Source organism: Aeromonas sp. 2692-1, assembly GCF_013085505.1.
Taxonomy (GTDB): Bacteria; Pseudomonadota; Gammaproteobacteria; order Enterobacterales; family Aeromonadaceae; genus Aeromonas; species Aeromonas hydrophila.
The window spans coordinates 2,951,990-3,065,890 of sequence record NZ_CP038513.1 but is presented as its reverse complement, the minus strand read 5'-3'; the positions used below and the strand labels follow the sequence as shown (position 1 = coordinate 3,065,890).

The 113,901-nt window shown below is 60.4% G+C and carries 102 protein-coding genes, 4 tRNA genes, 5 pseudogenes and 1 riboswitch (2 of these 112 only partly in view); of the genes and pseudogenes, 34 read left to right on the top strand and 77 right to left on the bottom strand.

What is annotated here, in order from left to right:
- The 4 genes from E5E97_RS14590 to E5E97_RS14575 all read left to right on the top strand — a co-directional run.
- Positions 1-541, top strand: partial view of an L-ribulose-5-phosphate 4-epimerase gene (locus E5E97_RS14590; RefSeq protein WP_118881372.1) — the 3' portion only. Its footprint begins 158 nt before the window's first position; only the last 541 of its 699 coding nucleotides appear in the window; its start codon lies beyond the left edge, outside the window; its stop codon occupies positions 539-541.
- A 13-nt stretch (positions 542-554) separates the two neighbouring features.
- The gene (gene araA / locus E5E97_RS14585) at positions 555-2,054 is read left to right on the top strand and encodes an L-arabinose isomerase (protein ID WP_118881373.1); all 1,500 of its coding nucleotides are present in this window, start codon (positions 555-557) and stop codon (positions 2,052-2,054) included.
- A gap of 238 nt (positions 2,055-2,292) precedes the next feature.
- Positions 2,293-3,720 (top strand): exodeoxyribonuclease I, encoded by a 1,428-nt coding sequence (gene sbcB, locus E5E97_RS14580; protein ID WP_171280468.1) that lies wholly within the window; start codon positions 2,293-2,295, stop codon positions 3,718-3,720.
- Between the two features lie 154 nt (positions 3,721-3,874).
- The gene (locus tag E5E97_RS14575) at positions 3,875-4,381 is read left to right on the top strand and encodes a hypothetical protein (protein ID WP_039214596.1); all 507 of its coding nucleotides are present in this window, start codon (positions 3,875-3,877) and stop codon (positions 4,379-4,381) included.
- A gap of 72 nt (positions 4,382-4,453) precedes the next feature.
- On the opposite strand, the gene E5E97_RS14570 is transcribed toward E5E97_RS14575, so the two are convergent.
- A complete protein-coding gene (locus E5E97_RS14570; RefSeq protein WP_118881387.1) occupies positions 4,454-6,163 on the bottom strand; it encodes a glycoside hydrolase family 36 protein in 1,710 nt (569 codons plus the stop codon).
- 159 nt (positions 6,164-6,322) lie between these two features.
- On the opposite strand from E5E97_RS14570, the gene E5E97_RS14565 reads away from it, so the two are divergent.
- From E5E97_RS14565 to cdd, 3 genes are all read left to right on the top strand, one after another.
- The gene (locus E5E97_RS14565; protein WP_011705771.1) at positions 6,323-6,679 is read left to right on the top strand and encodes a CidA/LrgA family protein; all 357 of its coding nucleotides are present in this window, start codon (positions 6,323-6,325) and stop codon (positions 6,677-6,679) included.
- A complete protein-coding gene (locus tag E5E97_RS14560; RefSeq protein WP_118881388.1) occupies positions 6,676-7,362 on the top strand; it encodes an LrgB family protein in 687 nt (228 codons plus the stop codon). Before E5E97_RS14565 ends, E5E97_RS14560 begins: the two co-directional genes overlap by 4 nt.
- Positions 7,363-7,549: 187 nt before the next feature.
- Entirely contained in the window at positions 7,550-8,431 is an 882-nt protein-coding gene (gene cdd / locus E5E97_RS14555) for a cytidine deaminase (protein ID WP_017409644.1), read from the top strand.
- An 84-nt stretch (positions 8,432-8,515) separates the two neighbouring features.
- On the opposite strand, the gene E5E97_RS14550 is transcribed toward cdd, so the two are convergent.
- The 3 genes from E5E97_RS14550 to E5E97_RS14540 all read right to left on the bottom strand — a co-directional run bounded on the left by E5E97_RS14550 (position 8,516) and on the right by E5E97_RS14540 (position 11,782).
- Positions 8,516-10,180 carry an AMP-binding protein gene (locus E5E97_RS14550; protein ID WP_016350478.1) on the bottom strand — a complete coding sequence of 555 codons (1,665 nt, stop codon included), beginning with the start codon at positions 10,178-10,180 and terminating at the stop codon, positions 8,516-8,518.
- Between the two features lie 97 nt (positions 10,181-10,277).
- Positions 10,278-10,556 (bottom strand): YfcL family protein, encoded by a 279-nt coding sequence (locus tag E5E97_RS14545; protein WP_011705767.1) that lies wholly within the window; start codon positions 10,554-10,556, stop codon positions 10,278-10,280.
- A gap of 110 nt (positions 10,557-10,666) precedes the next feature.
- Positions 10,667-11,782 (bottom strand): ATP-NAD kinase family protein, encoded by a 1,116-nt coding sequence (locus E5E97_RS14540; RefSeq protein WP_118881389.1) that lies wholly within the window; start codon positions 11,780-11,782, stop codon positions 10,667-10,669.
- Between the two features lie 118 nt (positions 11,783-11,900).
- Here E5E97_RS14540 and E5E97_RS14535 point away from each other — a divergent pair, with 118 nt between their 5' ends.
- Positions 11,901-12,635 carry a TerC family protein gene (locus tag E5E97_RS14535; RefSeq protein WP_016350476.1) on the top strand — a complete coding sequence of 245 codons (735 nt, stop codon included), beginning with the start codon at positions 11,901-11,903 and terminating at the stop codon, positions 12,633-12,635.
- A gap of 57 nt (positions 12,636-12,692) precedes the next feature.
- On the opposite strand, the gene E5E97_RS14530 is transcribed toward E5E97_RS14535, so the two are convergent.
- The 12 genes and pseudogenes from E5E97_RS14530 to pspA form a co-directional block, all read right to left on the bottom strand.
- Positions 12,693-13,181, bottom strand: coding sequence for an OmpA family protein (locus E5E97_RS14530; protein WP_044799830.1), 489 nt, complete (start codon positions 13,179-13,181; stop codon positions 12,693-12,695).
- A 2-nt stretch (positions 13,182-13,183) separates the two neighbouring features.
- Positions 13,184-14,450: pseudogene (locus E5E97_RS14525) on the bottom strand (diguanylate cyclase).
- The gene (locus tag E5E97_RS14520; RefSeq protein ID WP_162901959.1) at positions 14,447-15,028 is read right to left on the bottom strand and encodes a YfiR family protein; all 582 of its coding nucleotides are present in this window, start codon (positions 15,026-15,028) and stop codon (positions 14,447-14,449) included. Before E5E97_RS14520 ends, E5E97_RS14525 begins: the two are co-directional and overlap by 4 nt.
- A gap of 165 nt (positions 15,029-15,193) precedes the next feature.
- Positions 15,194-16,741, bottom strand: coding sequence for a transcriptional regulator TyrR (gene tyrR, locus E5E97_RS14515; protein WP_016350472.1), 1,548 nt, complete (start codon positions 16,739-16,741; stop codon positions 15,194-15,196).
- 134 nt (positions 16,742-16,875) lie between these two features.
- Positions 16,876-16,965: pseudogene (locus E5E97_RS14510) on the bottom strand (4a-hydroxytetrahydrobiopterin dehydratase); the annotation flags it as partial.
- 31 nt (positions 16,966-16,996) lie between these two features.
- Positions 16,997-17,335 (bottom strand): 4a-hydroxytetrahydrobiopterin dehydratase, encoded by a 339-nt coding sequence (locus E5E97_RS14505; protein WP_005300093.1) that lies wholly within the window; start codon positions 17,333-17,335, stop codon positions 16,997-16,999.
- A gap of 54 nt (positions 17,336-17,389) precedes the next feature.
- The gene (phhA, locus tag E5E97_RS14500; protein ID WP_060389645.1) at positions 17,390-18,184 is read right to left on the bottom strand and encodes a phenylalanine 4-monooxygenase; all 795 of its coding nucleotides are present in this window, start codon (positions 18,182-18,184) and stop codon (positions 17,390-17,392) included.
- Positions 18,185-18,356: 172 nt separating this feature from the next.
- Positions 18,357-19,388 carry a YcjF family protein gene (locus tag E5E97_RS14495; RefSeq protein WP_171280467.1) on the bottom strand — a complete coding sequence of 344 codons (1,032 nt, stop codon included), beginning with the start codon at positions 19,386-19,388 and terminating at the stop codon, positions 18,357-18,359.
- Between the two features lie 66 nt (positions 19,389-19,454).
- Entirely contained in the window at positions 19,455-20,861 is a 1,407-nt protein-coding gene (locus E5E97_RS14490; protein WP_171280466.1) for a YcjX family protein, read from the bottom strand.
- Between the two features lie 131 nt (positions 20,862-20,992).
- Positions 20,993-21,397 carry an envelope stress response membrane protein PspC gene (pspC, locus tag E5E97_RS14485; RefSeq protein ID WP_162516610.1) on the bottom strand — a complete coding sequence of 135 codons (405 nt, stop codon included), beginning with the start codon at positions 21,395-21,397 and terminating at the stop codon, positions 20,993-20,995.
- A gap of 106 nt (positions 21,398-21,503) precedes the next feature.
- Positions 21,504-21,740, bottom strand: coding sequence for an envelope stress response membrane protein PspB (gene pspB, locus E5E97_RS14480; RefSeq protein WP_005300084.1), 237 nt, complete (start codon positions 21,738-21,740; stop codon positions 21,504-21,506).
- 3 nt (positions 21,741-21,743) lie between these two features.
- Positions 21,744-22,424, bottom strand: a complete 681-nt coding sequence (gene pspA, locus E5E97_RS14475) for a phage shock protein PspA (RefSeq protein ID WP_011705754.1) — start codon at positions 22,422-22,424, stop codon at positions 21,744-21,746.
- Positions 22,425-22,620: 196 nt separating this feature from the next.
- On the opposite strand from pspA, the gene pspF reads away from it, so the two are divergent.
- From pspF to E5E97_RS14445, 6 genes are all read left to right on the top strand, one after another.
- Positions 22,621-23,655, top strand: a complete 1,035-nt coding sequence (gene pspF, locus E5E97_RS14470; RefSeq protein ID WP_101615139.1) for a phage shock protein operon transcriptional activator — start codon at positions 22,621-22,623, stop codon at positions 23,653-23,655.
- A gap of 90 nt (positions 23,656-23,745) precedes the next feature.
- Positions 23,746-25,341 (top strand): ABC transporter substrate-binding protein SapA, encoded by a 1,596-nt coding sequence (sapA, locus tag E5E97_RS14465; RefSeq protein ID WP_171281224.1) that lies wholly within the window; start codon positions 23,746-23,748, stop codon positions 25,339-25,341.
- Positions 25,342-25,343: 2 nt separating this feature from the next.
- On the top strand, positions 25,344-26,303 hold the full coding sequence (locus E5E97_RS14460) for an ABC transporter permease subunit (RefSeq protein ID WP_011705751.1): 960 nt from the start codon (positions 25,344-25,346) through the stop codon (positions 26,301-26,303).
- A gap of 35 nt (positions 26,304-26,338) precedes the next feature.
- Positions 26,339-27,232, top strand: a complete 894-nt coding sequence (locus tag E5E97_RS14455; RefSeq protein ID WP_171280465.1) for an ABC transporter permease subunit — start codon at positions 26,339-26,341, stop codon at positions 27,230-27,232.
- Complete coding sequence (locus E5E97_RS14450; RefSeq protein ID WP_005300065.1) at positions 27,232-28,230, top strand: oligopeptide/dipeptide ABC transporter ATP-binding protein; 999 nt, start codon at positions 27,232-27,234, stop codon at positions 28,228-28,230. Before E5E97_RS14455 ends, E5E97_RS14450 begins: the two co-directional genes overlap by 1 nt.
- A gap of 55 nt (positions 28,231-28,285) precedes the next feature.
- Positions 28,286-29,071 carry an ATP-binding cassette domain-containing protein gene (locus tag E5E97_RS14445; protein ID WP_011705748.1) on the top strand — a complete coding sequence of 262 codons (786 nt, stop codon included), beginning with the start codon at positions 28,286-28,288 and terminating at the stop codon, positions 29,069-29,071.
- 154 nt (positions 29,072-29,225) lie between these two features.
- On the opposite strand, the gene E5E97_RS14440 is transcribed toward E5E97_RS14445, so the two are convergent.
- The 8 genes from E5E97_RS14440 to lrp form a co-directional block, all read right to left on the bottom strand.
- Positions 29,226-29,984 (bottom strand): tRNA-(ms[2]io[6]A)-hydroxylase, encoded by a 759-nt coding sequence (locus E5E97_RS14440; protein ID WP_171280464.1) that lies wholly within the window; start codon positions 29,982-29,984, stop codon positions 29,226-29,228.
- Positions 29,985-30,168: 184 nt separating this feature from the next.
- The gene (gene purF / locus E5E97_RS14435; protein ID WP_011705746.1) at positions 30,169-31,689 is read right to left on the bottom strand and encodes an amidophosphoribosyltransferase; all 1,521 of its coding nucleotides are present in this window, start codon (positions 31,687-31,689) and stop codon (positions 30,169-30,171) included.
- A 21-nt stretch (positions 31,690-31,710) separates the two neighbouring features.
- Positions 31,711-32,199 (bottom strand): CvpA family protein, encoded by a 489-nt coding sequence (locus tag E5E97_RS14430; RefSeq protein WP_011705745.1) that lies wholly within the window; start codon positions 32,197-32,199, stop codon positions 31,711-31,713.
- A 186-nt stretch (positions 32,200-32,385) separates the two neighbouring features.
- Positions 32,386-33,681, bottom strand: coding sequence for a serine--tRNA ligase (gene serS / locus E5E97_RS14425; protein ID WP_171280463.1), 1,296 nt, complete (start codon positions 33,679-33,681; stop codon positions 32,386-32,388).
- 339 nt (positions 33,682-34,020) lie between these two features.
- On the bottom strand, positions 34,021-35,358 hold the full coding sequence (locus tag E5E97_RS14420; RefSeq protein ID WP_171280462.1) for a replication-associated recombination protein A: 1,338 nt from the start codon (positions 35,356-35,358) through the stop codon (positions 34,021-34,023).
- A 152-nt stretch (positions 35,359-35,510) separates the two neighbouring features.
- Positions 35,511-36,119, bottom strand: a complete 609-nt coding sequence (gene lolA / locus E5E97_RS14415; RefSeq protein WP_011705742.1) for an outer membrane lipoprotein chaperone LolA — start codon at positions 36,117-36,119, stop codon at positions 35,511-35,513.
- A gap of 77 nt (positions 36,120-36,196) precedes the next feature.
- Entirely contained in the window at positions 36,197-38,719 is a 2,523-nt protein-coding gene (locus E5E97_RS14410) for a DNA translocase FtsK (RefSeq protein WP_043163187.1), read from the bottom strand.
- A 201-nt stretch (positions 38,720-38,920) separates the two neighbouring features.
- Positions 38,921-39,412: a leucine-responsive transcriptional regulator Lrp gene (lrp, locus tag E5E97_RS14405; RefSeq protein ID WP_005300047.1), complete on the bottom strand. Its 492-nt coding sequence runs from the start codon at positions 39,410-39,412 to the stop codon at positions 38,921-38,923.
- Between the two features lie 149 nt (positions 39,413-39,561).
- Here lrp and E5E97_RS14400 point away from each other — a divergent pair, with 149 nt between their 5' ends.
- From E5E97_RS14400 to E5E97_RS14390, 3 genes are all read left to right on the top strand, one after another.
- A complete protein-coding gene (locus E5E97_RS14400) occupies positions 39,562-39,792 on the top strand; it encodes an alanine dehydrogenase (protein ID WP_118881398.1) in 231 nt (76 codons plus the stop codon).
- Positions 39,793-40,404: 612 nt separating this feature from the next.
- A complete protein-coding gene (gene trxB / locus E5E97_RS14395; RefSeq protein ID WP_017409663.1) occupies positions 40,405-41,355 on the top strand; it encodes a thioredoxin-disulfide reductase in 951 nt (316 codons plus the stop codon).
- A gap of 57 nt (positions 41,356-41,412) precedes the next feature.
- A complete protein-coding gene (locus tag E5E97_RS14390; RefSeq protein ID WP_011705738.1) occupies positions 41,413-42,660 on the top strand; it encodes a response regulator in 1,248 nt (415 codons plus the stop codon).
- A gap of 110 nt (positions 42,661-42,770) precedes the next feature.
- Here the strand turns inward: E5E97_RS14390 and E5E97_RS14385 are convergent, their stop codons facing one another.
- The gene (locus E5E97_RS14385; protein ID WP_016350454.1) at positions 42,771-43,241 is read right to left on the bottom strand and encodes a glycine zipper 2TM domain-containing protein; all 471 of its coding nucleotides are present in this window, start codon (positions 43,239-43,241) and stop codon (positions 42,771-42,773) included.
- A gap of 19 nt (positions 43,242-43,260) precedes the next feature.
- On the opposite strand from E5E97_RS14385, the gene aat reads away from it, so the two are divergent.
- From aat to infA, 3 genes are all read left to right on the top strand, one after another.
- Positions 43,261-43,968 carry a leucyl/phenylalanyl-tRNA--protein transferase gene (gene aat / locus E5E97_RS14380; protein ID WP_029303253.1) on the top strand — a complete coding sequence of 236 codons (708 nt, stop codon included), beginning with the start codon at positions 43,261-43,263 and terminating at the stop codon, positions 43,966-43,968.
- Complete coding sequence (locus E5E97_RS14375; protein WP_011705735.1) at positions 43,965-44,681, top strand: arginyltransferase; 717 nt, start codon at positions 43,965-43,967, stop codon at positions 44,679-44,681. Before aat ends, E5E97_RS14375 begins: the two co-directional genes overlap by 4 nt.
- Positions 44,682-44,750: 69 nt before the next feature.
- Positions 44,751-44,969, top strand: coding sequence for a translation initiation factor IF-1 (gene infA, locus E5E97_RS14370; protein ID WP_005300033.1), 219 nt, complete (start codon positions 44,751-44,753; stop codon positions 44,967-44,969).
- Between the two features lie 69 nt (positions 44,970-45,038).
- On the opposite strand, the gene clpA is transcribed toward infA, so the two are convergent.
- Positions 45,039-47,291 (bottom strand): ATP-dependent Clp protease ATP-binding subunit ClpA, encoded by a 2,253-nt coding sequence (gene clpA, locus E5E97_RS14365; RefSeq protein ID WP_118881399.1) that lies wholly within the window; start codon positions 47,289-47,291, stop codon positions 45,039-45,041.
- Positions 47,292-47,350: 59 nt separating this feature from the next.
- Positions 47,351-47,668 carry an ATP-dependent Clp protease adapter ClpS gene (clpS, locus tag E5E97_RS14360; protein WP_005300028.1) on the bottom strand — a complete coding sequence of 106 codons (318 nt, stop codon included), beginning with the start codon at positions 47,666-47,668 and terminating at the stop codon, positions 47,351-47,353.
- 228 nt (positions 47,669-47,896) lie between these two features.
- Here clpS and cspD point away from each other — a divergent pair, with 228 nt between their 5' ends.
- Positions 47,897-48,115, top strand: coding sequence for a cold shock-like protein CspD (gene cspD, locus E5E97_RS14355; protein ID WP_005300025.1), 219 nt, complete (start codon positions 47,897-47,899; stop codon positions 48,113-48,115).
- A gap of 107 nt (positions 48,116-48,222) precedes the next feature.
- Here cspD and folD read toward each other — a convergent pair whose 3' ends face one another.
- Complete coding sequence (gene folD, locus E5E97_RS14350) at positions 48,223-49,086, bottom strand: bifunctional methylenetetrahydrofolate dehydrogenase/methenyltetrahydrofolate cyclohydrolase FolD (RefSeq protein WP_118881400.1); 864 nt, start codon at positions 49,084-49,086, stop codon at positions 48,223-48,225.
- Positions 49,087-49,289: 203 nt separating this feature from the next.
- On the opposite strand from folD, the gene E5E97_RS14345 reads away from it, so the two are divergent.
- The 4 genes and pseudogenes from E5E97_RS14345 to E5E97_RS14330 all read left to right on the top strand — a co-directional run.
- Positions 49,290-49,366, top strand: a tRNA-Pro gene (locus tag E5E97_RS14345).
- A 36-nt stretch (positions 49,367-49,402) separates the two neighbouring features.
- A tRNA-Arg gene (locus tag E5E97_RS14340) sits at positions 49,403-49,479 on the top strand.
- A 49-nt stretch (positions 49,480-49,528) separates the two neighbouring features.
- Positions 49,529-49,604, top strand: a tRNA-His gene (locus tag E5E97_RS14335).
- Positions 49,605-49,790: 186 nt separating this feature from the next.
- Positions 49,791-49,955, top strand: a pseudogene (locus E5E97_RS14330) (IS481 family transposase); the annotation flags it as partial.
- A gap of 74 nt (positions 49,956-50,029) precedes the next feature.
- On the opposite strand, the gene E5E97_RS14325 reads toward E5E97_RS14330, so the two are convergent.
- The 27 genes and pseudogenes from E5E97_RS14325 to E5E97_RS14195 all read right to left on the bottom strand — a co-directional run bounded on the left by E5E97_RS14325 (position 50,030) and on the right by E5E97_RS14195 (position 86,218).
- Positions 50,030-50,821: a hypothetical protein gene (locus E5E97_RS14325; protein WP_162901962.1), complete on the bottom strand. Its 792-nt coding sequence runs from the start codon at positions 50,819-50,821 to the stop codon at positions 50,030-50,032.
- Between the two features lie 3 nt (positions 50,822-50,824).
- A complete protein-coding gene (locus E5E97_RS14320) occupies positions 50,825-53,383 on the bottom strand; it encodes an N-acetylglucosaminidase (RefSeq protein ID WP_118881401.1) in 2,559 nt (852 codons plus the stop codon).
- Positions 53,384-53,392: 9 nt separating this feature from the next.
- Entirely contained in the window at positions 53,393-55,438 is a 2,046-nt protein-coding gene (gene tssI / locus E5E97_RS14315; protein ID WP_171280461.1) for a type VI secretion system tip protein TssI/VgrG, read from the bottom strand.
- Positions 55,439-55,448: 10 nt separating this feature from the next.
- Entirely contained in the window at positions 55,449-55,736 is a 288-nt protein-coding gene (locus tag E5E97_RS14310) for a type VI secretion system PAAR protein (protein ID WP_017411057.1), read from the bottom strand.
- A 257-nt stretch (positions 55,737-55,993) separates the two neighbouring features.
- Positions 55,994-57,424, bottom strand: coding sequence for a VasL domain-containing protein (locus E5E97_RS14305; protein ID WP_118881403.1), 1,431 nt, complete (start codon positions 57,422-57,424; stop codon positions 55,994-55,996).
- Between the two features lie 44 nt (positions 57,425-57,468).
- Positions 57,469-60,966, bottom strand: a complete 3,498-nt coding sequence (tssM, locus tag E5E97_RS14300) for a type VI secretion system membrane subunit TssM (RefSeq protein ID WP_171280460.1) — start codon at positions 60,964-60,966, stop codon at positions 57,469-57,471.
- A gap of 41 nt (positions 60,967-61,007) precedes the next feature.
- Positions 61,008-62,453: a type VI secretion system protein TssA gene (gene tssA, locus E5E97_RS14295; protein ID WP_118881405.1), complete on the bottom strand. Its 1,446-nt coding sequence runs from the start codon at positions 62,451-62,453 to the stop codon at positions 61,008-61,010.
- Between the two features lie 8 nt (positions 62,454-62,461).
- Positions 62,462-63,067, bottom strand: coding sequence for a type VI secretion system-associated protein VasI (gene vasI / locus E5E97_RS14290; protein ID WP_118881406.1), 606 nt, complete (start codon positions 63,065-63,067; stop codon positions 62,462-62,464).
- Positions 63,067-64,605 (bottom strand): sigma-54-dependent transcriptional regulator VasH, encoded by a 1,539-nt coding sequence (gene vasH / locus E5E97_RS14285; RefSeq protein WP_171280459.1) that lies wholly within the window; start codon positions 64,603-64,605, stop codon positions 63,067-63,069. The genes vasI and vasH overlap by 1 nt, the downstream gene beginning before the upstream one ends.
- Before the next feature lie 2 nt (positions 64,606-64,607).
- Positions 64,608-67,249: pseudogene (gene tssH, locus E5E97_RS14280) on the bottom strand (type VI secretion system ATPase TssH).
- Between the two features lie 20 nt (positions 67,250-67,269).
- On the bottom strand, positions 67,270-68,049 hold the full coding sequence (gene icmH / locus E5E97_RS14275; protein WP_010634228.1) for a type IVB secretion system protein IcmH/DotU: 780 nt from the start codon (positions 68,047-68,049) through the stop codon (positions 67,270-67,272).
- A gap of 22 nt (positions 68,050-68,071) precedes the next feature.
- Complete coding sequence (gene tssK, locus E5E97_RS14270; RefSeq protein WP_017411064.1) at positions 68,072-69,406, bottom strand: type VI secretion system baseplate subunit TssK; 1,335 nt, start codon at positions 69,404-69,406, stop codon at positions 68,072-68,074.
- Positions 69,407-69,408: 2 nt separating this feature from the next.
- A complete protein-coding gene (tssJ, locus tag E5E97_RS14265) occupies positions 69,409-69,924 on the bottom strand; it encodes a type VI secretion system lipoprotein TssJ (RefSeq protein WP_017411065.1) in 516 nt (171 codons plus the stop codon).
- Positions 69,924-71,174 (bottom strand): type VI secretion system-associated FHA domain protein TagH, encoded by a 1,251-nt coding sequence (tagH, locus tag E5E97_RS14260; RefSeq protein WP_171280458.1) that lies wholly within the window; start codon positions 71,172-71,174, stop codon positions 69,924-69,926. Before tagH ends, tssJ begins: the two co-directional genes overlap by 1 nt.
- Positions 71,175-71,230: 56 nt before the next feature.
- The gene (gene tssG, locus E5E97_RS14255) at positions 71,231-72,229 is read right to left on the bottom strand and encodes a type VI secretion system baseplate subunit TssG (protein ID WP_029301185.1); all 999 of its coding nucleotides are present in this window, start codon (positions 72,227-72,229) and stop codon (positions 71,231-71,233) included.
- Positions 72,193-73,959 (bottom strand): type VI secretion system baseplate subunit TssF, encoded by a 1,767-nt coding sequence (gene tssF, locus E5E97_RS14250; RefSeq protein WP_118881410.1) that lies wholly within the window; start codon positions 73,957-73,959, stop codon positions 72,193-72,195. Before tssF ends, tssG begins: the two co-directional genes overlap by 37 nt.
- 3 nt (positions 73,960-73,962) lie before the next feature.
- Positions 73,963-74,394 (bottom strand): type VI secretion system baseplate subunit TssE, encoded by a 432-nt coding sequence (gene tssE / locus E5E97_RS14245; protein ID WP_076362878.1) that lies wholly within the window; start codon positions 74,392-74,394, stop codon positions 73,963-73,965.
- Between the two features lie 6 nt (positions 74,395-74,400).
- A complete protein-coding gene (gene tssC / locus E5E97_RS14240; RefSeq protein ID WP_043163044.1) occupies positions 74,401-75,879 on the bottom strand; it encodes a type VI secretion system contractile sheath large subunit in 1,479 nt (492 codons plus the stop codon).
- A 38-nt stretch (positions 75,880-75,917) separates the two neighbouring features.
- Complete coding sequence (gene tssB / locus E5E97_RS14235) at positions 75,918-76,421, bottom strand: type VI secretion system contractile sheath small subunit (protein WP_118881411.1); 504 nt, start codon at positions 76,419-76,421, stop codon at positions 75,918-75,920.
- A 673-nt stretch (positions 76,422-77,094) separates the two neighbouring features.
- Entirely contained in the window at positions 77,095-78,468 is a 1,374-nt protein-coding gene (locus tag E5E97_RS14230) for a tetratricopeptide repeat protein (RefSeq protein ID WP_162901963.1), read from the bottom strand.
- A gap of 135 nt (positions 78,469-78,603) precedes the next feature.
- On the bottom strand, positions 78,604-79,149 hold the full coding sequence (locus tag E5E97_RS14225; protein WP_118881413.1) for a hypothetical protein: 546 nt from the start codon (positions 79,147-79,149) through the stop codon (positions 78,604-78,606).
- 123 nt (positions 79,150-79,272) lie between these two features.
- Complete coding sequence (locus E5E97_RS14220) at positions 79,273-80,262, bottom strand: type VI secretion system immunity protein (RefSeq protein WP_118881414.1); 990 nt, start codon at positions 80,260-80,262, stop codon at positions 79,273-79,275.
- A 9-nt stretch (positions 80,263-80,271) separates the two neighbouring features.
- A complete protein-coding gene (locus E5E97_RS14215) occupies positions 80,272-81,591 on the bottom strand; it encodes a type VI secretion system polymorphic nuclease effector (RefSeq protein WP_118881415.1) in 1,320 nt (439 codons plus the stop codon).
- A gap of 1 nt (position 81,592) precedes the next feature.
- A complete protein-coding gene (gene vgrG / locus E5E97_RS14210) occupies positions 81,593-83,824 on the bottom strand; it encodes a type VI secretion system effector VgrG (RefSeq protein ID WP_171280457.1) in 2,232 nt (743 codons plus the stop codon).
- 277 nt (positions 83,825-84,101) lie between these two features.
- Positions 84,102-84,620, bottom strand: a complete 519-nt coding sequence (gene hcp1 / locus E5E97_RS14205) for a type VI secretion system effector Hcp1 (RefSeq protein WP_011705044.1) — start codon at positions 84,618-84,620, stop codon at positions 84,102-84,104.
- A gap of 908 nt (positions 84,621-85,528) precedes the next feature.
- Positions 85,529-85,616: transfer RNA gene (locus E5E97_RS14200), tRNA-Ser, on the bottom strand.
- 146 nt (positions 85,617-85,762) lie between these two features.
- Positions 85,763-86,218, bottom strand: coding sequence for a YbjN domain-containing protein (locus tag E5E97_RS14195; RefSeq protein WP_029301206.1), 456 nt, complete (start codon positions 86,216-86,218; stop codon positions 85,763-85,765).
- A 158-nt stretch (positions 86,219-86,376) separates the two neighbouring features.
- Between E5E97_RS14195 and E5E97_RS14190 the strand changes: the two genes are divergently transcribed.
- Entirely contained in the window at positions 86,377-87,714 is a 1,338-nt protein-coding gene (locus E5E97_RS14190; RefSeq protein WP_016350446.1) for a flavohemoglobin expression-modulating QEGLA motif protein, read from the top strand.
- Positions 87,715-87,782: 68 nt separating this feature from the next.
- On the opposite strand, the gene E5E97_RS14185 is transcribed toward E5E97_RS14190, so the two are convergent.
- A complete protein-coding gene (locus E5E97_RS14185; protein WP_011705703.1) occupies positions 87,783-88,364 on the bottom strand; it encodes a thymidine kinase in 582 nt (193 codons plus the stop codon).
- 86 nt (positions 88,365-88,450) lie between these two features.
- Positions 88,451-90,031 carry a Na+/H+ antiporter NhaC family protein gene (locus E5E97_RS14180; protein WP_011705702.1) on the bottom strand — a complete coding sequence of 527 codons (1,581 nt, stop codon included), beginning with the start codon at positions 90,029-90,031 and terminating at the stop codon, positions 88,451-88,453.
- A gap of 86 nt (positions 90,032-90,117) precedes the next feature.
- A riboswitch (Lysine riboswitch) is annotated at positions 90,118-90,289 on the bottom strand.
- A gap of 321 nt (positions 90,290-90,610) precedes the next feature.
- On the opposite strand from E5E97_RS14180, the gene E5E97_RS14175 reads away from it, so the two are divergent.
- A complete protein-coding gene (locus E5E97_RS14175) occupies positions 90,611-91,015 on the top strand; it encodes an H-NS family nucleoid-associated regulatory protein (RefSeq protein ID WP_011705701.1) in 405 nt (134 codons plus the stop codon).
- 68 nt (positions 91,016-91,083) lie between these two features.
- Here the strand turns inward: E5E97_RS14175 and E5E97_RS14170 are convergent, their stop codons facing one another.
- The 5 genes from E5E97_RS14170 to E5E97_RS14150 form a co-directional block, all read right to left on the bottom strand.
- A complete protein-coding gene (locus tag E5E97_RS14170) occupies positions 91,084-91,647 on the bottom strand; it encodes a cob(I)yrinic acid a,c-diamide adenosyltransferase (protein WP_011705700.1) in 564 nt (187 codons plus the stop codon).
- Positions 91,644-91,874, bottom strand: a complete 231-nt coding sequence (locus tag E5E97_RS14165; RefSeq protein WP_005299948.1) for a DUF3820 family protein — start codon at positions 91,872-91,874, stop codon at positions 91,644-91,646. The genes E5E97_RS14170 and E5E97_RS14165 overlap by 4 nt, the downstream gene beginning before the upstream one ends.
- 1 nt (position 91,875) lies before the next feature.
- Positions 91,876-92,547, bottom strand: a complete 672-nt coding sequence (gene queE / locus E5E97_RS14160; RefSeq protein WP_029303287.1) for a 7-carboxy-7-deazaguanine synthase QueE — start codon at positions 92,545-92,547, stop codon at positions 91,876-91,878.
- A gap of 61 nt (positions 92,548-92,608) precedes the next feature.
- Positions 92,609-93,316 carry a 7-cyano-7-deazaguanine synthase QueC gene (queC, locus tag E5E97_RS14155; protein ID WP_118881418.1) on the bottom strand — a complete coding sequence of 236 codons (708 nt, stop codon included), beginning with the start codon at positions 93,314-93,316 and terminating at the stop codon, positions 92,609-92,611.
- 22 nt (positions 93,317-93,338) lie between these two features.
- Entirely contained in the window at positions 93,339-94,025 is a 687-nt protein-coding gene (locus tag E5E97_RS14150; protein ID WP_171280456.1) for a tRNA-uridine aminocarboxypropyltransferase, read from the bottom strand.
- On the opposite strand from E5E97_RS14150, the gene rrtA reads away from it, so the two are divergent.
- Positions 93,955-94,533 (top strand): rhombosortase, encoded by a 579-nt coding sequence (gene rrtA, locus E5E97_RS14145; RefSeq protein ID WP_230599436.1) that lies wholly within the window; start codon positions 93,955-93,957, stop codon positions 94,531-94,533. The two genes, E5E97_RS14150 and rrtA, sit on opposite strands and share 71 nt — an antisense overlap.
- Before the next feature lie 47 nt (positions 94,534-94,580).
- Here the strand turns inward: rrtA and pyrF are convergent, their stop codons facing one another.
- From pyrF to cmk, 6 genes are all read right to left on the bottom strand, one after another.
- Positions 94,581-95,282 (bottom strand): orotidine-5'-phosphate decarboxylase, encoded by a 702-nt coding sequence (pyrF, locus tag E5E97_RS14140; protein ID WP_011705694.1) that lies wholly within the window; start codon positions 95,280-95,282, stop codon positions 94,581-94,583.
- A 101-nt stretch (positions 95,283-95,383) separates the two neighbouring features.
- On the bottom strand, positions 95,384-96,550 hold the full coding sequence (lapB, locus tag E5E97_RS14135; RefSeq protein WP_171280455.1) for a lipopolysaccharide assembly protein LapB: 1,167 nt from the start codon (positions 96,548-96,550) through the stop codon (positions 95,384-95,386).
- Between the two features lie 9 nt (positions 96,551-96,559).
- Positions 96,560-96,844, bottom strand: coding sequence for a LapA family protein (locus E5E97_RS14130; RefSeq protein WP_011705692.1), 285 nt, complete (start codon positions 96,842-96,844; stop codon positions 96,560-96,562).
- A gap of 156 nt (positions 96,845-97,000) precedes the next feature.
- Positions 97,001-97,285, bottom strand: a complete 285-nt coding sequence (gene ihfB, locus E5E97_RS14125; RefSeq protein WP_011705691.1) for an integration host factor subunit beta — start codon at positions 97,283-97,285, stop codon at positions 97,001-97,003.
- A gap of 95 nt (positions 97,286-97,380) precedes the next feature.
- Positions 97,381-99,051: a 30S ribosomal protein S1 gene (gene rpsA / locus E5E97_RS14120; protein ID WP_011705690.1), complete on the bottom strand. Its 1,671-nt coding sequence runs from the start codon at positions 99,049-99,051 to the stop codon at positions 97,381-97,383.
- A gap of 93 nt (positions 99,052-99,144) precedes the next feature.
- Positions 99,145-99,837 (bottom strand): (d)CMP kinase, encoded by a 693-nt coding sequence (gene cmk, locus E5E97_RS14115; protein ID WP_011705689.1) that lies wholly within the window; start codon positions 99,835-99,837, stop codon positions 99,145-99,147.
- Positions 99,838-100,085: 248 nt separating this feature from the next.
- Between cmk and ribA the strand changes: the two genes are divergently transcribed.
- Positions 100,086-100,679 carry a GTP cyclohydrolase II gene (gene ribA / locus E5E97_RS14110; protein WP_010634253.1) on the top strand — a complete coding sequence of 198 codons (594 nt, stop codon included), beginning with the start codon at positions 100,086-100,088 and terminating at the stop codon, positions 100,677-100,679.
- 77 nt (positions 100,680-100,756) lie between these two features.
- On the opposite strand, the gene cysB is transcribed toward ribA, so the two are convergent.
- Together cysB and E5E97_RS14100 are read right to left on the bottom strand one after the other, a co-directional pair.
- Positions 100,757-101,731: an HTH-type transcriptional regulator CysB gene (cysB, locus tag E5E97_RS14105; protein ID WP_010634254.1), complete on the bottom strand. Its 975-nt coding sequence runs from the start codon at positions 101,729-101,731 to the stop codon at positions 100,757-100,759.
- Positions 101,732-101,804: 73 nt separating this feature from the next.
- Positions 101,805-102,680: a LysR family transcriptional regulator gene (locus E5E97_RS14100; protein ID WP_010634255.1), complete on the bottom strand. Its 876-nt coding sequence runs from the start codon at positions 102,678-102,680 to the stop codon at positions 101,805-101,807.
- Between the two features lie 93 nt (positions 102,681-102,773).
- On the opposite strand from E5E97_RS14100, the pseudogene E5E97_RS14095 reads away from it, so the two are divergent.
- A pseudogene (locus tag E5E97_RS14095) lies at positions 102,774-103,981 on the top strand (MFS transporter).
- Positions 103,982-104,027: 46 nt separating this feature from the next.
- Here the strand turns inward: E5E97_RS14095 and E5E97_RS14090 are convergent.
- From E5E97_RS14090 to E5E97_RS14075, 4 genes are all read right to left on the bottom strand, one after another.
- Entirely contained in the window at positions 104,028-104,582 is a 555-nt protein-coding gene (locus E5E97_RS14090) for a VOC family protein (RefSeq protein WP_162901965.1), read from the bottom strand.
- A complete protein-coding gene (locus E5E97_RS14085; RefSeq protein WP_042064367.1) occupies positions 104,576-105,340 on the bottom strand; it encodes a DNA repair protein in 765 nt (254 codons plus the stop codon). The genes E5E97_RS14090 and E5E97_RS14085 overlap by 7 nt, the downstream gene beginning before the upstream one ends.
- Positions 105,341-105,528: 188 nt before the next feature.
- The gene (gene nfsA / locus E5E97_RS14080) at positions 105,529-106,254 is read right to left on the bottom strand and encodes an oxygen-insensitive NADPH nitroreductase (RefSeq protein WP_171280454.1); all 726 of its coding nucleotides are present in this window, start codon (positions 106,252-106,254) and stop codon (positions 105,529-105,531) included.
- Between the two features lie 88 nt (positions 106,255-106,342).
- Complete coding sequence (locus tag E5E97_RS14075; RefSeq protein WP_016350432.1) at positions 106,343-108,280, bottom strand: bifunctional diguanylate cyclase/phosphodiesterase; 1,938 nt, start codon at positions 108,278-108,280, stop codon at positions 106,343-106,345.
- Between the two features lie 166 nt (positions 108,281-108,446).
- Between E5E97_RS14075 and E5E97_RS14070 the strand changes: the two genes are divergently transcribed.
- The 4 genes from E5E97_RS14070 to E5E97_RS14055 all read left to right on the top strand — a co-directional run bounded on the left by E5E97_RS14070 (position 108,447) and on the right by E5E97_RS14055 (position 111,689).
- A complete protein-coding gene (locus E5E97_RS14070; RefSeq protein WP_041218153.1) occupies positions 108,447-109,148 on the top strand; it encodes a DUF2982 domain-containing protein in 702 nt (233 codons plus the stop codon).
- A gap of 73 nt (positions 109,149-109,221) precedes the next feature.
- The gene (locus E5E97_RS14065) at positions 109,222-110,160 is read left to right on the top strand and encodes a LysR family transcriptional regulator (protein WP_118881426.1); all 939 of its coding nucleotides are present in this window, start codon (positions 109,222-109,224) and stop codon (positions 110,158-110,160) included.
- A 54-nt stretch (positions 110,161-110,214) separates the two neighbouring features.
- On the top strand, positions 110,215-111,249 hold the full coding sequence (locus tag E5E97_RS14060; protein WP_171280453.1) for a response regulator: 1,035 nt from the start codon (positions 110,215-110,217) through the stop codon (positions 111,247-111,249).
- A gap of 8 nt (positions 111,250-111,257) precedes the next feature.
- Complete coding sequence (locus tag E5E97_RS14055) at positions 111,258-111,689, top strand: PAS domain-containing protein (protein WP_005346525.1); 432 nt, start codon at positions 111,258-111,260, stop codon at positions 111,687-111,689.
- 60 nt (positions 111,690-111,749) lie between these two features.
- Here the strand turns inward: E5E97_RS14055 and ltaE are convergent, their stop codons facing one another.
- The 3 genes from ltaE to E5E97_RS14040 form a co-directional block, all read right to left on the bottom strand.
- Positions 111,750-112,769 (bottom strand): low-specificity L-threonine aldolase, encoded by a 1,020-nt coding sequence (ltaE, locus tag E5E97_RS14050; protein WP_101615391.1) that lies wholly within the window; start codon positions 112,767-112,769, stop codon positions 111,750-111,752.
- A 90-nt stretch (positions 112,770-112,859) separates the two neighbouring features.
- Positions 112,860-113,561 carry an SDR family oxidoreductase gene (locus E5E97_RS14045; RefSeq protein ID WP_118881428.1) on the bottom strand — a complete coding sequence of 234 codons (702 nt, stop codon included), beginning with the start codon at positions 113,559-113,561 and terminating at the stop codon, positions 112,860-112,862.
- A gap of 80 nt (positions 113,562-113,641) precedes the next feature.
- On the bottom strand, positions 113,642-113,901 hold the 3' portion of the coding sequence (locus E5E97_RS14040; protein WP_039214920.1) for a helix-turn-helix transcriptional regulator. The gene runs 148 nt beyond the window's last position; only the last 260 of its 408 coding nucleotides appear in the window; the start codon falls outside the window, past its right edge — the gene reads right to left on this strand; it ends in the stop codon at positions 113,642-113,644.

Genomic DNA, 113,901 nt, shown 5'->3' with positions numbered 1-113,901 from the left:
GCTCGAAGACATGGTGGTGCTGGATCTGGCGGGCAAGCAGGTGGAAGGCACCTTGCGCCCCTCCTCCGATACCGCCACCCACCTGGTGCTTTATCGCGCCTATCCGGAGCTTGGCGGCGTGGTGCACACCCACTCCACCCACGCCACCGCCTGGGCCCAGGCGGGGCGCGCCATCCCCATTTTCGGCACCACCCAGGCCGACTACTTCCACGGCCAGATCCCCTGCTCGCGCCTGCTCACCCCGGGTGAAGTGGAGGAGGATTACGAGGGGCTGACCGGTCATCTCATCGTCGAGACCCTCAAGCAGACCCCCATCCTCACCATGCCGGGGGTGCTGGTGGCCAACCACGGCCCCTTCAGCTGGGGCAAGAGCGCCGAGGACGCGGTGCACAACGCCGTGGTGCTGGAAGAGGTGGCGCGCATGGCCTGGCTCACCGGCCAGATCAACCCCGCGGCCCGCCCCCTGCCCGATTACCTGCTGGAGAAGCACTACCAGCGCAAACATGGCAAACACGCCTATTACGGCCAGACAAAAGCATAAAGAGGACACCAAGATGGAATTGATGAAACAGCTGGAAGTGTGGTTCCTGGTCGGCAGCCAGCACCTGTATGGCGCCGCCACCCTGAAGCAGGTGGCCGATCACGCCCACACCATCACCAGCCAGCTCAACGAGCGCGCCGGCCTGCCGGTCAAGATCGTGCTCAAGCCCACCGGCACCACCCTCGACGAGATAAGCGCGGTGGCCCGCGATGCCAACCACGATGAGCGCTGCATCGGGCTCATGGTGTGGATGCACACCTTCTCCCCCGCCAAGATGTGGATCCCGGCGCTGAGTCAGTTGCAAAAACCCCTGCTGCAATTTCACACCCAGTTCAACCGGGATCTGCCGTGGAGCGAGATCGACATGGAGTTCATGAACCTCAACCAGACCGCTCACGGCGGCCGCGAGTTCGGTTTCATGGGGGCCCGGCTGCGGCTGCCGCGCACCGTGGTGGTCGGTCACTGGCAGGATGAAGAGGCCCACCGCAAGCTGGGCAACTGGATGCGGGTCGCCGCCGCCATTCACGACAGCCGCCACCTCAAGATCGCCCGCTTTGGCGACAACATGCGCAACGTGGCGGTCACCGAGGGCGACAAGATTGAGGCCCAGATCCAGTTCGGCTATCAGGTGAACTACCACCCGGTCGGCGATCTGGTCAAAGTCATCGACGCCGTGCCCGCAAGCGACATCGAGGCGCTGCTGGCCGAATACGAAGAAACCTACACCCTGACCGAGGCGGTGCAGGCGGGCGGGGTGCTTCGCGCCTCCCTTTATGAAGCGGCGCGCCAGGAGCTGGGGATGAAGAAATTCCTCACCGACGGCGGCTTTGGTGCCTTCACCACCACCTTTGAAGACCTTCACGGCCTGCACCAACTGCCGGGGCTCGCCTGTCAGCGCCTGATGCAGCAAGGTTTTGGTTTTGGGGCAGAAGGGGACTGGAAGACGGCCGCCCTGCTGCGCACCCTCAAGGTGATGGGGGCCGGTCTTGCGGGCGGCACCTCCTTCATGGAGGACTACACCTACCACCTGGAGGCGGGCAACAACCTGGTGCTGGGAGCCCATATGCTGGAGGTGTGCCCCTCCATCGCCGCCAATAAACCCGTGCTGGATGCCCAGCATCTGGGCATAGGCAAGAAGGCCGACCCGGCCCGCCTGCTGTTTGCGGCCCCCGCCGGCAAGGCGGTCAATGCCAGTCTGATCGATCTGGGCAACCGCTTCCGGCTGGTGGTCAATCAGCTGGAAGTGGTGGACTTGCCAGAGGCCATGCCGAAACTGCCGGTGGCCAGCGCCCTGTGGCAGCCCATGCCGGACCTGCAGACCAGCGCTGAGGCCTGGATCCTGGCCGGAGCCGCCCACCACTCGGTGTTCACCCAGTCGGTGGATATCGAGCAGCTGCGTACCTTCGCCGACCTCATGGGCATCGAGTTTGTGGTCATCGACGAGCACACCCGCATCCCCGAGCTCAAGCAGACCCTGCAGTGGAACGAGGTCTACTACAAGCTCTGCCACTGAGCACGCCACCAGAAAGCCTGTCCAGCAGACAACCCCGCACGCGAGGTTGTCTCTTTTCAGCTATTCTCCAAACCTATTTTCACCTGCCACTGGCGCCTGCCTGCCCAATAAAGCGGCAGCCGGCTGGTCTGCCCTTCGTTCTGCCTGCGCTATGGTTTACCATGCAGGCAACCGAGGTGCATGGCACCCCCACCCTGGCGCCAGGCGCCACCGTCATCGGATATCCCTCTCGAGCAACATGAGCAAAACAGCACACGCCGGCAGCGAGCCGACCTTCTACTTCCACGACTACGAGACCTTCGGCATCAGCCCGGCCAAGGACAGACCGGCGCAGTTTGCCGGTATTCGTACCGATGCGGATTTCAACCTCATCGGCGAGCCGCTGGTCATCTATTGCAAGCCGCCCGCTGACTATCTGCCGGAGCCGGAGGCGTGCCTGATCACCGGCATCACGCCGCAAAAGGCGATGAAGGATGGGTTGTGCGAGGCGGATTTCATTCGTCAGATCCACGAGCAGTTCGCCACCCCGGGCACCTGCGTGCTGGGCTACAACAGCATCCGCTTCGATGACGAGGTGACCCGCTACACCCTCTATCGCAACTTCTATGACCCCTATGCCTACGCCTGGCAGAATGGCAACTCCCGCTGGGACATTCTCGACATGCTGCGGGCCTGCTACGCCCTGCGCCCGGAGGGGATCGAGTGGGCGTTTGACGAAGAGGGCAAGCCAAGCTTCAAGCTGGAGAAGCTCACCGTCGCCAATGGCGTGGCCCACGCCAATGCCCACGATGCGCTCTCGGACGTGCTGGCCACCATCGAAATGGCCAAGCTGGTGAAAAAGGCCCAGCCCAAGCTGTTCGGCTACCTGTTTGACCTTCGCAACAAGAACAAGGTGAAGGCCCTCATCGACGTGGTGACCATGAAGCCGCTGGTACACGTCTCCGGCATGTTCTCCCCCTGGCAGGGGTGCGCAAGCTGGGTGTCGCCGCTCGCCTGGCACCCCAGCAACCAGAACGCGGTGATCATGGTGGATCTGACCCGCGACCCAACCCCGCTCATCGAGCTCACCAGCGAGGAGATCAGAGAGCGCCTCTACACCAAGAAAGAGGAGCTGGGGGATCTGGCCGGCATTCCGGTGAAGCTGGTGCATATCAACAAGTGTCCGGTGCTGGCGCCGGCCGCCACCCTGACGGCGGAGCGCGCCGACCAGCTTGGCATCGACCGGGAGCAGTGCCGCAAGAGCCTGGATCTGCTGCGCGCCCACCCCGAAGTGCGGGAAAAACTGGTGGAAGTGTTCAATCAGGAGTTTGCCGGCAACAATGACGGTGATCCGGATACCCAGCTCTACGCCGGCTTCTTCGGTCACGGCGACAAGTCCACCATGGATCTGGTGCGTGCCACCCCGGCAGATCTGCTGGGCGAGCGGGAGTTTGCCTTCACCGACTCACGACTGCCGGAGATGCTGTTCCGCTACCGTGCCCGCAACTGGCCGCACACCTTGAGCGAAACGGAGCAAAAGCGCTGGCGACTGCACTGCAGCGACTACTTCAGCCGCCGTCTGCCGGACTATGTACCGCGCCTCGAGGCGCTGGCCGAGCAGAATCAGGGTAACGAACGGAACTTTTCCATCCTCAAGAACCTCTATCACTACCTCGAAAATCTGTGAGATGTGACCCGCCTCACGGTTAAATGACTGTACGCTCCCCCGCCCCGCGACATAATGGGAAGGGGAGCAAAGACTCCTGATGTTTCAATTATTTGTGCGCTAACATTGCACTAACGGCCGGTTGGCCTATCGACCCTTGGGGATGCCGCATCCGATGCGTTCAGGATTATCCGGTTTTGGTTTGCTCATCTGCGCCCTGCTGCCATCGGCCAGCATGGCGGGCGTGCGTTTTGATGTCCCCGACTATCTGTTGCAGTTGCCGCAGCAGACTTACCAGCTGATTGAAAGCAACTTCAGCCGCCTCTATCAGCAGACCGACTTTACCCCCCAGATCACCAACAGCTATTTCAATCGCTCCGATCTCTACAACTTCGTCGGCGTGCCGCTGGCCATCACCCCCCAGGCCGGTTTCCAGCTGGAAGTGTTCGGCCAGCTCTACAACCGCGCCTCCCAGAGCTATGTGCACATGAGCCAGGACATGTCGCTCTATCGGATGATCCGGGCCGACATGATGGGCAACACCAACGACGAGGTCGCCCTCGGCATGGGACTCGGCATTCCGCTCACTGCGCAGCTCACCTTCAAGGCCCTGCTCTCCAGCAACGAGATCCCGGGCTATGGCGCCGCCAATTACGCCATCGGCTTCGAGTGGCGTTACTGACTCCGGTATAGCTGCGCCTTTCGCAATAGATTCAGGCTCCCGTGGGAGCCTGAATCATGATTGCCAGCCTGCTCAGCGGTAGCGGATCACCCGCCCCTCGCCCCCCTGCAGGGTAAGCGCGGTACCGACGGCCCCCTCATCCCAGAAATCTTCGCCCCCTGCCGGCAACAGGAACTCCTGAGGTTGCGCCTCCCAGTTGAAGAGGCAGAGCAGGGTGCCGCCCTCGGGCAGACTCACCTCGCCGCAGGCAAAGTCCATCGACTCGAAACGGGCGCCAGGAGCGCGCGCCGCGCAAAGCTCGAGCAGCTTGCGCAGTTGCGCCGCCTGCACCTCGTCGAGATCCTGCAGCCTGTCCCCGGCCAGCATCATGCCGCCACTTGCCACCAGCGCCGTCAGATGGAAACGGTACTCGGCAGGGCTCGCCTGCTGGCTTGGCAGATCCCGCAAACAGATGCAGTCAGGATCCAGCGCCCACAGCCGGTCGTTCTGCCAGGCGCGGCAGAAGGCCTCGCGAGCGATCTGGCGATAACGATGGCCACTGCGCTCCACGTCATCACTCACCCGCATGCCGTGCACCAGGCCGAGGCTTGGCCAGATGGGGGCGTTGCAGCCGAGCAGGAAGGCCCCCTCGCCCGCTCCGCGCAGGATGGCGGCCATGCCGCGTCGGTAGGCCTCGACCCGGGTGGCGGCCGGGTCGTGGAAGCGGCCGCCGTGGATGGCCCCCCAGAAGTTGGCGTCGAGCTTGAAGTAGTGGATGCCCCACTGCTCGCGCAGGGTACGAAACACCCGTTCGAGGTGAGCCTGCACCTCGGGGTGGGTGCCATCCAGCACATACCAGGGGGTGCCGCGCCAGCCGCCGTAGGTCACCCGCTCGGAGGGCAGCGGCAGCCCGTCATCCCCCTTCACAAACCAGTCGGGGTGATCCTGAAACACCTGGGAGCCGGGCTCGGCAATAAAGGGAGCCACCCAGAGTGCGGGCTCGCAGCCGGCGCCTTTGATCTCGGCGGCCAGGGACGCCACCCCCTGCTCGAACTTGACCGACGGGGTGAGCCAGTCGCCCATCTTGGCCTGATAGCCGTCGTCAATCTGCACGTAGCGCAGGGCCGGGAAGCGCTCGGCACGCACCTGCAGGTTCTCGCGAATGTCGGCGGCGCTCACGTCCGCGTAGTAGTGATACCAGGAGCACCAGCCGCTGGGACGCTCGCCGACCTGGCCGATCAGCGAGCCATGCTCGGCCTCGATCCGCTGCGCCAATTCGGCCAGCAGTGCCTCCCGATCTTTTCCTTCGAGGCAGAGCAGCGCCTCGCTCTGCCAGAACTGGCCGGCAGGGAGTGTCCGCCCCTCACCGTTCATCAGGATCTGCAGCCGGCCATCGGGGTAGAGCCGAAACTCCCCGCCAAAGCGCTGACAACTGGCAAAGGCGAGCAGCAGCCAGCCCTTGTCATGTTCCACCAGCAGCAGGTTGTGTACCGTGTGATAACCCTGATCATCGGTGATCCGATAGACACCGGCATCGGGGCAACGGCCGACCGGTTGCGGCGCTTGCCAGCTGCCCATGGTCTGGGCCAGCATCTGGAAGCCTTCGCCGTAGATGGCGCACGCGGGTGAGAGGCCGAGCTTGCCGTCAAACAACGTCCAGTGCCCGACCCGGGCCTCGCTGCTGCCGGTGTTGTCGAGCCGCACCCGGCACAGGGGCCCCTCCCACTGGCGGGTTTGCAGCAACGAAGGGGGCAGATGGTGGTCGTCCGCCAGCTGGCGCAGGCGGGACAAGAGAGATGTCATGGCGACTCCTTGTGGTTCGAAAAGGGTTCTATCTGAAAATCTTCAATTAAATCAGCCTCAAACGAACTGATTTCAGCTGTTATTGTTTTAATGCCGCGACCCGGCCTCTCTGGTAGACTGGCGTATTCCTTAGTTCACCGTTACCAAGATGGGGCTCCTGTGATCGCGCAACGTGCCTTGCTGTACCTTCGTGACTTTCTGGTCATCGTCGCCTGCCTGCTGGCGGGCAAAACCCTGGCAGCCATCCTGCCGTTCGCCTTCCCCGGCAGCATCATCGGCATGCTGCTGCTGTTCGTGCTGCTCTCCCTGCAACTGGTGAAACTGCACTGGGTTGAGCAGGGCGCCGGCCTGCTGCTGCGCCACATGGGGGTCTTGTTCGTGCCGGTGGCAGTCGGGCTGGTGGCCTGGCTGGAGCCGCTGCGCCAATCCTTCGGCCTCATCATGCTCTGCATCGTGCTCGGGATCGTGCTGATCCTCGGCACCGTCGGCCGCCTCTACCAGAGGATGAACAAATGATCTTCTGGCTGGCCATTCCCTTGACACTGGCGCTCTACTTCGCCACCCGGGCCCTCTATCGCAAGCTGCCCTGGCCCATCATCAACCCGGTGCTGGTGCCCACCGCCGTCATCATCGGCCTGCTGCTCTGGTTCGATCTGCCGCTGGAGCAGTACGAGAGCGGCACCCGCCCCATCACGGCGCTGCTGGAGCCGGCGGTGGTGGCGCTGGCGCTGCCCCTTTATCAACAGGCCCGTCAGATCCAGGCCAGGCTCAGGCCCATCCTAATCTGTACCCTGAGCTCGGTCTTGATCTCGGTCTGCACTACCTTGCTGATCGGTCATTTTATGGGCGCCGATCCGGCACTGCTGGCCTCGCTCGCCACCAAATCCATCACCACGCCGCTCGCCATGAGCGTCAGCCAATCCCTGGGCGGCATTCCCGCCATCGCCGCCGCCGTGGTGGTGGTGGTCGGGATCGTCGGCGCCCTGATCGGCTTCCCCCTGCTCAAACTGATGCGGGTCACCGACCCCGAAGCCCAGGGGCTGGCCATGGGGGCCTGCGCCCACGCCATCGGCACCGCCACCTCCGCCGAGCAGGGCATCACCCAGGGGGCCTTTGCCTCCCTGGCCATGGTGGTGTGCGGCATCCTCACCGCCGCCGTGGCCCCCCTGCTGTTTGCCATTTACCACTGGTTGAGCTGAAGAGCACCCTTTTCCGCGATGGCGGGCCTGCGGGCCCGCCGATGTGCGACCTGCCGCACAATTTGCACAAGACAAACGTTTCCATTACCATCCCCCTCCGTTTGCCCATCAGGGCGTGAGCACGCTCACACATTTAGCCGAGCTTGCTCCCTACAATGGCCCCCCAATTGGCCTTTGAGGACACACTATGCATCCCCGTTTTGCCAAGCCACTCGATACCCTGTCCGCCCCGCTCAAGGCGGCGCTGCTGCCCATGCTGGGCGATGATTTCCAGGCTCGCTTCACCCCGGATCAGGTCGCCACGCTGAAGGCCGCCACCGGTCTTGACGATCGCGCCCTGCGCCTGGCCCTGCTGCCGCTGGCCGCCGCCTGCTCGGTGGCCCCCATCTCCAAGTTCTTCGTCGGTGCCATCGCCTGCGGCCTGAGCGGCAACTGGTATTTCGGCGCCAACATGGAGTTTGCAGGTCAGGGTCTGTTCCACTCGGTCCATGCCGAGCAGTCCGCCATCTCCAACGCCTGGCTGGGTGGCGAGACCGGCATCTCTGAAATCACCGTCAACTACACCCCTTGCGGTCACTGCCGCCAGTTCATGAACGAGCTGAGCACCGCCAAGATCCTCAAGGTTTCCCTGCCGGATGACTTGAGTGCCCTGCAATCCTTTCTGCCCCACTCGTTCGGCCCGGCGGATCTGGACATCACGGACGCGCTGATGAGCCCGCAGGCCCACGACGAGCTCACGCTTGCGAGCGATGATCCGCTGTGGCAGGCCGCACTGGCCGCAGCCCGCCAGAGCTACGCCCCCTACAGCCAGGGCTATGCCGCGGTGGCGCTGCAGTTCGCCGACGGTCGCATCTTCTGCGGTCGCTACGCCGAAAACGCCGCCTTCAACCCCAGCCTGCCACCGATGCAGATGGCCTGTGCCCACGCGGTGCTGGGCGGCGAAGATCTCGCCACCATCCGCCGCGCCGTGCTGCTGGAGAGCAAGGATGGCCAGATCAGCCAGCAGGACTCCGCCCGCGCCACCCTCAAGGCGCTCGGCTCGGTCGAGCTGGAGTATCAGGCGGTCTGACCTGCCGTTGCCTGAAACAACAAGGGGAGCCAGTGGCTCCCCTTGTTGTTTCGTGGTGATCAGCAGCAAGCCTGCCGGGCCCTGTCAGGACTCCCAGATGATGCTCTGGGAAGAGGACCAGGCGTCGCCGAGATCCGCATACTTCTGCTCCAGCAGGTGACGACGGATCTTCATGGTCGGGGTGAGCACCCCGTTCTCGATGTTCCAGGGGCTCTTCACCACCAGGATGCCGCGAATTTTGGCGTGGGACTCCAGCTGCTCGTTGACCCGATTGCGGGCCGCCTCCAGCTGGGCGTTGACCTGATTGCGATCCCCCTTCATGGCGCTCTCCGCCAGCTGCACCAGGGCCACCGGCTGCGGCATGCCGTAGCCAATCACGCACAGCTGCTCGATGATGGGCTCCTGGCCGAGCAGCCCCTCGATGGGCACCGGCGCCACATACTTGCCCTTGGCGGTCTTGAACACGTCCTTCATGCGGCCGGTGATGGTGAGATAGCCCTCCCGATCCAGCTTGCCCATGTCGCCGGTGTGCAGCCAGCCTTCTTCGTCGATGGCTTCACGGCTGTGCTCGGGATCCTTGTAGTAACCCAGCATCATCCCCTCGCAGCGACAGAGGATCTCCCCTTCGTCGGAGATCTTGATGGTGACCCCCGGCCCCGCCTTGCCGACCGTGCCTATCTTGTCGGCCCTAAACGGGTAGTTGAGGGTGGAGAAGGCGTGGTTCTCGGTCATGCCCCAGGCCTCGGTGATCTCGATGCCGATGCTGTGATACCACTCGAGCAGGGCCGGTGCCACCGGCGCCGAGCCACAGCCCAGCACCCGCGCCTGATCCAGCCCCAGCCCCTTTTGCAGCTTGCGCTTGATGAGGCCCGACACGAACGGGATCTTGAGCAGCAGCTCGAGTTTTTTCTGGGGCAGCTTCTCGTGGATCTTGATGCGGAACATGGCCCACAGTCGTGGCACCGAGATGAACACGGTGGGACGGCAGCGTTTGACGTCCTCGATGAAGGTGTCGAGGGATTCGGGGAAAGCGATCTCGGCGCGGCCATAGAGACTGCCGCCATAGACATAGACCCGCTCGGTGATGTGGGCCAACGGCAGGTAGGAGAAGCCGCGATCCTGCTCGCACAGCCCGACCGCCTCCACCAGCTTCTCGCACGACCAGGCGTAGCGCTCGACGCTCAGCATGGCCCCTTTCGGCTTGCCGGTACTGCCGGAGGTGTAGACCAGGCTCAGCAGGGAGTCCGGTGCCTGCACAGGGCTGTCCGGGATGGGTTCGTGCTGCTCCAGCAGATCGTCCCACTGGTGGGCCGCCGGCATGGTGTCATAGGGAAAGGCAATGCGCAGCAATTCGGCGGGAACCCCCGCCTCCTGGCTCTTCCAGTCATCGAGCTTGCCGACGAAAATCGCCTTGGCCTCGCTGTGACGCAGCACGTATTCAATGGTGTCGACGTTGGCGGTGGGATAGATGGGCACGCTCACGTACTGCCCCATCTGCATGGCGAGATCGGCGATGAACCACTGGGCACAGTTCTTGGAGAGCAGCGCCACCTTGTCGCCGGCCACCAGCCCCAGCTGACGCAGTGCGGTCACCATGCGGCGGGCCTCGTCAGCGACCTCACCCCAGGTGAAGTCCAGGTATTCGCGGTTGATGGTTTGACGCAGATAGACTCGGTCAGGACACTGCCGCTCCCATTGGTAGAGCATTTCGAGCGGCAGTTTATTGGCAATACGCGAGGAGGAAGCCATAGTTTAATCCCTGAAACAAAAGGCGAAACTTATTATTAACCTTTCACTAACCTCAGGGAAGAATAAACTCAAACTTCTGTTTGAACTGTGTAACCGATCAAGCTTCTGCTTGTTGTTGCAAACGAATCCACATTGCCTGCACCAGCTTCTCGTCCTGCTCGGAGAGCTCACCCTGCAGAATGGCCTCGTTCAGGCTGCGCAGCACATAACTCTTTACATCCCGTACCAGAGTCTTGCCTTCCAGCTCGGCCCGCGCCACCGCCAGCGAGATGTGGCCGCGCAGATAACCCCCGGCAAACAGCTCATCGTCGGTCGCCGTGGCCACCATGCCGTCTATCAGTCCCAACAACTTGTGCTCAAAATCATGAATCGTCATTTAACGCAGCCTCATTTTCCGGGGTTGCCGGCAAAATAATTCGGGGGAGTGGAACCGCGATCCGGTTGATCACGGCTCTCTGGCGCCAGGCCAGCCGCATCCTTGATGTCCTATTCCGGGTTGGCCACCGGGTAGATGACCTGATCCTTGTATCCCGTGGTGATCCGCAGATAACCACTTAACGACCGGTTCAGCGCCGGGTCATCGGTATCCACCAGCAAGGGCCTGCCCGCAAGGGCCGCCAGCTTGGCTTTGGTGGCCAGGACCTGGATCTGGTCCCGCCCGACGGCCCGCAACACCTCTGGACTCAGTTGCTGATTTCCGCGCCCGAACAGATGTCCCTGACCGCCGATCAGGGTAATGATCAGCCGGCAGCGACGGCCACGGATCCGGGTCAGGATCTCGGCGGCGGACAGATCCTGCCCGATAAGCCGGCCATTTTCCACCAGATCCACACCGAGCAGGGTATTTTCGAGGCCGAGCTCCGTCATGCAGGCCGCCACCGTGCTGCCGGAGCCCATCAGATAGAGGGTATCGGGCTCCATCTGCTCGACCACGCCGGCGGCGATGTCCGCCAGCACCAGCTCTTCAGACTCGCGCCCCCCCTGCTTGACCGCCTGCACATAGCGCAGATCGCCGGGCACCTGCAGCTGGCCGTAATGGCGGGCGCGCACCTTGCCGGCGCGAAACGCCTCTTCGTCGATGTCCATCACCTCGGCATCCACCAGACTCAGCAGCTCACCGGTGATCATCCGGGCCGCCACCCGGCCGCTGGCAGCGGGCGTCACCCCATAGACTCCGGAGTGGATCTTGCAGCCGGCCGGAATGCCGAGCACGTGGCACGTATCCCCCACCGCCGCGCAGATGTCCCGCGCGGTGCCGTCACCGCCGGCAAACAGCAGCAGATCGACGCCCGCCTCGCGCATCCGTTCGGCGGCGATACGGGTATCGGCCGCCGTAGTCGCTGCTGCCGCGGGCTGATAAACGATGCGGCAAGGCAGGCCGAGCTCGCCGGCAAGCTCGGCCCCCATCTCGCCCGCCACCGTCAGCAGCTCGAAGCGGTCCGCCAGTTCACACAGCGGTAGCAGCGCCTGACGGGTCCGCTCGCGGGCCTTGGGGACGGCGCCACGGGCCAGCGCCTCGGCCACCATGCCGTCACTGCCCTTGAGTCCGACCGCCCCGCCGATGCCGGCGACCGGATTGATGATGAGTCCTAAACGAAACATATGTCCCTCCCGTTGGATGGCCGCCATTTTTATCTTTTCCTGCCACTGGGACAAGCCATAACCCCCTGTTAGAATGCGCGGCTTCAACCCTCAATCAAAGTTCAACCAAGGTTCAATCATGCTGGAATGGATTGCAGACCCCTCCGCCTGGGTCGCGCTCGCCACCCTGACCCTGCTCGAGATCGTACTGGGCATCGACAACATCATCTTTATCTCCATCCTGGTCGGTCGCCTGCCGGAGGCACAGCGCCAGAAGGCGCGGATCCTGGGGCTGGGTCTCGCCATGGGCACCCGCATCCTGCTGCTGCTCTCCCTGGCCTGGGTGATGCGTCTCACCGAGCCCCTGTTCACCGTACTGGGCGAGGCCATCTCGGGCCGCGATCTCATTCTGCTGCTGGGGGGTCTGTTCCTCATCGGCAAGAGTGCCCACGAGATCCATGCCACCCTGGAGGGGGCCGCCGAGCCTGAGAGCGTGAGCGCCGCCGCGTCCGGCTTCATCAGCACCCTGATCCAGATCGCCATTCTCGACATCGTCTTCAGCCTGGATTCGGTCATCACCGCCGTGGGCATGGCAGATCACGTACCGGTCATGGTGCTGGCCATCATGATCGCCGTCTTCATCATGATGTTCGCCGCCAAGGCCATCGGTGATTTCGTCGACAACCACCCCACCATCAAGATGCTGGCCCTCTCCTTCCTCACCCTGGTCGGTTTCGCACTGATGGCCGAGGGGATGGATCTGCACATTCCGAAGGGCTACATCTACTTCGCCATGGCCTTCTCGCTGACGGTGGAGATGATCAACATCCGCCTGCGCAGTCACCACGACCGCGAAAAGCTCAAGCAGGAATAACTGCGAGCCACAAAAAAGAGCGCCATCAGGCGCTCTTTTTCTATCTACACAACCATGTCATTCATTGCTGATGACAATCGCCACGCGGCGGTTCTCGGCCCGACCGGCAGCCGTCTTGTTGTCGGCGATCGGATCGCGTTCACCACGGCCCCGGATGTCCAGGTTGGCCTGCGGCATACCGACCGATACCAGCACGTCGGCCACCGACTGCGCCCGCTTGTACGAGAGCTGATCGTTATAGTCCGCCGCCCCGTTGGAGTCGGTATGACCATCGATCCGCGCCCGGTTCAAGCCAACCTCCTGCAGGGTCTTGCCCAGTTTTTCCACCACCACACGGGTCTTGGGGGTCAGGGCATCGGCGTTGTTGGCAAACAGCACACGGTTGGAGAAGTCCAGAGTCCAACCCTCATCGGTCAGGCGAAAGCCTTGCTCCTTGAGTACGGCGATCTGCGCTGCGGTCAGGCCGTGGGGGGCGCTTTGGCACCCCGCCAGCACGCTCAACAGCAGGCCGATCAAGCCGGTTTTCATCAGGACATGGATCTTCATTGTTATTTTTCCTCAGCAGAGACATCGAATTCCAGCTGGTCATGGAGCGCACGCTCCCGACGCAGCCGTTTGGCTTGGTACATGGCATGGTCCGCCTGCTGCAGCAGATCGGCGGCGGTCAGCCCCTGATCCGGATACAGCGCGATCCCGATGCTGACGGCAGCCACCAGCTGGCTGCCGTCCCCCAGTACCACGGGGTCTGCCATGGCCTGCTGGATGCGGGTTACCACATCTTCCGCCTCGCCCACCTGGGACAAGGGGGTCAGCAGGATGGCAAACTCGTCGCCCCCAGACGGCATACCAGATCCATCGGCCGCAGCTGATGTTGTACCCGTCTGGCCAGGGCGATCAGCACGTCATCCCCGGCGGCATGGCCCAGGGTGTCGTTAATCTGCTTGAAGCGATCACAATCGAGGTAGAGCAGTGCAAAGCGCTCATCATGCAGCCGGCCGGTGGTCACCGCCTGATCCAGACGAGCCTCAAACAGAGCACGATTGGGCAAGCCGGTCAAGGCGTCATGGGTGGCCTGGTGCAGCAGGCTGGCATTCTCCCGTCGCTGGTGAGCCTGCCAGGCTTCCAGTTCGTCGAGCAGGGAGTTGAAATCCTGGCCGAGCGCGTGCAGCTCGGCGATGTTGGCCTCGGGCACCCGCATGGCGAGGATCCGCTGGCGGCTGACGCTGTGGGCCACCTGGGCCAGATCCTTGAGCGGCGCGGTGAGGGAGTTTTGCATCCGGCGCGCCACGTAGAGCGCCCCCAGGGTGCTGAGCACCAGGCAGAGCAGCATGGCCAGCAGGGTCTGCAACAGGAACAGCAGCAGATATTGACCGTGCCCCACCAGATGAATGCGGGCGATCTCCACCCCGCCCCGCAGCATGGGCTGATCCACCGGCCCCGGCAGAATGAGCCGCGCCAGATACTGCTCAAGACCAGACCAGGGGGTGCTCATGGCCCGGCTCCAGCTGGCCAGCAGCTGGCCGCTCGGCAGATAGATACTGGCCCGCGCCACATCCTCGTGGGTGGTGATGGCCTGCAGCGCCTCGCGGGCCGCCTCTTCGTCGTGGAACACCACGGCCGCTTCGCTGGTGTAGCTGATGGCCCGAGCCACCAACTCCAGGTTGTGATCCGCATAGAGCCGCAGCGCCAGCAGGGCGATGCCGGTCAGCAGCACACCGGCCATGCAGACCGCCGTCAGGGACGTCACCAGGTGGGTGCGTCCCAGACTCTGTCGCAAGGTGAGGCGCTGGTTGGGGGGCGGAACAAACCGATCATGAGCCCCCCTCATCGGCCTTGGCCAGCTTGAGCACGGCGGGATGCACTCGCACCCCGCTCCTGGCCAGGGCATCCAGATTGACCCGAAAACGGATCCGCTCCTTGCCGATCTGCAGGCAGAAGACCGAGTCCGCCACGCACTCGGTGCTGTGTTCGCTGATGCTGAGAATCGGGTAGCCGCGTAGCCGCTCGAACAGCGGCAGCCGCCGCTCGGGGGACAACACCCCCAGATAGAGCACGTCACACTGGGGGCCGATCGCCTTGTCATCGACGTCGTAGCGATGGACGCTGACCGGCCGGCCGTTGGCCTGCTGCTTGATGGAGAAGAGCGCGGTGGCATACTCCGTCGGCGCCGCCACGCACAGGCGCAGCTCGCTCGGCTCGGTCGGCCAGCGGGTGTAGCTGAGAATGTCGAGCACGGTCTGGCGCACCTGCTCGGCTCGCAGCTCGGCCGAGGTCAGGGGGAGTGGCTCGGTGGAGAGGGCCAGCGTGCAAACCAGCGGCGCCAACCACGCCAGGATCCGGATCAGTGAAAAAGAGTGCATCGTGCCTGCGCTTAAGCCCACATCAGCACCCATGAAGGGCGGTTGCCCGCGAGGGGTGAGCCGGATGGAAATAGTATTGAACTTGTCAGCAGCATGACAAGGCGCAGCCGACAGAGCAAGGGGCTGACCGGGCCGGCATCACAATAATGACGAGGGCCCACCCGTGCGTGAGCCCTGCAATAAAGTGCATTCATGGGGTTACTTCTTGTTGATCCCGTATTCCCGCAACTTGTTGGCGATGGCGGTGTGCGACACGCCCAGCCGTTTGGCCAGCTGGCGGGTGGAGGGAAACGCCGGGTAGAGCCGCTCCAGCAGCCGGCTCTCGAAGCGCTTCACCGCCTCGTCCAGTCCCCCTTCGAACCACTCGTCGATGAGCGGCATGGCGTCGGCCGCCACCGGCAGATCCACGTGTTCAGGGCCGATCTCGTCCCCTTCCAGCAATGTCATGGCACGGTAGAGGCAGTTGCGCAGCTGGCGCACGTTGCCCGGCCAGCGGTAGGCGGTCAGGTACTCGGCCATGTTGCGGGTAAAGCGCGGGCGCGGACGCTGCAGTTCGCTGGCAAAGCGGGAGACGAACTGCTGGGCCAGCGCCATGATGTCGGCCTTGCGCTCGCGCAGCGGCGGCAGCGCCAGGCTCAGCACGTTGAGGCGATAGTAGAGGTCTTCCCGGAACTTGCCCTCGTGCACCAGATCCAGCAGCTGCTTCTGGGTGGTGCAGATGAAGCGCACGTTGACCTTCACCTCCTGCTCGTCACCGACCCGGCGGAACACGCCATCCTGCAGCACCCGCAGGAACTTGGTCTGCAGATGGGGGGACATGTCGCCGATCTCGTCCAGCATCAGGGTGCCGCCGCTCGCCAGCTCCAGTACCCCGCGCTTGCCCTCGGTGTTATTGCCAAAGGCGCCGGGGGCGTAACCGAACAGCTCGCTCTCGGCCACGTTGTCCGGCATGGCCGCACAGTTCAGCGCCATGAAGGGGTGGCTGGAGCGCAGGCTGGCACCGTGGCAGGCGCGGGCCAGCAGCTCCTTGCCGGTGCCGGTTTCGCCGACGATGAGCAGCGGCGCATCCTGCATCGCCAGCTTGCTCGCCTGGGCCAGCACCTGTTTCATCTTCTGGCTCTCGGCCTGCAGGTGTTCAAAGCCCCCCACTTCCACCGCGTGCAGCGCACTGAAGTGCATGCCGACCCGGCGGGCGGATTTGAGCACCACCACGGCGCCGGCCAGGGCCTGTCTGCCCTTCTCTTCGGCCACGAACAGCGGCATCAGATCCGCCAGATACTCTTCGCCATTAATGCTGAGCTTGCAGGTCTGCGGCCGGATCTCGCTCGCTTCCAGCCAGCGGCTGAAAGAGAAACCCTTGACCAGGGATCCGAGCGCCGCGCCGCGTACCTCCTCCACCGGCAGGGCCAGGGTGGTGAGGGCGGACTGGTTGGCCTGGGTCACCTTGCCCTTGGCATCGAGGGAGAAGACCAGATCCGGCAGCGCCTTGAGCAGCGCCTCAATCTCGTGGTGCTCGCGCTCGGAGGGCATGTAGGGGATGGTCTTGACGTCATAGACCCCGGGAATGCGGCGGATCTCCGGCATCAGGTGCTGGAAATCACGAAACTCCAGCTCGGGAAAGTTGAGATAGATGATGCCTGAGGTATCGATTTCGATGCCGCGCAGATCGATGTTGTGCTCCACCAGACGGTCGAGCAGTTCCCGGGTCAGGCCCAGGCGGTCTTCACAGCTGACTTCAAGACGCATTCGGGACACACTTCCTAGCTAACTCTATGAATGACCGGATAATACAGACTCGATCCCGCCAGTGCGAGCGCCAGCCCATAAAAATGCGGGCCCGCCCCGTTTTCACCGGGCAGGCCCGCGCCATCCACAGACGTTTATTTGAGCAGCTGGTCGGTGCGCGCCGCCATGATGAAGTCATTGCGGTGCAAGCCACCTATCTTGTGGGCCCACCAGCTGACGGTCACCATATCACCCACTCGATGAGTGAGGACGTCTTCACTTCAGCAGCTCATCCGTACGCGCCGCCATGATGAAGTCGTTGCGATGCAAGCCGCCTATCTTGTGGGTCCACCAGCTGACGGTCACCTTCCCCCATTCGGTCAGGATTGCCGGATGATGAAACTCCGCCTCCGCCAGTTCACCCAGCCGGTTGGTGAAGGCGAGCGCCTCCTTGAAGTTGCGAAAAGTGAATTCGCGCCGCAGTTGCAGCTCACCTTTTACCACCAGCGGCTGCCAGTCGGGGATGAGGCGCATCAGTTCGCTCAGCTCCTGCTCGCTCACCTTGGGAGCATCGGCGCGGCACGCTTCACACTGCTGGCTGGCCAGTTCGGACATGGGACTCTCCTTGTGTATCGATGAAAAGGGGGTAATCAAACACCGGCGGGCGGCTCAGCTTGCCTGCTTGCCGCCAGCCGGTGCAAAGCGGGGGGGACGCAGCCCCAGACGGCGCGCCTCGGCCACCATAGCCATGATGTCCTGCTCCGCCAGACGATAGAGCTCGCCAAGCTCGGGCAGCACGAAATAGGTGGGCTGCATGATGTCGATGCGATACGGGGTGCGCAGCACCTCGATGGGATCAAAGGGCTGCAGCACGGGTTGGCCGCCAAGGGCATAAGCGGTCTCGCCGATGGAGGAGAGAATGCCGCCGCCATAGATGCGCAGCCCCTTTGCCGTAGCCAGCAGGCCAAACTCCACCGTGAACCAGTAGAGCCGTGCCAGAAAGACCCGCTCCTCCTTGCCGGCCCGCAGACCAAGCTGGCCGTAGACATGGGTGAAGTGGGCAAAGGCAGGATTGGTCAGCATGGCGCAGTGGCCGAAGATCTCGTGGAAGATGTCGGGCTCCTGCAGGTAGTCGAGCTCGTCCCGACGGCGAATGAAGGTGGCCACCGGAAACTGGCGGTTGGCCAGCAGGGCAAAGAAGCGGTCAAAGGAGATGAGCGCCGGCACTGCCGCCACCGACCAGCCGGTGGCCGGTTGCAGCACGGCGTTGATCTGGGCCAGCTGGGGGATCCGATCCCGGGGCAGGTCGAGCCGCGCCAGCCCGGCCTGGTACTCGTCACAGGCCTTGCCCTCGAGCGCCGCCAGCTGGCGCGCGATCAGGATCTGCCAGGTGCCGTGCTCCTCGTCCGAGTAGTGGATCGTGCCCGCTTCATCCGGCTGGTGAGCAGTGTAGAGACTTGCCATGGGTGACTCCATCCTCTGGGTTGCGACCCGCCATCCGGGCGGTCAGGCGCCATTGGCGCGATGAGATCACTGTAACGGTTTGCCCCTCAAAAAAGCAGCCGACCCAAGGGTCGGCTGCGACGGATAATTGTAAATAATTTGTGACAACCACAATCGAGCCCTGGCCGGCCGCTCACCCCTTGTTGAGGTAGCCTGCCAGCTGACCGATCAGCCGCTTACGCAGCTCGCCGAGCCTGGGTTTCTCATCTGCGCACCAGGGCAGCGGGCGGCACGCCTCTATGGTGCTCAGGCCGAGGCGAGCGGTGAGCAGCCCGGCCCCTACCCCTTGGGCGGCGCGGGCGGAGAGCTTGGCGGTGAGCTCGGCCCCCAGCAAGTCCATCCCCACCTCGGTCACCAGCTCGGTGGCGCCGGCGTAGAGCATGTTGCGAAACACCTGACGAATGAGGCGAATGCGGCTCCAGTAGCCGAGCTCGATGGCATAGACATCGGCGATATCCTCGATCATCCGCAGGTTGCGCCACAGCATCAGCATCATGTCGACGGTGGCGAGCGGGCTCAGGGCCACCAGCACGGCGGCCTCCCCCGACCATTTGGCCACCCGCGCCTGGGCCAGCTTGTCGCGCTCGCCGAGTACCAGCTGGCTGTAGAGAGTCAACACCTCCCGATCGCTGTGGCTCTCGTCGAGCTGGGCCAGCCAGGTCTGATACCCTTCGCGCCTCTTGTCACCGCTACGCTCGGCCAGCCCTTCGCAGAACACCTGGCCCTGGCCGACCCCCTGATGGGCCAGCAGATCTTCGGCCCGCGAGCGCACATCCTGGCGCCGCTTGAGGGTGCGCAGCCGCAGCCACTCGCGCCCCACCACGCCAGCGGTACCCGCCGCCACCAGCGCCGAAGCCACCAGCCAGGCGCCGCCCCAGAGCGGGGTGGTGAGAAACTGGTCGTAAAGGAAAGCGCCGTACTGACCCAGGGAGAGCACACCGACCGCTCCCAGCCCCCATGCCAGCAGCCGATGACGGCGGCGCGGCTTGATGACGAGGGCGCTCTCCACCTCGGTGAGCTCTTCCAGCTCATCGAGGCGCTCGAAGCTCGCCTCCTCCAGCCGCTGGGCCGGCGCCGGCGCCCGCTCCTTCTCGGCTGTCGTCAACGCGGGCTCCAGGATCACCTTGCCCTGCAGCGGTGGCCGCTCTTTTATCTGATCGTTCATCGCCTTGTTCTCCTGAAAACAGTCTCCCGGGTACGGCGCAGGCAACAAACCCGTGCCGCACACCGGTTATTCGAGGTGATCCCCGAGCAGAAACTCCAGCGCCGCATCGAGCCGGATATGGGGCAGCGCCTGATGGGGGCTCATGGGCAGCGGGCGAAATGCCTGAAAATCAAAGCCCTGATTGTTCCACCACTGGGCGGGGGGAATATGGGACGGCACCTCGCCCGGAAACAGCAGCAGCGGCTCACCCGCAATACTGGTGCCACGGATGGCGGGGAACTCGCGGCCATCAGCCACCCCCTTGCCCACCTCGGTCGCCTTGATGGCGGCCAGCGCCAGACACTCGGTAGCAATCCCCTCAAAACGGGCCTGACCGCGGCCGCTGCGCACCAGATGCTGCAGCAGGGAAACCATGGGGCCGTGCTGCTCCGGGGTGACGTGATCGGCCTTGCTCGCCACGAACAGCAGCTTGTCGATGCGCGGCGAGAAGAGCCGCCGCCACCAGTTGCTCTTGCCGTAGGCAAAGCTCTCCATGATGCGGGCAATGGCCTGCTGCATGTCGCCAAAGCTGGCCGCGCCAGCGTTGAGGGGCTGCAGGCAATCCACCAGCACGATCTGGCGATCGAAACCGGCAAAGTGCTGCTCATAAAAACCCTGCACCAGGTGCTGTTTGTACTGCTCGAAGCGCTGCTTGAGGGTGGCGTAGAGGGTGCCTTCGGCGGGCTCGCCGGCGGGCATCTCCCACACCCAGGGGACAAATTGCAGCATGGGGGCGCCGGCATACTCTCCCGGCAACACGAAGCGACCGGGCTGGATCAGGTGCAATCCCAACTCTTGTTTGCAGGCATGCAGGTAGTCGGTGTAGCGCTCGGCGAGCTGGGCCACCGGCCGCTCCTCGAAGCCCTGATCCGCCTGCCACTCTGGCGCCAGCCAGCCGGCGGCAAGGGTCTGCAGCTCGGGGCGGCGCAGCTGCTCGCGCACCTGCTCGCTCCACTGCTCGTAGCTCATCTCCAGCAGCGGCAAGTCGAGCAGCCACTCCCCGGGGTAGTCCACCAGATCCACATAGAGGGTGGAGATCTCCCCCAGATGCTTGCGCAGAGGATGGCGAGTGCGATAGCGAATTTCGAGGCGCACCTCGGCCACCCCGCGAGTGGGCTCGGGCCAGGCCGGCGGATCGCCAAACAGGGCATCGAGGCTGCGTTCGTAGGCAAAGGTGGGAATGTGGGCATTTTGCTGGGGCACCCGGCGGGTGCCGAGGATGCGCCCCTGGCGCAGGGCATCCCACAGGGGCAGGCGACCGTCGATGGCCGCGTGTTCCAGCTGATTGACCAGCGCCGTGATGAAGGCCGTCTTGCCGCTGCGAGAGAGGCCGGTGACCGCCAGCCGGATGTGGCGATCCCGTACCCGGTTGACCACGTCGTTCGCCTTGTGCTGCAGGCGATTGAACTGCTGTTCCAGTTTATTGAGTATCAAGGCTTGTCCTGTTCTCCCGTCCATCCAGAGCGAAGGGGATGGCCGCTGCCGCCCCCGCGCCATGGCCCCCTGGCGCGGTGCCCGCCATCAAAGGCCGGCCCGCGCCGACGGGGCCATGGCATCGCTCGGGGTTACAAGTTGCGAAACTCCCGCTGCAGGGTGAACTCCTTGGAGGTCACCAGCTTCTCGATGCGCTGCAATCTGGGCTCCAGCCCATCCAGCTCCTGGCCGATGCGGACAAGGGCCTGATGGGGCGTGACGCCCGCCTGCCAGCTGCGCGCCTTCATCCGCACCTCGGCAAAGTCGGCATCCTCCTGGGCGTAGAGGGTGACTGGCTTCTTGTCGAGCAGAAACCAGGCGGCGACGTAGGCGGTGAAGGTGATGAAACCGGCGAAGATGAGGCCGCTGATGGCCAACAGCCGCACGATCCAGGTCTCCACCCCGAAGTACTCTGCCAGACCGGCACAGACCCCGGCTATCTTGCCGCGCTGGGGGTCACGATAGAGGTTGCGCCCTTCACGACTGATGCTGCTCATACCTTGTTCCTCCAGCCCGGGACTTCCGCATCCAGAATCGACTCCAATACGGTGCCGACCAGCTCCGGCTTTCCACAACGGTCATGACATCTCTCATTGAAAACCGTCATACCTTGTTTCTCCAACCAGGAACCTCGGCATCCAGAATCGATTCAAGCGCGCCCACCCGCTCCTGCATCTTCTCGGCACGCACCAGCAGCCCCTGCAGCTGTTCACGCTCGCCATCGGCAAGACCGGCGCCAATGCGTCCCTTGGCGCGGTAGTGCAGCACCAGCCAGATGGGGGCCACCACCACCATGAAGACCACCATGGGAACCATCAATACACCCAGCAGATCTTCCATCTGTTACTCTCCCTGTTTTGGCGTGGTATCGCCTTGGCCCAGCTTCTGGCGCATGGCCTCGAGCTCTTTGCTTATCTGATCGTCGGCTTCCAGTTCGGCAAACTGCTGGGCCAGCGCCTTGTCGGACTGTCCCAGATCGGCGCGGGCCTCCATCTCGTCAATGCGGCGCTCCATGCGCTCGAACTTGCTCACCACCGCCTGGCTGTCGCCACGGGCGACCTGGCTCTGCACGTTGAGACGGCTGCTGGCCGCTTCGCTGCGAATGGCCATCGCCTTCTGGCGGGCACGGGCGTCTTCCAGCTTGGCTTCCAGCTGACGGATCTCTTCCCCCAGCTTGGCGATGCCGCTGTCCACCGCCTGCTGCTCGCGCTCGAGGCCGTCGGCCAGCTCGGCCTGCTTCTTCTTCTCGATAAGCGCCGCGCGGGCCAAGTCTTCCCGTCCCTTGCTCAGGGCCAGCTCGGCCTTGCCCTGCCACTCGGCAACCCGCTCCTGATGGCGGCTGACCTGGCGGCCGATCTCTTTCTGGTTGGCGAGGAAGCGGGCCAGATTGGAGCGCTCCTTCACCAGCTCGTCTTCCATCTCCTGGATGATCAGGCGCACCATCTTCTGGGGATCTTCTGCCTTGTCGAGCAGGGCCGTCAGGTTGGAATTGATGATGTCGGCCAGGCGGGAAAAAATACTCATGATTGTACTCCTGTGGTTGGCATACGTTGTTTCTCCATTGACAATGGCAACTTGTGTGCCAATCTGGAACAGAATTTAACTTGTTGATTTATATGGGGCAGATAAGTCGAGTTTCAAGATGCACCACACAAGTAATGATTAGAATCACCAACTTTTGGTAAGATTGACCAGCTTTCAACGATTCACGGGGATGACTATGACCACGGCCACGGAAAGCCTGTTGGGAGAATCCAACGCATTTCTCGAGATCATTGAGCAAGCCTCCCGCCTGGCGCCGCTGCGCAAACCCGTGCTGATCATCGGCGAACGGGGGACCGGCAAGGAACTCATCGCCCACCGCCTACATTATCTCTCGGCGCGCTGGGATCAAAGCTTTGTCACCGTCAACTGCGCCACCTTGAGCGAGAGTCTGCTGGAGACCGAGCTGTTCGGCCACGAGGCGGGCTCCTTCACCGGCGCCGCCAAACGCCACCAGGGCCGCTTCGAGCGGGCCGACGGAGGCACCCTGTTTCTCGACGAACTGGCCACCACCAGCGCGCGGGTGCAGGAAAAACTGCTGCGGGTGATCGAGTACGGCGAGTTCGAGCGGGTGGGCGGTGCCAAGGCCCTCAAGGTGGATGTGCGGCTGGTGTGCGCCACCAACGAGGATCTGCCGGCGCTGGCCGACAAGGGGCAGTTTCGCCACGACCTGCTCGACCGGCTCGCCTTCGACGTCATCACCCTGCCCCCCCTGCGGGAGCGGCGCGAAGATATTCTGATGCTGGCGGAGCACTTCGCCCACGGCATGACCCGGGAGCTCGGCTATCCGCTGTTTGCCGGTTTCTCGCGCAAGGCGACCCAGTTGCTGCTGGATTACCCCTGGCCCGGCAACGTGCGGGAGCTGAAAAACGTGGTGGAGCGCAGCATCTACCGCCAGGGCAACCCCCAGTTGCCGCTGGCCGAGCTGGTGCTCAACCCGTTCGATTCCCCCTGGCGCCCCCGGGCCCAGGCGGCGGTCACGACCACTGTCCAGCTGGAACAGACGCCAGCGGTGGCACCGGACTCCCCCGCCCTGCCGCTGGATCTCAAACAGGCGGTGGCGGGCTACGAGATTAATTTACTCAAGCAAGCACTGCAGCAATCCCAGTATAATCAGCGCAAAGCCGCCCAACTGCTGGCCCTGAGCTATCACCAGTTCCGCGGCATGCTGCGCAAATACCAGCTGCTGGACAGTGACAACGATGCGGATTAATCACCCGGGCAGCCTGCCCCAGAGCGGCACCCACCCCTTGCCGGCCCCGTCGCCGGCAACTTCGTATAAAAACATGGTTCGACAATGAGAATGCTCAAACCCTTGCTGCTTGGAATGCTGGTGCTGCTCACCGGTTGTCAGAAACAAGACGACGCGTCCAGGACGGGACTCATCTATTGTGCCGAAGGCTCGCCCCAGACCTTCAATCCCCAGGTCTCCAATTCCGGGGTGACCCTGGATGCCAGCTCGCGCCCGCTCTACGACCGACTGCTGGAGGTGAACCCCAACACCCTGGCGCTGGAGGGAGGGCTCGCCACCCGCTGGAGCACCAGCGAAGACGGCCTCTTCTATACCCTGACCCTGCGCAAGGGCGTCACCTTTCACCACACGCCCTGGTTCAACCCCTCGCGCCCCCTCAACGCCGACGACGTGGTGTTCACCTGGCGGCGGCTGCTCGACAAGCAGCACCCCTATCACGACGTCTCCGGCGGCGAATACCCCTACTTCTACAGCCTGGGGCTGGATCAGCTGATCAAGCGGGTCTACAAGAAGGGCACCGATCAGGTGGTATTCGAGCTGAACCGGCCGGATGCCTCCTTCCTCGCCACCCTGGCCAGCGACTACGCCATCGTGCTCTCCGCCGAGTATGCCGGGCAGCTGCAAAAGGCCGGTACCCCGGGGCTCATCGACAGCCGCCCGGTGGGCACCGGGCCGTTCAGCTTCAAGGAGTATCGTCACAACGAATACGTGCGCTACCTGCGCCACCCCGGTTACTGGGGCGGCGAGGCCAAGATTGAGCAGCTCATCTACGACATCACCCCCAAATCGTCCAAGCGGCTGGCCAAGCTGCTGACCGGCGAGTGCGACGTAATGAGCACCCCGGCCGCCAGCCAGCTGTCGGTGATCGACCAGGATCCCGACCTCAGCCTGGCGGTGCAGTCCGGCATGAACGTCGCCTTCCTCGCCCTCAATACCCGCAAGGCACCGTTCAACAAGGTGCAGGTGCGCCAGGCCATCGCCAGCGCCATCAACATCGACAACCTGCTGCAGGCGGTCTATTTCGAGACGGGCCAGCCCGCCAACAGCCTGCTGCCGCCGCTCTCCTGGGGTTACAACCCCTCCCTGCCGATGCGCCAGCCGGACCTCAAGCGGGCGCGCCAGCTGCTCAAGGAGGCACGACTGGAGCAAGGGTTCGAGATGCAAGTGCTGGTGCAGCCGGGCTCGCGCGCCTACAACCCGGATGCCCTCAAAACCGCCCAGCTGATGCGAAGCGATCTGGCCAAGGTCGGCATCAAGCTCAAAATCGTGCAGCAGGAGTGGCCGGTCATCGAGGCCCGCCTCGCCCAGGGCCAGTACGACAGCCTGCTCAGCGGCTGGATTGCCGACAACGCCGACCCGGACAACTTCTTTCGCCAGCTGCTGAGCTGCGCCGCCGTCGAGCGCGGCAACAACTACAGCCGCTGGTGCAGCCCGGCGTTTGATCAGCTGCTGGACGATGCGGTGACCACGCCCCAGCTGGCATTCAGGCTGCGCAACTACTACTACGCCCAGACCCTGCTCAACGAGCAGATGCCGCTCATTCCGCTGGCCCATGCCCTGCGCACTCAGGTCAGCCGCAGCGACATCGAGGGGCTCTCCCTGATGCCCTTTGGCGGCACCGTCTTCAACCAGGCCTATCGGGAGTAAGCATGTTTCTCTATATCCTGCGTCGCATCAATCTGCTGCTCATCACCCTGCTGGCGCTGACCTTCGTCGCCTACCTGCTGGACGTGCGCCTCATCGGCCAGCAGGCCAGCTTCTGGAGCGGCTACCCCGACTTCCTGCGCCGCATTCTGGACGGGGATCTGGGGCTCTCCAGCGTCTCCGGCCTGCCGGTGCTGGACGAGATCCGTCACTACTTCCCCGCCACCCTGATCCTCTGCGTGGCGGCCTTCGCCATCTCGCTGCTGGTGGGCATTCCACTCGGCACCCTGGCGGCCCTCTCTCAGGGCAAGCCGCTCGATCTCACCATCATGACCGCCGGCCTCATCGGCTACGCGGTGCCGGTGTTCTGGCTGGCGCTGCTGGTGGTGATGTTCTTCTCGCTGGATCTGGGTTGGCTGCCCGCCTCCGGCCAGATCAGCCTGCTCTATGACGTGCCCTCCATCACCGGCATCGCCCTCATCGACGTGCTGATGAGTCACGAGCCCTGGCGCCAGGCCGCCCTGCACGACGCCCTGCGCCACCTGATCCTGCCCTCGCTGGTGCTGGCGGTGGTGCCCACCACCGAGGTGATCCGCCACGTGCGCAGCTCCCTCATCGACGTGATGAAGCAGAACTACATCAAGGCGGCGGCCAGCCGCGGCCTCTCCCGTCGCCAGATCGTCTGGCGTCACGGCCTCAAGAACGCCCTGCCGCCGGTGCTGCCGCTGCTGGGCCTGCAGCTGGGCAGCGTGCTCACCTCCGCCATGATCACCGAGGTGGTGTTCGAGTGGCACGGCATCGGCCGCTGGCTCATCAACAGCATCGCCCTGCAGGATTACGCCGCCATCCGCGGTGCCACCCTGGTGGTGGCCAGCTTCGTCATCTTCATCAGCGTCAGCACCGAGCTGCTCACCACCATCATCTACCCGGCGCGGCGCAAAGAACTCTATGCAAAACAAGACTGAACGTGCTCATGGCATGACCCGGAGCCAGGAATCCTATGCAAGACAAGACTAGCCTCTACCCCGAGCTCAAGATCCTCTCGCCGCTGGAGCAGACCTGGGCCTCCTATCGCCGCAATCCGCTGGCGATGGCAGGGCTCTGGTGCTTCGTGATCCTGCTGCTCATCACCCTGTTCGGCCCGCTGGTGGTGCCCTACGGCATCGACGAGCAGCACAGCACCCGCCTGCTGCTGGCCCCCTCCTGGGCCAACAGCGGCAACATCGATTACTTCCTCGGTACCGACGATCTGGGGCGCGACATCCTCTCCCGGCTGGTGGTGGGCGCCAGGTTCACCTTTGGCAACGCCCTGCTGGTGGTGGTAATCGCCATGGTGGCGGGTACCGCCATCGGCATCCTCGGCGGCATGAGCAAGGGGCTCAAGTCGAGCGTGCTGCACCACCTGCTCGATACCCTGCTCTCCATCCCCTCCCTGCTGCTGGCCATCATCATGGTGGCCATCCTGGGGCCGGGTCTGTTCAACACCCTGATCGCCATTACCCTGGCGCTGATCCCTCCCTTCATCCGGGCCACCTACAACGCGGTCCACACCGAGATGCAGAAGGAGTACATCATCGCCAGCCGGCTCGACGGCTCGCCCCCCTTGCGCATCATGCGGCTGGCCATTTTGCCGAACATCGTCGAGACTCTGGTGGCCCAGACCACCCGCACCCTGTCGGCAGCCATCCTCGACATCTCGGCGGTGGGTTTTCTCGGCCTCGGCGCCCAGTCACCGCAACCGGAATGGGGCGCCATGCTGGCCGACTCGAGCGATCTCATCTATCTCGCCCCCTGGACCGTGACCCTGCCGGGCATGGCCATCCTGTTCAGCGTGCTGGTGACCAACCTGGTTGGCGAAGGCATTCGCGAAGCACTCAAAGAGGGGAATGACTGATGCCTCTGCTCGACATACGCAACCTCACCATCGAGATCGACACCCCGCAGGGCAAGGTCAAGGCGGTAGACAAGGTGAGCCTGACCCTGGCCGAGGGGGAGATCCGCGGCCTGGTGGGCGAATCCGGCTCCGGCAAGAGCCTGGTGGCCAAGGTGATCGTCGGCATCCAGAAGGACAACTGGACGGTGCGCGCCGACCGGATGCGCTTCAACGACATGGATTTGCTGACCATGGCGCCCCGCGAGCGGCGCCGCATCATGGGCCGCGAGATCGCCATGATCTTCCAGGACCCCATCAGCTGTCTCGACCCCTCCGAGGAGATCGGCACCCAGCTGGAAGAGGCGATCCCGACCGACTCGTTCGAAGGGCAGTTCTGGCAGCGCTTCCAGTGGCGCAAGAAGAAAGCCATAGCCTTGCTGCACCGGGTCGGCGTCAAGGATCACCGCAAGGTGATGCGGGCCTACCCTCACGAGCTGTCGGACGGCATGTGCCAGAAGGTGATGATCGCCATGGCGATTGCCAACCAGCCGCGCCTGCTGGTGGCGGACGAGCCCACCAGCGCCATGGAGTCCACCACCCATTCGCAGATCCTGCGGCTGCTGGACAAGATGAACAAGCTGGGCAACACCACCATCCTCATCATCAGCAACGACATCGCCGCCATCGCCAACCTGACCGACACCATCAACGTGATGTATTGCGGCCAGATGGTGGAGGTGGGCACCCGGGAGCAGATCCTGGAGACACCGCACCACCCCTATACCGATGCGCTGCTCAAGTCGATCCCCGACTTTGACAAGCTGGTGCGCCACAAGTCGCGCCTGGAGACCCTGCCCGGCGTCATTCCGCCGCTGCAGCACCTGCCCATCGGTTGCCGGCTCGGCCCCCGCTGCCCCTACGCCCAGAAGCAGTGCGTGCAGACCCCGCTGATGAGCAAGATCAAGGGTCACCAGTTCAGCTGCCACTTCCCGTTGAACATGGAAGAGCCCAAAAAGTGAATTCAATCCCGTATCAGAGCGTGGCAGCATGCCCTCTCACCAAGGAGCCAGGACAGTGATCGAACCCTCCCTGTTGCAGGTCAGGGGCCTGTGCAAGACCTATCAGAACCGCACCGGCCTGTTTCGACGCCGGGCGGTGGAAGCCATCAAGCCGCTCTCCTTTGATCTCGAGGTGGGCCAGACCCTGGCCATCGTCGGCGAGGCCGGCTCCGGCAAGAGCACCCTGGCCCGCATTCTGGCCGGCATGATAGAGCCGAGCGGGGGCGAGATCGCCATCGAGGGGCAGCCGATGATCCACGGCGACTATCAGACCCGCTGCAAGCTGCTGCGGATGATCTTCCAGGACCCCAACTCCTCTCTCAACCGCAAGATCCGGGTCGGCCAGATCCTGGAGACGCCGCTGCGCCTCAACACCGAGATGACCGAGGAGGAGCGCCGCGACAAGGTGGTGCAGACCCTGCGCATGGTGGGCATGCTGGCGGACCACGCCCTCTTCTATCCGCAGATGCTCTCCGCCGGTCAACAGCAGCGGGTGGCGCTGGCCCGGGCGCTGATCCTCAACCCCAAGATCGTGGTGGCCGACGAGGCGCTCTCAACCCTGGATATCTCGGTGCGCTCCCAGATCATCAACCTGCTGCTGGAGATGCAGGAGACCATGGGTCTGAGCTATGTGCTGGTGGCCAACGATCTGGGGGTGGTGAGCCACATCAGCGACGAGGTGCTGGTGATGCACGAAGGGCGGGTGGTGGAGCGCGGCAAGACCCTCAAGGTGTTCGCCGATCCCCAGCACGAGGTGACCCGGCGCCTCATCCAGAACTACAACAACGAATACCGCCGCTGATCCGCGCCCGGCGGCTCACCGCCGGCCCTTGCCCGCCGCTTTCGCGCCTTAAAAAGAGACAAAAAAATCCCGGCTCAGGGGCCGGGAATTGCGCTCAAAAATGAATGCGTCGCTCGTAGTAGGAACGCTGCAATGGTAGGCAGCGCCCTGCCCGTCAACAACTGTCAGATCTGACAGGAAGACCGCTATGGAACCGGAACTGCGGATCCGGCGAGCGGATCAGCTCCGCCTCCACCTGGCCGAAGAAGGCCACCCGTTCACTGATGTCCTCCCCCGCATATTGCTCGGCCAGCGCCAGATAGTCCTGGTAGTGGCGTGCCTCGGAGCGCAGCAAGGAGACGTAGAAACGGCCCAGCTCCTCGTCCAGATGGGGCGCCAGCTTGGCAAACCGCTCGCAGGAGCGCGCCTCGATATAGGCGCCGATGATCAGTTTGTCGACGATGGTGGCGGGCTCGTGGGTGCGTACATGCTGCATCAGGTTGCGGGCATAGCGGGAGGCGGTCACCGGGCCATAGGGAATGTCGCGGGCCTGCATGATCTCCAGCACCTGCTCGAAGTGATGCAGCTCCTCCTGAATCAGCCGCACCATGGGAAACAGCAGCGGATTGCGGGACAGCTCCTCGAACACGGTGCGATCAGACTCCCCCATGCTGCGCTTGCCCAGGATCTCGGCCTTCTCCGGAATCGCATCCAGCTCCCGATAGAACTCCAGCTTGGGCAACAGATGGCGCTTGCCCTTGGGCAGGCAGTAGCGGCGCACCAGGCTGTGGGCAGTGAGCGCGGCCTTGTTCTCGCAGTTGGCGTGATCGATGAGCAGGGTCGGCAACCTGGCGGGATCCCGCGCCATCTCGATCCACGCATCCGGGGTCTCGCAGTGCAAAAACTGGCGCACGGGGGCTAGCAGGTCATCCATCTGAATTCTCGTCTGTTCGGGTTGATACGGCGGCGGCCCATGCTAGCGGATCCCGTCGCCACTGCCCATAGCTGCGGGTACAAACGCTGCTTTTTCAAGCAGATGCCGCACCCTTTTGGCAAGCGGAAACAACAATGGGGGCCAGGGCCCCCATCTCGTTGCAACACCCCAGCGTGGAAAACGTTTAACTGCCTTCGTTAAAAATTTCCAGGTTGCTGGTGCCTTCCTGCCACTCGCGCACCGCCTTGTTGTCATCGCTGCGCATGGCGTTGAGGTGGTCGAGGTAGGATTGATCCACGTCGGAGGTGACGTAGTGACCGTTGAACACCGAGGTTTCGAAGTGGCGCAGCTCGGGGTTGATCTCCCGCACCGCCGCTTCCAGATCTTCCAGATCCTGGAAGATGAGGCCGTCGGCGCCAATCAGCTTGCACACCTCTTCCACTTCCCGGCCGTGGGCGATCAGCTCGTTGGCGGTGGGCATGTCGATGCCATAGACGTTGGGGAAGCGAATTTCCGGCGCCGCCGAGGCGAAGTAGACCTTGGCGGCCCCCGCTTCACGGGCCATCTGGATGATCTGCTCGGAAGTGGTGCCGCGCACTATGCTGTCGTCCACCAGCAACACCTTCTTGCCCTTGAACTCGGAGCTGATGGCATTGAGCTTGCGGCGCACCGACTTCTTGCGTTGGGTCTGGCCCGGCATGATGAAGGTACGGCCGATGTAGCGGTTCTTCACGAAGCCCTGACGATACGGCAAGTCCAGGGTGTGGGCGATTTCCAGAGCCACGTCGCAGGAGGTCTCGGGGATGGGGATGACCACGTCCACGTCGAGATCTTCCCACTCGCGGGCAATCTTCTGGCCCAGCTTGCGACCCATGTTGAGGCGGGCGGCATAGACCGACACCTTGTCGATGCACGAATCGGGGCGAGCGAAGTAGACGTATTCGAAGATGCAGGAGCTCATCTGCGGGTTCTCCGCACACTGCTCGGAGAAAAGCTGGCCCTGCTCGGTGATGTAGATGGCCTCCCCCGGCGCGACGTCGCGCACCGTCTCGAAACCGATGGCGTCAAGCGCCACGCTCTCGGAGGCGAGCATGTACTCCACCTGCCCCTGCTCGTCGACCCGGCGGCCCAGGATCAGCGGGCGAATGCCGTTGGGGTCGCGAAAACCGATGAGACCGTGGCCGATCACCAGGGAAACCACGGCATAGGCACCGCGGATCTGCTGGTGCACCTTGCGCACCGCCGAGAAGATGTCTTCCGGGCGCAGCGCCATCTTGTCGCAGAGATCCAGCTCGTGCGCCAGCACGTTCAGCAGCACCTCGGAGTCCGAGGTGGTGTTGATGTGGCGACGGGCCACCTTGAACTGCTGCTCCTTGAGCTCCTTGGCGTTGGTGAGGTTGCCGTTGTGGGCCAGCACCATGCCGTAGGGGGAGTTCACGTAAAAAGGTTGGGCTTCAGCGGCACTGGAGCTGCCTGCGGTGGGATATCTGACATGTCCTATGCCGATATGCCCTTTCAAGCGCTGCATGTGACGCACTTCAAACACGTCCTTCACCAGGCCGTTGGCCTTGCGTTGCCGGAAGTTTCCACTGTCAATGGTCACGATCCCGGCGGCATCCTGTCCCCTGTGCTGCAACACCGTCAAGGCGTCGTAGAGGGCCTGATTGACGGGGGTGGTGCCAACTATACCGACAATACCACACATGTCTTTGCTACCTCGAAGTCACTATACCTGTTTAAGAAAACTCGATGAGTTCAGCATGAACCCGAAAAACCACTGGATGACCGGCTTGAACTCGGGCACCAGCTTGGACGCCGTCCACCAGTCGCTCTGGGAGAGGTTGGTGAAGGTATCCATGAAAAAAAGCAGGGCACTGACGATCAGTACCCCGCGAATAGCGCCAAAACAGATGCCAAGCACCCGATCGGTGCCGGACAGCCCCGTCTTGTCCACCAGCAGCCCCACCACGTAGTTCACCACGCTGCCGAGGATCAGGGTCGCCACGAACAGGGCTGCGATGGCTAGGCCGTTGCGCACCAGCGGGTCGCTGAACGAGGTAAAGTAGATGGCGAGATCCGAATAGAAATGGCTGGCGATGAAGAAGGCGACGAACCAGGTGACAAGGGACATGGCCTCCTTGACGAAGCCGCGCACCAGGCTGATGAGAGCAGAGAAACCGACGATGCCGATGATGGCGTAATCAATCCAGACCATAGAAAAAGATGTCCTGCGAAATTGCGGCGCAGTCTAACAAAAACGATTGCGCAATGCTTGATAAAAATGTGTTAACGGTTCAAACAGGCGGCGAACCAGCGCATTCACGGCCCATTAAAACGGTTGACCGACGCCAGAATGCACAACGCCATGGCATGCCATGGCGTTGTCGTCTGCAATGAGCGCTTACCCGATGTGGGTCAGGCCGCCCATGTAGGATTGCAGCGCCGCCGGGATGGCGATGCGGCCGTCTTCCTGCTGGTAGTTCTCGATCACCGCCACCAGGGTGCGACCCACTGCCAGGCCGGAGCCATTCAGGGTGTGCAGCAGCTGCGGCTTGCCATCGATGCGCACGCGAGCCTGCATGCGGCGCGCCTGGAAGTCGGTGCAGTTGGAGACGGAGGAGATCTCGCGGTAGGTGTTCTGGGCCGGCAGCCACACTTCCAGATCGTAGGTCTTGGCGGCGCAGAAGCCCATGTCACCAGTGGAGAGTGCCATCACGCGATACGGCAGCTCCAGCAGCTGCAGCACCTTCTCGGCGTGACCCGCCATCTCTTCCAGCGCTTCCCAGGATTTCTCCGGGTGCACCAGCTGTACCATCTCGACCTTGTCGAACTGGTGCATGCGGATGAGGCCACGGGTATCACGACCGTAGGAGCCGGCTTCGGAACGGAAGCAGGGGCTGTGGGCGGTCATCTTGATGGGCAGTTCCTGCTCGTCGAAGATCTCGTCGCGGGCCATGTTGGTGAGCGGCACTTCGGAGGTCGGGATCAGGGAGAACTTGCGTACCTTGCCCTCCTCTTCCCCTTCGCCATCGATGCCGGTATTGAACAGATCCTGGGAGAACTTCGGCAGCTGGCCGGTACCGTACAGGCTGTCCGGGTTGACCAGATAGGGCACGTAGCACTCGGTGTAACCGTGCTGCAGGGTGTGCAGGTCCAGCATGAACTGGGCCAGGGCGCGGTGCAGACGGGCAATCTGGCCCTTCATCACCACGAAGCGGGAGCCGGAGAGCTTGACGCCGTTCTTGAAGTCAACGCCCTTGGCCGCTTCACCCAGATCGATGTGATCGCGTACCGGGAAGCTAAACTCGCGCGGGGTGCCCCAGCGGCGCACTTCCACGTTGTCGTTTTCGTCACGACCGACCGGGGTGGTGTCGCTCGGCAGGTTGGGGATGGCGTCTGCGATGACCTTCAGCTCGGCCAGCAGGGCATCCAGCTCGACCTTGCTGGTCTCGAGCTCTTCGTTGATCTTGGTGGCCTCGGCCTTGAGCGGGGCAACATCTTCGCCGCGACGGGCAGCCTCACCGATGGATTTGGAGCGGGCGTTGCGCTCGGCCTGCAGCTCCTGGGTACGGGACTGCAGATCCTTGCGTTTCTCTTCCAGAGCATTGACAGCCGCTACGTCCAGAACGTAGCCACGTGTCGCCAGACGAGCGGCAGCTTCGGCGATATCGCTGCGCAGATATTTGGGATCCAGCATGGTTTACCTACTTTTTTAAAATGGGATCTGGGCCTGAGTCATCATGACGGGCTGGAAAACAGATCCGGAAGTTAACATCGGTTGGCGCACCCCTGTCGTCTTTCAGAATCGGGCCTATGGTGAGCAGGCCTTCGAAATCAAGAAGATGGCACCAGGCCAAGACAAGCGGGGTCAGAGGGCCAGTGTATCAGACCGCCCCCCGCCCGAACAGGGACTATTGCGCCCGTTTTGCCCTGTTTTCCGGGGGATGACGACCTGGATCAAATCGGCTGACCAATTAACGCGCAACCCGGCAAGACAGACCCGGGAGAGGCTCGCTACCAGCCGCCAGCCACACCACTATTTGTCCCGTTGCCGCGGGCTCTGCCGATCCAGTTGATGCAGATAGTCGAGCTTCTGGGCTATCTGCTTCTCCAGCCCGCGATCGGTGGGCTGATAGTACTGCTTGCCAGCCAGCTCGGGCGGGAAGTACTGCTCGCCGGCGGCATAGGCACCGGGCTCGTCGTGGGCATAACGGTACTCGGCGCCATAGCCCAGCTCGCTCATCAGCTTGGTCGGTGCGTTGCGCAGGTGGGGCGGCACCTCGAAGTCCGGCAGGTTTTTGGCGTCGTGAAGCGCCGCCTTCCAGGCGGTGTAGACCGCGTTGCTCTTGGGCGCACAGGCGAGGTAGACGATCGCCTGGGCGATGGCCCGCTCCCCTTCCGCCGGCCCGATGCGGTGGAAGCAGTCCCAGGCCGAGAGCGCCACCTGCATGGCTCGCGGGTCGGCATTGCCCACGTCCTCGGAGGCAATCGCCAGCAACCGGCGGGCAATATAGAGCGGATCGCAACCGGCACTCACCATGCGGGCATACCAGTAGAGCGCCGCATCCGGCGCCGAGCCGCGAATGGATTTGTGCATCGCCGAGATGAGGTCGTAGAAGTGATCGCCCCCCTTGTCGAAGCGCGCCACGTGCTCCCCCACCACGGCGGCCAGCAGGGTGCTGTCGATCAGCTTGTGGCCGCTGCCGTCAGACTCGGCCATGTCGGCCAGCAGCTCCAGGTAGTTGAGGGACTTGCGCCCATCCCCATCCACCGCCTTGGCCAGCGCTTCCTTCACCCCGGGGGCGAAGGTCAGCGCCGGATCATTGAGCCCGCGAGCGTCCTGCATTGCCTGATCGATCAGGGTGAGGATATCCTCCTCCTCCAGTCGCTTGAGCAGATAGACCCGGGCCCGGGAGAGCAGCGCGTTGTTGAGTTCGAACGAGGGATTTTCGGTGGTGGCGCCGATGAAGGTGATGGTGCCGTCTTCGATGTGAGGCAGGAACACATCCTGCTGGCTCTTGTTGAAACGGTGCACCTCGTCCACGAACAAGATGGTACGCACCCCGCGCCAGCTGTTCTCCTTGGCCTTGTCGATGGCGGCACGGATCTCCTTGATGCCGGAGGTGACCGCCGAGAGCCGCTCGACCTCGGCCTGGCAGTAGTGGGCCATCAGTTCGGCCAGCGTGGTCTTGCCGGTGCCGGGAGGCCCCCACAGGATCATGGAGTGGCAATGGCCGGCCAGGATCGCTTTGCGCAGGGGCTTGTCAGGCCCCAGGATATGTTGCTGACCTATGTACTGCTCGAGGGTTTGCGGCCGCATCCGGGCCGCCAGCGGACGAAAGTCCGACGAAAAATCCAGCGACAAGTTGCTCATCTGTATTGACCGTTCAGTATCACGCATACCGCCATGGAAAAACGGGCCGACCAGACATCCAACAAGAGGTTACTCATCGGTATTGACCCCCAGCGCCATGCCCGTCGCCATTGGCAGACGGGCCGACCAGAAATCCAGCGACCGTCTGCTCATCAGCGCTGATCGTCCAGCGCGACCCCCTTGGGGATTTTGAAGACAAATTCGTTGCCCTTGAGCACCGGCTTGCGGTTGAAGTTGCTCAGGGTGAACTCGCTCCACTGGCCCTGGGCCTCTTTCACGTCGAAGCGGCTGATGTTGTTCTGCCTGTCGAAGGTGATGCGGAAGGAGGCGATCAGCTCGTCCTGGTTGCGACTGGTGACGGTGTAGACATCCCCTTCCTGGGTGACGTCATAGTTCTTCCAGAGGCTGTTGTCGTTGCCGGCGATCAGCACGAAGGGGGTGTTGAGCACCGCATCCTTCATCTTGAGGGCGGTCACCTGCTCGACGAAGGGATCATAGACCCAGACATCCTTGCCATCGGCCACGATCAGGCTCTCGTCCGGCGAGGTGGTGTGCCAGTTGAAGCGATTGGGGCGCTGCACCAGCAGATCGCCACCGGCGCGCTGCAGCTCCTTGCCCTTGCTGTCATAGACGGTCTGGGCAAACTTGGCGGAGAAGAGGCTCACTCCCGCCAGCTTCTGCTTGAGATCGCTGGCCGCGTCGGCCCACACCTGGCTGCTGGCAACCAGCAGCACAGTGCCCATCAACAGTTGTTTTTTCATCATGCTTTTCATAACGGCTATCTCGATAAAAGGCCACGCCCGCAGGGGGCATGGCCAGGATGATAGAGGGGTGAGGCTTAGTCCCGTACCGGTGGCGGGGCCAGCACGTCGCGCTGACCATTGCCGCCCGGGGCGCTGACGATACCCTGGTTTTCCATCTGCTCGATGAGACGGGCCGCCCGGTTGTAACCAATCTTGAACTTGCGCTGCACGCTGGAGGTCGAGCCGCGGCGCGACTCCACCACGAAGGCCACCGCCTCGTCGAACAGGGGGTCGAGCTCTTCGTCGTCACCACCGCCATATTCGCCGCTGCCGCCCTCGCCGCCGGATTCACCGGAGAGGATCTCCTCGATGTAGTTCGGCTCGCCGCGCAGTTTCCAGTCCGCCACCACCTTGTGCACCTCGTGGTCATCCACAAAGGCGCCGTGCACCCGGGTCGGGTTGGAGGTACCGGCCGGCATGTAGAGCATGTCGCCCATGCCGAGCAGGGATTCGGCGCCGCCCTGATCGATGATGGTACGGGAGTCGATCTTGCTCGACACCTGGAACGAGATACGGGTCGGGATGTTGGCCTTGATGAGACCGGTAATGACATCCACCGACGGCCGCTGGGTCGCGAGGATCAGGTGGATACCGGCCGCCCGCGCCTTCTGGGCTATACGGGCGATCAGCTCCTCCACCTTCTTGCCGACGATCATCATCATGTCGGCAAACTCGTCCACCACCACGACTATATGCGGCAGTTTTTCCAGCTCAGGCGGCATCTGGTCCATGGAGTCGCCCGGACGCCACAGCGGATCCAGCAGGGGTTCCCCCTCCTCGATGGCCGCCAGCACCTTGTCGTTGTAGCCCTTGAGGTTGCGCACCCCGACCGCCGACATCAGCTTGTAGCGACGCTCCATCTCGCCCACGCACCAGCGCAGGGCGTTGGCGGCGTCCTTCATGTCGGTCACCACCTCGGTCAGCAGATGGGGGATCCCCTCGTAGACCGACAGCTCCAGCATCTTGGGGTCGATCATGATGAAGCGCAGATCGTCCGGCGTCGACTTGTAGAGCATGGAGATGATCATGGTGTTCACCCCCACCGACTTACCGGAGCCGGTGGTACCGGCCACCAGCAGGTGGGGCATCTTGGCGAGGTTCACCACCACGGGTTCGCCGGCAATGTCCTGACCCAGCCCCATGGTGAGCGGGTTGCGGCTGCCCGAGAACGCCTCGCAGTCGAGGGTCTCGCGCAGGTAGACGGTCTGACGCACCCTGTTGGGCAGCTCGATCCCGACGAACGTCTTGCCCGGGATCACTTCCACCACCCGCACGCTGCTGGCCGACAGAGAGCGGGCCAGATCGCGGGAGAGGTTGGTGATCTTGCTCGCCTTCATGCCAGGCGCCAGATCCAGCTCGAAACGGGTGATGACGGGGCCTGGATAGACACCCACCACCTTGGCCTGCACGTTGTAGTCGGCCAGTTTCGCCTCCACCAGTCGGCCCATGCGCTCCAGCTCGTCCTTGCTCATCATCTGGGTCTTGGCGGGCGGACGGTCCAGCAGCTCGATGCTGGGCAAGGGTGGCAGCCCAGGTTGCAGGCGGCGCTTGGGCTTGCCGGGCGTGGGAGCCGCCGGTGCTGGCGCCTCCTCATCTCCTTCCGCCCAGGGCAGATCCAGATCATCGTCCTCGTCATCGGCCGTGACCAGGGCTGGCTGACGACGAGCGCCGTTGGTGGCTGCTCGCTTGGCCTTGGCCACGGGGGCCGGCTCGTCATCTTCATCGTCAAACTGCGGATCGAACTGGAAGGTATCCTCATCAAGCTCGGGCAGCCACTCATCGGACTTGGCCTTCTGGCTCTTGGTTGCGGCTTTTTCCTTGGGACGACGGGTCCAGCTGGAGTGCGGTTCATCTTCCTCGTCATCGAGTTCGATGGCCCCCACGCCACCTTCCAGCAAGGGATCCGGCCCCTCAACGCGCGGCTGGCGCCAGCCACCGGTCAGCCAGCGGCCAAGGGTGGTGGGAAAATGGTAAACGGCGCTGACCGAACCGGTGCAGGCGGCCCCGATCCGCTCGACGATGGTCAGCCAGGACCAGCCGGTGAACAGGGTGATGCCGGTGGCCACGAAGCAGAGCAGCATCAGGTTGGCACCGACCCCGCCAAACAGCGGCACCACGGCGGAGGAGATCACGTCCCCCACCAGGCCGCCGGCGGAAAAATTCTGCAGATCATTGAAGTTCATGCTGGCAATGGCGGACATGCCGAGCACGGTCAGCACGAAGCCGACGATGCGCACCGACAGGGTGAGGTAATCCACATCAAGCAGCCGGCTTGGACGCCAGAACAGGCTCCAGCCCAGCAGGACGACCAGGGGGGGAACCAGATAGGAAAACGCCCCGAAGGTAAACATGGTGATGTCGGCGAGCCAGGCCCCCGCGCTGCCGGCGAGGTTTTTCACCTCCCCTTGCCAGGAGGTCTGGGACCAACCGGGATCGGCGGGGTGGTAGGACAACAGGGCAAGCAAGAGATAGGCAGCCATCAGGGTGATGGCGATCAAGACGGCTTCGAAGATCCGTTGTGTACCTGATAAAGGAGTAAACAGCTTTTTATCGGCCAAACTCCGGCTCCTTTCTGAAAACATGTAATGCAGGGGGATAAGGGGGCCTAGTATCCCTGAAAAGCCCACCGGTTGTCAGCCCGTGCCTGGCGTGGCGGCCATATTCACAACCGACTCGATAAGAAGAAACGAGCGGACCGGCCGCTCGTTTCTGAATGTCGTGACTTGTCGCAAGGCTGGCAAGCCACAGCATAACCCGACTCAACGGGTGCTGATCACCAGACGACTGCTCTGTTTGACCTCTTCCATCACCACATAGGTGCGAGTGTCGTTGACACCGGGCAGACGCAGCAGGGTTTCCCCCAGCAGACGGCGATAGGCCGACATGTCGCTGACTCGGGTCTTGAGCAGATAGTCGAAATCGCCGGAGACCAGATGGCACTCCTGGATCTCCTCGAGCACCTGAACAGCCTTGTTGAACTGTTCAAACACATCGGGGGCACCGCGATTGAGGGTAATTTCCACGAATACCAGCAGAGACGCGTCCAGATAATGAGGGTTCAGAATGGCGGCATACCCTTCGATATACCCTTGTCGCTCGAGGCGACGAACCCGTTCCAGACACGGTGTAGGACTCAGGCCAACTCGTTTGGACAACTCAACGTTCGAAATTCTGCCATCCTTTTGCAGCTCATTCAGAATGTTGCGGTCAATCCTGTCCAAATCCTTTAGCCGACTCTTAGCTTCCATCATTTATTCCATCCTTTGGCTATTTTTTGGTAAGAATCACCAGTCATTTTATAATTATGGTCACAAATCCTGTCAATACCTGAATATGCAAGGCGCAAATGTTGCCAAACTAGCTTGCAACATAAACCACCAATCGATAGTCGAGGGATAGCATGATTATCGGTGTACCTAAAGAAATAAAAAACCATGAATACCGCGTAGGCATGGCTGTGGCCAGTGTACGTGAACTGACAGCACGAAACCATACTGTTTTCGCCCAAAGCGGCGCAGGAAGCGGCATTGATTCAGGTGGTGCAGATTATCGCGCTGCCACTGTCGCTATTTTGTCCTGCATTGCAGCAATTTTCACCGTGGCCGGCGTATTCATCAGACTCAAAACATAACACCCCCCTCCCTGCGTCTTCGTCGCGACTGCCCGGCAATGATTTGGCATTCGCCCTGCAGGATAACGAGAGGCCGCCATCATGAATGTGCCCATAGGGAGAGCGGCCACCCCAGCGAGATCCCCCCGCATGTCAATGCGCGGCCTGATTAGCTGCCCCCCGCACTAATGAGGCAACCATGGCCTCAGGCGCTGTACTGCAAAGCACCGACAGAGGGGCCACTGCGCCAAAACTTGTCAATCGCGCCTAGATCGCCGCCACACCAGCGGACAGGATCAGCCGGGCTGGGCAGCAACCGCTGGCAAACGCTACTGCAAGCGCCCTTCCCCACCTTATCAATAGAAATGCGTGCCACGCCCGGGAAGCGCCAGCGGATACCAAGCGCCACCTCTCACATCACCATGGCGAGAGAGTCAGAGAGATCCATCTAACTCCTCATCAAGGCGCACCGAGCCCGGCAGAGGAGCCTTCCGCGACAGGGCATGTTTTCAGCCCTTTCTTACCTCGCTCCCACCCCGCCAGCCGATTGATGCAATCGACTCACTGGCCTTTGACCCCTTATCACGAATTACCTACAATCGCGCAAACTCATCACGTCTCGGAAATCACATCATGAGCCAAGTCACTCATAGCAAACTGCTGATCCTGGGGTCAGGCCCGGCGGGTTACACTGCCGCCGTCTATGCCGCCCGTGCCAACCTCAATCCGCTGCTCATCACCGGCATGCAGCAAGGCGGTCAGCTGACTACCACCACCGAAGTGGAGAACTGGCCCGGTGACCCCGAGGGGCTGACCGGTCCGGCCCTGATGGAGCGCATGAAAGAGCATGCGGAGAAGTTCGACACCCGCATCCTGTTCGATCACATCAATGAAGTGCAGCTGACCCAGCGTCCGTTCCGCCTCAAGGGCGACAACGGCGAATACACCTGTGATGCGCTGATCATCGCCACCGGTGCCTCCGCCAAGTATCTGGGCCTGCCTTCCGAAGAGGCCTTCAAGGGCCGCGGTGTCTCCGCCTGCGCCACCTGTGACGGCTTCTTCTATCGCAATCAGGAAGTGGCCGTGGTCGGCGGCGGCAACACCGCCGTGGAAGAGGCGCTCTATCTGGCCAACATCGCCAAGAAGGTGCACCTCATTCACCGTCGCGACGAGTTCCGCGCCGAGAAGATCCTGATCAAGCGTCTGCACGACAAGGTGGCCAGCGGCAATATCGTGCTACACACCCACCAGACTCTGGACGAAGTGCTGGGCGACGACATGGGGGTGACCGGCGTGCGTCTGCGCAACACCCAGAACGACACCACCACCGACCTGCCACTGATGGGCGTCTTCATCGCCATCGGTCACCAGCCCAATACCCAGATCTTCGCCGACCAGCTGGATATGCAGAACGGCTATCTGAAGGTGCGTGGCGGCCTCGACGGCTTCGCCACCCAGACCAGCATCGAAGGGGTATTTGCCGCCGGTGACGTGGCTGACCACACCTACCGCCAGGCCATCACCTCGGCCGGTACCGGCTGTATGGCCGCCCTCGATGCCGAGCGCTATCTGGACGCGCAATAAGCACAAGGGATATAAAAGGCATGCCGCGAGGCATGCCTTTTTACTTTAAGGAGCCGGATGAAACAGAAAATATTGATAGTCGAGGACAGTCTGACCATTCGACGGATGCTGATCCAGGCCATTGCCCAGCAAACCGGGCTGGAGATCGATGCATTCGATACCCTGGAGGGTGCCCGACACTGTCGGGGAGAAGAGTACGTGGTGGCGCTGGTGGATCTGACCCTGCCGGATGCCCCCAGCGGGGAGGCAGTCAAGGTGTTGCTGGAGCGGGGCTTGCCGGTGGTGATCCTCACTGCCGATATCAGCGAGGAGAAGCGCGCTGCCTGGCTGGAGGCAGGGGTGCTGGACTATGTGATGAAGGATTCACGCCACTCCCTGCAATACGCCGTCAGCCTGGTTCATCGCCTCTACCTCAACCAACGCATCGAAGTACTGGTGGTCGATGATTCACGCACCTCCCGCCACCGCACCATGGCCCAGCTGCGCAAGCAACTGCTGCAGGTGCATGAGGCGAGCCACGCCCGCGAGGCCCTGGCCCAGCTCGAACAGAACCCGGCCATTCGGCTGGTACTGGTCGACTACTACATGCCAGAAATTGACGGGATCAGCCTGGTGCGCATGCTGCGCGAGCGTTACAGCAAGCAGCAGCTCGCCATCATCGGCATCTCGGTATCGGACAAGCGCGGCCTCTCCGCCCGTTACCTCAAGCAGGGCGCCAACGACTTCCTCAACCAGCCGTTCGAACCGGAAGAGCTGCAATGCCGGGTCAGCCATAACCTGGAAGCGCTGGAGCAGTTCAACAGCATCCAGGAGTCGGCCAATCGCGACTACCTGACCGGGCTCTACAACCGGCGCTACTGGTTCAATGAAGGACAGAAATGGTTCGAGGAGCACCAGCGTCAGGAGACGCCGCTTGCGCTGTGCGTGCTCGATGTGGATCACTTCAAGCAGGTCAACGATCACTGGGGCCATGCCATCGGCGATCAGCTGCTCTGCCACCTCACCCGGCTGCTCACCCAGTTCTTCCCAGATGCCATGATCGCCCGTTTTGGTGGCGAAGAGTTTGCACTGATGGTGCCCCACTGCACCGTGCCGGTGCTGCTCAAACGGCTGGAGGGGCTGCGCCAGCAGATGCGCCAGCAACCGCTGTCCAGGGAGACGCCGCTGTTTGTACGCGCCAGTTTCGGGGTGATCAAAGTCGGGCGCGGTTCCATGGACGAGGCACTGAGCGAGGCGGATCGCCTGCTCTATCAGGCAAAGAACACCGGCCGTGACAAGATAGTGTCGCAGGACTCATCGGCCTGACGTTACCTCGCCAGATGTTCTCCGTGTAGTACCCGCCCGACAGCTTGCCCAGCCGGCAGCGTGTCGGGTCACTTCTCCCCCCTTGATGACCGCCTGAGCCAGCGCCTGCTTCAATAGGTCTTGTCGACCCGCACGCCATCGTCGAAATAGAGGATGCGCACCTTGTCGCCGTTCATGAACACCATGGCCGGATCGTAATCCTGAATGACGTTCACCAGCCCGTTTTGCTCGTTGCGAATAAGCAGCTCTACCAGCTTGTTCTCCACCACGCTGCCGCCCGATTGATACTGCTGCGCCGCGGCCGCCCCCGCCAATGCGCCGACCGCAGTAGCGATTTCACGGCCATGACCGCCACCAAACTGGTTGCCAAGCAGACCGCCCAGGACGGCGCCCCCCAGGGTTTTCCAGCCGGAGTGTTCTGATTCCAGAATCTGGCGCTGGGTGATGTTGCGCACCGTCTCGACCTGGCCAAACACCACCTGATTCACGGGTCTTGCCGTATTGCGCTCGTAGACCTGCGCCCAGGCGGGCGCAGTGACAAAGCAAAACAAGCTGGATACTATCAGGATAATGGCCTTCATCTATGAACCTCGTTACCTTATGTCTCGCTATCTTACCCAATTGGATGATGAGCTGTGCTGGTTTCCCGACCCCGAGCATGCCCTGGAGGAACCCAACGGCCTGCTGGCGATCGGAGGGGATCTCTCTCCGGCCCGCCTGCTGGCAGCTTACCACAAGGGGATCTTCCCGTGGAATGAACCCCACCAGCCGCTGCTGTGGTGGTCACCGGATCCCAGAGGCGTCATCCGGCCGGAACAGCTGCACATCGGTCGCACCCTCCGTAAATTTATCCGTGGTACCTCATTCGATATTTCCATCGATCGCGCCTTTAATGAGGTTATAGCGGCCTGCGCCGCGCCCCGTCGCAGTGCCAGTGGAACCTGGATTAGCACACCCATGATCGACGCCTATCGACAATTGCACCGCCTTGGCCATGCCCACTCCATCGAGATCTGGCAGGAGGGCCAGTTGCAAGCCGGCCTCTATGGCCTCTCCCTCGGCCGGGTGTTCTGCGGCGAGTCCATGTTCAGTCGTATCGACAACGGTGCCAAACTGGCCATGGTGGCCCTCTGCCGGCACTTCGCCCGCCATGATGGCGCCTTGATCGATTGCCAGATGCAGAACGATTTTTTGGCCACCCTGGGAATAGAAGAGTGGCCGAGACGCCAATTTTTGACGACGCTGGCACAACTGAGCCGACAACCGCTGGCGGCCAATTGCTGGCAAACGGGGAGCATTCTGTTATGACCGAAGAAGTGATCCTCAAGGTAGGACTGACCCCGAAGCACCAATGCAGCTATCTGGGTCATGAGCAGGAGCAATTGCTGGTGTTGATGGATCACAGCCTGCTCAATGCCAGCGGCTACGAACGCCTGCTGACGGCCGGCTTTCGGCGCAGCGGCAACGACATCTATCGTCCCCACTGCCCGGCCTGCAATGCCTGCCAGTCCCTGCGCATCCACAGCGAGCGCTTCGTGCCGAGCCGCAGCCAGAAGCGGATCCGCCAGCTCAATCAGGATATCGAACTGGTACTCAGCTACGACGACAAGCCAGAGTACTACCAGCTCTATGAACGCTACATTCGCGAACGCCATCATGACGGCAGCATGTATCCCCCCAGCCGTACCCAGTACAAGGGCTTCCTGCACTGTGACTGGATGCCGCCCCTCTATCTGGAAATGCGCAAGGATAACCGGCTGATCGGGGTCGCAACCACGGATCTGCTGCCCCATTCCCTCAGCGCCATGTACACCTTTTTCGACCCTGCCCATGCGGATCGTTCCCTCGGTACCTTCGCCATTCTGAGCCAGTTGGAACTGGCCAGAAGAACCGGCCGCAGCTGGCTATATCTGGGCTATCTGGTGGAGGAGTGCCGCAAGATGAATTACAAGCGCCAGTATCTGCCCCATGAACGGTTGATACAGGGGGAATGGAAAAATATCGACAGCAAGCCCGAGTAAACTTTACACATAGCCTTAAATCCGGCATGATCCAGCGGATTTTTTGTTGTGGCTTATCAAGAGGATTCAATGGCTAAAGAAGACAGTATTGAGATGCAGGGCACTATTCTCGAAACCCTGCCCAATACCATGTTCCGTGTGGAACTGGAGAATGGTCACGTGGTTATCGCTCATATTTCCGGCAAGATGCGCAAAAACTACATCCGTATCCTGACTGGGGACAAAGTAACGGTAGCTCTGACTCCGTACGATCTCTCCAAGGGACGTATTGTTTTCCGCTCTCGCTAAGCCAGGAATTCAGCAAAAAACCCCAACCTTCCGGTTGGGGTTTTTTGTGGTTTTCCAACAGCGTTAAGCTTAGTGGGAAACAGCTTCAACATTGACCTGATAGTCAAAGCTGAGGCTGTCATTTATCAACTCAACCTTCACTACCCCCCCATCGACCAAGGATCCGAACAGGATCTCATTGGCAAGGGGTTTCTTGAGGTGTTCCTGGATGACCCGTCCCATGGGTCTCGCTCCCATGGCCCTGTCATATCCCTTCTCGGCCAACCAGTGACGGACACCCTCGGACACTTCAAGAGACACGCCCTTGGCATCCAGTTGTACCTGCAACTCGACGATGAACTTGTCGACCACCTGATGTATCACCGTCATATCCAGATGATTGAACCAGATGGTGTGATCGAGCCGGTTGCGAAACTCCGGGCTGAACGTCTTGTTGATCACCGCCATGGCATCGTGGCTCATATCCTGTTGCTGGAAGCCGATGGATTTGCGCTGGGTCTCCTGCACGCCGGCGTTGGTGGTCATCACCAGGATCACGTTGCGAAAATCCGCCTTGCGCCCGTTGTTGTCGGTCAGGGTGCCGTTGTCCATCACCTGCAGCAGCAGGTTGAACACATCCGGGTGAGCCTTTTCGATCTCGTCCAGCAATACCACTGAGTGCGGATGCTTGAGCACCGAATCGGTCAGGAGTCCCCCCTGCTCAAAGCCCACATAGCCGGGAGGTGCCCCGATCAGGCGGGAGACGGTGTGGCGCTCCATGTACTCCGACATATCAAAGCGCAGCACCTCGACGCCGAGCGCCTTGCCCAACTGCTGAGTGACCTCGGTCTTGCCAACCCCGGTCGGGCCGGCAAACAGGAAGCAACCCACGGGGCGACGCTCATTACCCAAACCAGAACGTGACAAGCGAATGGAATCGGTCAGCACCTCAATGGCCTTGTCCTGACCAAATACCACCATCTTGAGGTTGCGCTCCAGATTCTTCAGCACTTCCTTGTCGGAAGACGAGACTGATTTCTCCGGAATGCGGGCAATCTTGGCCACAATGGCTTCGATCTCCTGCACATTGATCACTTTCTTGCGCTTGCTCGCCGGCAGCAGCCGTTGCCCGGCGCCGGCTTCGTCGATCACGTCGATCGCCTTGTCAGGCAGATGGCGATCATTGATGTACTTGGCAGAGAGCTCCACCGCGGCGCGGATGGCCTTGACGGTATAACGTACCCCGTGGTGAGCCTCATAGCGGCTCTTGAGCCCCATCAGGATGCGGGTGGTATCATCCACGCTGGGCTCGACGATATCGATCTTCTGGAAACGACGCGCCAGAGCACGGTCCTTCTCAAAGATCTGGGAGTATTCCTGATAGGTGGTGGAGCCGACACAGCGCAGCAAGCCATTGGAGAGCAGCGGCTTGATGAGATTGGCCGCATCCAGCTGACCACCGGAGGCAGCACCAGCCCCTATGATGGTGTGGATCTCGTCGATGAACAGGATCGCCCCTTCCTGGCGCTCGATCTGCTTGAGCAGCACCTTGAGGCGCTTCTCGAAATCACCGCGATATTTGGTCCCCGCCAGCAGCGAGCCCATGTCCAGGGAATAAATGGTGCTGCCCGCAATCACCTCGGGCACATCACCCTTGACGATACGATAGGCCAGCCCTTCGGCGATGGCCGTCTTGCCCACCCCGGCTTCACCAACCAGCAAGGGATTGTTCTTGCGACGGCGGCAGAGCACCTGGATGGTACGATTGAGCTCCTGATCCCGCCCGATAAGCGGATCGATACGCCCTTCCAGCACCAGCTGATTGAGGTTGGTGGCAAAGCTTTCTATCTGGGCGGCAGACACATCGTCGTCGGACTCGGCATTGTTGCTGCTGTTGTCCGGCTTGCTGTCTTTGCGCACGCCATGGGAGAGGAAATTGACCACATCCAGTCGGCTGATCTCGGCCTTTTTCAGGAAGTAAGCGGCCTGGGACTCCTGCTCGCTGAAAATGGCAACCAGCACATTGGCACCACTGACTTCCGTGTTGCCCGATGATTGAACATGGAACACGGCGCGTTGCAGCACCCGCTGGAAGCCCAGTGTGGGCTGGGTTTCACGATCTTCATCGTCACGGGGAATAAGCGGGGTTGTTTGACTGATGAATGCGCTGATCTCTTTGCGCATCAGCTCCACGTCAGCACCACAAGAACTCAGCGCCTCATGGGCTGAGCTGTTATCCAGCAGGGCTAACAACAGGTGCTCGACAGTCATGAATTCGTGGCGCTCGTCACGGGCCAGTTTGAAAGCCTCGTTCAGCGTCTTTTCTAGATCTTTATTCAACATAGGCACCTCCCCTAGTACAGCAACAATGTGGTGTCGTCATCGCCATCAAGTCATCAGATTCAAGCCTTTTCCATGGTACACAGCAGTGGATGTTCGTTGTTACGTGCATAGGTGTTGACCTGGACCACTTTGGTTTCGGCAATCTCGGCGGTGAACGTGCCACAGACTCCCTTACCACTATAATGCACGCTCAGCATCACCTGAGTGGCCTTGTCCAAATCCATACCAAAGAACTTTTGCAGCACCTCCACCACGAACTCCATCGGTGTGTAGTCGTCATTGTTCAGGACGACCTTGTACATGGGTGGCGGTTGCAGCTTGGTTTTCTCTGCTTCTGCAATCTCTTCATTAGCAAAGAGTTCTTTCTGCTTGCTCATAATCGCGCTTTGGTACCTCTAGATTACTACCGCCTAACACAAGATTGTCAATAGACTTGTTAACCAGATCACATCAGTTGTTAACAACTCCTTGACTCGCTCAAAAGTTAGACTAGATTGGTTACTTGCTAATCGGCGCCCGTCTGCTATGGGCTATGTTACTAGTTATAAAGGGCTGGCGCAGGTTACTCAACGACTTCAAGGTAATCAATAAAAGGATGTAGATGTATGGCAACCGGAACAGTCAAGTGGTTTAACAACGCAAAAGGATTTGGGTTTATCTGTCCGGAAGGAGGTGGTGAAGATATCTTCGCCCACTACTCCACGATACAAATGGAAGGCTACAAGACGTTGAAAGCAGGTCAAGCAGTCAACTTTGAACTGCAGCAGGGGCCGAAAGGCAATCACGCCTCTGTCATTGTGCCAAACGAAGCACAGAACATGTAAGAGTCGAACTGGATAAATAAAAAAACCGGCAAGCCGCAAGGTTGCCGGTTTTTTTATTGCTGCAATTTACAGGAGAAGTTCGTTCCCCCGAGCAGACTAGAAAGAGATCATTGTGCGCTGTCGTGATAGTCCTGACAGGCGCTCAGGGTATTTTCCATCAGGCTGGCAACCGTCATGGGGCCAACCCCGCCCGGTACAGGCGTGATGAAGGAGGCATGATTGCGCGCGGTCTCAAACTCCACGTCACCGACCAAAGAGCCGTCCGCCAACCGGTTGATCCCCACGTCTATCACCAGTGCCCCCGGTTTAACCCACTCACCCGGAATGAAATTGGGTTTGCCAACCGCCACCACCAGCAGGTCGGCACGGCGAACCTGCTCTTCCAGATCCTGAGTGAAACGGTGGCAGGTGGTGGTAGTACAACCTGCCAGCAGCAGCTCCAGCGTCATCGGCCGGCCGACGATGTTGGATGCCCCGACTACTACCGCATGCAGACCATGCGTTTTTACACCGGTCGCTTCAATCAGCGTCATGATGCCTTTGGGCGTACAGGGGCGCAGTGCCGGAATACGCTGTGCCAGCCGACCCACGTTGTAAGGATGGAAACCATCCACGTCCTTGTCGGGGCGAATACGCTCCAATACCTGGGTCGTATCGCAGTGAGCCGGCAAGGGGAGCTGCACCAGAATACCGTCAACGTCTGCGTCTTCATTCAGCTTATCGATCAGTGCCAGCAACTCTTCCTGGCTCGCCATCGCGTCCAGATCGTAAGAGCGGGAGATAAAACCCACCTCTTCACAGGCGCGCCGCTTGCTGCCGACATAGACCTGCGAGGCAGGATCTACCCCGACCAGGATGACCGCCAAGCCCGGCGCCCGTTTTCCTTGTGCCAACCGCTGTTGGACTTGCGCTGCGACCTGATTGCGAATCGTTTGCGCAACCTGTTTTCCATCAATGATTTTGGCAGACATCGTTCTTCACTCACCATGTGTTCAACTGCCGCGCATTGTCGCATTTTTTTGCCACGGGTGTTAGCGGCTCTCGCATGGAGGGCAATAAGTAGGCATTTGAATTCATTGGTGGAAAAATTCGTTGACGCTGGCTTTCCCGCTTGGGTATGATGCCGGCCCGTTGCCCAGTACAGCCGCTGTCGCTAAGCTGGAGACGAGATTCTCGGTGATTAGCGCAGCCCGGTAGCGCATCTGGTTTGGGACCAGAGGGTCAAAGGTTCGAATCCTTTATCACCGACCAGGTTTTTCGGCATGCCGCCAGGCTTGTCGAGGCAATGCGCCCTTAGCTCAGTCGGATAGAGCAACGGCCTTCTAAGCCGTGGGTCGCAGGTTCGAATCCTGCAGGGCGCGCCATTGATAACATGCATCTCCCCGATGCAGACATTGATGGGTATCTTCAGTGGTGGCTGTAGCTCAGTTGGTAGAGTCCCGGATTGTGATTCCGGTTGTCGTGGGTTCGAGCCCCATCAGCCACCCCATTATCTCCTTTCAGAAAACATTCAATCCTATCTGTTTAAATCCGGTAGACATAAACCGCCCCTCCAATGCTCTGCCCGTTGCTGAAAAAATGCCCGTAACGGGTCGCACAGGGGACACTCTAAAATGCATCCGCATTGGTGCTGGCGGTTGCCAGCAACCCGTCTCGGACCTTATGAGATCAAAGGAGAACAACTTGGCATAAGTCGGTGGGGCTGATGTAGTCAAACCTGGACAGCTATTTGGAACAGCGGCCACATTAGGGCAGGGTGATGGAGGGACAAATCCCCTACAGCATGTTCAAGAAGGGTCTGAAATTGATACTGAAGGAAGTGCGCTCTAAAGTAGCGTAAACAAGACACCGGTTTGAGGCCGGTGTCAGGTGATAACTAGATCTGTACAGAATATAAATACTAGTTAAAATTTTTTACATTGGATTGATAGATATCTCTATTTCATTGACTACTTCAGAACCAAAAAACTTCATCATGTAGTTATCACGTATATATGTAAAAGCATCATCTTTCTTAGACGCAGGTACACCATATACTTTTATGACATCAAGCATTTTGCTTCCCACATAGATCCCTCTACTACTAAACCCCACATCTTTCTTAAGAGTGACTTTAGTTATTCTATAATCATCAAAGTCTCTTTTTAATTTATTATAGTCAAGATTTGATGACTCTATATATATGAAACCAAAGTCATGAGGATAAAATTTATAATCTACGCCATCAATATTTTTAAATACATCGGCAAAACCATTTCCACTATACATTTCGGTGAATCCATTAAAAGCTCCTATAACTTCACTGTAATCACCACCAACTTTTATATCATAACCATTAAAGTGTATAGCAAAATCGCTTTTTTTAACATTTAAATCCTCAGGTGATTTTTCTTTTTTGGTGATACGGGTTGAATCAACCCATCCTGTATGAACCTCACCTTTCCGGTCTAGATAACCAACATATTGAAATCCATTATACGATGCATATGAAATTGCCTTGTCGCCATTAATTATGAATTTTTTTGACTTACACTCATCAAGAGGCATGTCATAAAAAAAAGTGCGACCTTTCGATGTCACGATAATGTTAGATACATCGTAAAAAACCCCACTACTTTTCTGTACTTCATTGAACTTTACACTCTCACATGCCGCCTGAAGACTAAAAGAAAAAAAGAAAGCGAAGACATAAATAACACTTTTCATTAATCATTCCTCATAAACCGGAATATCGACATGTAAAATGGCATTAGGGAAAACATCAAATCTTTTCTTCATGTTAGGTATTTGATGCTTAGCCCAAAGAACATCACTGGCATACTGATGCTCGCCCGGTGAAGCTGGATTCCAACGCATTTTATAAAGCGTATTCTGTTTATATTTATGGTGATTAACAAAGTTATCAGATATCCATTTAGCTCCACCATCTATTGCTTTATCAATTGAATTCCATCCATTTTTATATGCATATTCAGTACCTAATGCAGGCTTGTCATCTCTAACGTTAATACCATACATATTATAAACCTTAACCCCATTAAAATCTTTTCCACGTGCAAAACTTGATGTCCCCCGACCAGTTTCTAGTGATGCATGAGAAACTAGATACACTTCACTGACATTATACTTTTTAGCTGCAGAGATAAAAATAGAACCTTTACCCTCTAAGACTCCTTGCCCTAACAAAAACTTATTAAGCTCATCCTCTGAAACTTCTGAGTATTTTGATAGATCAAGAAATTGATAGATAGTATTTTTAGTCAGGTCATCGTCTGGTGTTAGATGGAGCAATACCTCATCTCGACTTGCCAGTTTATTATTTCCCACTTTAGGTGCGTACTTAGAAGGTATTGCCATCTGTTTGTCTAATGCTTTCCCAATGACATAGTTATATTTTGTATAATGTACAACAAATCTATCTTTTTTCTTTCCATATATGGCCATTGGATATATATGCCAAATATCCTTACCAAGCTTTAGCTTCGCAGCACTCTGCATCCACTCCAGCTTATCGATACGCTGTTTCTCGTGATCCACCAAGATGTCAAAATCAGGCAAGCCAATCTTGGTCATCAGTTTATCTAGCCACAGATAACTGCTGGCTGATGATTTTTCATACCATTCGCTGGGATGCTTGACGATTAGTTTGTGAAGTTTTTCTGCATTGTTGCTGTTTTGCAAGGCCGCCTGTATTTCTTCACTGCTAAGCTCACCACTCTTATCAGTATCGAAACTCTTTACCAATTCGGTAAAGAAGGTGGGGGGTGCATCGGGATCCAGATAGCCATCGGAGCCTGAACCATCGATCTTTTTAAAACCAATCTTCAGCCAGTCATGCTGGCTCAACAGTTCGACTTGCTCTTTCTTGACATACTTTCCTGACGATACGCTGAGCCACTCCTGCTTGGCAGCGTCTTTTTCAAGCTTGGGTGATTCAACCAGTTCTTCCTGGCTTTTGTCAGCAGTCGCTGCCCAGAGATCTTTACCATCCTGCTTTTTCTTTTCGTATAAGACGAGTTCCGCCGGGACCTTGGCATAGGTAGCACCACCTTTTGTTCCCGCCTTGTTGGCCAGCACATCGTCAAGACGAAGATCCTGGGTGAAGACTTCAAGATGGACTTGATGCTTGCTCTTTTTGCCTCCAATCAGAGAGCCTGGCGTTTCCACCAGGCCGAGATAGCCTATAGTCTCACCCGCGGCGATAGCTACGGGAGATGGCAACACATAGAGTTCGCCGAGATGGGAAGGTGTACGCACATTTACCTTGATAAACTCATCTTCGACGCACACCCAGGCCATGCCGCAACTACCCGCAGCACCATCTGCATTCGGTGTCACATATTCGCATCTGGCCATCTTACGTGCTTTGTCACCCACCCAATGGAATTCGAGTCGGTGGGCATCATACTTCACTTTTGTTCCTGCAGGCAGAGCAACGCTTCGGTCTCCCGCCATCAGACGACCTGTAGGCCCATTGAGAACAGGATCCGCACGACCAACCATATTCGTCAGCAGCTCGGCATCTATTTGGTCAAATAGCCAGGTTGGCACATTGGGCTTGATAACGATCACCGCATCCGGGCTATTGGCGATCCAGACCGAACTCCCTTGACTGACCACAACACCGGCCTTCTCGGCCTCTTTCATCTGGGTATTGGATAGCTGGCTCTTGATCGTCACCTTGATGAAATCATACTCCTTGCCCCCAACGATCCCCTTTTGAGGAGGCGTGTTACTGTCCATTTCCAGTTCGGTATCTTTAGGTAGCGTGAAGCGCGGCAAAGCGGCATCAACACGCTGCTGCTCAGCATCGGGATTGGCATGGGGAATGGAGTTGCGCGCATTCCACCCCTTCTTCAATATCAGCTTCTCGGTACTTTGGTACTGATCCCAAGGCAGCAGATGCATATAAAGCGAGTAGAAGGTGAACTCATTTTTCGCCTTGGTCTCTGTATTGATTTCACAATATTCGTGCTGTACCAAGCAGAAGCAGTTGGAATAACGCAGGGACTCCCCCTGAAATTCAGAGGTCAGGTAATCCTTCATCATCCGGAATGCCACCACCTTGCCATCGGCCATGGCTCTGACAGGATACTTATCCTTGCACCAAGGAGCACTCTTGTCGCTGATATGAATGCCACCGTGCCATTTGTTGTGGTTGCCAAGAAGATAGTGACCCGATTGCTCGCCATTGATCAGCGCCGTCAGCGCCTTGACGTCCTTGAACTCTTCCCCTGTGGCAGTGAGGATGGGAAATGCAAACTTCATGCTGTTTCCTTATTCAGAAAAGAGGTAGAACGCGCCAGGCTTCTCTTCTTTCAAGAGCGCCTCCATCGCCTTCTCGGTGGGAATGGCCTTGATGAGTTCAACCAGTTCGGGAGCCTTGACAACTTCTACTCCCTTGGGCACCACGGGGGCCTTGCCACCCCAGCCAGAGCCTGAACCTGCGCTGCCGCCGGCATTGAGCTTGATCGCAGGCCCGACCAGCTTGATGCCGCTAGGATCCACTTTGACAAAGCTGCCGCCTCCCTTGAGGGTGATCTCGGAACCAGCCTCCAGCACCAGCTTGTCGCCCACCTTGATATGCACTTCCTGACCGGCTTCCACCAACAGGGACTGCCCCAACTTCTGGTGCAGGCTGGCATCCACCGTCAGCGAGTAGTCAGCTTTTATCTGGTCGCGCTTCTCACCCTCCACCGTCAGGTGGTCGTTGGCCTTGATGCGGGTCACCCGCTCGTTGTCGATGTCGGTATGCTGGTCGTGTTTGATATGCCAGGCGGCATCATTTTCGATAAGCACGTTCAGGTTTTTCTGACCGTGGATGTAAATCTCTTCCTGCCCCGCCTGGTCCTCAAAGCGCAGCTCGTTGAAGCCCTCCCCCTGATGGGTTTCGGTGCGCAGCACGGTGCGGGTCTTGTTGGCCGGCAACTCGTACGGCGGCCGGTTGGTGGCGTGGTAGATGCGGCCGGTCACGATGGGCTGGTCGGGGTCCCCTTCCAGAAAGCTCACGATGACCTCGTGGCCGATGCGCGGGATGGCCATCATGCCGTACTGACCGCCGGCCCAACCCTGGGATACTCGCACCCAGCAGGAGCTCTGGTCGTTGCTCGAGCCGTAACGGTCCCACGGGAACTGCAGCTTCACCCGGCCATGTTCGTCGCAGTAAATCTCCTCCCCGTCAGGGCCCACCACCATGGCGATTTGTGGTCCATCCACCATCGGCTTGTGAGGGGCCTCCGGACTGCCGATGCGCGCCCGCCAGGTGGTGCTGGCCTTCACTACACCAAATTCGTTGTGATAGACGGTGGGGCCGCTGCCGCCTTCTTCTTCCAAGGCCTGGGGTTGTTCACCGGTGTGACGGATACGCACGATTTGCCAGTCGGTGTTGAGGCTGCCGTTGGGATGTTCAGTGAGTGAAAACGTCTGGCCCGGCAGCAACGCGGCGCAGTTGGACTTAGCCTGGCCCACCACTGCGTCATTGCGCAGCGCATCCAGCCGATGTTGGGCAAAGGCCTTGCCGCTGCCATCCTGCTTGTAGCGGCCCGGATAGTCGAAGTGCTGGTAGGTATCGCGCTGATGTTCGAGCTCTGCGCCCTGCTTTTTGTGGGAGAGGCCGTAAGCCGGGGTCTTGAAGCTGTAGTCTTTGAGCTCCACATCTGAGGGGCGCACTGCCTCGCGGTAGTGAAACTGGCGGACGTAGGGCCCCTGCTCCAGTGAATGGTTGCCGAGGTTGAAGAAGAGCTCGGGGCCTTGAGTCAATGCCGCCGCGTCATCGGCAAACACGATGCGGTGCTTGCCCGCTTCAAACTCGTGGAAGTAGAACATCCCCTCTTCGGCGGCGAGGCGGTTCACGAAATCGAGGTCGGTCTCGCGATACTGAACGCAGTACTCCCGCTTGGCGTGCTCATTTTTCAGGGCAAACGCATAGTCGGTGATGCCGTGCTCTTGCAGCAAGATTGAGAGGATTTCGTCGGGCTTTTGTGCCTGGAAGATGCGGGCGTTCTGGCGCAAAGAGAGCCGCCACAGGGCCGGCTGTACCATGAGCTGATAGCGGGTCCGGCGAAAGCCGCTGTCACCTTGCGCGAAGTCACTGACCACTCCGCACACCCGGCGCTGCAGTTCGCCGTTGTACCACATCAGCAGCTCGCACGGCTGGTCCAGCACGGCGCCAAAGTCGATGTCGGGCTGGGCACTCGCCAGCTCCAGGCGCAAGTTGAATGGCCGGTTCAACGCTTCATCCAACGCAAATTCGGCCACCACGAAGGTACTCTCGGGCAGGGCCCCCACCTTGACGGTAAATTGTAATCCTGTGCTGTCTGCCATGAAGCCCTCCTTAACCTGCCTGTCCGCTGCCTGAGCCAATCACCACACCGCCGCAGCCGACGGCGGTACCGGTCACGGCGATGGGCTTGCCGTTGACCAGTACAGAGCCGACGCCGCCCGAGATGCTGCGCGGATGGGGTGGATTGTTGGGTTTGTCGTGGGGGGCCAGCGGATCACCCTGGCGGGCCACCGGTTTGCCATCGAGGAACACATCCGGGCTGGCAGCAATCACGGGGGATGGGTGGAAACCATCGTGGTCGGTGCCGATGTCACCGAGCAATGCAATAGAAGGGCACATCTGGATTCTCCGTGGGGCAACCATGGTGCAAGCGCAGTCTGGTGCAGAGACAGTTGGAACGGCGACCCAGCAGCCTCCATGCCATGGCTAAGTCGTCCACAATCACATTAAAAATCAGTCAATTACGATTCAAGCTCGCGGCATCTGACCAATCTGCTGCAATCCATTGCGCAAGACAGGGCAAGTTTCCCGGCAAACCTTGCCTTGCCAGTCAAACTCACCACAGCTTGCGCAATTTTTTGCTCATGACAGCACTTTCAGCTACCAGAAGCGCCCTGCTGCAGCTGATAGAGGCGGATATTGAGCGCTTTCAGATCATTTTCCAGACTCTTCAGCTCGGCAGCCGTGATGGGCTCCTGGGAGGCTTTTCTCGCCTCCAGTTCACCGAGGCGCAGACTGAACGGGATGTTCTGCATCAGGTTCTTCTGCACTTCGTAGAGCTGGGATTTGAGGTAGGAGATGGTCACCGTCTTGCGCTGGCGCTCCAGCTCCAGCAGCTGATCGAGCAGGGCATCCACCCCGGCGCGGGCATCCAGGTAGGTGGGCACGCTGATGACATCCCCCTGCTGGCTACCAAGCTGCGCCTGCCACTGCTTGTCCAGCGCCTTGACCGCCAGCGAGTCGGGATAGAGCATCAAGAGTGAGTTGCGCAGCCCCTCGCCGTAGCGATACCAGTAGAGCGGCGACGTCTGCTCAAGCCGGGTCAACTGGTTCTGGTAGCGGGCCACCAGATCGCTCTCCATGCTCTGCAGGGTCTGCTCCCCTAGCACTATGCGTGCCTGGCGAATGTCGTCATAACTGAGTGCTCGCGGCAGCTCGGTGGCCGGCTGCACCAGACGCTGGGCCGCCACGGTTTTCTCCTGCTGCTGATGTTGCCAGCCAAGCCAGCCCATGACCGGCAGGGCGCAGCTGAGCAGACCGCAGCCAAACCAGAACCAGGCGGGCCGCTGCTTGCGGTGCTGTTCAATCTTGAGCACGGTCGGCTTCATCTGCCCCTTCTCGCGCCCCACCAGAATGCTGCCCTGAGGCAGGTGCGGGGTCGCCGCCCCGGCAGAGGCGCCGTGGTCGCTCTCCATGTCGGATTTGAAGAACACCATGGGCGGGATCTGCAGATCCTCCTTGAGACCGGGCTCATCGGAGACGATGACGATCTCGGTCTCATCGAACAGATGGGTGTAGCCCTCGATGAAGTGCACCAGATTCTCGACCCGGGGAATGCGGCTTAAGCCCGCGTTGTGCAGCTTCTCGCTGATGAGTTGCAGAGCCCGCTCGCAACGGTAGATCAGCCGCTTGTCTTCGTGGCTGATCTGGTACTGGCGAATGACATCGCTGATGCGGGCGATGAACCAGTCCAGCATCTCGATGCGGGCCCGCTCCTGATGCACCGGCGGCCAGAAACTCTCCCACTGGGTCACGATCAGGTTGGCGAGAAACTCGCAGCCTTCGGTGAAGCCGCTCAGCCCCTGCAAGCGAGAGCGCGCCAGGGTGAAGTAGATGGCAGTCTGCAGATCCACCCCGTGCTTTTCGAAGATAAGGCTGGCGAGCTGATGGATCTTGCGCCAGTCCACCTCGGGGCGTGAGGCATGGCTGAGCTTGTTGATCTCGGCCCGCAGCGCCTCGTATTCCGGCAGCATCCTGGGATCGCGCCCCACTTTCAGCGCCTGCTGACCTTGTTGATTCTGTGACATATCGGCTTCCAAAATGCGGGGGGCACTGGGTCCCCCCGACATGATCAATAGAGGGATTCAGGCAATCTGAACTGGCTGAACAGGCCGCCGGTGAAGGGGTTCTGCGCGCTGTCGGTATAGACGCGATAGGTCATGGACCCCTGATCCACCGGGAAGCGCACATCGAAGGTGGCCTCATTGACCTGGGTCAGCTCCCCCTTGTCCATCAGGCGGAACATGGCCCAGGGGCCGACAAAGCTTTCGCTGCGCGGGGAGCGCTCGCGGGCGGCCGGCACCAGGGTGATCTTGCTCTCGGCCCCGTCACGCATGGTGTTGGGCCACACCAGCGGGATCTTGGTGCGACGGCCATGGGCGTACTCCAGCAACTGGCCATCCAGGTTCAGCACGCTGCGCCGCTTGTTGGCGGTGAGCTCGATGGGCTCGAGGGCGAACTGCACCTCCAGGTTGCCCTGCTGGCTGAAGAAGATCTGGCGGATGCGGGCGGCTCTGTCCAGCTGCTTGACCAGCTCGGCCTGCATGGGCGAACTGAACTCTCCCTCCATCAGGCCGCTCTCCACCATGGGTTTGAGGTTGACCTGATAGAAACTGTCCAGGGTCCCACCCGGCGCAAAGAAGCGCTCCATCTCGGAGAGCGGCACATCCTTGGCTGAGCCCGGGTCAAACGGATAGCGACCGGCCAGCTGGCTGTTGAAGGGGGCCAGCACCTTGTCCTGCCACTCCTGATTGAGGGAGGACATGGCCAAGTCGATCACCAGCCGCGAGCTCTGCTCGGAGAGCTGACCCACCCAGCGATCCAGCGGGGCCGGCAGGCTGCGGGCATATTGCTGCAGGGCGAACACCGGATCGGCGTACTTGTTGGTCAGACGCAGCTGCACCGCCTTGAGGGCCGACTGGCCCGGCTCGGTGGCATTGACGATGAGCTCCAGATAGTGCTGCAGCTCCACCAGCTTCTGATTGACCTCCTGAATGAGCGGTCCCTGCTCGCCACGGCCAGCCAATGCGCCATTAGTGGCCATAAAGGGACGCCCGATGCGGGCCGTGATGGCCTGGGCAGGATCCCCTTCCACGTCGGAGATCTTGCGAATGCGGGTATTGTCATCCAGCGAGGCCAGCACCCGCTGGAACGGCTGGTCGTTGCCCGTGATGGCAGAGAGCACGTCGAGCGCCTGCTCCGGGCTCTCCAGGGTCTGCACATCTAGGTTGGTCAGCAGTTTTTGCCACTGGTTGACGTAGTCGGTGACATAGCGATCGTTGACCTGACGGGCGATCTCCTTGCGATCTGCCTCGCTCAGCTGGCTCAGCTTGCGCTGGCCCAGCACCCAGGCATCCATCGCGGTGAGATCGATGAGCGCCTTGTCTTGTTTCAGGAAGAAGTCGTTGAAACCGGGCCAGGTCAGCAGCCGCGGCACCTGACCTGCGTTGTCGCTGCGCAGGGCAAACACGGTGTCGAAGGTGGGACCCACCTCGTCGCGCACGTTGAGATCCGGCGGCAGCACGTCATTCGCCTTCACCACCAGGTTTTGATACACCCGCTGATACATGGGCAGCTTGCCAAGCTCGCGCTGGGCGCCGTAGACAGGCTCCTTGAACGGTATGAAGGCGGTGATGGCGGCCGGATCCCGGGCGGCCCTGGCTGCGTGCCAGTCGGTGTGGTCGAGGGCGTAATCCAGGTGCCCCATCAGTTGCTCCTGCACAGCCCCCTGCCCCGGGAAGGCCTGCTGCCAGCGGCTGGCCATGTACTGCGCCACCAGCTCCTTGTTGCGACCCGACGCATCGTCCAGCATCCGCATCACCCGCAGTATGGAGAGCTTCTCCTCACTGCCGGCCGGTGCCTGCTCGAGATCCGCCAGCAGCCCCTGCATCTGGGCCGGCAGGAAGCGCAGGCTCAGCAGTTGCAGATAGGAGCCTTCCACATAAGGGCCGATCTCGTCCCCCTGATAGAGGCCCAGATCGGCCACCAGCGGGGTCCGTTCACGGTAGTTGCCAAAGGAGAGGGTCGCCTCGCGGATGAGGTTCAGACGCGGCAGCTGGCTCACCCCGAAGGCGTGGGCATCGGCCACCTCGTTGGTCTCCATGAAGGCCTGGGCCTTGGTCAATACGTTGCGACCCGCCTCCTCGTTGACCCGGTAGAAATAGTGCCAGCCGCCGATGAGGGCCGCCGAGAAGAGCGACAGGCAGCTCAGACCGATGGCCATGCGGCGACGGCGATAGAGGGTGTGCAGCCGGTTCTCCCCTGCCAGATGGGCCTCCGGGAAGATGATGGTGGAGAAGAGCTTGCGCACGAAATAGGTGTTGGACTCCCCGCGCAGGGCCGAGTGGATGGGCTCTGGCAGGTTGTAGCGACGGGACGCCGCCTGGGCAAACGCATCGAACGGTACCCCCTGCTGATAGACGGAGCTGATGTAGACGCCGCGTACCAAGAGCGGCTTGCTCTCCTCTATGGCCAGGGTCTCGTCGAGCAGGCTGGTCACGTAATCCTTCAACCCTGCCAGTTGGCGCACGAACGAGAACAGCGCATTGCGCTGGGCGGCATCGAGCCGGGCCAGCATCAGCTCGGGCAGGTTCTGGTTGAGGTTGTCCACCCACTGATCCCAGAACAGGGCCAGCGCCTGCTGCCAGGATTTGCCCTGGCTGTCGCCCGGGTTGAAGGTCACCCCCAGCACGGCCTCGCGGGCCTCCTTGTCGAGCTGCTCATACACCACATCAAAGCCGCGCAGCAAGTCGAGCTTGGTAAAGGTGACATAGAGCGGCAACCGGGTGTTCATGGTGGCCGACACCTCCTGCAGGCGGGAGCGCATCAGCTGGGCATAAGCCTTGCGCTCGGCCACGCTGGCATGGGAGAGCCAGGCCAGATCCACGGTCAGCACCAGGCCGTTGAGAGGCTGGCGGCGACGGTGCTCGTTGAGCCAGTTCAGCAGGTGCAGCCAGAGCCGCTCATGCTTGCGCGCCTGCGGATCCAGCTCGGGTTCGGATTGGGACAAGAGCTCGCCGGCAGGATCCAGCATCACGGCTTGTTCCCCCAGCCAGCAGTCGATCAGCTGATCCTGTGCCACGTCCCGCAGTTCGGTGTCGAGCCTGGGGTTGAGCTTGTTGGCCGGGTTGGCGCGGTGAATAAGGCTGCTCTTGCCGCTGCCGGGCAGCCCCAGCACCAGATACCAGGGCATGGCGTAGAGTGCCCCCTTGCCCAGATGAGTGTTCAACGCTTGCAGCCAGCGATCCAGGAACAGCGCCTGCTTGTCGATGAGCCCCTTGACCGGATCCTGCTCCAGCACCACCTCGTGCTGACGCTCGGCCTTGAGTTGCTGCATCTTGCGCCAGACGCGCCAGGAGAGGACCCCCAGCATCAGCCAGAGCCAGAGCAGGGTGAATACCACCCGCCCCCACAGCGGCTCGAACGGCTTGGCGCCACGCACCTCGAGGCGAGGACCCAGCCACCACACCAGGATGAGGGCGAGCACCCAGAGCACAGCACCGAGCAGGGGCCAGGAGGGTTTCAATTTCGGCAGCTGTTGCCGCAGAAAAGTAAAAATGGTTTTGAACATAAAATGTGATCCAACTCCGACTCAATGACTCATTTCGGCATTCATTTCGACAACGGCGCCGCCAGGCTCTCCAGGCGACTGACCAGCCTGGGCTCCCAGTGCGACAACCCCAGGCGACTCGCCTCTTGCCACAAGTGTTGATAGTGCTGGCGCGCAAGCGCCTCCATGCCTTCCTGCGCCAACAGCTCCGCCTGCACCAACTGGGCATGGAAGCGGGCTCTTGGCTCTTTCAACTGCGTCATCCTTTCATCCAGCAGGGTGAGGGCCGCAGCCACCCCCTGCTCCCCATGACGCAAGGCCACCTCTTCGGCCAGACTGGACTCCCCGTCGCCCCCACCACCCAGCTTGGCTGGCTGCAACCAGCGGCTGCACTCGGGGGAGAGAAACGGCGAGCCGTCGCTAAAAGCGAGCTCCCGCAGGGCCGGCAGGCGCTGCAGAAAAGTCCCGAGCTCCTCGGCGATCGCCTGGGCCACAGCCCCAAAGCCGAGCTTCTGGGCCACCTCGGCCGAGAGCCTGTGTCCCTCGAACCAGTAGGGCGCCAGGGTCAGGCTCTGCTCAATGCGCTGCCAGAGCCCCTGATCAGGGGCGTTCATGGCGGCGCGGTACTCGTCCACCATGTCCGCCGACATGGGCGCAAGCGGGGTTTTATTGCCCGCCCCGCTCATGGGGACCGCCGTGATCCCGGCCCAGACGGCGTGACGGCGCAGCCGATAGCCCACCGCCGCCTCCGGCTGGCGCTCGATCAGGAGCTCAGCCACCTTGAGCTGGGTCTGGCGCCAGGCGCGATCGTTGGAACTGTCGACGTCGACGCCGGCACTGCCGCCACCGCCGCTGAGCACCATGGCGCCGACACCGCTGGCGGTCGACGCCACCGATACCGGGGAGCCCGCTGCCGCCGCGCCGCTGCTCTGGGGCTGCCCTGCCGCATTGGCCTCGGCCTGTGCCACCTGCTGGCGCTGGGCCCGCTTCAGTCCCATCACCAGCGGGTCGAGCAGCTCCCCCTTGTCGGGACACTGCGCCAGCCAGACCCGCTCCAGCTGCTCGGCCTGGGCCAACAACTGGGCCAGCTCGGTTGCCGAAGCGCTCTCGCAAATACGCGGCAGGGCCCCTTCGAAGCGCTTGACGATCTGCACCATCAGCCGCTGTTTCTGGCTGGCATTGCCGGGCCAGGCCAGCAGCCAATAAGCCTGGATCCAGGCCTCCAGCAGACTGATCGCCGCCCCCAGCGGGGTCGCCTTGGCCGGGTGCTGCAGGCAGCGCAGCAGCTGGGCCAGTACCCGCATGTCCTTGGTACGGCTCTCCAGCAAGCCGAGGCAGGCCTCGGCCACCGCATTGAGATCGACCTGGCTATGAGCGAGGGAGCCCAGCTTGACCAGCTCGGTCTCCACGTAGTCCCAGCGCGGCTCGTCGGCCAGCACGGCGCCTCTTATCTGATCATCCGGCAGGCTGGTGAGCAGGCGTGCACACCAGGGGTGTTGATAGCTCATCGCCCCTCCTACCAACGGCACTGCTGACGCAGCGGTGCCAGCGCCTCTTTCAGGCCGCTCAAGTCGACCCGCAAGAGGGCGCCGTTGTCGGCCCGCACCTGCAGCTCACGATGACCCTGCCAGCGCTTGAGCTCCTCGATGGCGGGCAGGCCACGGCCATATTCCAGCAACAGACCCTGATCCCGGATAAACCAGCTCTGGGAGCCGGCACTCGGCTGACCATCCAGCTCGACCTGCACTTTCTCGCCGCTCCAGGGGCTGTCCAGCCGCAGCCGGATGTGGGTGATGCTGTCGACGCAGCCGATGGCCAGGGTCGCCCCGCGCAGGGCCGGGCGGGTCAGGGTTTCACTGCCACTGCCGGCGTCACTTTGCAGCAGAAAGGGCGCGCTCGCTGGCGTGCGGGCCTGCTCCTGGGCCCAGATGGCCTGCCAGGCCGCCGACTTGGGGGCTGCCCCTTCGGCGGCACTGGCTGCGCCATTGCCGATGGCGTCATAGCAAGCGAGCCGTACCAGCGGCGAGGGTTCCTGCCGGCAGGCCTGCCAGCGCGCCATGTCCAGCGGGACCTCGGCCGCACTGGTGGCCAGCAGCAGCGGTAACAAGCCGAGGATGCTCATCAGTTCACCTCCAGTTTCTGGCACTTGTGATCCAGGGTGCGCTTGGGAATGTTGAGGCTCTCGGCCACCAGCATCCGATTGCCCTGGAAGTGGCGCAGCCGCGCCTCGATGACGGAAGCCTCATACTGCTGCATGGCCCGGCGCAGATCGCGGATGTGGTTGTAGTCGTCCATGGTGCCGGGCAGCTCGACGCAGACCCGTTCGCGCAGCTCCGGCGGCAGCGCCTCCAGCCCCACCTCCTCCCCGTGACGGGTATGGGCACAGGCCACCTCCAGCAGGTTGCGCAGCTCGCGCACATTGCCGGGGAAGTCATAGGTCTGCAGCTGTTTCAAGAACTTGCGCTGCAGCCCCACCAGGGTCTTGCCATCCTGGGCGGCAAACTGGGCCATGAAGTGCTGGCAGAGCAGCGGCACGTCATCCATGTGCTCGCGCAAGGGGGCGATCAGCAGCAGGCACTGACAGAGGCGGTGATAGAGGTCGGCCCGAAACTGCCCCTCCTCCACATGGCGGGTGAGCGGCTGATGGGTAGCGGCGATGAGGCGAAAATCGGAGTGATACTCCTGCTCGGCCCCGAGTGGCCGGTAACTGCGGGTTTCCAGCACTCGCAGCAGCTTGGCCTGCATGGCGGCGGGCATGTCCCCCACCTCGTCCAGAAACAGGGTGCCACCGTTGGCCTGAGCCACCAGCCCGGTCTTGTTGGCAAGGGCGCCGGAGAAGGCACCCTTCTGGTAACCGAACAGCTCGCTCTCGATGAGGTTCTCCGGAATGGCCGCGCAGTTGATGGCGACAAAGGGCTTGTTGGCGCGATCGGAGCACTGGTGCACCAGCCTTGCCACCACCTCCTTGCCGCTGCCGGTCTCCCCCTGGATCAGCACGGTCAGCTTGTGCTGGCCGGCCTGATTGATCTGCTCGCGCAGCCCGCGGATCACCGCCGATTGACCGACCAGCTGATCGCCAAGCAGCTTCTCGTGCTGACGCAGCCGCTCCCCCTCCCCCTTCATCTGACGCAGGGAGTCGCGCAGTACCCCCTGATCCCGCCGGCTGCGACCGAGATCGCGAATGAGGGTGAGCTGGTTGCAAAAGACCTGGGAGAGCTGGGCCAGCTCGGGGCCATCGGCCCAGGCCCGCAGCACCTCCCCTTCATCCATCAGGGCCAGCACGGCAAACGGCTTGCCGTTACCGTCCAGCAGCGGATAGGCATGCAGCCCGCACTGCTGGCCAAGGTTGGCCAGCAGTGCGCGAAAACCGACGTGCTCGATACGGGCACCGCCATGGAGGGAGTCCCAGGTGCGGGACTGGGCCTTGTGCAGCACATAGGCAAGGGGGTGGGAAAAATCGTCCACCGCCAGCCCCAGCGCCACTTCCTTCCCCCTGACCCAGCCTTGGCACTCCAGCTGGCGGCCGCTCACATCCAGCATGCCGAGCAGCAGCCCCCTGGGCTGGAAACTGGCATGGACGGTCGAGCTCCACCAGTGGCACAGGTGCGGCTCATCGCGCTGGGCGGTGAGGGCCAGGGCAAATGCGAGGGCTTGCTCCATACTCAAGCCCCCACCTCGGCCACGAACTGGTGATCGGCCACGGAAAAGTGGACGCGCTTGATGGGTTCACCGGCCGAGAGGCGCTGCAGCAGTTGCAGGGAGACCGGCGGCAGCAGGGCTCCGTCGATGACGGATTCGAGCATGCGGGCACCGTTCTCGCTGCGATTGGCCCGCAGCAGGATCTCTTCGGCCACCTCGTCGTCCAGCACCACTTCGGCGCCGAAGCGCTCCTTGAGCAGCTTGACCAGCCGGTTGAGCTTGCCTCCGACGATCTGCACCAGGGTATCGTGACCCAGCGGCAGATAGGGGATCACCTCCATGCGCGCCAGCAGCGCCGGCTTGAAGAAGGCGGCCAGCTCCGGATAGAGGGCATCCAGCAGCACGTCCGGTTGCTCGGCATGATCGACGATGGTCTGGAACCCGAGGTTGGAGGTGAGGAAGAAGACCACGTTCTTGCAGTCGATGATGCGCCCTTCCCCATCCGCCAGCTCGCCCTTGTCGAACGCCTGATAGAAGAGGTTGAGCACGTCCGGGTGGGCCTTCTCCACCTCGTCCAGCAGCACCACGGAATAGGGCTTCTGCCGAATGGCCTCGGTCAGCACGCCCCCCTCACCGAAACCGACGTAGCCGGGCGGCGAGCCGATCAGGCGCGAGACGGTGTGCTTCTCCTGATACTCGGACATGTTGATGGTGGTCAGATACTGGCGACCACCGAACATCAGCTCGGCAATCTGCAGCACGGTTTCGGTCTTGCCGACCCCGCTCGGCCCCACCAGCAGGAAGGCGCCGAGCGGGCGGCCGGGACGACGCAGGTCGGCGCGCGCGGTCAGCAGGTGCTTGTGCAGGTGGGCCACCGCCACATCCTGCCCCTTGATAAGTTCGCCGAGGTGCTCCGGCAAGCGGGTCACCACGTCCAGCTCCCCTTGCGAGATGCGATTGAGGGGCACCCCGGTCCACTCGGCGATGACGGCGGCGATCTGGGTCTTGTCGACGTGAGCGGAGACCAGCACTTCTCCTTGCTGCAGCTCGGCCAGCTCGCGCTCGAGGGTAGCCAGCTGCTCGGCAGCGGCTTGCGGATCGAGCGGCACATCGGCCAGATCCAGCGCCTCTCTGGCCAGCATCTCATCCTGCTGATCGGCCAGCAGCGCCGCGCGCAGCTCGACAATCTGGTGTACCAGCCCCTGCTGCTGCTGCCACCGGGCCTCCTGCTCGGTCAGTTCTTCACGGCAAGCTTGCTGGGCCGCCTGCAACTCGGCCAGGCGCTCTGCGTTGTCACCAAGACCTATCAGGCTCTGGCGCTCCAGCTGGCGGATCTCCAGCTCACGCTGACGCAGTGCGTTTTGCAGGTGGCTGACCGCGCGCGGCGGGGTGGTGAGGTTGATGGCCACCCGGGCACAGGCGGTATCGAGCACGTCAATAGCCTTGTCCGGCAGCTGACGGCCGGAGATGTAGCGGGCGGAGAGCTGGGCGGCCGCCTGCAGCGCCTCCTCGTCGATCAGCACCCCGTGGGCCTTCTCGTAGATGCTGCGCAGGCCGCGCAGGATCACGGTGGCCTCGTCGGCATCGGGCTCACCCACTTTCACCAGCTGGAAGCGGCGCGACAGGGCCGCGTCTTTTTCCACGTATTTCTTGTACTCGCCCCAGGTGGTGGCGGCGATGGTACGCAGCTCGCCCCGGGCCAGCGCCGGCTTGATCAGATTGGAAACATCCAGCCCGCCGGCCTGGTTGCCGGCCCCTATCAGGGTGTGCGCCTCGTCGATAAACAGGATGACAGGTTGCACGGCGTCCTTGACCTCCTGCATCACCCCCTTGAAGCGCTTCTCGAACTCTCCCTTGACCGAGGCGCCGGCCTGCATGGCGCCGAGATCCAGGGTCATCAGCTCGACCCCGCGCAGCTTCTCCGATACCTGACCCGCCACCATGCGCAGGGCCAGCCCCTCGATGAGGGCGCTCTTGCCGACCCCGGCCTCACCCACCACGATGGGGTTGTTCTTGCGACGACGGGAGAGGATGTCGATCATCAGGTCGATTTCGTGATCCCGGCAGAGCACGGGATCCAGGCTGCCCTGGCGGGCCTGTTCGGTCACGTTGACGGTAAAGCGGGCCAGCAGGCTGGCATCGGCCGGCAGGGCGGTCTGGGCCGTCTTGCCGCCGGGGGCGGTGGTCACTTGCGTCTCGGCAGACTCCTTGACCCACTCGTCGAACTGCTGGCGCAGCAGCTCGCGATTGACCTTGGCAAGCAGGCGGGTCACCGAACCCGGCAGGTAGCGCTGCGGGGTCATCAGCAGCACCAGCAGCATGACGCCGCTGCGCAGCTGGGCAGTTGCAGCTCGGCGGAGGCGAGCAGCCAACTGTCTTGCAGCCACTCCACCAGCATGGGCGAGAAGGAGGGGTAATCCTGGCCATAGCTGCTGTCGGCAGCGGACGGTTGCAGCAGGGTCTTGAGCTCTTCCACCTCCACCTCGGCCACCTTCAGGATCTGGCGCACGTCGCTCAGTGGGGTCTCCAGCATCTTGAGCAGCAAATGCTCGATGCGGATCTCGGCTCCCTGGTGATTGACGCAGAGGGCTGCAGCCTCCTCCAGCATGTGACGGCAGATGGGGTTGAGTCTTTCCACCAGTACCGGTAGCTCTATACGAATCAAGGCGTGCTCTCCTTAGGTATTTATTTTAATAATTCGCCCAGTTGACGCAGCACGTCCTGGGTCTGGTTATTGAGTTGGTGGTGATAGAGGCCAAAGATGAGCGCCAGGATCAGCGCGCCCCCCATGAACAGGCTGCGCAGGGATACCTGCTTGCGCAGCTGATAGCGGGAAGCCTGCTGCCCCAGATCGAGGTGAAACACGCTGGGCGCCTCGCCGCCGGCCTCGGGGGCCAACTGCTTGTGCAGCTGGCGCACGATGCGCTCGAACTCCCCTTGTCCCTTGCTCATCACCTTGTAACGCCCCTCGAAACCGAGGCACAGACAGAGGTAGATGAACTCCAGAATGTCGCGATAACGCACCGGGTCTTCCTGCAGGCGGGCCAGCAGCACGAACACCTTCTCGCCGCCCCAGGTCTCGTTGTGAAAGCGGGTCAGCAGGGAGTGCTCGGACCATTCGCTCTGACTGCCCCAGTCGCGGCCCATCACGGCCTCGTCGATGAAGGTGCAGAGGATGTAGCGAAACGACAGCACCACCCCGTTCTCGTAGCCCTGGGCCATCAGCTCCTGTTCGATGGCCTGGATCTCGGTCACCACCCGCTGGTAGAGCTCGGGCACCCGGTCGTAACGCGACAGCAGGCGCACCCGCTGCACCAGCCCCAGCAAGGGGGTCACCGCATCGATCATCGGGTTGATGCTCTGGCCGCGCAGGCGGAACCAGTAGTCCGAATCCATGTCCAGCTGCTCGGCATGATCGAACAGCAGGTCGCTGAGTTGCTCGTTCTTGATAATGTCCGTGGTCATCTCTGCTTATTCCTTGGTGCGATCACTGGCTGCGAATGGCCCAGAGCTGCATGTCGAGCTCGGGGAAGTCGCCGGCGATGTGGAAGGCGAGGGTGTTGCCCACCGCCAGCATCTGCCAGGCCGGGCTCTGCCGGTCGAGCTGGAAGTAGCTGTAACCGGCGTGGTAGGGCAGCTGGCGCGGCGCCACCGGCAGCGGCAGCAGCGGAATGCCGGGCAGCTGCAGGCTGATGAGCTCGCGGATCTTGTCGCTGGAGGCCACCTTGGTCTGCTGCAGCAGCTGTTTGCGCAGCTGCTCCTGCGGCATGCGGGCACGCACCGCCAGCACGAAGTCGGCGCTGGTCATCAGCTCGCTCTCATTGACCATGGCCACCATGATGCCGTACTGGTGCTTGCGCAGCTGGATGGAGACGGCGCGCGGCGACAGCACGGTGCTGAGCGCCTGGCGCAGGGCCAGCATCACCGGCTCGAAGCTCACCTGCTGATCGTCGTGGCGATAGGCGGGGAACTCGGGCGGCAGGCGAGACTCGTCGGTAAAGGTCATCAGCTCGCCGCACAGCTGCACCAACGATTCGTGCAACCGCTCGGGGTGCAGAGTGCCAAGGCGCGCCAGATGGGAGAGCTGGGGCTGGGCCCGGTTGAGCAGCTGCAGCATCATGAACTCGGCCACGTCGGCCACCCCCTGCTGGCCCGGCGCGGCGATGCGCTGGGAGAGGCTGCGGGCCCGCTCGGCCACAAGACCGGCCGACTCGCCGAGGAAACGCTTGAGAGTCGGGATGGCGGAGACGCTGATGCTGCAGGGCATGAAGTTGGGATCCAGCACCAGACCGCCGTCTGGGCGCTTGTCCAGAATGCGGGCAATCGCCAGAGAGGCGTAGGCGCTGCGATCCTCACGCTCCAGCATCAGCCGCAGGCTGACCCGCCCCACTTCGAGGGAGACCACGTCCCCCCCTTCGCTGTGCAGATCGCGCACGTCGTGGCGATGGGCCTGCAACCGGGTAGCCACCTGACCGCCCTGATTGACCTCGTTGACGCCGCTCACCGAGAGCGGCAGCGCCAGATAGACCTTCTGGTTGGCCACCGAGGCGTCGGTGACTTCCAGCGGGGTCGGCAGCACGTCGTCATTGGGGATGTTGAACACGGTCCCGTCCGGCAGGATACCGGTGGCCCCCACCAGGGCGATGCGGCCAAAGCCCAGGTAGTCCTCGTTGATGGCGAGCGACTGCAAGCCATAGAAATAGTCGGACAGCGCGCTCAGGCGAGCGTGCAGCGCGTAATCCGAATGTCTTTGTTGTTGCTGGAAGTGCTGGGGCTTGATGAACAGCCCCTCACGCCAGATAACCCGATTTCGACTCGACATGGTTATTCTTCTTCTTTTTGCAGTTCCACTTCATCCAGGCGCAGGTGCACCAGGATTTGATAAGCCGTTCCCTTGCTCTTGATCTTGATGACCTTGCGCCACTCGGCGCTGTCGGGGTCGGCGTAGCGTGCGATCACCCCGATGTAGCGGGTCTTCTCGTCGAGCTTGATGGGGGGCAGGTATTTGAACTGGCCCGGCAGCAGGGTGTAGTCCTGGTGGTCCAGGTAGTTCTTGCCAAGGGCCTTCTCCACGTCCGCGGTCACCTGGTCGTAGTCGGTGGCGAGCAGTTTGGAATCTTCCGCCAGCAGCACCACCTGAAACTCGATGGGCGCCGCCTCCCCGCTCTCGTTGGGGTTGACGTCAGGCTCCGCCAGCAGGCTCAGCCCCAGGGTCGTCGGTTGACTGTCATTGCTGCCCACCTGGATATCCGGGTTCATGGCCACGTCGGCCATCTTGCCCATGGTGGTACAACCTGCCAGGGCCAGCAGCGTGGCGCCCAGCATCAGCGCACGTATCATCAAATCAGTCCCTGTTGCTGACGCACGGCCTGGTCATAGGCCTGGGCATACACCTGGTGGAACAGCTTGTCGAACCCCTGCTGACGGGCAGAGGTGAGCTCGCGGTAGTAGTGCTGATACATGTCCCAGGCCCAGCCTTCATCGGCCGTGCCCGGCGCACCGCTGCGGCGGTATTGCTCGAAGCGACCCAGCAGTGCCTGCGGCGAAAACGCCTGCAGGATGCTGTCGAGGGCTGCGCCGATGGCCTGCTGGTTCGCCACGTGGTGGATCCGCACATTGTGCAGGCTCTCGGCCACCGCCGCCGGTGCGCTCAGGTGCACCGGGCTCTTCTGCTCGGCAAACAGCACCGCCAGGGTCTCGTCATAATCAAGGCCCAGACGCAGCGGGTTGTCCTCGATGGGGCGCAGGTGCTTGTCCGCCAGCGCGGCCTGTTCGTTTTGCAGCTGTAGCAACCCCTCCACCATAGCCCGCACCGTCTTGCCCATCTCTTCGAGCATGTCGTGGGCCTGCTGGGTGTCCTGCAGTTGCAAGGGTTGACCCAGGCCGCGCATCAGCGGGGTCAGGGCCACGTAGTCGACGCCGTCCAGCGACAGCTGATAATCGGGGTGGTTCTCGATGGCGGGCATATCCAGAAATTCTTGGTTCATGGTGTTCTCGACAGCAGAAAAAGGGGCAAGAGGGGGGACGTCCACATCCGGTTGTGAACGCAGTGAGGCCTGCAGGCGACCATCCGCCAGCGGGCCATCCATCAACGGATTGGGCGCCCTGCGCTCCTGCTGCAATGCCAGCAAGGGATCGGCGGCCAGGGTGCGCGGATCGTCAGCCGGCACGACCGGCTCATCGCTAGTCAGCCACTCGTCGAGCTGCTCGGTGGGGCGATTGCCCAGCACCTGTTGCAGGCTCTGCTCGGGGGTGATGGCCCCCAGATAGGCGCGCAGCCGGAACGGACCGACCACGAGCTCGTCCCCCTGCTCCAGATGCACCTTGCGGGCCCGCCCGATGGGCGAGGTGGCACCGTTGATATAGGTCTGGCCGCTCAGATCGCACAGGCAGAAGCGACCGTCGTTGAGCTCGATGCGGGCGTGGGCGGGCATGACGGCCCCCAGCCTGTCGCGCAGTTGCCAGTCATCCTGTTCGGAGGCCCCCAGGGTCCCCCCCATTTCGTCGAAGCGGTACTGCACCTGCTGGCTGCCATCGAGCTGTTCGCTGTTGAGCACCACCAGGGAAAGTTGCTGGTTAAAATCGTCCACAGTTACTCCTGCACTGATTCCTGTAGTTAAATTTTCTGCGCTGCTGATGTCTGCACTTATTCCTGCACGCAGATGGTCACGAACGGATCACTCGGCGGCTGGCCGAGAAAGGTACTCCACCCCAGGCGGGCACTCTGCTCTTCCCCCAGCCTCAGTCCCCTCGCCTGCTCCTGGCCGAACCCCAGGCGCAGATCCCAAGCCAGCTGATCACGCAGGATGAAGGAGACAAAGGTCACCAGGGCGTGAAAGTGCTCCCCGTTCGGCAGAAAGCCGAGAAACTGACCAAAGCTCAGGTTGTTGATCTTCAACAAGAACTTGCCGGCACAGTCGTTCACCTTGTCACCGATGACAAAATCACTCCCCAAGGTGGCGCAGGCGCCACCGAGGCGGTTTTGCTGATCCTGATGAATAGGCACCTTGCGCCACTGCCAGGCGCTCACCTGCACATCGGCCAGATCGAAGCAGTGAGCCACCAGACCGGCCACCACCTCGGGGGAGCGGCTGGGACTGGCCAGCATGCCCGCATAGGAGAGCATCTTGGCCCGGTTGACCGGCAGGCTCTGGCAGACCGCCTCGTTGCCAAGCCCCACCAGGGCAAACATCAGGCGGGAGAAGCCATCCTCACCGTTGTCCTGAAACCGCACGTGATAGCGATACTTGCGCCAGATCCGGTGCAGCAGGGTCAGCAGACGGTGGTGGAAGAAGTCCAGAAACAGACCGAGCTTCTGCTCCCCCTGGGCGTACTCCCACGCCAGCGAATCGAGGTAATAACCGGGCATCGGCGACTGGCTGCCGTGCAGGCCGAGGAAGGCCACCTCCAGTTCGTGGCGCCCCTGCCCGTCCCGGCCAATCTGCAACACGTCGCTGGTGGGGAACCCCAGAGAGGCGGTCGCCTTGAAGCGGATGTTCTCGTCACCCGGCAGGTAGTCGAGCCCCCGCTCCTGATCGGCGCCATCGAGCCGGTTGAGCAGCTCGACCAGCTGGAAGAAGTTGAAGCGGGGCGCCTCCCGGGCGGCGCTCACATCAGGGAGTGCTGACCGATCTGGACTGGCCATTGGTAGCGCTCCTTGTTGTCGAGATTGACCACCTCAAGCAGGTGGAAGGCGTTGACGCTGGCATAGAGCGAGAAGAAGTGGGCCAGCACGGTACTGAACAGATAGAGCTCCCCTTCGCTGCCAAAGGCGGACTGGCGGATGGAGAGCACCGACTTGAGCCCCCGCACCGGCATGCCGCGCACCAGCCGATCCACCGGCTTGGTCTCGATCTCCTCGATCCCCGCCAGCCGCTTGCGCGAGGCCTGCTCGGCCTGCTTGTCGTGCAGCGCCGGAAAATCGTAGGTGCGCAGCACCTGCACCAGGGCATCGCGACGCAGCAGGGAGACATAGTTGAGCGACAGGTTGGATATCAGCGTCCAGTGCAGACTGCCGTCCAGCGCCGGGCGCAGCGGCCGGGTCGGCCGGATCAGGTTGCGGAAGGTGGCAAACGAGGGCGAGCTGCCGGTCGGTACGCAGACGCTGCCCACCTTGAGGCGGGCAGCGCGGGAGCGGTTGGTGCAGGTGAGCGTCACCGAGATGGATTCGTCCAGTTCGACCGTGGTGGTTTCATCCCCGCGCACGAACGAGAGGCTGTGCTCGAAACCATCCCCGCTCACTGCCTCCTTGACCCGCACCCGATAGTAGAGCGCCAGCCGCTGTTTGGCCCGCTCAATTTGGTGCTGGAAGCTCTCGAACGGCTGATAGATGCGCGGCGTGCCGCGGGAGCGGCCGAGGTTTCCCTCGACCCAGCCCTCCACCTGATCCACCGAGAAGATCTCGAAGCTGTCGGCATGGCGATAGCTCGCCTTGAGGGGATACTCCGCCTGACGGCCATTGAGGTTGACCGGTTCGCTGTCGTGCTGGAACAGGTTGATGGCCGGCACACAGTTGAGCATGAAGGAGTCGGGACGGATCTTGAGCTCCGCCGGCAGCGGCCGATCGAAGCAGAAGTGCACCTTGAATTCGCTCACCGGCAGCGGCTGTTTGGGCCACTCGCCACCGGAGAGTTCGAAGAAGAGGAAGCTTTCCGGGAAGCAGAAGTACTCCTGCAAGATCCGGTAACCGGAATAGACGTTGTTCGGATAGGGCAAGAGTGCGTCATCGCGCTCGAAGCCGACCGACTTGAGGGCCTTGGCCTCCTGGCGAAAGCGCTTGCCGTCGATCTCCAGCTCGATATGGGAGAGTTGGTTGGAGAGCCAGAAGTAGAGCTCATAGGCGGTGTAGCTGTCGCCACCGAGGAAAAAGCGCAGCTTGTCCAGCTGCAGTTCGCTCAGCGGCAAAGGGGCATGCAGGGCGATATCCAGCGAGATGGTGGAGAGATCGTTGCCGCTCTGGGCTGCGATATGACGGATATCGGCCGGATAGACCCAGGTATCGTGACAGGTCTGGAAATGACAGGTCACCTCGTCCAGAGGCAGACTGTCGAGCTGGCAGCCTTGCCTGACCAGCGCCGGCTGGGCGATGGCGCCCGGAATGACCGAAAACTGCATGATGGTCATGCTGGGCACGGGACGCAGGTAGTTGGGCCAGAGCATGTTGAGCAGACCGTGGGTCAGCTCGGGAAACTCATCCTCAATCTTGGCGCGCAGGTTGCCCGTGAGGAAGGCGAACCCCTCCAACAGGCGCTCCACGTCCGGATCGGTATTCTGCTCCGACAGAAAGCGGGTGAGCTCGGGATAGGTGTCGGCAAATTCGCGCCCTTGCAGGCGCAAAAATGCCAGTTCATCCCTGAAGTAATGTTCCAGCGACATTGATCAGACCATGCGGTAGTGACGGTGACTGTCCATATGGACGTTGAACGAGGTAACTTGCTCGATATGCTCCAGCCGCACGTGGGCCGTCACCTGAAACGACATCTCAAGCGGGCTCGCCTGATAGTCGGGTGAACGAACATCCACATGGATGATCCGTGGTTCATAACGACGGATGCATTGCCGGATCGCCTCCCGGATCCGCCCCTTGATATCCGCACTGCCCTGAGTGGCGTCATTGAGATCAATGACCCCCAGATCGGGTGCACTACGGCAATTGCCGGGGCGGGTGTTGAGAACCTGCTCGAGCTGCCGTTTGACAGATGCGATCAGTTCCTCAGACTCCGAGCGGGGAGAGGAGCCAAGCCCCTCCCCCCGGATGCGATCAAACAGGCTGGCCGCATTTCCTCTATCCCAGGAAGAGAGATGCGGCATCGGGCCTTATTCCTTGTCCAGACGACCTACCAGAGAGAGCTCGAAGCTCGCCCCCATGTACTTGAAGTGCGGACGCACGGCCATGGCGACCTGATACCAGCCCGGCTCCCCCTCCACATCCAGCACCTTGATCTGGGCGGCACGTAGCGGACGGCGGCTGCGGACCTCTGCCGGCGGGTTTTCCTGGTCGGCCACGAACTGCCGGATCCAGCTGTTCAGCTCACGCTCCAGATCCTGACGCTCCTTCCAGGAACCGATCTGCTCACGCTGCAGCACTTTGATGTAGTGCGCCAGGCGATTGATGATGAACATGTAGGGCAGCTGGGTACCCAGCTTGTAGTTGGTCTCGGCCTCCCGGCCTTCCTTGGTATTCGGGAACACCTTGGGTTTTTGTACCGAGTTGGCGGAGAAGAAGGCGGCGTTGTCGCTGTCCTTGCGCATGGTCAGGGTGATGAAACCCTCTTCCGACAGTTCGTACTCGCGACGGTCGGTGATCAGCACCTCGGTCGGGATCTTCGCCTGCAGCTGACCCATGGCCTCATAGACGTGCACCGGCAGGTCGTGGATGGCGCCACCGCTCTGCGGGCCTATGATGTTCGGGCACCAGCGATACTTGGCGAAGCTGTCGGTCAGGGAAGTGCCCATCAGGTAGGCGGTGTTGCCCCACAGGTAGTGATCGTGGTCCGAGCTGATGTCTTCCTGATAGTTGAAGCCCTTGATGGGGTTTTCGGTCGGGTCGTAGGGCAGACGCGCCAGGAAGCGCGGTGCGGTCAGTCCCAGATAACGGGCATCTTCCGACTCACGCAAGGCGCGCCACTTGGTGTAGGCCGGCCCTTCGAATACCGATTTCAGATCCTTGATGGAGGACAGATCGGTAAAGCTGTCGACACCGAAGAAGGATGGCGCCACAGAGGAGATGAACGGCGCATGGGCCATGGCCCCCACCGCACTGACGTATTGCATCAGCTTGATGTCGGGTGCGCTGTGGGTGAAGGCGTAATCACCGATCACGGCCCCCACCGGCTGGCCGCCAAACTGGCCATAACCGCTGGAATAGACATGCTTGTAGAGGCCGGACTGGGTGATTTCGGGCGAGAACTCGAAATCTTCCAGCAGCTCTTCCTTGGTGGCATGCAGCACCTGGATCTTGATGTTCTCGCGAAAATCGGTGCGATCCACCAAGAGCTTCAGGGAGCGCCAGGAGGATTCCATCTCCTGCAGCTCCTTGGCGTGCAGGATGACGTCCATCTGCTTGCTGAGCTTCTTGTCGAGCTCGACAATCATGCTGTCCACCAGCGCCTTGTTGACCGGATCGCTGGTGGTGCCGCTGTCCAGAATATTGGCGATCAGGGCTGCAACGCCCTGCTTGGCGACGCTGTAGCCCTCATCCACCGGGGTAATGCGGGCCTGCGCCATGATTTCGTCCAGCAAGGACGAGGAGGCAGCACTCGCCCCCGCTTGAACCTGTTCTTCGACCAAAGACATGTTTGTTCCCTTCTCGTTCAGTCAATCCAACCCGGCGATCACTCGGCAGGCTTAATCAAATCCAGCTCCTTGAGCAGCTGCTCACGAGCTTCATCACTGGACAGCAGATCCTGCAAACGATTGCGGAAAGCAGGAATATTCCCCAGCGGCCCCTTCAGGGCAACCAGCGCTTCGCGCAGCTCCAGCAGCTTGCGCAGCTCAGGTATTTGCTGGGCCACGCGGTCAGGGGTGAAGTCTTCCAGAGACTGGATATTGATCGAAACCGGCAACGCACCCTGGCTGTTCTCTTCCAGACGATTGGGAACGGAAAACTTCAGTTCCAGTGCGGATTCTTTCATGACGGACGAAAAATTATTCTTGTCGATGGAGACGGTCTGACGCTCCTCGATCGGGGTGTCTTCGGTACGGCCCTTCATATTGCCGACTACCATCATGGTCAACGGAAGTTCAACTTCTCCCTGCTGCCCACCGGTCGCCGGTACATATTTGATATTGATACGTTCTTTGGGCGCAACGGTAGCGCCATCGATATTTTTTCCCATGCTCTAAATACCAAGTTATGGATCTACAGAGACCCAAAAGCTTATAGCCGATGGATTAACCAACAACTGTCAAAAATGACAGTTGACGATATGGGTGGATATCGCAAGGAAAGTCCACAGGCCAACAGATATGCTTTCGATATGAATAGAGCAAAGCTCTAATAATCAAAAACATAATATTCACGTTTGTATTTATACAACCCGAAGTGCCTCTACTCTTTGTTAGAGGTCATATTGGCTTAAGGCGCCATTTGCGGCAGATGGTATATTCACAGGCAATAACACGTCAATAATCCATTAATAAAACAAGCAAAACAAAAATAAAAAACACAACAAAAACAGCATGTTACTGGAAGTTAAAAATCTAAACAAACATTTGCGGCATATTACCCACATCAAATATCAGAAAATAATTTCACTTTTCAACAATTAAAGACGTTATTTTCCATCATTAACGACTCAATACGTCACTTACTGTCGAAAATATAATGCCATCCATGCGTCAAACTGTGCCGCGACAGCACACAATAGGATTCCATTACATGAAAGGACATGATAAGTAGCTTTCATCAGCTAGCCAGAACTCATTGAAAAACCAAGAAAACAATGCATTGCCATCGTAATGAGATCATTGAAAATGATGAGTTCCTAGATTGAAAGGCAATTCCTCTACTTAACTAGGCAACAATTCCAGCTGATTTTTCTGTTGTAAAAACCAATGCTGCGCCAATTTTTGTCCAACACTTTTTTCTTTTTCCGTCATACCTTTTTCCAGTTCATCACGGGCGTTGACAGACTCTTGATTACCATCTGTTGCCGCCAACAAATACCATGCATAAGCATGCACTCTATTGCGTGGTGCTCCCAGCCCCTGTTCACGCATGATCCCCATGCGATATTGGGCGATTCTGTGCTGGGCACTGGCAGCCAATCGATACTGTTTGAGCGCCTGCACATAATCTTCCTTGCCGCCCAATCCCAACCGAAGCATCTCGCCATAGGCATAACGGGCATCGACGTCACCCTGTGCTGCAGCCAGTGCAAAATTCTGACGAGCGGTCACAAGGTCCCCCCGTTCTTGCTGCCATTGCGCCAATGCCAGCTGAGCCTGGCTCAATCCCCCTTCTGCGGCACGCGTCAACCAATACTCTCGCCCTGCGGCATCACTCTGCTGCAAGCTCAATTGATATTCGGCTTCGTGGGAACCACTGCCTGCTGCCAGCTCCAGCCAATAACGGCCAAGCGCAAGATCCTGATTAACCTGCTTGCCGGCCAGATAGGCTTGCCCCAACCACAGTTGGGCCGGCGCAGCCCCCGCATTGGCGGCTCGCTGATAGAGGCTGAGAGCCTCTTCAGGTGGTGCCTTGCGTGCCAACACCAACAAGGCTTCCGGCTGCTGCTGAGCGGCGGATCTCTCATACCAGCGCAGGGCAAGATCGGGGCGCTTGCTCACCCCTTTTCCCTGCTCATAGCGAGCTCCAAGCTGGAATTGGGCATCCCGATTGCCTTGTTCAGCGGCTTTCTCCAGCCATTTGACGACTTCCTCATCGGATCCCGCCTGACCTGCATACCATTGTCCAAGTATCAACTGGGCACTCGCATGATCGCGCTTGGCCGCCTGCTCGAACCAGTCGAGACACTCATTGGCCAGCTTGCCCTTGTGCTGCAGCCGACACTCCATCCCCAGCCGATAACTGGCATCCGGATTCCCCAACTTGGCCGAGCGCTGCCACCAGCCACTGGCCTGCTTGGGGCTCTTGGGCTCCCCCAGACCAGCCTGATACCAGTTCCCCACCTGCAGCGCAGCTTTGCCTCGCATGTCAGCATCTGCCGCCAGGGGGCCCGCCTGCTCGGCCGCCTGTTTCATCCAGCGCATCGCCTCGGGATAATCCGGCTTGGCCGCCAAACGATTGGCCAGCTCATATTGCGCCTTGCCTTGGCCCTGCTGAGCGGCTTGAATGAGATCGGATTCAGTCTGTGGTGTCGTAGTGGAACAGGCGGCGAGCCAGTGGCTCGCCAGTACCAAACATAATGTGCGGTATGTCATCGTTTGTATCTGCAAATAATGAAGATGGAAGGGTGGCTGTGTACATAATGCTTGCTTACAACCAGATAGACTTTCTATTGCTTATCAACTTTTAAACAGACCTTGTTCTGGACATGCCCATGACGCCCAATAATATTATTGCTCGTTTACATGATCCAGCTTGACCAGAGCCAAACCCAGCTTGCGCCCCTCGTTTAACAGTTTATCGAGAACATCCGTTCGACAAATAAACCCTGTATATTGATCTGCATCTATATCCCAAAGCACGACTTCATATCCTCGCGCTTGCAGCCATAAGTCATAAAGCACCAATATGCGCCAAACCGATGTATCCTCACCCGGTTCGGAGCAAATAAAATGTTCCTTGATGCCGTGAATATCCGCCAATGCGTTGCCCTGCAACTCAACTTCCTCGACGTCTCGCCAGTCAATATTGAGACACACCCAATGTTCATCAGAGTTGAATTCAACAAGTGTTGACACAATGCCGCCCTGTAGCTCATCGGCATGGGTATTCATCAGCGTGTTCAATCTGCCGGCTCTGATCTCTTCAGGCAGAGGGGATAGTAAAATTGATAGAAGCCATTTCTTTCTTCGTCTTTCGACATAGACCATGGGAATCAACAGGGGTGACAAGATGATGACTGAGAGGAGCAGAAATAGTTTTTTTATCGCCTTCACTTTTCTTTCCTGATTTTTTCATACAGTGCCAAAGGGGCCAAGCAATACCACGGCAGCACCAAAACGATGCTCGGTTCGCGATGTATCGATCACGCAGGCAATGCATGATCGATACACTGCGGACTACTCCTGTACCCAGAACAACATGTCATCCTTGTTGACATGGGTTTGGGAAGGTAAGCGCTGCCCTTTGCGAAGCTGCCACTGCTCATCGGTCAGGTTGCAGCGCCAGTTGCCATCCTGCTCCACCACGGAACCCGGCATGGCAATAGGATGTTGGGCTACTCGCAATGCCTGCCATTTCTCTGCAATACCATTGGCTCTGGCATAATCCACCAGATCCTTGGGGTAATAACGCATGTCTCGATAGCTGCTGTCATCCAGCTCATAGAGCAGGGTGACCAGCGCCGCTTCAAAAGCCCAATAGCCAAAGTAGATGGCATGCTTTGCCTTGTGCCTGTCGTGCCAATAACACTCTTTACACCCCTTGTACCATCCTTTGAGATATTGCTTGATGCTTGCCTGACGCTCAACCTTGGTGGGATTAACACCATCTCCCTTGATGGCATCAAATAGCGGACGATACACCTCTGGAATATAGGATTCTGGGCCTCGAGGGAAGCCAGGATAACCCAAGCGGGCCAACAGTACGCTCCACAGCGGGTCGTCGTCCCCTTCCGGATTCTTACTGATATAACGCACCAACTCGGGCAACATCTCATCCTGGCCATAGAGGATGCTTAATGCGAACATCCAGAGCAGATATTGATAGGCATCTTGCTCCCAGTAATAAAACTGTTCATCTGGAAACTCTTTTTTATGGCGCAGCAGTTCTTTTGTTACTATCGAGAGGCATGCATTGATCTCTTCGTGGGATACGCCACCAGAATAAAGAAGAATTGCATGTTCCAAGTTGTCCATGAACATACTTTCGCTGGCCATGGAGCGGGTAGGACGTCGATGTGGATCACTCCAGCGTTCATGTAAGGGATCGTTTATTTTAGCCCACCAACTTTGGTCAAAATATGATGACTCTTTATAATCCTCTATCTGCTCTAAAAAAAACGGCTCAGATAATAGTGGATCTCGACGCTGCTCAATAAACGAACTCATTCACTGCTCCTACTTGATCGAAATCGTACCTACAGCATTGGCTGACTTATCCAGCTTGGTTATCTGTATCACTTTACCAGATTCATCGACAATCATTAGCCAAGCCTCATAACCTTCATTTTTAAGATCTTTTAATATTTTCTTGTCCGTGATCTCATCGGGCAATCGCTTGTCTATCCACTGGCCGCTCATCTGCTTGCCCGACCCCTTGGTCATCGACAACAACTGGGTGCTCTTGGTGCCATCCCCGTCGATATACTCCCCCCCTGCCGTCCGAAACTTGGTCTCGGTCACCACGTAGGGAGGCGGAGGATTGGTATTCTTGTAGATACCATCGATGCCCCGCCCTCTGGGTTTGTCATTCAGGCTACGTACCCGGCGATGTTCTGGCAACAGGTTCTCGAACTTGTGATTTGCCATCCAGTTGTCGCTGATGATCTCGCCATAAATCCCTTTCTTCGAGCGGCTCAGGATCTTGAGATCCACTTTGACCACATCGTCCGGCAGCGGGTGGATAACGGTACCACCGGGCACGGCCTTGTAACCAGGGGCATGCTTGACCGCCTCTTTCTCCAATCCAGCGGCTATCTCATCGAGGGACTTGAGCACGGGCCCCATGGCGACAGGCAGCATCTGACCGGCCTGTGACTGCATCTGCAACACCAGACGCTGGGATTGCTCAAGCCAGATCCTGACTGAAGCAGGAGCCAATCCCTTTATCTTGCCGATCAAACTGGTCAGTGACTTGACAGCATCGTTCAGATACCCCATCAGCACGCTGACGGCAATCTGTCCTCTCAGCCCACGGATCTGGCCAGCAAATTCTTTCAGCACCTTGTCGAGGCGCGAGATACCCAGCACTTTCTTGACCTTGGGATCACTGAGAAACGTCAGCACGGGCGCCATTGCGGGTCTGATCGCCTTGCTGGCATCCCCACCCGCCTTGCGGACAAACAGGAAGATGATTTTCAACACCCCCTTGAGCGCAGAACCCAGCGACGGGATCAGACCTATCAGGGTAAAGCTCAGAAAAACCCACTTATCCGGCTGCTTGGGATCACGGGAAATATCCCGGGCATTGGCAATCAGATCGCGACAATCCAGCACCTGATCGACCACGGGAATAAGACCCAGCACCGCATTGGCGGCGATTTGTCCTGCGCTTTGATTGGGGTTGAAGTCACCCTGCAGGGCCTCCCAAATCCACTGCAGGCTGGAAGCAACCCCCTTTTTTACCGCCTCTGCACTTTGTTTGACATAGGCCGCGCCACCAGACACCGCCTTATCCAGGTGGTCATAGAGCTGTTCAAACAGATCGTTACCGAACATATCAGCCCTCGTCGCTCAGACTGTCGAGATGGCCGGTGAGGGCCGAGATGGATTCACGGGGCAGATCCGCAAAAGTGTCCTGCAGGTCATAGGTCACTGAGGCGGTGCCAGCAGGCACATCCTCGAGCAGCGCCATGCCCTCACCATCCAGCGTGCCCTCCCGCACCGAACCATCGCTCAATACGGCCTTGTAGGGGGTGCCCGCCAGCGGCATCAGCTCGGAGTCGAGGTGATAAAATTTCATCCAGCGTGTGTGAGGGCTGTCCAGCATACCCTCCATGCTCTTGGGTACCTTGCCAGCCCAACCGGATCCAGAGCCTGCATTACCACCCGAGTTCATCTTGATGGTGGGGCCGACCAAAGTGACACCGCCGCCATCAACCTTGATAAAGCAGCCGCCGACCTTGACGGTAATCTCAGAACCCGCTTCCAGCACCACCTTGGCACCGGCTTTGACGTGCACTTCCTGTCCCGCCTGGGTGAGCCAGCTCTGACCGAGTTTTTGATGCATGGAGGTATCCACGGTCAGCGAGTAGTCAGCCTTGATATGGTCCCGCTTCTCTCCTTCAACGGTCAGATGATCGTTGCCAAGACTGGGCGGGGCCCCCTCCTCACCTGGCACCTTCCTGACACGGCTCACCCGCTCGTTGTCGATATCCCGATGCTCGTCGTGTTTGATGTGCCAGGCGGCATCATTTTCGATAAGCACGTTCAGGTCTTTCTGACCGTGGATGTAAATCTCTTCCTGCCCCGCCTGGTCTTCAAAGCGCAGCTCGTTGAAGCCCTCACCCTGGTGGGTTTCGGTGCGCAGCACGGTGCGGGTCTTGTTGGCCGGCAGCTCGTAGGGCGGCCGATTGGTGGCGTGATAGGTACGACCAGTCACGATGGGCTGGTCCGGATCCCCTTCCAAAAAGCTCACGATGACCTCGTGGCCGATGCGCGGGATGGCCATCATGCCGTATTGGCCGCCGGCCCAGCCCTGGGAGACCCGCACCCAGCAGGAGCTTTGGTCATTGGAGCTGCCGTAGCGGTCCCACGGGAACTGCAGCTTGACCCGGCCATGCTCGTCGCAGTAAATCTCCTCACCGTCGGGGCCCACCACCATGGCGATTTGCGGGCCATCCACCATCGGCTTGTGAGGAGCCTCCGGGCTGCCGATGCGTGCCCGCCAGGTGGTGCTCGCTTTTACCACCCCGAATTCGTTGTGGTAGACGGTGGGGCCGCTGCCCCCCTCCTCTTCCAGCGCCTGTGGCTGCAAGCCGGTGTGCTGGATGCGCACGATTTGCCAGTCGGTGTTGAGGCTGCCGTTGGGGTGTTCAGTGAGTGAAAACGTCTGGCCCGGCAGCAAGGCGGCGCTGTTGGACTTAGCCAGGCCCGCCACCGCGTCATTGCGCAGCGCATCCAGCCGATGTTGGGCAAAGGCCTTGCCGCTGCCATCCTGCTTGTAGCGGCCCGGAAAATCGAAGTGCTGGTAGGTATCGCGCTGATGCGCAAGCTCCGCCCCCACCTTCTTGTGGGAGAGGCCGTAAGCCGGCGTCTTGAAGCTGTAGTCCTTGAGCTCCACATCCGAGGGGCGCACCGCCTCCCGATAGTGGAACTGCCGGACATAGGGGCCTTGCTCGAGGGAACGGTTGCCGAGGTTGAAGAAGAGCTCGGGGCCGGCGGTCAGGGCGGCTGCGTCGTCGGCAAACACGATGCGGTGCTTGCCCGCTTCAAACTCGTGGAAGTAGAACATCCCCTCTTCGGCGGCGAGGCGGTTCACGAAATCGAGGTCGGTTTCGCGATACTGAACGCAGTACTCCCGCTTGGCGTGCTCGTTTTTCAGGGCAAACGCATAGTCGGTGATGCCGTGCTCTTGCAACAGGATGGAGAGGATTTCGTCAGGCTTCTGCGCCTGGAAGATGCGGGAGTTCTGGCGCAAAGAGAGTCGCCACAGCGCCGGCTGCACCAGCAGCTGATAGCGGGTGCGGCGAAAGCCGCTGTCACCCTGCGCGAAGTCACTGACCACCCCGCATACCCGGCGCTGCAGCTCGCCGTTGTACCACACCAGCAGCTCGCACGGCTGGTCCAGCACGGCGCCAAAGTCGATGTCTGGCTGGCCACTCGCCAGCTCCAGGTGCAGGTTGAACGGCCGGTTGAGCCCTTCATCCAGCGCAAACTCGGCCACCACGAAGGTGCTCTCGGGCAGGGCCCCCACCTTGACGGTAAATTGTAATCCTGTGCTGTCTGCCATCGCTGAGCGCCTCTGAGATGTCGTGTAGCCCCATCAGACGGGGCACTGCAAGCCGGGTGAGAGATCCGCCATCGCCCCGGTTTTTCTGACACCATGGCTACCGCACGCCCTTGACGGCGTGCGGCAAGACGTAAACCCGGATTTTTTCTTGTACCCGCTCACACCAGGCAAACGGACATAAGAAAAATGAGGGGGAAACTAGCTGACTCGGTTGAAAGCAACGGGCTATGGGTGAGGAAAACAAGGGGCACCGCAAGCAGTGCCCCTGATGGGCAAGTTACGCCTCGATCGGCGCACGCCAGTCGTCTGCACCGGAAGTACCGGCAACGGTGTGCTCCCAGTTGATCTTGCGATAGGCCAGAGAGACCTGGATCAGTTGGGTGAAGTCAGACTTCGCCGGATCCTGGCAGTGCGGCATCTGGCAGTCGATATCGACGATGGTGGCATCGGTCAGCACGGTAGAGAAGAAGTGTTCCTGCTTGCCCTCGACGGAGGTGCGGTACCACTTCAGGGTCACTTTCGGCAGCATTTCGCCAGAGGCCAGGGAGTTGTACATCAGCGGCACGGCTTTGTTCAGCGCAACGGTGAACTTGAACGGCTTGTGGACACGTTGACCAGCAGGCTGACCAGATTGCGGGTCAGTCGGTACGGTCACGACGTGTTGAAACTCTTGCACCAGCATCTCGTCTTCGTGGCCCTGCACGAAGATGTTGCCGACGGAATCGGAAGTGAAGGCACCGGCGGTGATATTGCCCTGGGTTTTACCTTCGATGCTGATATAACATGGAGTTGGCATGGGTATGCTCCTGATTGGTTGAACGGTAATGACACTCGACCGAATCCGTTAGCAGTGACCATGCCAAACCAATTTTTCTTTAAAAAACAAACAATTAAAATAAACCTTCACTTGCACAGCCGCCATGTGGCGCAACAAGTTGCGTGGTTGGCATATAAAACCATCCAATCTTGCACAACCAGCACCAATCACTAAATAAATGGCAATCCATTGCGCAGGGAAGAGTTTATCTCTACCCCTCACCTATTACCCGGCGATCACTTACTGAAGGTAGGCACTTGGCCAATCAAAGCGTGGGCGACCAAAGACTCTCACCACAGGCAGAGAGAAACAGACAGAAGCGTGCCAAGAGGTCTTCGAAAAACAGACCTCTTGGCGCCAGAGTAATAAGGAAGAAGAGAGGCGACGTGGTGAGCGCGCTGCTCAATGAGATGGACAGCTTGGCAAGCTTCCTTGCATAACGTCCAGCCGGACTACCCTACCCGCAGGTCGCGCCTGGGTCAGAACCGGGCCGCCTTTAGTGGATAACGTAAAAGGGCCTATCTTGCGATAGGCCCTTTTACGTTGTTTGGTTATGAGGGAAGGATCATTCGCCACCCCTTCGGGGCGGCCTGCGGCCGTTCATCGCAGCAAGCTGCTCTGCTCGAACCCGGCGAGAGTTCTCCCCCCCTCTTCGACATGAGCGGATAATTCTTCCCCAAAGCAAAAAACCAACCATCAGGTCGGTTTTTCAATCTGTACGCTGGGTCGGGATTGACTCGCGCCATCCATGGCGCTCGCCCTGCGGGCGGCCTCTGGCCGTCCAGGCGGACTATCCTGCCCGCCTGTCGAACCAGGGCCCGAACCGCGCCGCCCGTCACCAAATAAAGTAAAAGGGCCTGTCGCAAGACAGGCCCTTTTACTTTATTTGGCGGTGAGGGAGGGATTCGAACCCTCGATACGTTGCCGTATACACACTTTCCAGGCGTGCTCCTTCAGCCACTCGGACACCTCACCAAATTTTGGTCTGTTGTTTAACGTGCTCAGCCAGCACTCTGTTCGCTGCGCCGTTGCGCTGGAACGGGGCGTAATTTAGGGGAAAGCCCCGCCGGCGTCAACGGCTTTTTGCATCAGGCGAACCGTTCGCACATTTAACGCACAAATCAGTGCACAGACTCCGGTGCAACCTGGATTTCCGGAAGATTAAGGAAGCCCAATCGCTCGCATTCGGAGACCACTTCATGCGTGGTGGCGATGGTGCTTTCAACGAACAGCAGGAACTGCTCGACTGACAGACCGGCCTTGGTGAAGACGGTGTGGCCCACCACCAGACGCGGCAGGTTGTCATCGATGATGTCGAGGAACACCTTGAGCGACGGGTACTGCATGTTGAGACGACCCAGTTCGGCCACCAGCGGCAGCAAGGCGGAGGGACGCACCTCCAGCTCGGATGAAAACAGCAGCCCTTCCTCTTCGACGAAGATCCGGCTCTCCTGAATGCCTTCGACGGACTGCAGAGAGACAATATGGATACCGTGGCACTGATCACAGACGTAGTGCTCGATACGAGCCTGCTGCAACCAACGCATTATCATTTCGGAGCTGGGGATATTCATCATTTCCACGACACAATTGGGATCAAGGGGCGCAGTCTAAACCAATTTTCCGGCAACCAAAAGCGCACTGGCCGGATAAGCACATGCCTCGCTTCTTTTTGGCAAGCCGCCTGCATATACTCAGCCCATTCCAGCGCCACACTCGCCCCACAGGGGGCTAAATGACCATCCAAGAAAAGTACCGCCTGCATCTGAAATCCCTCTCGGATGAACTCTTGATCCTGCAAAAGCCCATCCGCATTCTGGATGCCATCAAGTGGCCCCGTCACCTGCAGGCCGACTTTCTGGCCAGTGGAGGACGTACGCTGCCGGCCGTCGACAAGGCCTTCTATGATGGCCTGCCCCTCGGCTTCGATCCCCGCAACAAGTATCTGGAGCTCAAGGAGCTGCGGGACCGGATCCGCCGCCGGCTCGGCCCCCAGGACGAGCTTGGCCGCATCCTGCAAGAGACGGTGGATCAATACATGGTGGTCATCGAGATGCTGCGCCAGCGCGGCCAACCGGATTTTCTGCGCTACAGCCAGCTGCTGTACGGTTCGGCCGGCGATCACCTGCGCGGCGATCGCAAGACCCTCAAGGAGCTGGGCGCGAGGCTGTGCGACATCTTCTCCCTGCCCGGCGCCCGCCACCTAGTCCGCCCCTACCCCAAAGAGTTCGAAGGGGAAGCGGCGGTGGCCAAGTTGCAGGGCAAGCTGTCGAGCTATTTCAGTGACGGCACCGTGCAGGTCAAGCTGAGCGATGGCATCGTCTCGGACGCGGCGGCCGGCGGCGATTACATCAAGCTCAACTCCCACGCCCGCTTCTCCGAGCTGGATCTGCAGGTGCTGGAGGTCCACGAGGGCTGGGTGCACGTGGGCACCACCCTCAACGGGCGCCAGCAACCCTATGCCACCTGGCTCAGTGCCGGTTCGCCGCGCATCACTGCCTGTCAGGAGGGGTTGGCGGTGCTGATAGAAACCCTCACCTTCAGCTCTTTCCCGGACCGGGCCAAGCGCATCTCGGATCGGGTGATGGCTATCGACATGGCGGAGCGCGGCGCCGACTTTATCGAGGTGTTCCAGCACTTCGTCGGCCAGGGCACCAGCGAACACGACGCCTACAAGATCACCCAGCGGGTGTTTCGCGGCGGCATGGTCGAGGGGGGAGCCTGCTTCACCAAGGATCTCTCCTACGTGAAGGGCTATGTGGAGACGGTCAACTTCATCCGCAGCGCCGTGCTGGAGGGGGTGCCCGAGATCCTGCCCATGTTGTTTGTCGGCAAGGTGACCCTGGACGACATCCCGGTGCTCTATCAGCACTATCTGGAGGGGCTGATCAGTGCGCCCCGTTATCTGCCCCCCATGTTTCGCGATCTCACCGGCCTCTACGTCTGGTTTGGCTTCGCCTCCGGCATGTCGCTGGTGGATATCGGCCGGGTGCAGCAGCACTTTCGCCAGCTGTTCCACCGCCTGCCGGTGGCCGATCCCATCATAGCCCCCGTCGACATCGAGATTGACTGAACCACCAGCAACAAAAAAGGCGCCAGATTGGCGCCTTTTTCTATCTACTCATCGCGATGAAGAGGGGGCTATTTGAAGGCCCGCCCTTCCAGATAGTGTTTGCGGCACAGGGAGACATAACGATCATTGCCGCCGATCTCCACCTGTTCGCCATCGCGCATCACCTGGCCTGCTTCATTGACCCGGGAGTTCATGTGCGCCTTGTTGCCGCACCAGCAGATGCTTTTCAGCTCCTCGAACTTGTCGGCCAGGCAGAGCAGGTGGTAGGAGCCGGGAAACAACTCGCCGCGAAAATCGGTCTTGAGGCCGTAGGCGATCACCGGAATGTCCTGCTCGTCCACGATGCGGGCCAGCTGATAGACCTGCTCCTTGGTCAGGAACTGGGCTTCATCGACGATGAACACGTCAATGTGCCGCTCGGCATGGCGGGCTTTTACCATCTCGAACAGATCGCAGCTATCGCTGAACACCTCGACTCTCAGCTCCAACCCTACCCGGGCACTGATCACCCCAACCCCGAAGCGGTCGTCGATGGCGGGTGTCATGGCCAAGGGATGCATGCCCCGCTCCAGATAATTGAAGTGCGCCTGAATGAGCTGGGTCGATTTGCCTGAATTCATGGTGGCAAACTTGTAGTGCAGTGAAGCCATGGTACTGTTCCGAAACTGAATTTATGGGGCGCATGCTAACCAAAGCCCCCAACAAAACCAAGGGGCCTTGCGGCCCCTTGTTCTTTTTATGCGATGGCCAGGTCCGCTTGGGACCTTGCCTTGCGCAAATGGTAGCTGGAGAAGATGACGAACCAGAGCGCACTGACGCTGAAGCCTGCCAGCACCGAGTGCATCAGCCCCATCACCAGATAACCAAGGGCAGCGCCGAAGGCGATGGCCAGGGCATAGGGCAGCTGGGTCATCACGTGGTCGATGTGGTGGCAGCCAGCACCGGTGGCCGACAGGATACTGGTGCTGGAGATGGGCGAGCTGTGATCACCGAACACGGAACCGGCCAGCACGGCGGCCAGCATCGGCAGCATCAGCGTGATGTCACTGGCCGCCGCCATGTCGCCGGCCAGCGGCAGCATGATGCCAAAGGTGCCCCAGCTGGTGCCGGTGGCAAACGCCATGGCACAGGAGAGGATAAAGACCACGGCAGGCAGCACTTCGATGGGCAGGTTGCCGTTGGCAAGCGATGCCAGGTACTTGCCGGTCTCGACGTCACGCACCACGGCGCCGATGGTCCAGGCAAACAGCAGGATATTGATGGCCGGCAACATGGCCATGACCCCTTGCGGCGCAGCCTTGATCCAGTTCTTGGCGCCGAGCTTGAGACGCATGGCCAGACCGATGGAGACCACCAGGCTGCACAGGGCGCCATACACCAGGGACGAGCCGACATTGGTATTCTCGAACGAGCCAAGCACGCTGAACGGCTCGCCATTGGCGGCCAGCACGGCGGCGCCGGAGTCGATCATGAAATAGACGGTGGCCGCGGTCAGGGTCAGGATCGGCAGCACCATGTCGATCATGCCGCCGTTGCTCTCCTCCGGGCTCTCCATGTCCAGGCCGATGGGGCGGCCCTTGGACTCATCCCACAGCTTGCCTTCCAGCGCCCACTGCTCGTGCTGACGCATCGGGCCGATGTCGAGCTGGAACGCGATCACCACCAGCACCATGATCAGGGTGAACACCGCATAGAGGTTCATCGGGATCATCTCGACAAAGGCGGAGATGGGGCTCTGCCCGGTGATGCCGTGAGCCGCCATGATGCCGCCGACCAAGGCGATGATATAAGCACCCCAGGAGGAGATGGGCATCAGCACGCAGACCGGTGCAGCGGTGGAGTCCAGCAAGTAGGCCAGCTTGGCGCGGGAGATCTGGAAGCGGTCGGTCACCGGACGGCAGATGGCCCCTACCGACAGGCTGTGGAAGAAGTCATCGATGAAGAAGGCAAAGACCATCATGCCGGTCAGCGTCTTGGCCCCCTTGCGGGTCTTGGCGCGCTTGGCAGCCCACTCGGCGAAGGCCCGGGTCGCACCGGAAACGCTCATCAGGCTGATGAGACCGCCCAGCAGCAGCATGAACAGCAGCATGTTGATGTTGTCACGGTTGAGTGCCCCGTCGACCCAGAAGATCTTGAGCACGGTGTTCAACATGTAATGCAGGGAATCGAGGGGAGAAAACTGGTTCAGCAGCAGACTGCCAGTGACTATGCCCACCCCCAGCGACAGCAGGACGCGGCGGGTCAGGATTGCCAGGGCGACGGCCAGCAGGGGCGGAATGATTGACCAACCGGAGTCGGCGTAGTGAATGATGTCCATGATCTCTTTGCACCTAAAGACAGCAGGTGGAGATCTACCGAGAGGATAAAGAAACAAAACCCATGGGGAGGTAATACTCCTCAGCCCCTTCAGGTAGCGCTCCATAGTGGATGACTATGGCAGTCCTGCACCTATTAGATGCAGAACCAGCAGCCCGGTATGATGGCCTGGCCACTTCGGCGCTGACTCCTTTCCTCGTGCATCACAGGCATCACCCTCCGCACAAGTAGTCATAGGCAGCGCGCCTCTACTTAAAGGTATTCGAGGCACATTTTATCGTGCCGGCACGTTATAGCAAGTTTTTTGATTAAATCACCAAATGGCGTGGCTTAAAATGGCATGGTGGTAGTCAAATGGTGCAAACATTATGATTTTGTCGCTATTTTCATCTATCAAGAACTCAGTCGAGTATGTACATTGCCAATATTGCTGAATCGGGCCTGAATCCAAAATAGATCACTTAATTTCCACTATGAATTTATTAATTCAGCTGACTTGACTTGATCATAAATGGCCGTATAAATTAGCCAAAATTACTATATCTATTTAATTCACTCTTTTGCTCGCGTGGTGAACACTATGAACGAATTTTTGAAAGTCCTGCTGAATGTCCGTAGCCTGCGTGCCGCTTGCCGTGAGCTGACGCTGGAACAATTGGAAGAAGGTCTGGAAAAGCTCTCCGCTATTGTCAGCGAGCGCCAGCAGGATGAAGCCGCCGAGCGTCAGGCTCGCGAAGAACATCTGCGTAAAATTAACGAATATGCCGAAATGCTGAAAGCTGCCGGCATCGATCCGGCCGAATTGGTTGGCACCGTAGCCGTTGAGCCCGCCAAGGCCAGCAAGGGCAAACGTGCCCCCCGCCCGGCCAAATACCGTTATATGGACAACGGCGTGGAAAAAACCTGGACCGGCCAGGGCCGCATGCCTTCCGTGATTGCCAAGGCCGTTGCCGAAGGTAAATCCGTCGAAGAATTTGCCATCTGATAAAGCCGTACAGGCGCAATAAAAAAACCTCGCGATGCGAGGTTTTTTTATTGCCTGTAGCCTGACTATCAACCCCGCTCCGCCGCCTTGACCCAGAGCACTTCGGGGGTCGCCGTACAGGCCAGCAGGTAACGGGCAATGGTGAAGAACCAGTCACTCAGCCGGTTCATGTAGGGCAGAATGGCCGGATTGAGCTGCTCGCTGCGGCTCAAGGTCAGCAGCAGACGCTCGCAGCGCCGGGTGAGGGTTCGCACCACATGGGCTTGTGCCGCCGCACGGGAACCACTGGGCAAAATAAAATTGCGCAGCACAGGTAAATTGGCGCTGTAGGCATCAATTTGTTGCTCCAGCCGCAAGGTCCACTCATTATTCACCTGCCAGATGGCAGCTTCCTGAGCGGCGCTGGAAAATGCCAGCTCCCCGCCCAGATCGAACAATTCCTGTTGCAATAATAACAAGTCAGCCAATAATCCGGTCTCGGCCGCTGGCACCTCGGCAATAAGAAGACCTATATGAGAATTTAATTCATCAATATAACCATAGGTTTCTACCCGCATATCGTCTTTGGCCAGTTGCAGCCCATCGGCCAGGCGAGTCATGCCCTTGTCGCCCTGCCTCGTATATATCCTCATACCGACATCCTGTTAATAATGGGAACAATCATGGATTCAAGCCCGTTGAGCTTGATTTCATAGGCCAGCGCCAGCGTTTGACCCAGTGAGCCGGCGGGAAAACCGGTGCGGGCCAGCCACACCAGATAAGGCTCTGGAATATCGATGATGCGACGTCCCCGATATTTGCCGTAAGGCATCTTGTTGGCCAGGGACAACAATACCCGCTCGTCGGACAACCACTCCATCTCAATCGATATCCAGATATTTATGAGTCTGGATGGAGAGCCGCCAATTGCGGGCAATGCAGGTTGCCATCGCCAATTGAGTGGCCCTGGGTTTCTGGCTGATGGGTTGCAGTGCGATCACCACGTTTTCACGCAAGCTGGCGGTGGCCAGCAGCGCATCGAGCTCCTCCACATGGCGCTCGGTGGCCACAGGATGCTTGATCTCGTTGGCTCGCTCGAGGGCAGAGACCAGCACCGGCAGCCCTCCCTTCATATTGATCTTGGGAGATACGGTGACCCAGGTCTGCTCATGGGTCTGGATCTCGCTGGTACCGCTGGTTTCGATCTGCACCTGATAACCCGCCTCAATCAGGGCGGCAGAGAGATCCTGCAGATCATAGAGGCAGGGTTCCCCACCCGTGATCACCACGTGGCGCGCCTGATAACCGAGCTGCTGGAAGCTGGCCAGGATCTGCTCCGTGCTCATCTTGCTCCAGCCATCAGATTCGTTGGAGCAGTCGAGTACCTCCTGTACCCCCACTTCACGAGCAGGATCGACCACCCAGGTATGGCGGGTATCGCACCAGGGGCACCCCACCGGGCAGCCTTGCAGGCGAACGAAGATGGCGGGCAGGCCGGTGAAGACCCCCTCCCCCTGGATGGTCTGGAATATCTCGTTGATTGGGTAGTGCATCTTGGTCACAGCTGGTTGCAAAAGTCGCGGATTATACCCCAAGCATGGCCGAGACGCAGGTTCAGCATCCGCTTTTCTCGCCCAGCCCGGTTTTTTGGTGCAAGCGTACCGTCACGCCCGCCTTGTCGGCCAGGTACTGCTGCAAGCCGCGGCTACGTAGATCGCAGGCAGGACAAGCTCCGCAACCGTCGCCGGCAATGCCGTTGTAGCAGGTAAGCGTCTGCTGGCGCACGGTATCGAGGTGGCCGTAGTGATCCGCCAGCGCCCAGGTCTCGGCCTTGTCGAGCCACATCAGCGGGGTCTCGAAGCGAATGGCGCGATCCAGCCCCAAGGAGACGGCCTGATTGAGCGCCTTGACGAACTCGTCACGGCAATCGGGGTAACCGGAAAAATCGGTCTCGCACACCCCGGTGATCACCGCCTCGGCGCCCACCTGATAGGCGTAGATGGCTGCCAGGGTGAGGAACAGGATGTTGCGGCCCGGTACGAAGGTATTGGGCAGGCCGTTGTCCTGCAGCTCGAAGCTCACCGGGATCTCGTCCCGGGTCAGGGCCGAGATGGCCAGCTCACCCAGCATGGTCACATCCATCACCTTGTGAGCGGCGATGCCGAGCCCACTGGCCAGACGGCGCGCCGTCTCGATCTCTTCCCGATGGCGCTGGCCGTAATCGAAGGTGATGGCGTGCACCTCGTCATAATGGGACAAGGCCTGGACCAGGCAGGTGGTGCTGTCTTGACCACCACTGAATACCACGACGGCTTTTTTCACGAATAACTCTCCTCTGGGCAGTTCAACTGCGCCGGCCCTGGGCAAAATCGTGCCACTGCCGGTTCAAATGGGTAAAAAGGGTCATCAGCGGGGCGAAACGATCGGGCGCCCTCTCCCACTGCGACAACAGATGGTAGCCCGCTTCCAGGGTCGACAGCGCCTCTGGAAACGGCTTCTTGCGAATGGAATATTGCCCCGCGACGGCATCCAACTTTATCCGCGGCAGCTGCTGCAACTCAGGGTTGCTGTGCAGCATCCGGTAGGCCTTGCGCCAGGTGCCATCAAGCAGCAAAAAACAGACCCGGCGAGCCGGCTCAGCCGTCTCCCTCTCCCGCACCCTGGCAAGCGAGATGGCCTCCTCATCCGGCCACAGCAGATAACACTGCAGCGCGGGATCGGCCAGCAAGGCCGCCAGCTCGGGAACGTCGGCCACCTGTTCGCCCACATGCAGGTGGGCCTGCGCCAGCGAGGCGGCCAGCAGGATGGCGGTTCCCTTGGGATGCCCGACTTCGCTCGGATGCTGCAAAATATGAAGAGGGGCGAGATGCGGCACCTGCCGAATATAATCACACAGACAGACTTTGAGGGCTCTGGTGCAACGTGTACAGTAGCGGCTCTTGTTGTCGTCGGACTGTTTCATGTTGTCAGAAAAATCAGGATTGCTCTGGGTCATCACGCTTTCACTCGCCAGTTTGCTGCTCTTTTTCATCGTGCCGAATCACCAGCTCTCCTTCGATCGCACCCTGATAGCCCAGGGTGAAGGGTGGCGCATCATAACAGGCAATGTGGCCCACACCAATCTGTGGCACCTGCTGCTCAATCTGAGCGGGTTGTGGGTACTTTACAGCCTGTTTCGCGAATACCTGACCGGTTGTCGGCTGCCGCTGCTGCTGTTGCTGCTCGGCGCCGCCGTCGGGCTCGGTATCTGGTGGTGGTGTCCGCAGACCCAGTGGTACATGGGATTGTCGGGCGCGCTGCACGGCCTGTTCGTCTGGGGCGCGCTGCAGGATATCCGCTATCGCCGCTACTCCGGCTGGTTGATGCTGGCAGGGGTGGCGATCAAGCTCGGGGTGGACTTCTACAGTGCAGGAGAGAGCCCGGTGTCCGCCCTCATCGGCGCCAGGGTACACATTGAATCACATCTGATTGGCTCGGGCGCCGGCCTGTTGCTCGGCCTGCTCCCGATCACCCTGCGCGAGCCTGCTCCCAAGGAGTGAGCCGCCCCTGATGCAATGCCGGCCCCATCGGGCCGGCATCCTGTCCATTATCGATTTGCCAGCTCTGCATTGATGCCTGCCAGCATGGCGGCAGGATCGGCCGCCTGGGTGATGGGGCGGCCAATCACCAGATAGTCGGCCCCCGCCTCCACCGCCGCCAGCGGTGTCATGACCCGGCGTTGATCACCGGCTGCCGAGCCAGCGGGACGGATCCCCGGCGTCACCAGCTTGAAGTCGGCGCCGAGCAGCGCCTTCAATTCACGCGCCTCTTCGGCGGAGCAGACCACCCCATCGAGCCCCGCCTCCTTGGTCAATTTGGCCAGCCGGATCACCTGCTCGGCCGGGCCGACAGTGAGCCCCAGCGGCGCCATGTCGGCCTGCTCCATGCTGGTCAGCACGGTCACCCCGATAAGCAGCGGCGCCTTGTCGCCATAAGGCAGCAGCGCCTCCTTGGCGGCCCGCATCATCCGCTCGCCACCGCTGGCGTGCACGTTCACCATCCAGACGCCGAGCTCGGCACTGGCGGCTACCGCCTTGGCAACGGTGTTGGGAATGTCGTGAAACTTCAGATCCAGAAAGACATCAAATCCCTTGGCAACCAGCTGACGCACGAACTGGGGGCCAAACAGGGTAAACATCTCCTTGCCTACCTTGAGACGGCACTGGGCCGGGGAGATACGTTCAATGAAGGCGAAGGCATCGGCCTCGTGCTGATAATCCAGCGCAACCAGTACTTTGGGATCTAGCATCTCACTTCCTATCGATGGTTATTCGCCGCCCGGAGCTTGGCCCCGGCTCGACCTGAAAACACCAGGCCGCAGGGGCCTGGCTCATGATCTTGTGGTGGCTCTTACTCCCCGTCCAGGCCGCGGATCGGCTTGATGGACCCCCACTGGCGGCAGGAGGGACACTGCCAGAACAGGGAGTGGGTGGCAAAACCGCACTGCCGGCACTTGTGGGTAGATTTGATCTTGATCTGCTCGCCAACCAGCTGCTGCAAGAGCTCAAGGCTCTCCTTGGCAGGGCCCTCCTCAGCGCTTGCCAGCTGGAAGCCCACCAGCTGATAGAAGCCCTTCATGGAGGGATGACGGCGCAATTGGCGCAGCACCAGCGCACGGGCCTGACTCAGACCATCGCGCTCTTCTACCAGCTTGGCCAGTGCCAGGGTCACGCTGACGCCGGCATGATCCTCCACCGCCTGCTCCAGCAGAGGAATGAGATCGTGGGCACGACCCAGCCGCTGATAGCACTCATTGAGGGAGGGAATGGCTTCGGAGGCAAAGTCGATATCCTGCTCGAACACCCGCAAGAGATCCTTGCTGGCCTGCTCGTACTCCCCTGCCGCCATGGCCAGTTCCGCCAGACGCAGGCTGGCACGGGCACAGGCGGGGTTGACGCTGAGCGCCCGCTTGAGCTTGGCAAGCCCGGCGGGTTTGTCCCCTTCACGCAAGGCGCTCTCTGCCTGCTCGCAATAAAAATGGGAAATGGGCTCGGCCAGCTTCTTGCCCTGAAACTTCTGCAGCCGTACCGCCACGTCGATGGCCTTGTCCCAATCCCGCAGTTGCTGATGAATGATCAACAGCTGGGCCAGCGCCGTCTCTTCATAGTCGCTGTCATCGCACAGCTCGTTCCACAGCGCCTCGGCCCTGTCCAGCAGACCGGCAGCAAGAAAGTCGCGCGCCAGCTCCTGCAACGCCAGCTGGCGCTGTTCCCGGGTCAGCTGGCGGGTCACCAGGTTCTGGTGGATCTTGATGGCGCGATCCACCTCGCCACGCTGGCGAAACAGGTTGCCGAGGGAGAGGTGGGTTTCGATGGTTTCGCTGTCCACTTCCAGCAGCTGGATAAACAGATCCACCGCCTTGTCTGGCTCATCGGACAACAAATAATTGAGGCCCGCCACGTACTGGCGGGAAAACTGGTTACTCTGTTTCTGGGTGTCCTGGCGAACACTCCTGCGCCCCATGTACCAGCCGTAACCGGCAGCAATGGGCAACAGCAGGAAAAGCAGTTCAAGCATCGAGGGACATTATTCCTTGGCAGCCGACCGAGCCAGCTCCAACTCGCGGGATTGACGGCGCATGGTGCGATTGAGAGTGCGATTCTGCATCTTCAGACGCAGGAACAAGAGACCGAATACCAGCCAGCCCAGCAGGAAGCCACCACCAAAAAAGAATCCCAGCAACATGGAGAGTGAAAACTCGCCCTGGGCAATCAGATAGTTGAACTGCACCAGCTGGCCATTTTGCGAACCGACGGCCAGGGTCAGAATAAACACCAGCACCAGTGGAATGAGGGCCAAGATACGCTTCATAGGAGCTCCCTGTCAGTATCTAATGAAAGGCTGATTATCCTTAAAATCACCGGCAGACTCTAGAGCGAATGGGAAAAGACTTGGAGAAACCGGACAATTGCCACAAGGCAAACCATAAAAACAAAAAAGGCATACCCAAGTATGCCATTTTCTGCATTATTCAGCGATGTTCACTCGCTCGCGTAACTCTTTGCCAGGTTTGAAATGGGGAACATATTTCCCGGTCAATTCAACCTTGTCCCCGGTTTTGGGGTTGCGGCCCACGCGGGGGGCACGATAGTGCAGTGAAAAACTTCCAAATCCGCGGATTTCAATCCGGTCGCCGTTTTGCAAAGTCGATGCCATCTGCTCAAGGATCTCCTTGATGGCAGCTTCGACATCCTTGGCCGGCATATGCATGCGGCTGGCAGCCAATTGTTCGATGAGATCTGATTTGGTCATAACGTTAAATCTCCTTCCCCGATCACATGCAATATTCATTACGCCAATGATAAAAAAGGGCGGCGTGACACGCCGCCCTTTTCTTGCATCAAGGATTATTCACCCTTGGCGGCTTTGAACGCTTCAGCCATGGCATTGCTGAACACAACTTCTTCTTGTTGGTTCAGGCTGTCGATAGCAACACGCTCATCAGCCTCGTCCTTAGCGCGGACAGACAGGCTTACAGTGCGGTTCTTGCGATCAACGCCCATGAACTTGGCTTCAACTTCGTCACCAACAGACAGCACCAGAGTGGCGTCTTCTACGCGATCACGAGCAGCGTCGGAGGCACGCAGGTAGCCTTCTACGCCGTCAGCCAGTTCGATCACGGCACCCTTGGCATCAACCTCGGTAACCTTACCCTTCACAATAGCACCTTTCTTGTTGTCAGACAGGTACTTATTGAACGGGTCTTCTTCGATCTGCTTGACGCCCAGGGAGATGCGCTCGCGCTCCGGGTCCACTTGCAGAACAACGGCTTCGATCTCGTCGCCCTTCTTGAATTCACGCACGGCTTCTTCGCCCTGGTTGTTCCAGGAGATGTCAGACAGGTGAACCAGGCCATCGATGCCGCCATCCAGACCGATGAAGATACCGAAGTCAGTGATGGACTTGATCTTGCCGGAAACACGGTCGCCCTTGGCGTGAGTTTCGGCAAACAGCTGCCACGGGTTGGATTTGCACTGCTTCAGACCCAGGGAGATACGACGACGCTCTTCGTCGATGTCCAGAACCATCACGTCAACCACGTCGCCAACGTTAACAACCTTGGACGGGTGGATGTTCTTGTTGGTCCAATCCATCTCGGATACGTGTACCAGGCCTTCCACGCCTTCTTCGATTTCAACGAAGCAGCCGTAGTCGGTCAGGTTGGTCACGCGGCCAGACAGACGGGTGGTCTCCGGGTAACGCTTGGCGATAGCAACCCAGGGATCTTCACCCAGCTGCTTCAGACCCAGGGATACACGGGTACGCTCGCGGTCGAACTTCAGAACCTTGACTGCGATCTCGTCGCCAACGTTGACGATTTCGGAAGGATGCTTAACGCGCTTCCACGCCATGTCGGTGATGTGCAGCAGGCCGTCAACACCGCCCAGATCTACGAATGCACCGTAGTCGGTCAGGTTCTTGACGATACCCTTAACTTCTTGACCTTCTTGCAGGTTAGCCAGCAGGCTTTCGCGCTCGGAGGTGTTCTCGGTCTCGATCACGGCACGACGGGAAACAACAACGTTGTTGCGCTTCTGGTCCAGCTTGATGACTTTGAACTCGAGTTCTTTGTTTTCCAGGTGAGCGGTGTCACGGATCGGACGCACGTCAACCAGAGAACCCGGCAGGAAGGCACGGATGCCGTTCAGTTCAACGGTGAAACCACCCTTGACCTTGCCGTTGATGATACCGATAACGGTAGCTTGCTCTTCGTAAGCTTTTTCAAGCTGCAGCCAGGCTTCGTGGCGCTTGGCTTTTTCGCGGGACAGCTTGGTTTCGCCGAAACCATCTTCGATAGAGTCCAGAGCCACGTCAACGGAGTCGCCTACGTTGATTTCCAGCTCGCCCATGGCGTTCTTGAATTCTTCAGCCGGGATAGCGGACTCGGATTTCAGACCGGCGTCAACCAGTACGAAACCATTTTCGATAGCAACGACAGTACCCTTGACGATGGAACCTTGACGGGTTTCAACGGCGTTCAGGGACTCTTCAAAGAGTTGAGCAAAAGATTCGATCATTGTTTATGTCACAAATGAAACATCCACTTGCAATCCGGCACAAGCGGGGTTGTTTTAAATTATCTGCGCCATCCATGGTGCAGACGACTGACATCAGTTTGTACTGACATCACCAAGTTGTTGCTCTGCATAGGCAAGCACCGTTACCAGTACTTCGTCTATGGACATGGCGGTTGAATCCACCACGAGAGCATCTTCTGCCGGTTTAAGGGGGGCAACGGCGCGATTTCTGTCGCGATCGTCACGTTCCCGAATCTCGGTTAAAAGACGCTCAAAGTTAACATCAAAGCCCTTATCTTGCAACTGCTTATAGCGGCGAGCAGCCCGTTCTTCGGCGCTGGCGTCGAGGAAAATCTTCACCTCGGCTTCCGGGAAAACCACTGTGCCCATGTCACGACCGTCGGCGATCAGACCCGGTGCCTGACGAAATGCACGCTGACGACGCAGCAGGGCTTCGCGCACCCGCGGGAAGGCGGCGATTTTACTGGCGGCATTGCCCACTTCCTCGGTACGGATGGTACGGGAGACATCCTCCCCTTCCAGCACGACTTTCACCTGCTCGGCATCGACCTGGAACTGCACGTCCAGATTGGCAGCCAGGGGAACCAGCGCAGCTTCGGCATCGAGCTCTACATCGTGATGCAGGGCGGCCAGGGCCAGCACCCGATAGATGGCGCCGGAATCGAGCAGGTGCCAACCCAGTTTTTCAGCCAGCAACTGACACAGGGTGCCCTTGCCTGCACCACTCGGGCCATCAATTGTCATCACGGGGGCCATCTGCGGCATAACATCTCTCCTGCACACTTGTTGCACACATCCCGGGAGGGATGGGGTAATGGGCGCCGATTATACCCAAATGTGCCGAGCCTGGCAGTCGTCGTGGCACACATTTGCGCAAAACCAGTCGCAACTGTCCTCTTTGTGTACCGCCAAGCAAACCATTAAGTTATGCAAGGTTTTGTTCTTATGGTTGTTCCGCACAAGGCGCGCTAAACTGGCCGCCCTTTTTAAGCAGCTGTAGTAAGGAGCAACCTATGAGCAGCGTTACCCTCGTGGCCAAATCCAAGTTGCCGACCCCCTGGGGCACTTTCACGCTGGTAGGCTTTCAGGAAACCGGCACCGGCAAGGATCACGCCGCACTGGTGATGGGCGATATCACGGGCGATGAGCCGGTGCTGGGCCGCATTCACTCCGAGTGCCTGACCGGCGATGCCCTGTTCAGTCTGCGTTGCGACTGCGGCTTCCAGCTGCAGGCTGCATTGGAAAACATCGCCAAGGCAGGCCGTGGCGTCTTGCTGTACGTGCGTCAGGAAGGGCGCGGCATCGGCCTGCTCAACAAGATCCGGGCCTATCATCTGCAGGATCAGGGCGCCGACACCGTCGAGGCCAACGTGGCGCTCGGTTTTGCCGCCGACATGCGCGACTACACCATCTGCGCCGACATGCTCAAGCAGCTGGAGGTGAAATCCCTCAAGTTGATGACCAACAACCCGCGCAAGATGAAGGCGATGGAATCCTTCGGCATTCCGGTGGCGGAGCGGGTCCCCCTGCAGGAAGGGCGCAATCCCCACAACGAGTTCTACCTCTCGACCAAGGCCAACAAGCTGGATCACATGTTCAAGAAGTGATCCCGCCTCGCCGCTCGTCGCCATGAAAAACGCCTCCCATCGGGAGGCGTTTTTTGTTGCTCTAGATCGCCGCGGCGCTAGCGGATGGGCAGCTCGATATCGGCAAACATGGCATCCACGTCGTCGCTGGAGCGCAGTGCGATAGCCCGCTCCACCACGTCCCGGGTCAGATGCGGGGCAAAACGGGTCATGAAGTCATACATGTAGGTACGCAGGAAGGAGCCCTTGCGAAAGCCGATCTTGGTGGTACTGTGGGCAAACAGGTGGCTGGCATCCAGCGCCACCAGATCGGTATCGACCTGGGGATCCAGCGCCATGGTCGCCATCACGCCGATCCCCACCCCCAGCCGGACATAGGTCTTGATCACGTCCGCATCCGTGGCAGTAAAGACGATGTTGGGTTCAAAACCGGCCCGGTTGAAGGCGGTGTCGAGTTCGGAGCGGCCGGTAAAGCCGAACACATAGGTCACCAGCGGGAAGCGGGCGATGTCGGCGATGGAGAGCTTGCCAACCTGGGTCAGCGGGTGGCCCTTGGGCACGATCACACTGCGGTTCCAGTGGTAGCAGGGCAGCATGATGAGATCTTCGTACAGGTGCAGCGCCTCGGTGGCGATGGCAAAGTCGGCTTGGCCCTTGACCACGGCTTCGCTGATCTGGGTCGGCGTACCCTGGTGCATGTGCAGGGAGACTTTGGGAAAGCGCTTGATGAAGCCCTTGATCACGTCAGGCAGCGCATAACGGGCCTGGGTGTGGGTGGTCGCAATGTGGAGCGTACCCTGCTCGGGGTGAGTGTGCTGACTCGCCACCGATTTGATGCTCTCCACCTTGCCCAGGATCTCGTTGGCAATCTTGATCACGTCCCGCCCAGCCGGGGTGATCTGGGTCAGATGTTTGCCGCTGCGCTCGAAAATCTGGATCCCCAGCTCATCTTCCAGCATGCGCACCTGTTTGCTGATCCCTGGCTGAGAGGTGTAGAGGCTCTCTGCCGTTGCCGACACGTTCAGTCTGTGGTTGGCAACCTCAACGATATAACGCAATTGTTGGAGTTTCATGATGTTAGGCTCTAAAGGCGACTTGAACTAATACTAACAAACTTTTGCCTGATAGCCCTTCCTTCTTGGCCATTTATGGCTGTGCCTGCGCCAGCAAAAAATCCCGCAAGGCGCGATTGGCCATGGAGAGCGGATCCCCACGCCGCCACGCCACGCAGAGATCGAGAAAGATCGGGGGGGCAAACGGGATCCCGGTCAGGGCAGGCTCTTCGTCCAACGCCATTCGCAAGAAGGTGGTTACCGCAAAACCCTGCTTTACCACCGCCTTGAGCAGCGGGATGAGGTTGCTCTCAAAGGCGATGTCGGGCTCGCAGCCCAGCCCCTGGGCCAGCGCTTCCATGTGCTCGCGGTGATAGAAGCCGCGGCGAAACATCGCCAGCTCCTGGCTGAAGAACTCGCTCAGCGACACGCTCCGGGCCTGGCGCAGCGGATGCTCCTCCCCCACCACCATCAACATCTCTTCACGCAGCAGCTGGGCCCCCTCCAGCGCCGGCGGCAGATCGCTGGTGATGAGGATGGCGAGATCCAGCGAGCCGTCCACCATGCGGCTCAATAGCTCGCGAGTACCCGCCTCCTCCACCCGGATCTTGAGGCCGGGGTAACGATGCTTGAAGGCCATCAGGATCGGCGGAAAATAATAGGAGCCCATCATGTAGGGGATGCCGATGCGCACCTCTCCGCGCTCCAGCCCCTTGAGCTCGGCCATCTCGGCCTCGGCCTGATGCATCTGGCGCAGCAGGCGCTCGGCATGGCGGCAGAGCACCTCCCCCTCCGGGGTGAGCCGCACGTTGCGATCCTGGCGGTCGAACAAGCGCAGCTCGAGCTGCTGCTCCAGCTTGGCGATGGCCATGCTGATGGCGGGCTGCGCCACGTGCAACCCGTTGGCCGCCTTGGTAAAAGAGCCGGCATCCCGCACCGCCAGCAGATAGGTGAGCTGTTTCAGGTCCATATCAATTCAATTTATCAGATGGATAACTTAAATATATTATATTTATGTTCTGGCGCGCACTAACCTGCAACAAAGCTGTCAGGACAATTGCATATGATCGAAGTCGGTAGTCGTGAATGGATCCGCGCCACCCTGGCCCTGAGCCTGGGTTCCTTCCTGGTGTTTCTCAACCTCTACCAGACCCATCCCCTGCTGCCGCTGCTGGCCGAGGTGTTCTCCGTCAGCTCTCTGTCGGCCGGCTGGACCCTGGCCGGCTGCACCGCTGGGCTCGCCGTCTCGCTGCTCGTCTGCGCCCGGCTGGCGGATCGCTTCGGCCGGCGCCGGATCATGCTATGGAGTCTGGCTGGCGCCATCCTGCTCTCCCTGCTCATCAGCCTGGTCAGTCAGTTTGAACAGCTGCTGCTGCTGCGGATCCTGCAGGGGGTCCTGCTGGCGGGGCTGCCCGCCACCGCCATCGCCTACATGGGGGAAGAATTCAGCAAGCGGGCCCTGCTCTCCGCCGTCGGGGTCTACATCGCCGCCAACTCGCTGGGGGGCATCGCCGGCCGGGTGGTCGGCGGTCTGCTGGCCGGCTGGTTTGGCGACTGGCAGCACACTTTTCTCGGCATCGGCCTCATCAGCCTGGCGTTGCTGCCCCTGGTCATCTGGCTGCTGCCGGCCCAGACCCGTTTCGTGCCCGTCATCGCCAAGCCGGGCCAGTTTCGCCAGGCCATCACCAGCCACCTCGGCAACCCGCTGCTGGTGGGAGCCTACCTCATCGGCGGCCTCAACTTCATGGTGTTTCTGAACCAATACAGCTACCTCACCTTCCTGCTGGCCAGCCCCCCTTCTCCTTGCCTACCCAGTGGCTCGGCATGCTGTTTCTGACCTATCTGTCGGGGACGGTGGCCTCCTCCCTCAGCGGCCGCTGCGCCCACCGTTGGGGGGCGCAGCGCCTGCTGCTGGTCGGCATAGCCCTGATGGCGCTCGGCAGCGCCCTGCTGCTGGGCGGCTCGCTCGGCGCGATCCTGTCGGGCCTGCTTATCTCGAGCTTCGGCTTTTTCCTTGCCCACGCCTGCGCCAGCGCCTGGGTCGGTCAGCACGTGGAACACAACCGGGCGCTCGCCTCGTCACTCTATCTGGTGGGTTACTATCTGGGAGCCAGTCTGGGCGGGCTCTATCTGCACCCTTTCTGGGAACAGGGGGGACTCGGGGGCTTGGTGCTCGGCATCGAGCTGGTACTGGTCATCACGGCGGGGTTGAGCCTCTGGCTCGGCCACTTGAAGGGGCGCCCCGCCCGCCCCCGCATCTGCCATCCCTGACGCTATCTCGGCTATGAAACGGGGCCAATCAAGCAGCCCCGTCTCATCAATCTTGGTCGTAGTAGCCGGTAGGCACCGGCACCACGGCGCCGCTTGCCAGCTCTTCTTCAATCACCTCGGCCAAGGTGCGCAGATGAAATTTGATCTGCCCCGAGGCCAGCATCACCGCCACGTCAGGATTGCGCTCATCGCGCAGGTTGCCGGTTTTGAAGGACACCTCGGGATGGGCCGCCAGCAAGGCATCCAGCGAAGGCACCACCAGTTCGATATGTTCCAGTCCCGCCTGGTGGCTGCGACCCGGTTTGGGCGCCGCCAGCTCGATGCAGGGCACGATGCCGTGGGTGTGGGGCACCGGTTGATGCAGGCGGTAGGTGGCAATAGGCCGTCCGCCGATCATCCCCTCCACCAGCAGGTCACCATGGCTTGCCAGTTGTGCCTTCAGGGCTTGGTACTCCGGCAAGGTGGCGGCCCGGTAGCAGAGGTGGTCGACCTCGATGGCGGCGGGATGGATGGCGAGGGCCTCCAGCTCGGTCAACAGCTGGCAAACAAATGGGGCCATCGGCCCCAGTGTGGTATCGAGTGAGTGCGACATAATCACCATTTCTTCTTGGGTTGGAACAGGACGTCCAGCTCGTCCGCCTCTTTGTCCTTGATGCTCTGCAGCTCTTTCTCGCTGTGCTCCTGCAGATGGGCATCGAGTCCGGCCAGACCCTGCCGCATGTCCTCTTCACGGGCCATCAGGTAGGGATCCTTTTCGGTGACGCTGGCCAGGGCCGAAAGCCCCTTGGTGTAGAGCTGCCGGCAGGTGCCGAACTGCCCCTGGATCTGGGCATCCATGGCCCGTTTCACCAGGTTGGCAATGTTGATCTTGAGCTGCATCAGCTCGAGGCGGCGATCCTCCTGGGCAAAGCCCTGCGGATCTATCTTGCCCTTGTTGTGTTCGACCCGCAGCACGGCCCGCATCTTCTTGACCAGCTGCAGCATCTGGATGGCCTGGCGATCCGACTCCGGGGTCTTGAAGTGCCCCTCATCCTGGCTGCTGTAGTTCTCCTGCACGTTCTTGATCTGGGTCTGCACGTCGGCAATGCGCTGCTTGATCTGGCCGCTCGGCATCACCAGGGCGATGGCGCGATAGGCATCGAGGATCCGGTGCTGCAGCAGCAACACTATGTTCTTGGAGAAGGGCACCAGGTTGACGTTGAGCAGCATCTCTTCGGTTTCATCCACCACTGACTTGTGGCGGGCGATGGCGTGACGCTTGTCGGCCTCAGCCTTCTGCTTATATTGCTGCACCACGTTATAGGCGATGACCAGAAACAGGAGTGCGCCAATAGACAGCAATACCAGGGTTAAAATCATAGGAAGTCCAAACTCCTGTCCCAATCCAATTGCGTGATCCTACAACAGCTTACCTAGTTAAGGTAGTCCGCAGCGCGGAGCTTGCCCCCGATTTGTTGTGCCCAGACGAACAAGAGCATCAGGGAGAGCCAGGATCACGCGGCGCTGGCGACACCGCCATTACCCCTTAGTATCGCCCATCGAGCCCATTACTTGAGGTTGAACCCCCTGGATCGCAGGAAATCCTGCATAAAGGGGCGCGCCTCCTTGCCCAGGATGCCCCGGATCTGGCCGCTCCAGCTCTGCTGCTTGTTGTTGCTGCTGCGGGACTGGTAGTAAGCCTCGATCTGCTGGTCGTAGCCGGCAAGGAGATCGCGATCCAGTTCGGTCTCATAACGGTTTTCATGCACCACCAGAGCCCGAGGCAGGCGGGGTTTCTGTTCGGGTGCCTGGGCGGGGTGGCCGAGGCAGAGGCCGAACAGCGGGATCACCTGATGTGGCAGCCCCACCGCCTCACTCACGGCGGCCGGGTTGTTGCGGATCCCGCCGATATAGACGCCGCCAAGACCCATGGACTGGGCTGCCAACAGGGCATTCTGGGCCATCAGGGCGCCGTCGATAGCACCGATCAGCAGCTGCTCCACAAAGCCGGTCTGGGCATCCGGCACCACTTCGCAGTGGCGATGGTAGTCGGCGCAAAACAGCAGGAACTCGGCGGCCTGGGCCACATAGGCCTGGTGTCCCGCCAGTTCGGCCAGTCGGCTGCGCAGTGCCTTGTCGGTCACCCGGATGATGCTGTTGGCCTGCAGGAAGCTGGAGCTGGAAGCGGCCTGGGCCGCGCTCAGGATCTGGTCGAGCTGAATGTCGGTGATGGGTTCGGCGGTGAATTGACGAATGGAGCGATGGGCGAGAATAAGGTCGAGAGTCGGGTTCATGTTGCCTCCAGAGACGAATCCCACACTCTACCCAAAAACAGCGAGGAGCCCAAGGCCCCTCGCATTAACACCGCCACAGAGTAATCCGCTAGCCTGCCAGCGGATAGCGGCCGGCCTTGCAGCTGACCATGAAACGGCTCTCTTCCACCTGCGCCACCGTCATCGGCTTGCTGAACAGGAACCCCTGAAACACGTGGCAGCCCTGGGTGCGCAGGGCGGCGAGCTCGTGCTCGTCTTCCACCCCTTCGGCCATGATGCCAAGACCCAGGCTGGTGGCCATGGCGACGGTGGCGCGGATCACCGGCAGGTTGAGGCCCACCACGAAGGAGCGATCCAGCTTGATGGTGTCGATGGGCAGCCGGTTGAGATAGGCCAGCGACGAGTAGCCGGTACCGAAATCATCGATGGCAATCTTGATCCCCTGCGCGCTCAGGGCGTCGAGGATTTCGATGCACCCCTTCATGTCCAGCATCAATACCGTCTCGGTCAGCTCCAGCGTCAGCAGGCTGGCCGCCACCCCGAACTCCTTGAGCTGCTGGGCCACCAGTTCAGGCAGGGCGGAAGAGAGCTGGAAGCCGGAGAGATTGACCGACACCGGCACATTTACCCGCCACTCCCGTTGCCAGTGGGCCATCTGGGCCAGCGCCGTCGACAGCACCCAGCTGCCTATCTCGCGGATCAGCCCCATTTCTTCCGCTAGCGGAATGAACTCCACCGGCGAGACGTGGCCCAGTACGGGATTGTGCCAGCGCAGCAGCGCCTCGTACCCGAGCAGCTTGCCCTGCGCCACATCCACCTGAGGCTGGTAGCAGAGGCTAAGCTCCCCCCGCCCGATGGCCTTGGCCAAGAACTGCTTCAGGGTCAGCTTACGATGCAGAGTCTGCTGCATGCTGGGGGTGAAGCGCTGCCAGCGCAGCCGGCCCATCTGCTTGGCCTGGTACATGGCCATGTCGGCGCGGGTGATGAGGTTGTCGCCATCGTCCGCATCGTCCGGATAGATGGCGATGCCGATGCTGCCGCCGATGGTTACCTCGGGCACCCCGCTCAGCTGCAGCGGCTTGGTCATCTGGGAGAGCATGAGGTCGGCCACCTCCTGCGCCCGATCGCTCGAGTGGCTGAGCGGCACCAGGGCAGTGAATTCGTCGCCACCGAGCCGGGCCAGCTCCACATCGCGCGGACAGATCTGCTTGAGCCGACCGGCAACCCGCTCCAGCAGCCGATCACCGGCCTTGTGGCCGTAGTTGTCGTTGACCAGCTTGAAATTGTCCAAGTCCATGAACACCAGCGCAAAACGCCCGCCCAGCCCGCAATAGGCCTCCAGCGATTTCATCAGACCATAGCGGTTGAGCAGGCCGGTCAGCGAGTCATGCCACGCCAGGTGGCGGTGCTCCAGCTCTTCCAGCTTGCGGTCGGTGATGTCGCGCATGGTGAGCAGGATCTGCGCCCCCTGCTGAATGTGGCGAAACTGGTACTGAAACCAGCGCATCCCCTTGAGGGTGCGGCACTCCCCCTCGGCCACCACTTCATCGAGGCGGGAGAGCTTCTGGTAGAAAGCCTCGTCATTGCCGGAGAAGAGCTGGGAGAGGTAGCGGATCTGGTTGCCGAAACACATGTCGAAATGGTGGTTGCCGCTCTCCAGCTGGCCCTGATTGTCAAACAGACAGGCCAGGGTATCGCCGGTGGCGAGCGAGGACTCCTGATAGAGGGTATCGGCGTCGATCACCGCCTCGGTCATCATCATCAGCCGCCCCGCCAGCTGGATGCCGGAGAGGCGCAGGTAGATCTGCTTCTTGACCCCCTTGGGGGAGAGGGTCCACCACTCGCTGTAGCTGCGCCCCTGCTGGAAATCCCCGAGGTAACGCTGCAGCAGCAGATCGATGGCCTGTGCCATGTCGGCCGAGAAGTCGCGCGATTGCAGTTCGCCCAGCGAGCTCGCTTCCCACACGCTCAAGGCGGCGCGATTGGCCCAATAGATGTGGTGATGCCGGATGTCATAAACCCAGATTGGGGTATGCAGCACATCCATCCCGTTCAATAACCGTTCGTCTAGCGTATTCATCTAATATGGTGATTCATGATGTGTGATCACAGGGAAACCCAGCGACGGAGGGCCCTCCCGGGCACCCGGTGCTGGTACAAAATCGGATCCAGCCCATAATGTGAAACAAGCATGCGCAAAGGGCTGACTTCATATGAAAACGCTACATGTGAAACCCATGGTCAGAAAAAACGGACTCACGTTGGTATTGTTGGGCATCATAGTAACCATTGCTATGATTTTTATACTTTTTTTATTCGGTGAACAACCACTAATCCCCCTCGTCTCCGGCCTGCTGGCGGGTCTGATGATGATATTTATCGGCTCATTGAAGCTGATTGAGCCTCACTTCAGTCTCTCGCTCTGTCACGATTGTCTGCAATATCACCATAAATACGGCGGTTGGATCCTGAAATGGAGAAATATTCAGCGAATAGACCAGCCACGCATTCATCTGGGCTGGGATCTGGTCCCCCTGCCCTATATCGGTTTGAAAATAAAAGATTACGACGATTTTTTGACATTGATCACACCCAGATTGGCAGTACGCCTGCTGACCGAGCAACGCAGCGTCTTGCTGCAGGCACTGCGCAGCGAACAACCGGCCTGCAGCAGCGGGGGTTGTGCTTGTGCCTTTCAGGGCGAGGGATTGCTGGAGGAGAGCCATTTTCGCTCTCCCTCCGGCCAGCGCTATGAGGGGGTGATCGCCATGCTGGCCAACCGCATGACCCGGCTGCGCGAGCTGCTCGGCTACGATCTGCTGGTGCCGGACAACAGCCTTGACCGGGATCCGGTCGAATTTGTCCGGCTGCTGCACCAGTATCAGCGGGAGTCGAATCTAATCCAGATCAATTAAACGCCGGATTGAGCTTGCCAAGGCGGGCGCCTCTTCTTAAGGTCACTGGCTTGTTACACCCAGAACACCGCTTATGAAGTACATCGAAGAGTTCTATCTGTTCGTCAAGGTGGTGCAAGAGGGAGGCTTCTCCCACGCGGCAGCCGCACTGGGCATGCCAACCGGCACCATCAGTCGACGTATTTCTCAGCTGGAAGATCAGCTTGGCTGCTCCTTGCTACACAGATCCACCCGCAAACTCCGCCTCACCGACGAAGGGCTGCGCTACTACGAGCGCCTGTGCACCCCGTTGGCCGCAATCGAGCAGGCCACCGGCGAGATCCAGGGCAAAGAGGCCGACATCAACGGGGTGATCCGTCTGGCGGCCCCCATCGCCCTCTCCAACACCATCCTGGTCGACATGCTGGCGGACTTTGGCCTGCACTACCCCGAGGTGCAGTTCGACATTACCCAGACCAATGACCACCAGCATCTGTTCGACAACGACCGGGATCTGGTGTTCTTCAACGGCGAGCTGCCACAATCCTTGCCCAATGCACTCTGCCTTGGCCACATCGAATACGGCCTGTTTGCCTCCCCGCTCTATCTGGAGAAGATGGGCACTCCGGCACATCCCGCCCAGCTGGAAGAGCACGCGCTGATCTACTGCTGGCCACACCAGCACTGGCAGTTGACCGATCGGGACGAGCAGACGGTACAGATCAAGCGCACCGCCAAACTGACCGTCAACCAGACCCAGGCTGCCGTCCGGGCGGCCAGGCGCCACCTGGGGATCGTCAATGCCCCGCTCCACTACGTGCATCCCTTCCTGCAGGATGAGCAGCTGGTCCCGGTACTGCCCGACTGGAAAACCGGCAACCGGCCCTTCTATATGTTGCGCTGCCAGCCTCAGTTTGCCCCGCTGCGTGTTAAGATGTTTGCTGAATTTGTTGAAAAATATTCAGCACGCTACCGGAATCGCCAATGGGACAACCAATTTTCACCGGCGACCAGCCTGTCCCATTGCATCTGACCGTTGGCGGGCCACACTTATAGCAATCCTCGTTGACCAGGCCAGCCTAACACTATGAATGTATTGATATGTGATGACTCAGGATTCGCCCGTAAACAGCTGGCCCGCGCCCTTCCCGCCGACTGGGACGTGACGCTGCATTACGCCGCCAACGGGCTGGAAGGGATAGAGCAGGTGCTGATGGGTCATGGGGATCTGATCTTTCTCGACCTGACCATGCCGGAAATGGATGGCTACGGCGTGCTGGAGACCCTCCAGCGGGAGGGGCTGCGCAACAAGGTCTTCGTGGTCTCAGGTGATATCCAGCCGGAAGCCTATCAGCGGGTGATGGGGCTGGGAGCGCTGGATTTCATCAAGAAACCCGCCGCACCGGAAACCCTCAGCGCCCTGCTGAAACAGCATGATCTGTGGCAGGCCAAAGGTGCTGCCACAGCACATGACACCCGGCCCGCCGGCCAGAGTGTCAGTGATGTCGGCAGTCTGGATTCTGGCATCAAGATCAGCCCCGAGGTGCGCGACGTCTATCAGGAGCTCGCCAACGTCTCCATGGGCCAGGCCGCCGACCTGCTGGCCCGCCTGCTCAACGCCTTCGTGGTGCTGCCCATTCCCAACGTCAACGTGCTGGAAGTGTCCGAGCTGCACATGGCCCTCTCGGCCGCCGCCGACTCGGATACCCTCTCCGCTGTCTGCCAGGGCTTCATCGGCGCCGGTATCGCCGGCGAGGCGCTGATCCTGTTCCACGACTCCAGCTTCAAGGATCTGGCCCGGCTGATGAACCATCAGGGTGTGCTCGATCGCAACGCCGAGCTGGAGCTCTTGATGGATACCGCCAACGTGCTGATCGGCGCCTTTTTGCGCGGTTATGCCAGCCAGCTCGATACCCCCTTCAGTCAGGGCCATCCTGTGGTACTCGGCCAGCACAGGCCCATCAACGAGCTCATCAACACCAACAAGAGCCGCTGGCGCCGCACCCTGGCCATCGAGATCAACTACCGGGTCCAGGATTACGCGGTGCAGTGCGATCTGCAGCTGCTGTTTACCGAAGATTCCATTGCCACCATGAACAACAAAATCATGCACATGCTCTAGGAGTGACCATGGAAATCCGTGAATTTCATTGGCTGATGAACATAGTCCAGAACCTGGACGTGGGGCTGGTGGTGCTCGACAAGGAGTACAAGGTGCAGGTGTGGAACGGCTTCATGGAGAGCCACAGCGGCCGATTGGCCGGCGAGGTGCGCGATGGCGTGCTGTTCGAGCTCTTCCCCGATGTGGATCGGGCCTGGTTCGAGCGCAAGGCCAACATGGTGTTCAAGCTCAACAACCGCGCCTTCAGTACCTGGGAGCAGAAACCCTATCTGCTGCGTTTTTCCAACTACCGCCCCATCACCGGCTCAGCCCCCCACATGTTCCAGAACCTGACGCTGGTGCCGCTGGCCGACTTTGGCGGTCAGGTGACTCACATCGCGGTAATGATCTACGACGCCACCGACGAGGCCATGCTGATGAGCGGCCAGCGCCAGGCGTGACCCTTTTTCTTCTCAACAATCAAACAGGGCGCCTTGGCGCCCTGTTTGATTGAATGAACCTTAACGTACGACAAGGTACTCTGTGAAGGCATCGATCACCTCGTCGATGTCGTCATCGGTGATCTGCAGGTGAGTCACCAGCCGCATCTCGCCGTAACCGGAGAAGAGGATCCCCCGCTCCTTCATGAACGCGAGCAGCGCCTCGCCGTCCCCTTTCACCAGCCGCAGAAATACCATGTTGGTCTGCACCAGCGCGAGATCCAGCTCGATGCCGGGCAACGCGGCCAACCCTTCGGCCAGCCGTCTGGCACGGCGGTGATCGTCCGCCAACCGGGCCACATGCTGATCGAGGGCAAACAGACCGGCCTGCGCCAGGATCCCCGCCTGACGCATGCCGCCACCCAGCATCTTGCGCAGCCGTCTGGCGCGGGCGATGAAGGGGCTAGAGCCCACCAGCAGCGACCCTACCGGTGCTCCCAGCCCCTTGGAGAGGCAGATGGAGATGCTGTCAAAGGGGGCGGCCAGCTCGTTTACCCCATGGCCGCTTGCCACCGCGGCGTTGAACAAACGGGCACCATCCAGATGCAGTTGCAACCCGTGTTCGTCGACGAACTTGCGCATCGCCTGCAGGTAGTGAAGAGGCAGCACCTTGCCGTTATGGGTGTTTTCCAGGCAAACCAGCCGGGTCTGCACAAAATGGGCATCATCAGGGGCGATCGCCGCGGCGACATCGGCCACTGCCAGCGAACCATCGGCCTGCATGGGCACCACCTGCAGCGCGACCGAACCCAGCACGGCGCTCCCCTGCGCCTCATAGCGATAGATGTGGGCCGCCTGACCCACGATGGCGCCCTCCCCCCGCTGACAGTGGCTCATCACCGCCAGCAGATTGGACATGGTGCCCGAGGGGACAAACAGTGCGGCCTCCTTGCCAAGCAGCTCGGCCCCGCGGGCCTCCAGTGCATTGACGCCGGGATCTTCCCCGTAGACATCATCCCCCACCTCGGCATGCAGCATGCTCTGACGCATGGCATCCGTGGGCTGGGTGACCGTATCACTTCGTAAATCGATATAGCGCATGACATCCCTCCTGAAGCAGGAGGATGACGTTAGCCAGCAGGAGCTGGCTTGGCAAGCGAGCCGTTTCCGGAATGTGAAGCCGGTGACGGCTTACCAGGGCAGCGGCTGGCCCTGCAGGTCGAGGAAACCACCGGACTGGACCGGCGACAACTGGTTGATGAGATCAAGCAGACGCGGCGCCACCAGCGCCGGATCCTGCAGGGTCTCGGCCGCCAGTTCATCGAGGAAGGGTTGATTCATGGGGGTGGCCATCAGCCCCGGATGCACGGTGACAACCCCGGCGGCGGGGAAGCGCTCCCGCCACTCGTGGGCCAGCGTTCTTGCCCCCATGTTGAGCGCCGCCTTGCTCATCCGGTAGCTGTAACGGCTGCCCGTCTCGTTGGCGCCAAGACTGCCGGCCAGATCGGAGAGAGTGCAGAGCCAGAGGCGGGTATCCGCCGTCATCCGGCGGCTCAGGCAGGCGGCCAGAGCCAGCTGCGGCCAGGCGTTGGCCAGCAAGCTGTCGCACAGCCACCTGGGGTTGACCTCCTCCACCCGCCGCTCCGGCATAAAGTTGATGTCGTGCAGCAGGCCGATGGTGTTGATCACCACGCTCGGCAACGGCGCCGTGTCATAGAGGGTGAACAGGGCATCGAAGGAGAGCACATCCACTTCCTGCAACGGAAAATAGCAGGCGGGATCCACGCCCTTGGGCAGCTGCCTGCCGGCCAGCACCAGCTCCTCGCCACGGGCGGATAGCGCATGTGCCAGCGCCGTGCCCAATCCGCCGCTGCCCAAGATCAGATAGCCCATCTCCCTCTCCCCGCTGCCCTCATCTGCTTTAGAGGGTATCAGAATAATCCCCGGCCGTTGCCCGCCATCCCCATCCAGGCTCACGCCTCATGCAGGTGTTTGCCAAATTCGCGCGCCCGCGCCAGATCCAGAAATCCATCAGCCTGCTTGTGACTGCGCAAGAACTGGTAGTAAGCGAGCAGGGTAACCAGCTCGTCTTCTGCGGGCAGGCGCTGCTGCGGCAACTGTTCCTGCAACAGGGTGCCGGCGGCGCTCAGCGCTTCTCGGTCCACTACCTCCGCCTGCCGATAAAGGTAGCCGCAGCCGGTGGCGAGCCACTCCAGCGAGCAGTTGGCGGCCA

What these genes read in the sequence shown, in the direction of transcription:
- araA (WP_118881373.1), top strand. Translation starts at nt 555, where the DNA reads ATGGAATTGATGAAACAGCTGGAAGTGTGGTTCCTGGTCGGCAGCCAG.
- sbcB (WP_171280468.1), top strand. Translation starts at nt 2,293, where the DNA reads ATGAGCAAAACAGCACACGCCGGCAGCGAGCCGACCTTCTACTTCCAC.
- E5E97_RS14575 (WP_039214596.1), top strand. Translation starts at nt 3,875, where the DNA reads ATGCGTTCAGGATTATCCGGTTTTGGTTTGCTCATCTGCGCCCTGCTG.
- E5E97_RS14570 (WP_118881387.1), bottom strand. Translation starts at nt 6,163, where the DNA reads ATGACATCTCTCTTGTCCCGCCTGCGCCAGCTGGCGGACGACCACCAT.
- E5E97_RS14560 (WP_118881388.1), top strand. Translation starts at nt 6,676, where the DNA reads ATGATCTTCTGGCTGGCCATTCCCTTGACACTGGCGCTCTACTTCGCC.
- cdd (WP_017409644.1), top strand. Translation starts at nt 7,550, where the DNA reads ATGCATCCCCGTTTTGCCAAGCCACTCGATACCCTGTCCGCCCCGCTC.
- E5E97_RS14550 (WP_016350478.1), bottom strand. Translation starts at nt 10,180, where the DNA reads ATGGCTTCCTCCTCGCGTATTGCCAATAAACTGCCGCTCGAAATGCTC.
- E5E97_RS14545 (WP_011705767.1), bottom strand. Translation starts at nt 10,556, where the DNA reads ATGACGATTCATGATTTTGAGCACAAGTTGTTGGGACTGATAGACGGC.
- E5E97_RS14540 (WP_118881389.1), bottom strand. Translation starts at nt 11,782, where the DNA reads ATGTTTCGTTTAGGACTCATCATCAATCCGGTCGCCGGCATCGGCGGG.
- E5E97_RS14535 (WP_016350476.1), top strand. Translation starts at nt 11,901, where the DNA reads ATGCTGGAATGGATTGCAGACCCCTCCGCCTGGGTCGCGCTCGCCACC.
- E5E97_RS14530 (WP_044799830.1), bottom strand. Translation starts at nt 13,181, where the DNA reads ATGAAGATCCATGTCCTGATGAAAACCGGCTTGATCGGCCTGCTGTTG.
- E5E97_RS14520 (WP_162901959.1), bottom strand. Translation starts at nt 15,028, where the DNA reads ATGGGTGCTGATGTGGGCTTAAGCGCAGGCACGATGCACTCTTTTTCA.
- tyrR (WP_016350472.1), bottom strand. Translation starts at nt 16,741, where the DNA reads ATGCGTCTTGAAGTCAGCTGTGAAGACCGCCTGGGCCTGACCCGGGAA.
- E5E97_RS14505 (WP_005300093.1), bottom strand. Translation starts at nt 17,335, where the DNA reads ATGTCCGAACTGGCCAGCCAGCAGTGTGAAGCGTGCCGCGCCGATGCT.
- phhA (WP_060389645.1), bottom strand. Translation starts at nt 18,184, where the DNA reads ATGGCAAGTCTCTACACTGCTCACCAGCCGGATGAAGCGGGCACGATC.
- E5E97_RS14495 (WP_171280467.1), bottom strand. Translation starts at nt 19,388, where the DNA reads ATGAACGATCAGATAAAAGAGCGGCCACCGCTGCAGGGCAAGGTGATC.
- pspC (WP_162516610.1), bottom strand. Translation starts at nt 21,397, where the DNA reads ATGAGCAGCATCAGTCGTGAAGGGCGCAACCTCTATCGTGACCCCCAG.
- pspB (WP_005300084.1), bottom strand. Translation starts at nt 21,740, where the DNA reads ATGGAAGATCTGCTGGGTGTATTGATGGTTCCCATGGTGGTCTTCATG.
- pspA (WP_011705754.1), bottom strand. Translation starts at nt 22,424, where the DNA reads ATGAGTATTTTTTCCCGCCTGGCCGACATCATCAATTCCAACCTGACG.
- pspF (WP_101615139.1), top strand. Translation starts at nt 22,621, where the DNA reads ATGACCACGGCCACGGAAAGCCTGTTGGGAGAATCCAACGCATTTCTC.
- sapA (WP_171281224.1), top strand. Translation starts at nt 23,746, where the DNA reads ATGCTCAAACCCTTGCTGCTTGGAATGCTGGTGCTGCTCACCGGTTGT.
- E5E97_RS14460 (WP_011705751.1), top strand. Translation starts at nt 25,344, where the DNA reads ATGTTTCTCTATATCCTGCGTCGCATCAATCTGCTGCTCATCACCCTG.
- E5E97_RS14455 (WP_171280465.1), top strand. Translation starts at nt 26,339, where the DNA reads ATGCAAGACAAGACTAGCCTCTACCCCGAGCTCAAGATCCTCTCGCCG.
- E5E97_RS14450 (WP_005300065.1), top strand. Translation starts at nt 27,232, where the DNA reads ATGCCTCTGCTCGACATACGCAACCTCACCATCGAGATCGACACCCCG.
- E5E97_RS14440 (WP_171280464.1), bottom strand. Translation starts at nt 29,984, where the DNA reads ATGGATGACCTGCTAGCCCCCGTGCGCCAGTTTTTGCACTGCGAGACC.
- purF (WP_011705746.1), bottom strand. Translation starts at nt 31,689, where the DNA reads ATGTGTGGTATTGTCGGTATAGTTGGCACCACCCCCGTCAATCAGGCC.
- E5E97_RS14430 (WP_011705745.1), bottom strand. Translation starts at nt 32,199, where the DNA reads ATGGTCTGGATTGATTACGCCATCATCGGCATCGTCGGTTTCTCTGCT.
- serS (WP_171280463.1), bottom strand. Translation starts at nt 33,681, where the DNA reads ATGCTGGATCCCAAATATCTGCGCAGCGATATCGCCGAAGCTGCCGCT.
- E5E97_RS14420 (WP_171280462.1), bottom strand. Translation starts at nt 35,358, where the DNA reads ATGAGCAACTTGTCGCTGGATTTTTCGTCGGACTTTCGTCCGCTGGCG.
- lolA (WP_011705742.1), bottom strand. Translation starts at nt 36,119, where the DNA reads ATGAAAAAACAACTGTTGATGGGCACTGTGCTGCTGGTTGCCAGCAGC.
- lrp (WP_005300047.1), bottom strand. Translation starts at nt 39,412, where the DNA reads ATGATGGAAGCTAAGAGTCGGCTAAAGGATTTGGACAGGATTGACCGC.
- E5E97_RS14400 (WP_118881398.1), top strand. Translation starts at nt 39,562, where the DNA reads ATGATTATCGGTGTACCTAAAGAAATAAAAAACCATGAATACCGCGTA.
- trxB (WP_017409663.1), top strand. Translation starts at nt 40,405, where the DNA reads ATGAGCCAAGTCACTCATAGCAAACTGCTGATCCTGGGGTCAGGCCCG.
- E5E97_RS14390 (WP_011705738.1), top strand. Translation starts at nt 41,413, where the DNA reads ATGAAACAGAAAATATTGATAGTCGAGGACAGTCTGACCATTCGACGG.
- E5E97_RS14385 (WP_016350454.1), bottom strand. Translation starts at nt 43,241, where the DNA reads ATGAAGGCCATTATCCTGATAGTATCCAGCTTGTTTTGCTTTGTCACT.
- aat (WP_029303253.1), top strand. Translation starts at nt 43,261, where the DNA reads ATGTCTCGCTATCTTACCCAATTGGATGATGAGCTGTGCTGGTTTCCC.
- E5E97_RS14375 (WP_011705735.1), top strand. Translation starts at nt 43,965, where the DNA reads ATGACCGAAGAAGTGATCCTCAAGGTAGGACTGACCCCGAAGCACCAA.
- infA (WP_005300033.1), top strand. Translation starts at nt 44,751, where the DNA reads ATGGCTAAAGAAGACAGTATTGAGATGCAGGGCACTATTCTCGAAACC.
- clpA (WP_118881399.1), bottom strand. Translation starts at nt 47,291, where the DNA reads ATGTTGAATAAAGATCTAGAAAAGACGCTGAACGAGGCTTTCAAACTG.
- clpS (WP_005300028.1), bottom strand. Translation starts at nt 47,668, where the DNA reads ATGAGCAAGCAGAAAGAACTCTTTGCTAATGAAGAGATTGCAGAAGCA.
- cspD (WP_005300025.1), top strand. Translation starts at nt 47,897, where the DNA reads ATGGCAACCGGAACAGTCAAGTGGTTTAACAACGCAAAAGGATTTGGG.
- folD (WP_118881400.1), bottom strand. Translation starts at nt 49,086, where the DNA reads ATGTCTGCCAAAATCATTGATGGAAAACAGGTTGCGCAAACGATTCGC.
- E5E97_RS14325 (WP_162901962.1), bottom strand. Translation starts at nt 50,821, where the DNA reads ATGAAAAGTGTTATTTATGTCTTCGCTTTCTTTTTTTCTTTTAGTCTT.
- E5E97_RS14320 (WP_118881401.1), bottom strand. Translation starts at nt 53,383, where the DNA reads ATGAAGTTTGCATTTCCCATCCTCACTGCCACAGGGGAAGAGTTCAAG.
- tssI (WP_171280461.1), bottom strand. Translation starts at nt 55,438, where the DNA reads ATGGCAGACAGCACAGGATTACAATTTACCGTCAAGGTGGGGGCCCTG.
- E5E97_RS14310 (WP_017411057.1), bottom strand. Translation starts at nt 55,736, where the DNA reads ATGTGCCCTTCTATTGCATTGCTCGGTGACATCGGCACCGACCACGAT.
- E5E97_RS14305 (WP_118881403.1), bottom strand. Translation starts at nt 57,424, where the DNA reads ATGTCACAGAATCAACAAGGTCAGCAGGCGCTGAAAGTGGGGCGCGAT.
- tssM (WP_171280460.1), bottom strand. Translation starts at nt 60,966, where the DNA reads ATGTTCAAAACCATTTTTACTTTTCTGCGGCAACAGCTGCCGAAATTG.
- tssA (WP_118881405.1), bottom strand. Translation starts at nt 62,453, where the DNA reads ATGAGCTATCAACACCCCTGGTGTGCACGCCTGCTCACCAGCCTGCCG.
- vasI (WP_118881406.1), bottom strand. Translation starts at nt 63,067, where the DNA reads ATGAGCATCCTCGGCTTGTTACCGCTGCTGCTGGCCACCAGTGCGGCC.
- vasH (WP_171280459.1), bottom strand. Translation starts at nt 64,605, where the DNA reads ATGGAGCAAGCCCTCGCATTTGCCCTGGCCCTCACCGCCCAGCGCGAT.
- icmH (WP_010634228.1), bottom strand. Translation starts at nt 68,049, where the DNA reads ATGACCACGGACATTATCAAGAACGAGCAACTCAGCGACCTGCTGTTC.
- tssK (WP_017411064.1), bottom strand. Translation starts at nt 69,406, where the DNA reads ATGTCGAGTCGAAATCGGGTTATCTGGCGTGAGGGGCTGTTCATCAAG.
- tssJ (WP_017411065.1), bottom strand. Translation starts at nt 69,924, where the DNA reads ATGATACGTGCGCTGATGCTGGGCGCCACGCTGCTGGCCCTGGCAGGT.
- tssG (WP_029301185.1), bottom strand. Translation starts at nt 72,229, where the DNA reads ATGGCCAGTCCAGATCGGTCAGCACTCCCTGATGTGAGCGCCGCCCGG.
- tssF (WP_118881410.1), bottom strand. Translation starts at nt 73,959, where the DNA reads ATGTCGCTGGAACATTACTTCAGGGATGAACTGGCATTTTTGCGCCTG.
- tssE (WP_076362878.1), bottom strand. Translation starts at nt 74,394, where the DNA reads ATGCCGCATCTCTCTTCCTGGGATAGAGGAAATGCGGCCAGCCTGTTT.
- tssC (WP_043163044.1), bottom strand. Translation starts at nt 75,879, where the DNA reads ATGTCTTTGGTCGAAGAACAGGTTCAAGCGGGGGCGAGTGCTGCCTCC.
- tssB (WP_118881411.1), bottom strand. Translation starts at nt 76,421, where the DNA reads ATGGGAAAAAATATCGATGGCGCTACCGTTGCGCCCAAAGAACGTATC.
- E5E97_RS14230 (WP_162901963.1), bottom strand. Translation starts at nt 78,468, where the DNA reads ATGACATACCGCACATTATGTTTGGTACTGGCGAGCCACTGGCTCGCC.
- E5E97_RS14220 (WP_118881414.1), bottom strand. Translation starts at nt 80,262, where the DNA reads ATGAGTTCGTTTATTGAGCAGCGTCGAGATCCACTATTATCTGAGCCG.
- E5E97_RS14215 (WP_118881415.1), bottom strand. Translation starts at nt 81,591, where the DNA reads ATGTTCGGTAACGATCTGTTTGAACAGCTCTATGACCACCTGGATAAG.
- vgrG (WP_171280457.1), bottom strand. Translation starts at nt 83,824, where the DNA reads ATGGCAGACAGCACAGGATTACAATTTACCGTCAAGGTGGGGGCCCTG.
- hcp1 (WP_011705044.1), bottom strand. Translation starts at nt 84,620, where the DNA reads ATGCCAACTCCATGTTATATCAGCATCGAAGGTAAAACCCAGGGCAAT.
- E5E97_RS14195 (WP_029301206.1), bottom strand. Translation starts at nt 86,218, where the DNA reads ATGATGAATATCCCCAGCTCCGAAATGATAATGCGTTGGTTGCAGCAG.
- E5E97_RS14190 (WP_016350446.1), top strand. Translation starts at nt 86,377, where the DNA reads ATGACCATCCAAGAAAAGTACCGCCTGCATCTGAAATCCCTCTCGGAT.
- E5E97_RS14185 (WP_011705703.1), bottom strand. Translation starts at nt 88,364, where the DNA reads ATGGCTTCACTGCACTACAAGTTTGCCACCATGAATTCAGGCAAATCG.
- E5E97_RS14180 (WP_011705702.1), bottom strand. Translation starts at nt 90,031, where the DNA reads ATGGACATCATTCACTACGCCGACTCCGGTTGGTCAATCATTCCGCCC.
- E5E97_RS14175 (WP_011705701.1), top strand. Translation starts at nt 90,611, where the DNA reads ATGAACGAATTTTTGAAAGTCCTGCTGAATGTCCGTAGCCTGCGTGCC.
- E5E97_RS14170 (WP_011705700.1), bottom strand. Translation starts at nt 91,647, where the DNA reads ATGAGGATATATACGAGGCAGGGCGACAAGGGCATGACTCGCCTGGCC.
- E5E97_RS14165 (WP_005299948.1), bottom strand. Translation starts at nt 91,874, where the DNA reads ATGGAGTGGTTGTCCGACGAGCGGGTATTGTTGTCCCTGGCCAACAAG.
- queE (WP_029303287.1), bottom strand. Translation starts at nt 92,547, where the DNA reads ATGCACTACCCAATCAACGAGATATTCCAGACCATCCAGGGGGAGGGG.
- rrtA (WP_230599436.1), top strand. Translation starts at nt 93,955, where the DNA reads ATGTTGTCAGAAAAATCAGGATTGCTCTGGGTCATCACGCTTTCACTC.
- E5E97_RS14150 (WP_171280456.1), bottom strand. Translation starts at nt 94,025, where the DNA reads ATGAAAAAGAGCAGCAAACTGGCGAGTGAAAGCGTGATGACCCAGAGC.
- pyrF (WP_011705694.1), bottom strand. Translation starts at nt 95,282, where the DNA reads ATGCTAGATCCCAAAGTACTGGTTGCGCTGGATTATCAGCACGAGGCC.
- lapB (WP_171280455.1), bottom strand. Translation starts at nt 96,550, where the DNA reads ATGCTTGAACTGCTTTTCCTGCTGTTGCCCATTGCTGCCGGTTACGGC.
- E5E97_RS14130 (WP_011705692.1), bottom strand. Translation starts at nt 96,844, where the DNA reads ATGAAGCGTATCTTGGCCCTCATTCCACTGGTGCTGGTGTTTATTCTG.
- ihfB (WP_011705691.1), bottom strand. Translation starts at nt 97,285, where the DNA reads ATGACCAAATCAGATCTCATCGAACAATTGGCTGCCAGCCGCATGCAT.
- rpsA (WP_011705690.1), bottom strand. Translation starts at nt 99,051, where the DNA reads ATGATCGAATCTTTTGCTCAACTCTTTGAAGAGTCCCTGAACGCCGTT.
- cmk (WP_011705689.1), bottom strand. Translation starts at nt 99,837, where the DNA reads ATGCCGCAGATGGCCCCCGTGATGACAATTGATGGCCCGAGTGGTGCA.
- ribA (WP_010634253.1), top strand. Translation starts at nt 100,086, where the DNA reads ATGAGCAGCGTTACCCTCGTGGCCAAATCCAAGTTGCCGACCCCCTGG.
- cysB (WP_010634254.1), bottom strand. Translation starts at nt 101,731, where the DNA reads ATGAAACTCCAACAATTGCGTTATATCGTTGAGGTTGCCAACCACAGA.
- E5E97_RS14100 (WP_010634255.1), bottom strand. Translation starts at nt 102,680, where the DNA reads ATGGACCTGAAACAGCTCACCTATCTGCTGGCGGTGCGGGATGCCGGC.
- E5E97_RS14090 (WP_162901965.1), bottom strand. Translation starts at nt 104,582, where the DNA reads ATGGTGATTATGTCGCACTCACTCGATACCACACTGGGGCCGATGGCC.
- E5E97_RS14085 (WP_042064367.1), bottom strand. Translation starts at nt 105,340, where the DNA reads ATGATTTTAACCCTGGTATTGCTGTCTATTGGCGCACTCCTGTTTCTG.
- nfsA (WP_171280454.1), bottom strand. Translation starts at nt 106,254, where the DNA reads ATGAACCCGACTCTCGACCTTATTCTCGCCCATCGCTCCATTCGTCAA.
- E5E97_RS14075 (WP_016350432.1), bottom strand. Translation starts at nt 108,280, where the DNA reads ATGGATGTGCTGCATACCCCAATCTGGGTTTATGACATCCGGCATCAC.
- E5E97_RS14070 (WP_041218153.1), top strand. Translation starts at nt 108,447, where the DNA reads ATGAAAACGCTACATGTGAAACCCATGGTCAGAAAAAACGGACTCACG.
- E5E97_RS14065 (WP_118881426.1), top strand. Translation starts at nt 109,222, where the DNA reads ATGAAGTACATCGAAGAGTTCTATCTGTTCGTCAAGGTGGTGCAAGAG.
- E5E97_RS14060 (WP_171280453.1), top strand. Translation starts at nt 110,215, where the DNA reads ATGAATGTATTGATATGTGATGACTCAGGATTCGCCCGTAAACAGCTG.
- E5E97_RS14055 (WP_005346525.1), top strand. Translation starts at nt 111,258, where the DNA reads ATGGAAATCCGTGAATTTCATTGGCTGATGAACATAGTCCAGAACCTG.
- ltaE (WP_101615391.1), bottom strand. Translation starts at nt 112,769, where the DNA reads ATGCGCTATATCGATTTACGAAGTGATACGGTCACCCAGCCCACGGAT.
- E5E97_RS14045 (WP_118881428.1), bottom strand. Translation starts at nt 113,561, where the DNA reads ATGGGCTATCTGATCTTGGGCAGCGGCGGATTGGGCACGGCGCTGGCA.